Here is a 115,343-nt window from a genome sequence, read left to right on the forward strand (position 1 = left end):
AATATAGAAGTGAAGAAAAAGCTGTGCTCAGAAGAGTAACAGCTTTTTTTGATGATTATTTTTAGTGTGAAGAACACATTGATGATTTATCTTAACAGTTTATAATTAAAATAATTATTTGAGACTATATTTGAAAAATATCTAACCAAAGGAGAAAAAATGATTATTTTATTTTTAGTTTCTATTTTAAGTAATATTATAAGTATAGCTTATTCTATTGATCTAATTATTAAATCTAGATCAAAATCAGAAGGATTTATATTACAATATAGTTTACCATTTTTAGTAACTTTTCTATCTCCCTTATTAATAACTCATTTATTTAATTTTTCTATTTGGATGTCATTAATTTTAGTTATAGGAATTGGTATAAAATTCACATATTTTTTTAGTAACAGTTATAACGAAAGTGTTAGCTACATAATGGAAACAGATAATTGTGAGCATTTGAGGAATCCAAAATTAGAAGATTTAATTGTGAAAATGTGTTTAGAACAGGGAATAAACAAAATTGATATTGATTTAATAAATAATTCTAAAGAAATTAATGCTCAAGCATCTTCTAAGTTACGTTCTAGACAACATCAAATTAGTATTACAAAAAAGAGTTTAGATTTAGAATATAATACTGTAATAGCATTAGTAGCTCATGAAATATTTCATTTAAAGTTTATGGATACTACTGTCATAGCAAATTTGAAAAGAGTATTAAATAATTTATGTTTGTTTGTTAGTTTTATTGTATTTGTACAATTTTTAAATTTTATTAGTGAATATTTAAGTTTTTACAATTTTCTGACCCTTATATTTTGTTTAATTGCATTACTTTATTTTATTCTCATGATGATTTTTTTATTAATAGACAATAGAAGATTTTGGAACCAAATTCAAGAATTAAAAGCTGATAGATTTGCAAGCCAATTATCTAATGTTGGAGCAAGGGAATATATTAAATTACTTCATATTTTGAAGAGTCAAGAAGATTATCATTGGGCTAATTATACTTGGTACCAAAAAATATATTTTAAGTATTTTTTGATATTAGACCATCCTTCTATTGATAGAAGAATATACTTGATAGAAAATTATAAGAAATGGACATACATGGATCTTACAAAACATCTTTTTTTAATGATGAAATGGTTCTTGACTGGAAAAGGATGGATTGGAAGATAATGATTTATAAAGGAGAATAACATTGGAATATTATGTGTCAAAAAAGATTATCAAGAAAATATCTCAAAGAATTTGGAACTTATTACGTCAGGAAAAAGTAACCAGATCTATGGTAAGAGAAACTACTTTAACAGATATTATTTTCTCTGAGCTAATAAATCATAGTAATAACTCTATATTAGCTAAACAAAGAGAGAAAGAAGAATCTAAAAATGGAGCTGATATGGAATGGTGGATGTGGAGTCGTTCAAGTAGAAAAGCTATAAGTTTTAGAATTCAAGCTAAAAAACTTGATTATAAAACTTCAAGTTATTTAAAATTAGATCATAAGCATCAAATGGAAAATTTGATCAACACGTCAATGGAAGAAAATTTTGTACCTATTTACTTTTTTTATAATTATCTTGATGATGAGCAGAATATATACCATTCATGGGAGTACGCTTTTGCTCACGATATAGCTAGTATAAAATCTGACAATCAATTAAGAAATTTTAAAAAAAGAATTATTTTAGAAAGTTATTGTAAGCCTGTAGATGATTTTTTTTGCGAATCAGATGATATTTTAGAATATATACTCAAATCTTATTTAAAAGTAAATCCATCTATTATTAAAGAAAATTATTATAAAGAAAAGTTACCAACATACATTCAGGAACTTCGAAAATCCAGAAAAAAATTATTGAATCGAAAGTTGAATAAGAAAAAACAAGTTACAAATGTTGGATCAAATATGTTACCAAAAGATTCATCATTTAAAGCTTTTATAAATGAAATATTTAATCTTTCTTTTTTAGGATTAATTGATTGGTTAAAAGTAGAAATATCACCAATAAATCATGTGAAGTTTCCACTTAATGCTCCAGATGTCAAGTATATTATATTTACAGAAATATAATATACTTGGTATTAAATTTGTTTTAGTTGTAGCTTAAATCTCAACCGATCTTTTAACCCTTGCTCATACATCACCGACTCTGCTATTCCCTGTAGCAGAGTCACTACATTACAATAATCCATCAATAATTTCATTCCCTCTGGTTCCACATATGTACATAACTCGGTAAACAGCCGATCACTTTCCAACATCAACTTCTTATAATCTTCTGATCCATAAATAATCGTATTCGCTATACTTTCCATCCGCATTGACTTGAATTGATTAAAATCTTTTTCAAAATCATCCATAATGTAGACCTCCAAAAAGTGATGCTATTATCGTAGCATCGCTTATTTTAGCTGTATACGGTCACTCTGATAGCGAAGTGATGTCACTCGTGAAGTTTGGTATACTGACTACTTGCACTTAAATTTAATAAAGGCGGTACGTCACATGCTATGGATTAGTGGAAATATCCGATTTGAACTCAACATCTTACATTATGATTATCCTCTAGAAAGAGTTGAATGCTTATATGACGACTGGCTAACGGTGCAGTTGATCGCTCAAGATGAGAATGGATTACAGTGGGAGGCGAGCAGTTCTTGTATGCTAGCCAAAGAATTGCAGGACTTACGAGATTGGTTTAGTTCGATACTAGTACAGAATGTGGTGTGGCAGACTTTCTATTTCATGGAAGCTGAATTGAGTTTTGAATATATTCCAAATGAAACGGTGAAAATAGAAATATCTCAGTCTTTTTATCCTAAAGCATTAATGGAGCATGGTAGACAAACGGTAGATAAATATCTGATGATGGAATTACCTGAAGACGTTTTGTACGATATTATAAAGCAATTGGATAATATGATTGTAGAATTTCCACAACGTTCCACCAAGCAATGAATTGATTATTAGAATGAAATAAAAGGGAATCTCAAGTATTACATACAACTAGATATGTGCAAAATAACTGAGATCGAATAATTAAACGCTGAATTTATTCGTTTGAGGTAGCAGCATAAGGAGGGTAACATTCAAGATGATAAGTATAGATCGAACATTTGCCATCAAACTTAGTGTAATGATTCGAAGCCAATTAATAGATTATCAATATTATTACCCTTTTTGTGACGCAATTATTGAAAAGAATGATAAGACGCCTTATTGGATTATTGAACTCAGTATGACTAAAGATCCAGAAATAGCAGGGGGTATTGCTTTATTATATGCTAGTTTGGATGCATGTGAAGAATTTGATATCCATTATAAATGTAATCTTTACATTGCTTGTTTGTATGTGAAATATGTAGAAGGGCATCTATCTTGGTCGAGTTTTCTAGTGAAAGCTGGAATGTACACTGATGGTATGCCATATGCTAACGAGAATTACGATTATTTTTTTAATAAATTAAATGTACTTGAAAAAAATAAACATCATACATTACTGCTTGAACAACAAAAACAAGAGATTTTTTCTATTTTTGAGAAAGAAATTAACAAAATAAGTACACAATTAGAATTTTTAAAAATATATTATAAGCCATATTTATCTGAACATAATGAAACTTAGCGTAGTTATACATGTTATCTGAAAAAGCCAGTTCAACCTAGTCAATTATAAACAGCAATAAAGGCGAATAAATGTAGTAAGAAAAAAAGGGTAAGAACAGTTTTTGTCTATTTTTATACTAATACCATAGTCACCAAGAGAATGGTAAGGCTCAATTTCTTCATGCGGTGTCAAACTATATTGCTTTATAAGGCGATCTTTTATTGCTTGATCGCTTTGATTAGATGGTTCAGCATAGACAAGTTGAGGTTGGATCATAGTGATACATAAAGCCAGACTAAGCACTATAGTTAGTAATACTATTTTGGATTTCAATAGGAAGTACTCCTTTTAAATTATGATCAATGTTTTCAATTCTTACTATGTAATAGAGTATACATTCAATAAAATCATCTCATCAGTATACCGGAACAACACCATATCGCCAACCTACATCAATACTCTCTAAAAAGGGTATGGTATCATGGAGAGTATATAATCAATCACAACACAGAGATCGAACAGGGGGCATTTTTGTTGAAAAAGATATTATCAGGTATTGTACTGATTCTGGTATTGGGTGTTATCTTTATCACCCAATTGCAAGATGGATCTTCTACAAATACAAGTACCACAGCATCTAATCAGACCGCACAGGTTGATTCAAATGATTCGCAGACACCGAATCAATCGTCAAGTAAATCGACAAACAACACTAGCCAAACCCAAAATAACCAGAGTAGCAACACCAACAAGTCTAATACATCGAATACGTGCAAAGTTATCAATACCTTTGACGGTGTTGCGAATTATCTGAAAGAATACAAAAAATTACCTTGTAACTATATCACCAAGTCCAAAGCAGAATCGTTGGGCTGGGAATCGTCGAAAGGTAATCTGGATAAAGTTGCCCCTGGTAAAAGTATTGGTGGAGATTATTTTAGTAACTACGAAAAATTGTTGCCTACATCCAAAGGGCGCAAATGGCATGAAGCTGATATCAACTACACGTCTGGTTTTCGGGGAGCTAATCGGATATTGTACTCTACCGATGGCTTAATTTATAAAACAACCGATCATTACGATTCATTTCAACAGATCAAATAAAATGGTATCCTCAACTCTATATTCAATAGCGAAGATCGACAATGATTGTCGGTCTTTTGTTATAATGATAGCGATCTTATACGTACAGATGATCAATCGAGTTAAGAATGGAGTACAGCAACAACAAGTTGAAAGGAAAAACCCAGATGACAAATAATCAGATGCAACAAGCGATTGAATTACGCAAAGATGGACAAGCCGAACAAGCAAAGACGATTTTACTGAATCTATTGTTTTCAGATCCCAATGATCCTGGGTTGTTATATCAGGTGGCATGGACGTATGACAATCTAGGATTAGAAGCACAAGCTGTGCCTTATTATGAACAAGCTCTTGCCAATGGATTAGAAGGGGAAGATCGTCAGGGAGCGATGCTGGGACTCGGTAGTACTTATCGCACATTAGCTCATTACGACAAGGCAGCGGCTCTTTTTAAGCAAGCGATTCAAGAGTATCCTGAAGCACGAGAATTTAAAGTGTTTTATGCGATGGTGTTATACAATCTAGAACAATATGCAGAAGGAATGAAGCTATTAATGACTGAACTTGCAGAGACAACCAGTGATAAAGGGATTGAACAGTATCAGCGAGCGATTTTATTTTATGCGGACAAGTTAGATCAGGTGTGGGAGTAAGCAGGAATGTACAGATTACATAGATAAATAAAAGGAGCTGTTTGATATGCATACATGTAGTATACGAGCCGTTACAGCAGATGATCAGGATTTTTTGTGGGAGACGTTGTATTTGTCGCTATATGTACGTGAAGGGGAAAAGCCTTTTGAGCGGGAAGTAATTCATGAACCACATTTAGCAAAGTATGTGGAACATTGGGGTCAAGCTGGAGATATAGGTTATATAGCAATCAACGACCAACAACAACCGATTGGAGCTGTAACCGCTAGAGTCTTACCTGAAGATAATCAGGGATATGGTTATATTGATGATGTGACGCCAGAGTTAGGATTAGCTGTATTGGATGATTATCGCGGGCAGGGTATCGGTACAGCACTGATGGAAGCATTGCTTACTGAATTGCGACAACAGCAGATTGCTCAAGTCTCATTAAGTGTTGACCCGAGCAATCCAGTGGTGCGTTTGTATAAGCGGCTAGGATTTCAAGAAGTAGGTACTGTTGGCACATCGATTACAATGTTATTCGTCTTATAAATGTATAGATGAGGTGGATAGTGAATCATTCACTTGGAAGTGATCAATAATACGTTGTTTGAATAACTCTGTAATTTCATTATGAGGTTTGGACTTTAATTCGATAATGCCATGACTTATCATAATAGGTTCACCGAGAGATACTATTTTTAACGTATTAGCTTGAAGTTCGCTTTCGACAGAGCACTTGGGAACGAGCGCAATACCTATACCATTTAGCACTGTTTGTTTGATCATTTCTAAGCTAGCATACTCAATATTCTGATAATCCAACTTGCCATGATCGACGAGCACTTTATTAGCTATAGATTGATAAATACAATTACTACCGAAGCCTATCATCCGAACTTCATGACTTAGTAGCTTTTCCTCACTTACCCGGGTAGAAGCGATCAAGACAAATTCTTCTTCTAAAATAGGCGTATAACGAATAGCACTAAGCTTGGGATCGATAGGAGCAATACCCAAATCGATTTTTTGGTTAATCACATCATCGATCATACTTTGATGAAAACCTGTTGTTAATTTAATTTCTGATGTCGGATAATCTTCCAGAAAGTCGAAGATAGGCTTAGAGAAGTGAGTCACGCAAAATGATTCCAACGCTTTAATTCGAATAATTCCTTGCACTTCATGAAGATTATCGTGTAACTGTTCGGTCAGTTGTAATAACGTATAAGCATATGTTGCAAATAGTTTTCCTTTTTCTGTAGGAATGACACCGTTAATCGTTCGATAGAATAACTGCACATGTAGTAGTTCTTCCAGAATCTGAATATGATTAGTCACCGTTGATTGAGAAAAGCCTAACATTATCGAAGCTTTACTGATATTTCGTTGCTCATATGTTTTGAGAAACGTATAAATATATTTACCATCCAGTTGATTTAGCATCATAAATACTCCATCATTTTATTAGATAATACTTATCAATATTATTCATTATATAGATACCTTATATTCGTGTATACTCTGAATAGAGAACATTATGGATAGAGGAGTAATGATAGTGGAGAAAGCAATAAAAGCCTATTTTGCTAAATTCGTAACACATGCGAGGTCGCCTTTGAAAATAAATATATGGCAGGCTGTCGTTGCTTTTGTAGGAGGATTTTTGACGATACTTCTATTAGAAAGTATTGCTGAAGGATTGCAATGGTCTTTAGTAATAGCTCCTTTTGGAGCAAGTTGTGTGCTGGCTTTTGTACTGCCAGAGGCTCCTGTATCACAGCCAAGAAATATTATAGGTGGACATATGGTCACAACTTTGTGCGGTCTGACAGTGTATCATCTTTGGGGAAATAGTATTTGGTCTTTGTCGGTTGCTGTTGGATTAGGCATCGCGCTAATGTTACTGACCAAAACGACTCATCCGCCTGCTGGAGCCAATCCTATTGTAGTTATAACCGCAGCAAGTACGTGGTCTTTTCTAGTGACTCCGGTATTAATCGGCTCAATTGTTATCGTATGCGTAGCTGTGCTCTACAATAATTTAATCAAAAATAGAAAATATCCTACATTTTGGATATAATAAAAAAGGATCATATCAAGGTTATATCTTTTGATGTGATCCTTTTTTCTATTACCAAGCCTTATGACAGGAGAAGATATGCGAAAAATCTTTATTAATACTTCTATAGCAATTATGATCTTGCTGACCAGTTGCACAAGTACCGAACACCCTCCTACAGTGACTAAGCCAACCATCGTACAGCACCAACAAGAGGTAGAGAAATCGTTACTGCAAGACATTTATACATACGAATTCAATCAGATTGAACCGCAGCACCAAAAGTTTGTAGATGAATGGTTACAAGAGTCTCATGCAGACCATAAGAAACAGCAGATTTACTTTTTGAGTCTGGGTACAGATGATGATCCAAACGATGGATATAAGTATATGTATATTTTGGGAAAAGGATATCGAACATTTGAAACTGCATTTATGTACTCACAAGACAATGAACATACCAACACTAGCGATACCACTTCTAACAGAGAAACCAGTCGTTATTTGAAAGACAAAGGAAAAGGAACTCTCTATGTAAAAGGAGTGAAAGGGGAAGCAACAGATGAGGTACTTCTACGTCTGCACTATAATCCCAAGTACGTCAGTGCTACAGGATTAGTAGAACGATTTCTTAAATAAAAAGTGCAGGTAAGCAATAGATATGTTTTGCCTTACCCTGCACTTTTTGGAGCAACCAGTTGAATATCTTCTAACTTGGGATTACGTATCCAGTCTGAATGATAACGGATAAAGTAAAGCTGGTCGATCTGTACCAATTGCATAATGTCCGGTGTGGTTTTGAGATTGGCCGTTTGCTGACCTTGTTGAACAACAATTCCTTGATCGGTCACTCCAATTACGCGGAACACACCTTCTGTAGTCTTGATACTGCTCACATATAGAAACGTTACAGCCACGACAACAATAGCCATCAATGTGATAATCTGTCTTGTGCGTCTGATCGGCTTACGAAGAATAGGCATGAATGTACACCTCTTTCACAAAGGAATGCGATATCCTCAGTATAGTCTATAGAGAAAGATACTTCTATTTTAGACTATTTTGGACATTACGCCTACGGCAAAGAACAAATTAAAAGTAGAAGATAAATAACATATAGTAACGCTAAAAAACTCTCTAAACGATATAGAGAGTTTTTTTAGCTAGCGTTCTATTTGGCAACGTGTAGACTATAGATTACTGGGGAATATTTCCGCCAGCGATACGATCTCCTGAATTTCCGGTCGGATCCGTCATTTCATCATCAGGAGCAGCGTGAATAATAATAGAAGCACCTAAAAGAGAATGTTCATCTCCTTTTTCTAGACTGGCATTTGGCAATACCATTGTGGCATTAGCTGTACCATCTGCGGCTACTTCTAAGTTAGGTAGATCGCCTGTATGTTGTCCTTTAGGATTAAGTCGACCATGTTCATGTCCGCCTGGATTAAGATGTGATCCTGCTGTCGCAAAATCGTTATTGGTAATAGCCGATTGGTGAACATGTATTCCATGCTTGCCTGCGGGTAGATTTTTGACATTAATTTTGATATTCACATTATTCTGATCTTGTGTCAGCATCGCTGTACCTATGGACTCGCCTTTAGCATTTTTGATCTCGACGACTGGACTGTTCACAGAGATCGTAGCAGAATGAGGTTCCCAGTACATTTTGTTCCCGAGTAGATCGCTTACATGACGAATAGGTACATAGGTTGTTCCACTATACGTAAAAGACTGCGGGACAACACTACCTTGATTATTATATTGAGCTGAAGTGACTTTTTGTTCACCATCTACGTAAAATTTTAAAGCCTCTGTATTTGGAGTCACTGTCGTCGCATCTGCCGCAAACGAAATTCCTGAGAAAAATAAAGCTCCACCAAGAAAAGAGAGTACCATATGCTTCTTACCTAAAGGCTTCTTCATAAGTCCAAATTCCTCCTTTGAATAAATAGGTTCTTTTTACATTTATACCCTTAAAAATATATTGTAAGCAGAAGTGCTCAAAGTTACAGGAGTATATACATGCAATAATAGATATCTATATGTGATCTTTTTGTATAAAGATATAGAAATAAAAACAGTAGAAATGATCAAATAATCAGTAGAATTATTAAAATCATTTTTTAGCGTTGATGTAAAAACAGATATCAATTGAAGTAAATGAAGCTATTTAGCTTTGTTTTTCCTATATTTAGAAGCTAGCAATCATACGTACAATGTAATAATTTTATTAAAATATACCGTATTTGTATTAAAAACTATATAAAATAACCGATCACTCTTGAAATCCTTTAATTATATATAATGTTAAATATTAGTTGATAATACCTGAAATTTGTAATATATTATGGCAGGAATTAAAATTATATTTAAAGGGAGAAATGATGATGAAAAGTATTTCGTTAAAGTTTGTTCTAGTTTTACTTGCAGTATTTATGCTTCAGTTCAACCATGCTTCAGCTGCATCTGCTAAAAGTACACTGAACGTTGGCGAGACATTGGCTAAAGGTCAGATGTTATCCTCCCCAAGCGGTAGATTTAATCTAGTCATGCAAAACGATGGCAACTTGGTATTGTATCGCGATGCAGGCATTCCAATGTGGGATACCAATACAGATGGTGATGTATTCAGATACTATGACACATTTTTAGGTCGTGAATTTCAAAGATATCCAGAAGCATTAACACTTCTCCCTAACACACTGCGCGTTACTGATCCTTCTAAAGGTATCGTATTTTGGACAGCAGATGTGAAAGGATGGAGCAATGCACACTATAAAGGTAATGTACCTGCTGGATTAATTGGAGATAGCCTGGTTGTACAAGATGATGGAAACGTTGTTCTTTATGCTACTGGCAAAGGTCCAGTCTGGGCTTCAAATACAGGCGGTTATTAATACATACACGAGAGCCATATTTAGTGGCTCTTTTGTTTTATTTTATATTGTATAATGGGTTTAAACGGACAGAACATTTTAATTTATCACAAAAAGTAAATGCGTCTAGGAGGTTATGTGCTATGCGTCAAAATATTTATGATGATCCTACTTTTTTTGAATATTATAAAGAGTTGCGGAGCTCAGGGATTACATTTAATGATTTTGTAGAGCAACCTGCTTTGAAAGCATTATTACCAGATCTACAAGGATTGCAGGTACTTGATATGGGCTGTGGATTTGGTAAGTTAGCTTTAGCTATGGTCGAGCAAGGAGCAGACCATGTCACTGGAGCTGATATTTCAAGTAAAATGTTAAGTATTGCGCCGAAGATTCCGCAAATTACATATATTCATGCACCGATGGAAGAATTAGAGTTTGAAGCAGAATCATTTGACTTGATTGTAAGTTCTTTAGCCTTTCATTATGTAGCAGACTATGATCGCCTGATGGCACAGATTGCAAAGTGGTTACGCCCGGGAGGAACATTGGTCTTTTCAACCGAACATCCGATTACGACAGCCAAGCTAGATATGGACGGTTGGATAGAAGACGAGCAAGGGAATAAACTTCATTATGCGATAGATAATTATGGCGAAGAAGGACAGCGCAGTACACATTGGGTAGTCGACAACGTGATTAAGTACCATCGGAAAGTATCAACACTGGTAAATGGCATGATTGCTCATGGACTGATGATACAACAAATCACCGAACCCGAATCGACTCCCGAAGGGTTGGAGAAAATGCCGAAGCTTGAACAAGAACGAAGAAAGCCTTCTTTTATTTTGTTTAAAGCGGTCAAATTGTAAAATAACAAAGAAAAGTACAAGTGTATGATTGAATGTATACTTGTACTAGTGAAGATCAATATCAAATAGATCTATACCAAAGGAGAGCAATCTCCTTTTTATTTTGAGTAAATGTTAATCTGGAGTAATAAAATGACCGATACATAAAAAGAAACATTATTATGTAGACGTAGAAAGAAGGTCAACTATGCATTTTTATGAAATTGATATTGCTAAAGCTATGAAACATCGAAAACCATTTGTACTGAATCCTACGAATTATATTTTGACAACAGATGATGAATTGTATCAGTTACCCGAGTTACCAGCAGGTGTACCTTACATAACACAAGAACAAATGATAGAGCAATTGTATACACAAAGCTTAGTTGAAATAGAGCGATTTCTATCTTCTGAGTACAATAAAGACGTATATGTAATGGCTATTGCTACTAACGAATTTTACGATTTTCATTTGTATATGAATACAGAAGAACAGTATAAAAAATCTCATGAACAGTATTTTACCGAGTCAAAAAATAGCATTCAAATGAATCATCAAAAGTATAATTTAGGTGATTTTTCTTTTCACAATCAGATTCATAATGATGAAATTATAAAAATTTTGGATGGACGTTATATGATTGATGAAAAAATATTAGACTTTGAAATGGATGAACTTCCTGTTCCAATGTATACAGGAGATTTTAAAGATATCTCTATTATTATGAATCAATCCCTTGTTGAATATGGACATTATATTGCTGTGCAAGAAGTAGTTAAACGTTTAAAAGATAAGGGGATTCAAGAGCAAATAAATAGCACAATGAACTTTATTTTTTACGCTGCTGTTGATGGAGATGTTATTGATTGGAGTCTCATGATGAGACAAACTGTTAAATGTGAAGTACTTTATGATGCTATCCCTAAATTGAATACAGGCGATATTCAATTCGACCAACTAAAAGTAGACTTACAAAAACGTTCATTTAGCAAACAAGTTCATTACTGGATTCAAGAAATCGAAAATAATGAGAATTCTATAGGTAAAAGTATTTTCGAACATTGTTACAAAACAGAATATCATGCGGTTGAAGCATTAGCCGAAAATATTGATCATATCGTTACAGACCTATTTCCTGCATGGAAAAAAGCCGTAACAGAGTATGTAGAGTCAGACGAACAATCAACAGCACTATTTTACCTCAGTTATGTACTTAGTGAATTTGAAGAACAAAAGCAAGAATACCTCCAAGAAATCAAAGATCATTTGAACATGATAGAACAAGCAGAGCAACAACAAGAGGAATCACAAGGCAATATAAAAATGATTCGCAATATTCTGATGGTAGAATAATATAGAGATAATTTAATACAATAGATATACTTAGAAAAACCATTCCTGTATTATAAGGGATGGTTTTTGTTATTCATCAGATCATTAAATAACATGAAGAATTAAGGAGGAACATACATATGCCAACAGATAAAGAAAGAATGCTAGCGCAAAAGTTATATATGGCAGGGGTTGGAGAGCTGGCGCTAGATAATAAAAAATCTCGTATGCTTACCCGATTATTTAATAACACAACCGAAGAACAACAGGAGTATCGCACGGAATTACTTCAGCAATTATTTGAATCGGTGGGTGAAAAAGTATTTATTGAACCGCCGTTCCGTTGTGATTATGGTTGTCATATTACGGTTGGCGATTATTTTTATGCGAATTTTGATTGTATTATTATTGATGTTGCCAAAGTGAAGATAGGGAACAATGTGTTTTTCGGTCCCAGAGTAGGCGTGTATACTGCGGGGCATCCGATTGATCCTGATGTGCGTAATACCCTTTTAGAATTCGGCAAAGAAATCACAATAGGAGATAATGTGTGGGTAGGTGGGAATACAGTGATTAATCCAGGTGTAACGATTGGGAATAATGTTGTCATTGGTTCAGGATCTATTGTAACTAAAGATATTCCTGACAACGTAATCGCTGTAGGGAATCCTTGCAAAGTACTACGTGCTATTACAGAGGAAGATAAGCAGTATTGGGAACAGCAAAAAGCAGAATATGAAGCAGAGATTGAACATTAGTATTTACATGTAAAATCATATAGTGTCCAATGCAAACAAAAAAAGCATGACTACTCTTGTATAACACTTGAGTAATCATGCTTTGTTTCATTTATACAATCCGCTTCCGAATCCAACCGGAGATCAGATCAGTTAAAATAACAAGAATGATAATGCCTAATAGAATCACACCGACTCGATTCCAATTACGCATATTTAACGCAAAAATAAGTGGTGTTCCGATACCGCCTGCACCGACAAGACCGAGGGTGGTAGCAGAGCGAATATTGATTTCAAATCGATACAGTGAGTATGACAGAAATTGTGGAATCACTTGTGGCAATACAGCAAACCACAAAATTTGTAATCGACTGGCTCCAGCAGCAGTTAATGCTTCACTAGGGCCGGTATCTATACTTTCTATCGTTTCAGAAAATAATTTGGCAAGCATCCCGATCGAGTGAATACCTAATGCCAGTACGCCGGCAAACGAACCCGGGCCTACCGCTTTGATAAATAAGATAGCTACGATCATTTCAGGGAATACACGAATCACACTAAGACTGAACTTGCCGGTTCCAGAAACAGGGCGACGACGACTCATATTGGATGCCGCCCAGAAAGCAAATGGAATACACAAAAATGCAGAAATAAATGTACCCAGTATCGAAATAATTAACGTATCTAACAATCCACTCAGTAAATCTTCACCTGCTGGATCATAGACAAATGACCAATCTGAATGCAAAAATCCATCTAAAATCGATAACGATACACTTTTGGCAGTCGATTGAATACCTTCAAATTGAAGACCGTTAAATGCCCATACATACACAACAACTAGAAAAAGAACCCAACAATACGGACGAATTTTGTGCCAGAGTGGCTTAGCAGGTAAGGTATGATTCATAGTAATTTCCTCCGCAATACATTACTTCCATAATCGATAACCAGTACAATCACAAGTGTGAGCAAAATAATCATCGCTGCGCGGTCATACCGGAACAATCCGAGAGAACGATCCAGTAACAGACCAATCCCACCAGCACCGACAAGACCGAGTACAGAAGCAGCCCGTACGTTAATTTCAAAAGCATACAGTAGATAAGACATATAATAAGGCAATGCTTGCGGAATCACTCCGAACACAATCAATTGAATCTTATTCGCTCCGACAGCTGTCATAGCTTCCATGGGGCCTGGATCGATCGCTTCAATCGCTTCAAATGTAAGCTTGGCGATCAGTCCAAAAGAGAAAAATAGAATCGCTAACATCCCTGCAAACGGCCCTATTCCAAAAATCGCTACAAAGATAGCAGCAAATAACAGATCAGGAATGGTACGCACCAGATTCAGAATTAACCGTACAGGCAAAGACACTAATCGGCTCTGTACAATATTGTAAGCACACAATAACGATACAGGGATCGCTAACAATCCACCCAACATCGTCCCTACTAGCGCAATCTGCACCGTTTCGACCATTGGCTTCCAGATCGTAGGCAAGTAGCTCCAATCAGGAGGAAACATTTCGCCCAGTAAAATACCCATTTGCGGTAGTCCACGTATAAGCTGATAAGGGGTCACTTCTGTTTGGATACTACATAACACAAGTACAACGACAAAGAACAACCATGTTAAGATTTTTTTATATTTTTTGGGAGCTGTCGGTGCTTCGATTGTCATATTCATAATGGTTCTCCAGAAGTTACTTTGATATCCGAAGCATCTGGAATAACAGTAACGATATCTTCACCCGGTGCATTAGCGCCCAATACTTCATCACGATGAATCGGTCGTCCATAAATATGAGAAAATACATCGTCTGTTGCTTCAGCTGGCGTACCATCGAATACAATTTCTCCTGCCCGTAACCCGATAATACGAGTTGCATATTCACGAGCCAGATCGATAAAGTGTAGATTGATAATCGTTGTAATTTGGAGTTCTTGATTAATACGTTGAAGATCGTCCATCACTTGACGGGTCGTTAAAGGATCAAGAGAAGCAACAGGTTCATCAGCTAGAATAATCTGTGGTTGTTGCGCCAGTGCGCGTGCAATAGATACCCGTTGTTGCTGTCCACCGGATAATTGATCTGCACGACTATATGCTTTTTCTTGCAAATTAACACGTGCTAGAGCATCTAGAGCCAATTCATGATCTTCTTTGGGAAACATGCCGAATACAGTACGTAATGTGGAATGATGACCGACTCGTCCGGATAATACATTGCGCATCACAGTCGAGCGTTTGACCAGATTAAAGCTTTGGAAAATCATGCCGATCCCACGACGGATACGGCGCAATTTGGCACCGGAAGCAGATGTAATTGATTGGCTATTGATCTGAATATCCCCTTCACTAATATCAATCAACCGATTGATCGAACGAAGCAACGTAGATTTACCTGCACCGGACAAACCTACAATCACAACCAGTTCACCTTCATGGATCGTAAGATTAATATTTTTAAGTCCTTTGGTGCCGTTAGGATAGACTTTGGAAACGTTATTGAATGTAATCATGATTTGCCAACTTTCTATATTCAGAATAATAATGTCATGATGCTGTCCGCGAAATAAGTAAGCTTGCTATCCAGTGTGCTATGTAAAATAGCAAACACCGCCCGTAAAAAAGGACGGTGCTGCTCAATGCTCACTACATTCTTGGTTTACTTCGTAGCTTGACCTACAGCTTCAGCATATTTACGAACAGGTTCGAAGTTTTTATCGTCGCCTTTTTCATAACCTACATGACTGTAGATTTCTTGGATAATTTTGCTACCTTCTGGATCATTACCGATATCGATAAATGCTTGACTGATTTTATCGCGCCATGCTTGATCCATATCTGAACGTACACTGATCGTATCGTTCGGGATTGGAGCCGTAAAGTGAAGGACACGTGTTTGTTCAAATACGTCTGGAACGTCTTTTTTAACATTGTTACGAGCATCTTGGAATACAGCGACAGCATCAACTTGTCCATTTAACAAAGCCATTACTGCTGCATCATGTCCTTTGATCGTTACACCTTGTACATCGGTATCAGGATCAATGCCTGCTGCTTTCATTTCAGCCGCCGGGAATACATAACCCGCAGAAGAAGTTACATCTTGCCAGCCCATTTTTTTACCTTTAAGATCAGCCAGTGTTTTGATATTGGAATCTTTTTTAACGATAATCATAGATTTGTAAAAGTTTACTTTATCTGTTGTTGGTTGACCGGTCTCATCATTAACACCGAAGCGAAGTGCTTGTAGCAACAGATCAGCAGCTTTGCGATTGTCGTGAGCTAGTACATAAGCATTTGGTGGCAAGAAACCAACATCAATTTGTTTGGAAGCCATCGCTTCTACGATTGTATTGTAATCAGGGGATACAGTAACTTTGACCGGAATCCCTAATTTATCTCCTAATAATTGTTCAAGTGGTTTGGCTTTGGCTTCCAGTGTATCTGCATTTTGTGAAGGTACAAATTGTACTTTCAATTCTGTCGGTACATAGCTAGAAGACTCGGCTGCATTGCTTGTTCCTGTAGATGCGGCTTGATTACCACAAGCGGCAAGTCCTGTTGCTAGAGCAACAGTCATACTTAACATTAATATTTTTTTAAACACTTTTAGTTCCCCCTAGAAAAGTAGTCTTACTGGTTGTGTAGGTAAAGCTAGACATGACGTAGACCATAGCCAAGTTTGAAGTATGCAAAACTCCCTTATGTAATCATTTGTAGGTTAGATATTTACTATTTACGAACAGCCAAGGTATAACTATGATAGTTAATATCACTTTTAAAGTTGTTATACATTTGTAAATGGTGATCAACAACCCACAAAAGCTATTCTACTTTTTTATGGGATACAAAGGGTCAGCGCAAATGATGAATTCTGTCAATTATTTGTAAAATATTAAACAGTGGTCAAATGTTTTGTAAAATGGTTATGATTATGAACGCGAAAGAAGGAGTCTATCATGAATAACAGGCAACCGGTTACAGCTCAGTTGCGTTTATTAGGAACCACGGATCTACATGTAAGTCTTACAGGATATGATTACTATCGAAATGTAGAGACTGTAGATATTGGTTTATCGCGTACAGCAACTTTGATTCATCAAGCACGTAAAGAAGTGAAAAATCATCTGCTGTTTGATAATGGAGATATTTTGCAGGGGAATCCGTTAGGCGATTACGCCGCTTCCAGTCTGTTTTGGCAACAGGATTCAGAGCTAGAAGGTGGAGAAAAAGTTCATCCGATGTATCAATTAATGAATAAATTGTCTTATGATGCAGCAACAGTAGGTAATCATGAATTTAATTATGGATTGGATTATTTGCGACAATGTATAACAGGAGCGAACTTTCCATATACAAATGCTAATATTTATCAAACTTCGATAGACACTATTGATTCGTCAACAGATAGAGGAGAAGGAACAACAGATACATTACTGCCACCTTACTTAATCTTAGAGCGACAGATTGTAGCTGATGATGGGAATATACATCCTATTCGTATCGGTGTGATTGGTGTAGTGCCACCACAGATTATGCAATGGGACAAAGCCCATCTGGAAGGTAAAGTTACAGTGCAACCTATGGTAGAAGCAGTAGAGTATTGGATTCCGCAGATGCGTGAAGCAGGAGCTGATGTTATTGTTATGCTTGCACATACAGGATATGTAGATTCGGAAGATCCGGGTGTACTCACTGAAAATGCGGTGTTACCGATTAGCCAGATACAGGGTATAGATGCGATTTTTTTTGGTCATGCGCATAAGCTATTTCCGAGCAATGAATTTGCAGGTAAACAAGGGATAGACCTGGAGCGAGGAACAATTAATGGTATACCTGCTGTAGAAGCAGGAGTATGGGGAAGCCATCTCGGTATGATCGATCTGCATTTACAATATGACAATCATATCTGGACGGTACAATCTGGATCTTCTCAATTACGAGCGATCTATCATCGGGAACAAGGGCTTGCCAGTGTAGAAGCAGATACTGAATTAGAACAAATAGCTTCTATTCCTCATCAGATTATACTGGATCATATTCAGACGCCTGTAGGTGAAAGTGATATTCCATTATACAGTTATTTTTCACTCATTATGGATAGCGCTTATGTGCAAGTGATTAATAATGCGCAAGTATGGTATGCAGAGCAAGCGTTATCAGATCATGCGTATGGTCATCTGCCTATATTGTCTGCTGCTTCTGCTTTCAAAACAGGCGGACGTTATGGACCTCACTATTACGCTTATATAGAAGCAGGCGAATTAACGCTACAGCATACTTCAGATATTTATAATTACGCTAATACGTTATGCGCCGTTCGTCTAACTGGAGCAGAGATTCGAGAATGGCTGGAATGGTCTGCGGGTCTTTATCAGCAGATTGATCTACAATCTAAAGCAGAGCAAGCGCTGATTAATCCTGATTTTCCATCGTTTAACTTTGATATAATCGACGGAATAACGTATCAGATTAATGTATGTCAGCCACCACGTTATCATCCAGCAGGATATATATTGAATCCGCAAGCCTATCGAATCGAAGCTTTATGTTATCAGGGGAAAGAGATCGAAGATCATTCTGAATATATAGTGGTCACTAATCAATACCGGGCATATTCTACACCTTTTGCTAATCCAGATGGAGAGCGTGTGATCTTGGATGTACCTGTAGAAAATCGAGAAGTGTTAATTCAGTATATTCGAGAGCAGAAGATCATTCATCCAGAAGCTGATCATAATTGGTCGCTTACACTAGGGGGATCAGACAAAGAACGCGCATCTTTATCATTACAGCCCACGATTACGATGTTGTCTTCACCGGATGCACAAAAAATCCTATCCGCTTATCCACAGCTATCTTACAGTGGAATAAACGGGGAAGGATTTGCTATTTATCATTTGAAATTATAGAACAGGATCAGAATCGGGTAACGTTGTACCTGGCTTGAGAATACTGTTCATATAATGACGAAGGGTAAAGTCGACAATTTGCTGTTTGTACGGGGATATAATGTTGTCTTTTTTAGACGGTATATCCTTTTGTGTTGTCTGTGCTGATTGCTCTTCCTCTTGACCAATATTCTCGGCAAAGCTAGATAATGTTGTAGTCAGTCCATGTAACATTGCCCAGAGTGAGCGTACAATCATATCTGCTTCTGCATGGATAATATAGTTTTGATCAATCGCAATCTGTACCGCTTCATGGAGAAATGTATATCCATTGAGACGATCGTTAACATCAAGTTCTGCATTAGATACCGCTTCAAGATTGCTGATAAACATAATATCGTAATGATCAGGATGCGTAATACCATATTCTACATACGTTTTGGAAACCAGAAATAGACGTGCTGGAATATCGTATCCATTTTCTTCTAATTCATTTGCTTGCTTGGTTAAAACGGTGAAAAATTGAGAGTACACTTCACGCAATAATTCTTGTACAATCGCTTCTTTATTTGCAAAATAATGATAAATCGTTGTTGGTGAATATTCAATACGATCTGCAATTTTACGCATCGACACATGAGCGTATCCTTCTGTAACAAAAAGAGTACGTGCCGCATCCATAATTTTGCTTCGTAATTGTTCATTATCTCGTTCGCGTCTAGCATGGTGCTTCATGATAGTTAGTTCCTTTCTGCATATAACAATGCACAATCCAAATGAGCAGTACCATTATACGGTATAAGATGGTTAAACCAATTCAAAAGTTATTAATCAGTAATATTTGTGTAGAAAAAGCTACGGTATATCTATCATACTGCAATCTATCCTATTCATGCCAATAGCCAGTATATTGAAATGAATGACTTGATTGAAGAATAATACTACACGATAATATATATTTCGACATTTTATCTCTATTTCTAAAGTGTAAATAGTTACTTATATAAATATTTAATCGCTTACATGATAAAAAAGAATTGGGAATAGCGCTTGCAGTACTTTACACTGTTATATAACAGGAAAAAGGGAAACATTACAAAATGATCAGAGGAGCGTGGAACGATGGATATCTATACTAATATATTATCAAGCGTGCGCAAGCAATTTCTGTATTACAAAACATTAGGCGATAAAGCGATAGCTCAGTTAGAAGAAGAACAGTTATTTATGATTCCTAATGAAGAAAGTAATAGTATCGCTATGATCGTCAAGCATTTGTGGGGAAATATGTTATCACGTTGGACCGATATATGGACAACCGATGGGGAGAAAGAATGGCGCAATCGAGACGCAGAATTTGAAAATGATCTAGCAACCGCCACAGACGTTATAGCCAAATGGGAAGAAGGCTGGCAATGTTTATTTGCTACATTAGATCAGGTTGAACCTCACCAATTAGAAGACATTATCTATATTCGTAATGAAGGGCATACGTTGCTTGAAGCGATCAATCGGCAGTTGGCTCATTATCCTTATCATGTTGGACAGATCGTCTATATTGCCAAAATGCTCAAAACCAGTCCTTGGGACAGCCTATCGATCCCGCGTAAAAGCTCTGCTACGTATAATCAGAACAAATTTGAACAAGAAAAAGGTATACGCCACTTTACTGATAGTGAATTAAAACAATAGTCAGTTGAAAATAAATCGGTAATCAGGTTGTATACATCACGCTCTAATTACCATACCAGTGTAGGAACGAAACGGAAGGATGCACGCGAGGGAATAGCGACTCCTTACCGGATTCCTTTTCGAACCTAACACTATTATGGATAAGAGAAGGGTGGATATTCACATGGCAGGATCACCGAATTTAAAATTCAACACACAAGGTAATGTATTATTTCGTCGCAACGCAGACAATGTAGGATATGAGACGAATGTTTCGCAAATTCCTTCACTTGAAGGGGTCGCATCAACTGATTTGTATATGACCAAAGGTAATATTCGTGAGCCACACTGGCATCCTAACTCTGCGGAATACGATTATGTGATTGAAGGCGAGCTAGAATTTGTTATTTTCGATCCTGTATACAAACAGTTGCAGAAATATCATCTCAAAGCTCGGGATGTACTTTTTATTCCACAAGGTTACTGGCACTGGATTACGCCACTAACAGACAAAACGCATATTCTGGTCGTATTCAATAACAATGAACCGACAACAGTTGCGGGTTCAGATATTTTAAGATTTACACCGGGAGAAGTATTCGATCTGGCGTATGGTATTCCAGCAGAAGATTATGAAGAATTGGTATCTCCTATCACAAGTACGGTAGTGATTGGACCTGTCAATCCAGAAACAGATGATACACTTAAAGTAGGTACAGATACTGATAATGATCCACGCTCAGATGAAGACACCGATGATAAAGACAGCAAAAAATGCAAAAAGTAATTAAAGTTTAATATCAGTAATCACTCTTTCTACATCAAAGCACTAAAACACCCGATATCCTCTGGAGTTATCTTTCAGAGGTATCGGGTATTATGATGTCCATTTATTTTTATTAAAAACGAACAAATAAGATCATTTCTACATCTTCTAGAAACGATCTTATTTGTTGTTTTAAAAGCCGCTTAAAATAAGTTCGATCAGTGCAAGTTTAAGAGTCTGCAAAGCATCTTCCTGAGGCATTTTAATAAATCGACTTAATGAAATCATTTCTTGTTCAAACAAATCAATCACCTTTTGCAAAGCATTTTTGTCGGATGTAGCTGCTTGACGAATCAATTGGCATAATTCATCTTCTGATAGATGGATTGGAGTGCTTTCTTTTTCCATTTGCTCACCGCCTGTTGTGAAATATTAAATTGTTGGGCAACTTGTTTTTCGGTTTTTTCTTGAATAAAAAGGGAACGTATAACTTCTTGCTCTTTGACAGTAGGCAGAGAGTGAATCCACTGCTCTACCAGTAATTGAGAATCAACTTCTTCTGCAAAAGAAGGTGAACTACTAAAATCATATAAGATAGGTAATTCTTTACGGAGGCGTGTATGAGTACGATATTGTAAGCGCCACGCGATCCGCTGAAGTTGTTGCTTATAGCGTTCGTACGTCTGATTGGTGGTTAGGTCTGACATGATGTACCTCCTTTGCGATAAAATAGCTTTCATATCTATAGTAAAAATTTGGATAAAAATACAACTTAGATAAGGAAGAAATTACATAATAAAACAGAAGTACCCTATCATAGCGTTGATATTCTTAATACATTCTATTTTGCTATAGATAAATAGCTTGCCTGTCGTTCTGTCGCAAAGTAATTTTATTTGTACAATCAGGCAGAGGAAATGATAGGAAAAATAAAGGGATGTCATGTATACTATGGGTTAACACACATCAACAAGGAGTGCTTGAAAATGACAAACGCGAATATAGGAACTTGGGATATTACATTAGAAGATGACCAACATGATCAGGTACTGCGTTTGCAATTTGATGATCAGATTCAGTTGCAGAAATTTATTCTTTCATTAACCGTAGAACAATTACTTACTTCTCATATCTATGATCCCGAACAGCGCAGTATGAATGGGAAGACTTATCTGTATCATTGTTTTCAATAGCATATCTATACCAACAAGAAAGGAGGGATTATTATGGAGATGTTATTTCGTTATAACTGGCAAGTACGTCAAGAATGGTTCGATTGGTGTGAATCATTATCACAACAGGAACTATTACAACAACGTACAGGCGGAGTCGGTAGTATCTTGTATACGCTCTATCATATTATCGATGTAGAGTATAGCTGGATTAATGATCTGAGAGATCAGAACAGCTTGCTTACTGATTTTGCAGATTATCAGACGGTAGAACGATTACGTGCATTGTCGTCTCAATTGCATGTAGAAGTAGGCGCTTATGTAAAAGCATGGACACCTGAGCAAGAAACCAAAATTTTGCATAATGTACGTAAAGATGGCTCTACAGAACAATTAACGTATGGAGAAGTGATGCGTCATGTGATTGCACACGAGATTCATCATGTCGGGCAGTTATCGGTATGGGCGCGAGAAGTGGGACGTGAGCCAGTCAGTGCCAATCTTATTCGTAGAGGATTACAACGATAAGGATGATGTGAACAGAACTTTTACTTTTGTATGACGTGAATACTAGATAGCTTGTGCAATGGGGAATCAGGCTAGCTTGTAGAGGGGGACGATGATGTTGCTTAAAAAGAAGATGATCGAAACGGATTCGTATTGGGGGACAAAATGCAGACATATACATATGACACAAGGTTCCTCTACACTAATCATTTTATTTCCGGGAAAAAGTTATTCTTGTGAACGTTCTTTACTGTATTATGCAGCCCAAAGTGCTTTAGAAAAAGGGCATGATGTATTGCAATTAGAATACGGGTATCAAGCGGCTCGAACCGAACTGGAATCAGATCAACGAGATATTTTGATTAAAGAATGTACAGATGTGATTAGACAGTTAAGTGCATTTGGATATACCAACTACATCAGTATTAGCAAAAGTCTCGGTACATTGATAGCAGGAGGCGTATTTGAACAATACAAATCATTGCCGGTACGTCATATTTTTTTAACGCCTTTAGATCAGACTGTACCGTATATTATTCAATCTCAGGGATTGTTAATCTATGGCACCAATGATCCTATGTTCAGTCATCTTAGTCAGGACAAAATAAACCATTTACCTTATATAGACACCGTTGTTTTTCCTGACGCGAATCATTTGCTAGAAGCACCAAGTATTGATCAATCTTTGCAATTTCTGAAGCAAGTAGTGATACACTATAACGAATTTTTCTAAATATTCTATTGTTTTATTGTGGTTGCAACTCTTTATCATGCGATAAAGAAATAAGCCTGCTACATTCTCATAGATGCACAGTCATCTTAAAGGGAACTAGCAGGTTTTTTTGTATGTATTTGGATATGTATACAGCGAAATCTAAAAATATGCTCATTATAGCGTCACAATAGACTAACTTATGTTATATTTATAAATGATAATTATTCTCAATTAACATAAGGAGTGAAAAAATGAAACAATTATCTTGGGTTAAAATGTTACCTTTGTTTGTGATCATGCTATGTGTAATCATCACAGGGTGTGGAGCGAAGACAGGTACATCACAATCATCAGCTACATCCAATCAACAAGCTGACTCTGCACAGACAGTATCAGTAGAACATGTATTTGGTACAACAGCAATTCCGGTACATCCGAAGCGAATTGCTTCATACAATTTGGAAGATATCTTACTTTCACTTCAAGCCCCATTAGTATTAGGTGTATCTGTAGGTGAAAACTATTATCTGGAAGATCGCTTGAAAGCTCAAAATGCCTCTATTCTAAATATGGATAGTGGATTAGCTAATTTAGAAGCTTTTGCAGAAGCACAACCCGATCTGATTGTAGCCAGTGCAACGATTGATCGAACTACATATGATCAGTTAAGCTTAATTGCTCCTACGATTGTGTATGATCGTGAAGATTGGAAAACATCTATTGTCAAAATAGGTAAAGCATTAGATTTGGAAGATCAAGCGCAACAAGTCATAGCAGATCATAATACTCAGGTTCAACAAGCCAAAAAAGCAATAACAACAGCCGTAGGTTCAAAAGCTACGATTGCTTTTGTGCGCACGACTAGCAAGGATATTCGCCTGTATCTGCCAGGATATAAAGATCGAGAAGGTAAAGAGTTGCCAGGTTATGCAGGGATGTTATACAACGATCTAGGGCTACTGCCTATGCCTCTTGTCTCTCAATTACACACCGAGAATCCTGATAAGCAAAATGTAAATCTGTCCACAGAAGTACTTCCTGAAGTCACTGCTGATTATGTATTTGTCACATCCGGTAGCGCAGGTGGAACAAGTGAAGATTTGCAGAAAGATCAGTCTCAATTTGCCGAATTACAGAAGTCTCCTATCTGGCAAGCTTTGCCGGCTGTTCAACATAATCATCTATATACTGTAAATGCCAAGTATTGGATCAGTACAGGCCCTATTGCTGATCAATTCAAAATAAAAGATGCCGTACAACAACTCACTTCATCGTCATAAAATAGACTAAATCAGAGATCAGCACAACTTTTACAGGAGATATAGCGTACACACTTATAATAAGGTTTTGGTAAAGTATAAGGTAGCGAATAAATGATTCGCCTTGCTTGTACGAAGGCTGAAATACTATAATAGATATTGCTGCATATTACCGGCCACGTGAGCATGCGTTTGATGCTACATCTGATTTAGGAGGATTTTACCGTTATGACATTTGTTAAAAAGAGCAATTGGGTATCATTAACGACCAAATTGCTAATCGTTACTGCACTAACTGCTACAATTGCGCCTGCTTCGCATATCGCTCCCAAAGCTCAAGCAGCAACTACAGAAAAGCCCGCTATCATTACGATTGCTGGTAAAGAAGTTACCTGGGAGACTGCACCATTTGTAACCAAAGGAACAACGTTGGTTCCTTTACGCCAAGCTGCTCGTGAATTAGGAGCCACAGCGCAATGGGATGCATCGACTCGTTCTGTTGTTATGTATAGTCATGGAGACAAGGTTGTACATACACCGAATACCAATAAGATTACATTAGATGGATATGAGATTGAAATGCCAGAAGTGTCTCGTAACGTATACGGTACGATGATGGTTCCTGCACGATTTTTGTCAGATTCTCTAAAAGCTAATTTGACGGTAAGTTCTACCCCAGAAGTGACTACAATTAATTTGACGCCAGATCAATCTACTGTATATGCAAGCTCTGCCAAAACAGTAGATACGTATTTACAGTCTCAAAATTATTCAGGTCTTGCTTTGATAGCTTACAAAGGAAAAGTGATTATGCGTAAAGGATACGGATTAGCTGGTGGCGAAAAAGCAACACCACCTGATGGCAAATCACGTATCGCTTCATTAAGCAAATCGTTTACTGCATCCGCAGTGATGAAATTAATCGAAGATGGTAAAGTGAAATTAACTGATCATCTATCTGATTATATTCCAGATTTCCCGCGTGGTAACGAAATTACAGTGCATATGCTGTTATCTCACACCGCAGGCTTTAACTCTAACTTTACCCGTACCGAAGGAATGACGTTAGAGCAGACTGTTGATGAGATCAAAACCAAACCATTGCGTTTTGAGCCAGGTGAACGATTTAACTATAGTAATCAAGGTTATGTATTGCTAGCTTATATTATTCAACAGGTATCTGGAGAATCGTACGGACAGTATATTCAACACACGTTCCTTGATCCATTGAATATGAAAGATACAGGCGAGACTACACCTGCAACCAAAACGATCACTGGATATGTAAAAGATGGCGATGCTTGGGATGAAGCAGGCTACTATGTTTCTCAATCCGGTACAGGTACATTTTACTCGACGCTGGACGATATGATGAAATGGTACAAATCGTTTGATAATCATACAATTTTGAGTGAAGATACAGTAAACAAAATGTTTACAACGTATTCGGATCTGAAGCCATATGGCTATGCCTTTTTGATCAAAAATGTAGACGGCAAACGTACTATCTATCACAATGGTAGTGGAACAGGTTATGCAACAGGATTTACGCATAATTTAGATGATGATGTTCTCGTTATTTTACTAGGAAATCATTATGGTATGGATATGCAAAAAATGTTAGCTGATACACAAGTATTAGCGAATAAAGCACTTGTAAAATAATAGCTTAACATGAATAGGCTCTGAATCGCTTTTGCAAAAAACCACCTTTTAGAATATATAAAAGGTGGTTTTTTTATATTCTGCTAATCATTAAAGTGTATAATTGGTAAAGTAAATACTTACATTACAAATCAGCTATATCGAAAAGGAGCTATTCCATGAAATCGATTATCAATTACGCGCACAGAGGAGCTTCCGGGTATTGCCCAGAAAATACAATGGCGGCTTTTGAGAAAAGTTTGGAATTGGGAGCAACCGGGATTGAAACTGATGTACAAATGACCAAAGATGGACAACTTGTTCTTATCCATGATGAAAACTTAAAACGTACTACCGGATATGATGGTCAGATCAAAGATGTCACTTATGATGAAATCAAAACGTTAGATGCAGGTTCATGGTATGGTGAACAATTTGCTAATGAACATGTGCCATTATTAAGTGAATTATTGAACTGGATCGCACCAACAGAGATGACTCTGAATATCGAGATCAAAAATAATATTGAGCCGTACATAGGGATTGAGCAGAAATTAGTAGATGCTATCCATGAATATGGTCTAGCTGATCGGGTAGTGATTTCAAGCTTCGATCATTATACGCTGGAAACGTGTAAACAATTAGCACCTGATATTCAGACAGGGATTTTGTATGTGGAAAATCTGGTAAGACCGTGGAATTATGCTAACAGTATAGGCGCTACTGCTCTACATTCTCATTATGCTACAGTGATAGCAGAAGCTGTTCAACAAGCACAGCAAGCAGGCGTGATCTATAATGTATGGACGGTGAATGATCCTGCTATGATGCGTAAGCTGATAGAGATGGAAGTTGGCGGTATTATCACCGATTATCCCGATATTTTGGCACAATTACTCCGCGATAAAATTATTGTTTGAGTAGTAGGTATATTGCTATACATTTCAGAGCGCCTAATGCCGTTATCATACGGAAGGGCGCTTTTTGTCATATTTCGACAAATTCCATGAAGCCAGACTTTCTTTACGTAAAAGAACCAGTTACAATAAAGAATACTGACATGGATAAGGCTCTGATTGGAGGTCCTGATGAAAAAAATTCACCCGGGACGATTTTTGAAATTAAATATGATTCGCCTGCTTCGCTTAAAAAAAGGAGCACATCAAGTAGCTATTGGTTTTTCTGTAGGATTATTCCCGAGTTGGTATCCGCTGATAGGGATCGGTCCCATATTGTCATTAGGATTAACGCGTTTGTTCAAAGGAGCTATGCCAGCAGCGATTTTTGCTGCTTCATTGGATTCTTTTGTCTGGCCCTTAACATTTTTTCTTAATTATCATACAGGGCATTTTTTAGTGACATTATGGCGTTCTTCCAGTCTTCCTGCTAGTATGCCTAAGATTGATATTCCAGACTGGCCTGAAGATTATATGCAACCGATACACCAGTCTCATCATTGGCGTGATGCAGGGGTTGATTTTATTACAGGAGCTGCTGTAAACAGTGTTATTTTTGCAATTATTATTTATATTGTGATCAAATGGGTGATGTTAAAGTATCGTATACCGTTACTGCGTAGACTTCGAGGTAAAAAAGTTCATCCTTCTGCTTCACAAAAGGACTAATCTGGGGTAATACTATATATTCCACTATTTTCACAACACTATTATACTCAAAGATTAATCTATTCGAACCCGTATTATTCAGAAGGAGGAACACATGTGAATTTTGGAGCCCGCATGCTCAAAACCGGAATTGCGGTTACGCTTGCTTTATACATTAGCTCCTGGCTTAATCTGACGCCACCGGTAATTGCTGCTGTTGCTGCTATTTTTGCGATGCAGCCATCGATTTACCGCTCTTTCCGTTATTTTCTGGATCAGATTCAGACCAATACATTAGGAGCCATACTAGCACTACTTGGAGGAATGTTTTTCTCTAACGAGCCGATTGCGATTGGCTTAATGTGTGTTGTGGTGATTATGATTTGTTTGCGTCTCAAAATGGGAGATACGATTGGCCTGACATTAGTTACTGTTATTTCGGTAATGGAAGCTTCAGGTCAATGGCAATTTGCGCTTAATCGTTTTTCACTCAGTATTATTGGTATCGTATCTGCCTTTTTAATTAATATACTGGTTGCACCACCTAAGCCATTAGAACAATTTAAAGGGCAGATTGAGAATACATTTGCTAAGTTATCTTTGCTTTTACGGACAGCGGTTTCAGATGAAATCAAAGAGTCTGTGTTTCGCGAAGAAAAAAAAGCACTGGAAAATTCGATTCAGTCGTTAAGCGATAAGTACAATCTGATGGAAGAAGAACTCAAAAAATTAAAACGAGCTTCATTCAGTCGTCATCGACACATTGTAGTGAACAAACAAATGCTAACAGCGCTTAGGAAGGGAGTAGATGTGCTAACTGCTATAGAGCAACATTATTTTCAAGCAGAACGTACTCCGCAGTTAGATGATTATTTCGATAATCATTTGGAACAATTAATTAAGTTCCATGAGCATATTTTGCTGAAGCTGGATAATAAGATCAAAAATGATGGCCATGAGGCTGAAGAAGTAGAACAAGCAAACGATCAATTTTTGGATACAATGATTGATCGCTATCAAGAAAATTTTAGCGGTGTTCTAAGGTTGTCTATTGTAGCCGCTGTGATGTATGATTATGGCTATCAATTAGAACGCCTTAATCGCTTAGTAGATCATACCAGTTCTAAACATGATACAGTTGAAAAAGAAAACGAAGAGAAACAGGAACGCAGAAATTTTCCGACTTGGCCTTGGAAGCAATAATACCCAAGTCGATACATCGAAGATGACTGTTTAAAAGGAGACTTATGGGAATGACGAATATCCCCTACACATTAGAGAACTCAATTGGTTACAAACTTTCTATTGCTACACGTCTTGCACACAATCGCTTAAATCAATATTTTCGTGATGGTGGCTATCCGGTTACACATGAACAATGGATTTTGATTTCATTTTTGTGGAGACGGGACGGGCAGACACAGAATCGTCTTGCACGTCTGTCTCGCAAAGATCAACCCAGTGTATCAAGGTTGATCGATAATATGATCAAACGCGGGATGGTGGTACGTGTTCCTCATCCTGATGATCGCCGTACCAATCTTATCTATTTGACGGATTATTGCCGTAGTATTGTAGATGATCTCGGTGATAAAGCTAGTCAAACGATCGAAGATGTATTTAATGGATTTACTGTAGAAGAGCGCAATATAACGATTAAAATGCTTGATCGTATTATCGATAACTTGGATTAATTCCGTTTGTTTTGTATTAAGGTTCTCTATTTTGGTTAAATGACAAGTAGAGCTAAACTTAATACCAAGGAGGAATTAACATGATATCTGTAGAGGAAAGACAAAAGTGTCTAGAAGCTTGTCTGGAATGTATGGAAGCTTGTAATCAATGTTATACCGCTTGTCTGGAAGAAAAACATTTGGATATGATGCGAGGCTGTTTGCGACTTGATCGTGAATGTGCAGACATATGTGCATATGCTGCCAAAGCTATAACTTCGCAAAGTCCTTATATGCAACAAATTTGTGCTCTATGTGCGCAAATCTGTGAAGATTGTGCTCAAGAATGTGCCAAACATGATCATGACCATTGTCAACGTTGTGCCGAAGCCTGCCGTCACTGCGCTGAAGCTTGTCGGAGTATGGCTGCATGACAAACGATTGTCATACTAAATATGTACAAGAAGGAGAGAGCGATTCTCTCCTTTTTGCGTTGCTTTGTCAACGATAATCCTTATAAAGATGACATGATAAATAATGAAAAATAGTAGATTTATTTGTAACGAGTGAAGATTAATTATACAATATAGAATATGAGCTAGAAGATGAATCAGGAATTATACCGAAGTGCGACACGAAGTCGCCGACAAAAAACAGGTTCCATCATACCTGCTTATTTGTCGGCGTTTCCTGACGTTTACGACAAAGGAGAAAAAGATATGATTGCTAAAACAGAACAAGATATCGAAGGATTAAAAAAAATAGGTAAAGTGGTCGCGATTATTCGTGATGAATTGAAAGAAATGACCAAACCAGGAATGCGTACGATCGATCTAGATCTGCATGCGGCTAAGTTATTTGAACAACATGGTGCATTATCAGGTCCTAAAGTGACTTATGATTTCCCTGGATTTACTTGTATTAGTGTAAATGAAGAAGTGGCTCATGGTATTCCAGGCGATCGAATTATTCAAGAAGGCGATCTAGTCAATGTAGATGTATCTGCTTCATTAGATGGATACTTTGCAGACACAGGTGTATCATTTGTAGTTGGTAACGGTGATCCCAAATTAACTCAGCTATGTGAAGCTTCTATTTTGGCATTTGAAGCAGGAGCACAGAAAATTCGTGCAGGTTCCAAGCGAAGCAATGCAGGTAAAGCTACTTATAATACAGCCAAAAAATTAGGATTCACTATCATCACTAATCTAACAGGACATGGTATCGGGAAATCGCTACACGATGATCCTGAATATATTTTGAGTTATTACGATCCTACCGATAACGGATTATGGAAAGAAGGAATGGTTATTGCTTACGAACCTTTCGTATCTACCAAAGCCGAAGAAGTAGCGGAAGGTAATGATGGCTGGACACTCAAAACAGATGATGGTAGCTTTGTAGCTCAATATGAGCATACGATGATTATTACCAAAGGCGAGCCTATTATTTTGACTAAATAAAAAAAGATATACATGCAATCATCAAAAAAAGCCGCATTGCTGGATAATTCCAGACATGCGGCTTTGGTATTTGCAATTTGTAATAGATGAGCGTACAATAAAATTTGGTCTGCAAAAGAGCATAAATATTCCAAAATTATCAATATAGATTTAACATAACATAATTAATATATATTGTCAAATTTATAATTGCATAGAATGTGTAGACATAGACAAAGGAGATGATCCAGTATGGCAATAGATGATCAGGATTGGAAAGATGAACAAGCACGAGTAGATGATGTAACAACCAAAATCAATCGAAAAATGGCTGTGCTTGAACAAGAAGTTGGAGCGGCGCGTGGCGATGTTGTCGGTATGCGTAAAGACTTCTGGGATGAAGTGACAGTTAACTTCAGTGAGCCGGATGATGTAGGAGAAACTTCAACCAGTCTACGACAGCAATCACAGGTATTGACCGAGATTGAATTGGCTCACAAACGTTCGAGTCTGACTTTAGATAAATTACGTCGTTTATCAGGTTCTCCTTATTTTGGACGGATCGATTTTAAAGAAGTCGGTGAACCTGCAACAGATCATATTTATTTAGGAATTGGTTCTTTTTTAGATGATGATGAAGAGACATTTTTGATCTATGATTGGCGTGCTCCGGTATCGAGTCTTTATTACGATGGAGCACCGGGCCCTGCTTCTTATCGGACACCTGTCGGAAATATCGAAGGAAATATGGAGTTAAAACGTCAGTTTGTCATTCGTGATGCGAAGATCGATGTGTTGTTCGATACAGGGGTTACAATCGGTGATGAATTGTTACAGCAAGTGCTTAGTCATACCGCAGATAACCAAATGAAAAATATCGTAGCCACTATTCAAAAAGAACAAAATAGTGTTATTCGTAACGATCGTAGTCGTCTATTGGTTGTACAAGGTGCAGCAGGAAGCGGCAAAACGTCAGCAGCGTTACAACGTGTAGCTTACTTACTGTATCGTTATCGGGATAGCTTACGTGCCGATCAGATGGTACTCTTTTCCCCGAACTCGATGTTTAATAGTTATGTCTCGACCGTATTGCCAGAGCTTGGTGAAGAGAATATGTTACAGACTACATTTCAGGCGTATCTAGAACGTCGTATCGGCAGAGAATTTGATCTGGAAGATGTCTTTTCACAAATGGAATACTTGTTAGCCTGGAGAGACGATCTGGAGCATGATGCACGAGTGCAAGGGATTCGTTACAAGTCATCTGCAACTTATCTCAAAGCCATTCGCCGTTATACCGAGCTATTATTAACAGAAGGCATGGTATTCCGTCCGATTCGTTTTCAAGGTAAAGATATCGTAACCCGTCAACAGATGCTAGATAAGTTCTATGGATTTGATTCGGCCGTCAAATTAGGGAATCGGATCGAATTAATGCGTGATTGGTTGCTTAAAGAAGTCAGTCTATTTGGACGCAAAGAGCGTAAAGAAGCATGGGTAGAAGAACAAGTACAGTTGATGAGTACGGATGATTATCATCGTGCTTATACGATGATGCGTCGTAAGCAAAAAGGGAAAATGCCTTCTTTTGATGATTTTCAATTAGAAGCAGAATTAGCAGCACGTATGGTTGTCAATGATTGGCTCAAACCGTTACGCAAATGGGTCAAACGACTTCGTTTTGCAGATATCAAAGCGGTCTATCGTAAAATGTTTACCGATGAAGTATTATTTGCCAAAATCAATAATGGTGTATTGCCTGAAGGTTGGGAAGATTTTGCAAGGCAAACAGTTAGCCGGCTTGATCAAGGAGAATTGGGATATGAAGACGCAACACCATATCTGTATCTCAAAGAACAATTGCAAGGATTCCGTTCTAATCATGCGATTAAGCATGTGATTGTCGATGAAGTACAAGATTATTCACCGTTCCAGTTGGAATTTATGAAGCGATTATTCCCGCGTGCGCGAATGACTGCTTTGGGTGATCTGAATCAAGCGATTTACAGCCATAATTCGGTGTTTGATGAAGAAGATCCATTGTTAGAATTGTATGGTAAAGAAAATAGCGAAATTATTCGTTTGACCCGTAGTTATCGTTCCACATATGAAATTGTAGACTTTACACGAGGGATGATGAAAGGCGGAGAGCATATTATTCCGTTTAATCGCCGCGGAGATAAGCCGCAAGTGTCGCTATATGATGATCGTGAATCGATGCATAACGATATTATTCGAGATATTCATGGGCTGCAACAGCAAGGTTATCAGTATACAGCGATTATTTGTAAAACAGAAAGTGAATGTGAAGAAGCTTATCAAGTGCTCAAAGAACAGATCACATTGCGCAAAATTACTAAAAACACACCTGCTTTTGAAAAAGGAACAGTTATTATTCCTGCTTATCTTGCCAAAGGTGTAGAATTTGACGCTGTTGTATTATATGATGCTTCCAGCCAACAATATCATCGTGAAGCAGAGCGCAAATTATTCTATACAGCATGTACGCGGGCGATGCATTTGTTACATTTATATGCTATTGATGAAGTGACTCCATTTATTACGGGTATGGACGAAGAGCGATATGTATTGAATGATCATCGTGGTTGAGTCCACATAGATCACAATATCCAAGTCGTTCACTAAGAATACATTGAAATAACTATGAAATACGCTAAGGAGGACATCAGTAGAACTTTACTGTTGTTCTCCTTTTTTTATAGGTAATCCTGCTGTTATCATATATTATTCCAGACTGCTTTTTTGTAATTCAGTAATCAATGAATTAGAGACACCATTGGTCTGTTTGCGATATTGAGAAGGCGTAGAGCCCCGGTGTTGCTTGAATACAGAAATAAAGTAACTCAAGCTATCAAATCCGACTTCAAGAGAGATATCAACAATTTTGCGATCACTGCTTTCTAGTAATCGGCAAGCTTGTTGCGTCCGATAGCGATTGATATAATCGATCGGGCTTTTTTGAGTTAAACTTTTGAAAAAGCGACAAAAATGTCCTTCGCTCATATTGATTTGTTCTGCTAATTCTCGCAAACGCAGCGGTTGCTGGTAGTGATCATGAATATGACCGAGTACTGTTTTGAGCCGTTCTACTTTATCACTTGGAGCGGGCAGAGGAGTGACTTGAGTATCCATATGTTCAATCATTTGAGCAAAAAGAAGATAAAGATAAGCTTTGGTAGTCAGTTCACAAGTCGCTGTCTGTTGCTCATTGATATCGACAATCGCAGTCAATAATTTCAACACTTCTTGTTCCCAGACTTCTTGTCCACGAATATGCACAGGCAATACCATTTGCTTGCGTAACAACGGATCTATAAATCGTGCTTGTACCATGTCATACCCTGCACTATTTAACAAAGACATACTGAAAACGGTCGCTACAAAGCTACAGGATTCATGTTCCATCTGATATGCTGTATGAATCTCACCGCTATTCACAAATACCGCTTCACCTGCATGCACTTCATAAGGAATCGTACCGATCTGAAACAACGCTCTTCCTTGCGTCACCAAAATCAATTCAGGTTCTTCATGCCAGTGACATTCTAGCACTGTCTCTTCTTCAATATCATCCATCCGATACACACTCACCGGATACATCAGACTCCCGTGAATCCGATCTTCTTTTAACTCTTCGCGCAACTGCTCCTGAATCATCCAATCACCGCCTTAAATCATATAATATTGTGCAATGGAGCGACTTAACGCTCCGTAAATGGATTATTCTTACGATCGCTGTTGCGAGCTAATCTCTTTTATTCCCGCTCTGCGGTAGAGATTAGCTCACAAAGGCGAACGCTTCGCTTCTCCAGAACCATTCCATCTGCTCCGCTGTAGAAAGTGGTCATTCAAATAAAGGGATATCTCTAAAGGTCAAAACTTCATCAATTGGAACACCAGCTTTGATAATATCGACTAACTCTTCAAAACGAGGGCTTATATACAAAACATTTTTATAACTAGATACTAGCGTATGATCTAATCTATGCGTAGATAGGATACCTGCAATTTTATGAGAGTATTCTTCCTTAAAAAAGAAACCGTCTGTATCTCTTCTGATTTTAATTAAATTATTATTAAAATCATAAATTTCTTCTCCGTAAGCTGCTTGAGAGAAATCTATCTCATCAAACTCATTAGCTTCTGTAACAATCAAATTAATATTTTTATTGTCATTATCAGTTTCAAAAGCACCTATAGCTTTTTCAAGATTTCCTTTTATTTGTTCAGAACTTTCTTCGGTTATATCTATCATTGATAGGTCACTAGAAGTACCTAAAGTTAGATTATTTAAGTTTTTCTTATTTGGTGGGAATAAACTAAATTGTAATTTTTCATCTATTTTAGAAGGATAACAATACATCTCATTATCTTTGAAAGAAGATATATTTGAATTCAAATAGCTAATAAATTCAGGTATATCTACTTTTTTAAAACGTATACTATTATGGATTGTTATATATTTATTAATTTTAATATGAGTTAATTCATTTTTAAAATAACTTATCAATTTGTTTTGTATATTATCTCTTTTACTAATAGATAAACTTTTCATTTGGATAGAATACTTAATGTTAGATTTTGTATATACGAAATCAACTGGTCTGTTACTCTCTGAAGGTTCGTATTGAATGTTAATACCAGAATTATAGTTAATCAATTGCGTAAGAAAATTATGTTCTGCTATAGCAGCAAGAAATGTATTCTTTTTTACAGCATTTGATGAAAGGTGAAGATTCATTTCAGATAATCCATGATTATCTATAAATGTAATCTGGTCTTGAAGAGCTTTTATTGCTTCATCATCACTATACACTTTATTAGCAATCAACATCTCTCTTGCCGATTTCATTTTTTTGTTCTTATTCACTTGCTACCCACCACCCTATTGAAATTTCCTGCATTCTTTTGAGAAGCGGATGATCTACTACCACGAGCGGAGGGAAGGAGGAGGTGCTGAAAGAGCGAAGCGCTCGCCTTTGAAGAAAAATGCCAACTGCTTGAGCAGTTATTCAAGGCATTTTCCTTCAACAGCGACGACAAGCACCGCCTTCTTCACGCAGCAACCCCCATCAAAGATCCCCCACCCCTCACCAAATCAGCCAAAGATCAATATCCTTACACATATGATCAAAATAAAAGAAGAAAAGCGCTTTCTTTATCAATATTATTATAACTATAGGTAAGCGATTTGCACAAATACATTTTAATAACCAAATAAAGACTATTGGGGGAAATGACATGAAATTTACTGATGGCTATTGGATGACACGCAAAGGGTATAGTATGCAACATCCTGTAGATATTCGCGATATTGTTAACAAAAATAATGAGCTAACGTTATATGCAGCTACCAAAAAAATTGTACATAAAGGCGATACGTTAAATGGAGCATTGCTCAAAGCTTCTTTGAGTTCTCCAATGCCCAACGTAATCAAAGTACAATTTAACCATCACAAAGGTGGACTGCAAAAACTGCCTGAATTTGAACTGGCTCAATTAGAGACCGATGTTCAAGTGATCGAAGATGAGGATCGTACTGTTTTTCAATCTGGAGATTTAACAGCAACGATTCGTAAAAATACCAATTGGGGGATCAGCTTTGATTTTGCCGGTCGTCATTTAACCGGGAGTGTTCATCGTGGGCCTGGTTATATCAATGGACCTGAAGATACTGTCTTTTTCCGTGAGCAATTGGAATTAGGGATCGGTGAATATATTTACGGATTAGGCGAACGCTTTACACCGTTTGTTAAAAATGGTCAGGTCGTTGATATCTGGAACGAAGATGGCGGTACAAGTAGTGAGCAAGCTTACAAAAATATTCCGTTTTACCTGTCTAGCAAAGGATACGGTGTATTTGTTAATCATCCAGAAAAAGTCTCCTATGAAGTTGCTTCTGAAAATGTATCCAAAGTACAATTTAGCGTAGAAGGCGAAAGCTTAGAATATTACATCATCGGCGGTCGCAATCCAAAAGAAGTATTGGATAACTATACGACTCTAACAGGTAAGCCTGCATTGCCACCAGCTTGGACATTTGGACTGTGGCTAACGACTTCGTTTACAACCGATTATGATGAAGCAACAGTGAATCATTTTGTCGATGGAATGAAAGAACGCGACCTTCCATTGTCTGTATTCCATTTTGACTGTTTCTGGATGCGTGAATACCAATGGTGTGATTTTGTGTGGGATGAGCGGATGTTCCCGGAACCAGAAGCAATGCTTACCCGTCTTAAAGAAAAAGGGCTCAAAATCTGTGCTTGGATCAATCCATATATCGCAGAGAAATCGTATTTATTTGATGAAGGTATGGAAAATGGATATCTTGTCAAACGCAAAGATGGAAGTGTATGGCAATGGGATCTATGGCAAGCTGGGATGGGTCTGGTCGACTTTACCAATCCAGAAGCAGTCGCATGGTATAAGAGCAAGCTGAAAGTGCTTGTTGATCAAGGGGTAGACTCTTTCAAAACAGACTTTGGTGAGCGTATTCCGACCGATGTTGTGTATTATGATGGCTCTGATCCTGTGAAAATGCACAATTATTACACATTCTTATATAACAAAGTAGTATTTGAATTGTTGGAAGAAACGCTTGGCAAAAATGAAGCGGCATTATTTGCACGTTCTGCTACAGTCGGTGGACAACAATTCCCTGTACACTGGGGCGGCGATTGTTCTTCTACATTTGAATCAATGGCGGAATCATTACGTGGTGGATTGTCTCTAGGAGTATCTGGATTTGGTTTCTGGAGTCATGATATTTCAGGCTTTGAAATGACGGCCGCACCGGAAGTATACAAACGTTGGGTACAATTCGGAATGTTGTCTTCTCATAGCCGTCTGCATGGTAATGAATCATATCGTGTGCCGTGGTTGTTCGATGAAGAGTCTGTTGATGTATTGCGTACCTTTACAAAGCTGAAATGTCGTCTGATGCCTTATCTGTTCGATGCGGCTGTTAATGCGTCTGAACAAGGGGTACCGATGATGCGTCCTATGGTGCTTGACTTCCATGAAGATCCGACAACACATACATTAGATCGTCAGTATATGTTCGGGGATTCGTTATTAGTTGCTCCGATCTTTAATAGCGAAGGGTTAGCAACATATTATGTACCAGAAGGAAAATGGACTAATTTCTTAACTGGAGATGTAGTACAAGGTGGACGCTGGTACAATGAAACGTTCGACTTTATGAATTTACCATTACTGGTTAAGCCTAATAGCATTATTGCGCTAGGTGCAGAAGAGAACAAACCAGATTACGATTATACCGATGGCGTAGAACTTCATATTTTTGAATTGGAAGAAGGGCAATCTACTTCGATCCGTCTGGTCAATATGCAAGGTGGGCAAGAAGCAATTGTAACAGCTTCCCGTCAAAATAATACTATCGATATCGCTGTAGAAGGTACGCTTAACTCATGGTCTATCGTATTACGTGGTATTACAGACGTAAGCGGAGTTGTAGGAGCGAATCAATTGACTGGTGAACATGGCATTATTTTGAAATCGCAAGACCAAAAAGTAACTGTAACACTGTAATTGATAAATATTCCTTTGAATACAGTGTAGGTAACAATCTACAAGTTTGTACGATTAAGATGATCTTATGAATACTTGAAGATCATCCTCCATAAAATGTTAAAAAAAGACTGCTCCTACATTTAGTAGAGGCAGTCTTTTTAATAGAAACAGAAGTATTGTTTTATTTTAATATAAAATCGATATTATTTAATTTTGATATGAATACTATGTTGTGTCTGAGCGGGCGTTGTTTTGGCTTTGATCATATATACAATACCGACCACAATATAAAGGACGATAAATAATGCAGAGAAGCGGTACATAGAAGTATAACTGGTGATTCCTGCAACAGTTCCTAAGATCATAGCACCAAGCGCTACCCCCATATCAAGCGAGTTCAAGAACATACCGTTAGCCATTCCGCGTTGATGCGGGCTAACTACTTGAATCATCCATGTCTGCATTGTAGGTTGTAATGCTCCCCAGCCAAGACCATAACAGATTGCCGAAGCAAATAATCCCCATGTAGAATGAGCGAAAGATAATAGCAATAGACCAGCAATTAACATCACTGCTCCAGGTACGATAAGTGCTTTGGGCCCTTTACTATCATAGATTTTACCAGAGAAAGGACGAACAATAATTACAGCCAAAGCATTAAATAAGAAAAAGTAACCCGGATTCGCAAGATGAGCTTCTTTGCCAAATAAAGCGATAAAGCTTACCAGTCCACCATATGTTAATGACATTAAGAAATTTAACAGACTAGGCAATAATAATCTTTTTTCAAATTTGGAAGCTTTCGTAGGAAGTGGTGGAGTATCTATTGTTTCGACAACTATTCCTTCTGAAAGTGCTTTGGCTTGTGCAGCTAGTTTACGTTGATCGGCTGCGATTTTTTGCTCAGCAATCTTTTTATCTTGTCCTTTGACAAGGCTATAAGCAAGCGGAAATAGGATCAAAATAAATATCGAACCAATAATAATCAGTGGTGTAAATCCATATTGCTTCTCAATACTCATACCGATTAGTGGCCCCATCGACATAGAGATAGTAGTCGACAAACCAAAGTATCCCATGCCTTCACCCATACGTTTGCGAGGAATAATATCGGACACCATAGTTGGAAAGGTGGTACTGTACATTCCGAATCCAAATCCGAAAATAACACGCATTACCAATAATAAAATAATCGTCGCACTAAAATAATATCCGACAGTACCGAGTAAGGCGATCAATAATCCACCAAACAAAATCACATTTCGCTTACCAAGTTCTAATGCTCTAGCCGAAAATAACCGTGACACAATAGCAGCTAATGCCATCAAGCTAGTACATAGACTTACATAGAAATCGCCTGCATTGAAATGCTCTCGCATATACAAAGGCAGGGACGATAAGATCATATGCAAATTCAAAAAAACAAGTAAATTACAAGCTGTTAAAATCAAAAATTCTTTCGTCCACAGACGAGAAGGGGCGTCTTCCTCGATATCTGTTATAGGTGTTGTCTCTATTGAGGGGTTTGATTGTTGGGATGGAATATGTTCTTTTGATAAAAGGTTCTCTTTGTTAGTATGCTCCATAGTCTATATTTCTCTCCATTTCTGTAACCAATCCTATACTTTACTGTTCAGTGTCTCATGTGTATCAGGATCTATCTCTAGTTTGTTGCGTAACAAATGCAGTAAATGATGCAGTTCTTTGAATTGCTCTGGTGTAAGCAGATCGGTTAAATCTTGATTATGTTTTTGCTCAATTGCATATATTGTTTCCATAAGTTCACGTCCGGCAGGTTGAGGATAGACAAGAAAAGCTCTTCGATCATGCGGATCTGTTTCTTTACGAATTAAATTTTTGCGATGCAATACATCCAAAATACGAGCGGTAGTGGGTTGATCTTTGTATACATGCGAAGCCAGTACTTTCTGATTCATTCCTTCTTGGGCACATACATAATATAGAACACTCCATTGCTCAGGGGTAATATCATGTTCTTTTAAATGAACGGCCAGCGACTGACTGACTTTGCGGTAGGTCGTTCCTAATACAAAACCGATCGATTCTAACTCTTGCATAATAAAGCTCCCTTCACAGATTAGATATGAAATCAAATTAGATGTTATAACAATTATATCTAAAACAATTAAAATTTTCAATAGATTTCCTATATCAATGAAGTAGATGATATAGAGAAGATATATTTGAATCCACTTGTTTATTACAGATATTCCATATAAAGAAGCAGTATCAAAATATGTTATTGACCGCATAAATATAGTTGAGTAGAATTTGATCATTGATAAGTAATCTACCTGTTATTTCTACAGTGATCCGAAAAATGGAAAGGAGTACATATTTTTTTGGTTTTAAAACCAAGTATTCAGATGCGTATTATTTAAAATATAGATTAGGGGGAAAATTTAATGGTTAAGCAAAAATCATGGTTTCAATGGATTGGCGTATTTACTCTTGCACTTTTGATGGTTGTGGTAACAGCTTGCTCTAGTGGAAGTTCGACAGCGACCAATACTACAGCTCCTGCTTCTACAGATGCTACGGCTTCAACAGACAGTGGACAACCCAAAGACGGAGGAAGTCTTATTATTGCTGTAGCGGCAGATCCGCAAGTGTTAAATCCTAACTATGCAGGGGATCGAGTCAGTCTAACGATCGACCAAGCATTATATGCACCATTATTTCAAGTGAATAAAGGCAAGAAAACATTTTACTTAGCAGATAGCTTGGATTTGTCCAAAGATAATTTAACTTATACGCTAACCCTTAAAAAGGGATTAACATGGCATGATGGAGAAAAGTTAACTGCTGATGATGTTGTATTTACGATCAACAAAATTCTGGATGAAAGTCAACATAGCTTTTTACGAAGCAGCTTTGTTATTGGTGGTAAGCCTGTACAAGTCACCAAAATAAATGACACCACTATCCAATTTAAATTAGCTCAAGTTAGCCCTGCTTTTGAAGCAGCTTTAGTTCAAGTTAGTCCGATTCCTAAGCATATTTTTGAGAACGAGACAGATATTGAAAAAAGCACTAAAAACAATAATCCTATCGGATCAGGCCCTTTTAAATTTAAAGAATATAAAACAGGTGAGTATATAACATTAGAACGGTTTGACAATTATTTTGGTGGAAAACCTCATCTTGATTCTGTTACTTATCGAATTGCCAAAGACACGAATGCCGCTAATCTAGCTTTACAAAATGGTGAGATCAATGTGAAATACCTTGATCCACAGGATGTAAGCACTATTCAAGCAACAGGTAACTTTGATATTCAAGCGTATAGCGAAGGTCGCCTTGCTTATCTTATGTTTAACGAGAACAGCGATACTGGAGTTTTGAATAAAAAAGAAGTGAGACAAGCGATCTCCTACGCACTAAGTCGCGATGAAATTATTCAAGTCGCTTATACATCTACTGATTATGCAGAACCAGCTCGTTCTCCATTTACCCCGGATGCGCTGTATTTTGATAATGATGTAACCACGTATGATAACAATATAGAAAAAGCCAAACAGTTATTGCAACAAGCAGGTGTAAGTAATCTGAAGTTAAGATTTATCGTATCCAGCGGTAACAAATCACAAGAAGCACAGTCCCTTTATATTCAGCAAAAGTTAAAAGAAATCGGTATTGATGTTGAACTACAAAATATGGATTCTTCTGCTTGGTCTAACAAATTTGTAGATCCGAATGCTAAAGATTACGAGCTGGCGATCTCTGGTTATATTATGGGCTATGATCCTGATGCTTATCGTATTTTGTATACATCTAATGAATCGTCTAATTACACTCATTACAACAATAAAAAGGTAGATCAGTTGTTTGTTGAAGGTTCTGCAGAAGCAGATACAACTAAACGTGCAGCTATATACAAAGAACTTCAAGAAATCATCGCAGCAGATGCACCTATTTATCCAATGGCTTATACCAAAACGATTGTAGCAATCGATAAAAAGTATGGTGGTTTAGATAAAGCTATTTTGAAACCTGTCGTTATCTTTGAAGATTTATCTAAAATCTATCTTAAACAATAAGGGAGACAGGTATGAAATCGACTATAGTCAAACGACTTATACAGATCATACCGATGCTTTTATTCGTGTCGATTATCTGCTTCGGGATGATCAAGTTAGCTCCTGGTGATCCTGTACTATCCTTTGTTACTCCTAATATGCATCCTGAAGATATAGAACGTATGCGTCAAAGTCTTGGTCTGGACAAACCAGCATATATTCAGTATTTATTATGGATCAAAGAAGCTTTATCTGGTAATTTAGGTTATTCATTAATTAATCATCAACCTGTATTACAACAAATGCTAGATCGTTTGCCTGCAACAGCCGGTTTGATGGGGATTTCAATCCTCATCTCGGTTGTTCTTGCTATTCCTATTGGTTTATTAGCAGCGGCTAATCGTAACCGTTGGATCGATAAATGTATTAATTTGTTATGTTATATCGGAATTTCGATTCCTGTATTCTGGTTAGCGATCTTGCTTATTTATCTATTTGCTATCAAATTGCACTGGTTACCGAGTGTCGGGATGCGGACGATAGGTGTAGACTCATTTTGGGATATGGTTAAGCATGGAATATTACCATGTGCAGTGTTATCTTTTGGATTTTTAGCAGTCTACGTACGTTATATTCGTTCTAGCACACTAAGCCAACTTAAAGAAGATTATGTACAAATTCAACTTGCTTATGGCTCCAGTCCCAAATTAGTATTGTTTAGACATGTACTCAAGCATGTGCTACTGCCTATTATTACATTACTCGGGATGTCGTTAGCTGATTTGGTTGCAGGTGCTATCGTTACCGAAACTATTTTTTCTTGGCCAGGTATTGGATCGCTAGGAATGACTGCGGTTAAAGGAATGGATTACCCGATGATTATGGGAATAACGTTATTTTCATCGTTGATGTTGATTCTAGGGAATCTGATTGCCGATATTCTTTACCGATTCGCAGATCCAAGAATCAAATCAACGAGGTGAATGATAGTATGAAAAATAAATGGAAACAGGTGAGTAACGAGATAACATCCTCTCCTTTAGGATGGTTAGCGGTTATTGTATTGATTGTGTTTTCGCTAGGCGCTATATTAGCTTCCTTATCTCCCTATGATCCAGATCAGTTAAATGTGATGGAGCGTATGCAACTTCCTAGTAGTGGACATTGGTTTGGAACAGATGATTATGGTCGAGATTATTTTACAAGAGCGTTATATGGTGGACGTATATCGCTGTTAGTCGGTTTTTTATCAATGATTATCGCTACAGTAATCGGTGTGGCAGTCGGCGTAATTAGCGGTTATGCAGGCGGATCGATCGATAATTTATTAATGAGAGCTTTAGAAATTTTGATGTCTATTCCTTCCTTTTTGATTATTTTATTGTTAAGTGTATATTTGAAGCCGGGAATTGGAAATATTATTCTTATTATTGCTTTGTTAATGTGGATGAATATGGCACGTATTATACGAGCAGAGACGATGACTTTAAAAGAAAGAGAGTATGTATTATATGCTCAAGCATCCGGTCAAAGTAGTATAGGTATTATTATGAAGCATATTCTACCGAATTTGATTCCACTTATTATTGTAGGGGCTACTAACAATGTCGCTTCAGCTATTATGATGGAATCGGCTTTAAGCTTTCTGGGATTTGGTGTACAACCTCCAAATGCAACATGGGGCAGTATGCTTAACAATGCGCAGGGGTATTTAGCGCAAGATCCTTTACTAGCTATTTTTCCAGGATTGCTTATATTTTTAACGGTACTTAGCTTTAATATTTTGGGTGATTTATTACGAGCAGGATTTGAACCCAAGTTGATCCGTAGATAATGGGGCTCATGAATAGATACGGACTAGATGGTCTTTTTTGAAAAGAGGTGAATATTCGATGACAGAACCTTTATTATCGGTGAATGATCTAAAAGTTTCATTTGATACCAAAGAAGGAGAAAATCAAGCCCTTCGAGGAGTGAGCTTTGATATTTATACAGGAGAAACGATCGGTATAGTAGGAGAATCCGGTAGTGGAAAAAGTGTCACTGCCAAAGCCATCTTATCTCTTATTACACCACCTGGACGTATATGGAATGGAGATATTCGATTTCACGGACAATCCCTGATCACTTTGAATCCCAAGCAGTGGCGTAAGATTCGTGGTAAGCAGATTGCAATGATTTTTCAAGATCCGATGACTTCTTTGAATCCGGTCAAAAAAATCGGTGATCAAATGATTGAAATTATACGTCGGCATCGTGGGATGAATAAACCAGAAGCACAAGCTGAAGCGATCAAGCAGTTGGAGCAAGTAGGGATTGGTCAAGCAGAGGCAAGGCTACATCAATATCCGCATCAATTTAGTGGTGGTATGCGTCAACGGGTTATGATTGCGATAGCGTTGGCTTGCCAGCCTGAACTTATTATCGCGGACGAGCCGACAACAGCTTTAGATGTTACGATTCAATCGCAAATTCTGTTTTTACTCAAACAGTTAAAAGAGCAGTCTCATACTACAATTGCTTTGATTACTCATGATTTGGGCATTGTCGCTCAAATTTGTACCCGCGTAATTGTTATGTACGGTGGCATGATTATGGAAGAAGGGCTGGTCGAAGACATATTTTATCGTCCGCATCATCCATATACAAAAGGACTGCTTCGTTCGCTACCTAAACGCAGTGAAGGTTTGCGAGAGCGATTAATTCCTATTGAAGGATCACCACCAGATTTATTGCATCCTCCTAGCGGATGTCCATTTATGGAACGTTGTCCGCAAGCACATGAACGTTGTGCTACATTACCACCTGTATCTCATATATCTGAAAGTCATCGTTCGATGTGTTGGTTAGATCAGGAAGGAGCGCATACAACAGATGAATTCAATACGCAAATCTGATAACCGACTAGACTCTACTCCATTAGTACAAGTAGATCAACTTAAAAAGCATTTTGTAACCAGTACTACTATTTGGGGCAAAACAGAACAGGTACTCAAAGCTGTAGACGGTGTTAGTTTTCATATTAACCGTGGAGAAACATTTGGGTTGGTAGGGGAATCAGGGAGCGGCAAATCGACAGTAGGACGTTGTCTACTGCGTTTGTACGATTATACGGATGGAGAAGTCTATTATGATGGACAAAATATTTCCCGTATGTCAGCCAAACAGCTCAAGCCATTTCGTAGACGAATTCAGTCTATTTTTCAAGATCCATATTCTTCGTTAAATCCAGGCATGAATGTTGCGGAATTGATCAGCGAACCTATGAATATTCATCGTATGCATACTGGCAAAGATCGAAAAGAAGCTATTGTTGATTTACTGGAAAAAGTAGGTCTACAAAGTGGACATCTTTATCGTTATCCGCATGAGTTTAGTGGAGGGCAACGTCAACGATTATCTATTGCAAGAGCATTATCTGTAAATCCTGAATTTATTGTGTGTGATGAACCCATCTCAGCGTTAGATGTTTCTATTCAAGCACAAGTGATCAATACCCTCGAAGATTTGCAGACTGAATTAGGCCTAACGTATTTGTTTATTGCACATGATCTATCAATGGTTCATCATATTTCTGATCGAATTGGAGTGATGTACGGCGGACGACTCGTCGAAGTAGCAGACAGTGACGAATTGTACAACAATCCATTACATCCGTATACACAAGCATTGTTATCTTCTATTCCTATTGCTGATCCGCGTGCAGTTATTCAGCCCATTTCATATACACCTTCAGTCGTCGATCCTAATGAAGCAGCACAAGCCTATTTATTACGTGAAGTCAGTCCACGTCACTATGTAAGTAACCTATAGAGTACATTGTAAATAGAAGTACTGTATACAATATCAATCCATATTCGGATAGCTAATAAAATGAAAAAGAACGGTAAAGTAGTCTAGCTACTTTACCGTTCTTTTTATATACAACGAAGAAGTATTATTTAGTTCCAGCTTCTTCTTTTACTTGTTCTTTAGCTTGAGGAACAGATTCCCAGTCTTTCAAGAAACGTTCGATACCGCTATCTGTCAATGGGTGTTTCCACAAAACAGGAACCAAAGTACCTGGAATAGTAGCGATGTGAGCACCAGCAAGAGCAGCTGCTTCTACATGACCTACATTACGGATACTTGCAGCGATAATTTCTGATTTCAAACCATAAGTGTCTAAGATTGTACGAAGATCGCGAATCAATTTCATACCATCAACAGCGATATCATCTAGACGACCTACGAATGGGCTGATGAATGTAGCGCCAGCTTTAGCTGCCATCAAACCTTGTGCTGCGGAGAAGATCAAAGTTACGTTTGTTTTGATACCTTCTTTAGAAAGTTGGTTACAAGCGTACAATCCTTCTTCAGTCATAGGCAATTTAATAACAACGTTTGGTGCCCATTTTGCGATTTCGTGAGCTTCTTTTAACATACCTTCAGCATCAAGGCTTACAACCTCTGCGCTTACTGGTCCTTCAATAATCTCACAAATTTCGTCGATTACATCTTTAAATACGCGACCTTCTTTAGCGATCAATGAAGGGTTAGTTGTTACACCATCTACGATTCCCAAACGCGCAATACGTTTGATTTCTTCAAGGTTACCTGTGTCTAAGAAAAATTTCATTTCTCTTTTCCTCCTCGTAAAATTCTATAATTTGTATAACGTTAGGCATCAAACTGCAATTTGTAACATGTATCTACAACACGCTTAGAAATAAACACCTATCATTCTATTACCCAAAATGATCGATATGTACACTTTTAAGCGATTGTTTATTATCCAAGACAAATTGCTGAAAAACAATGTCTATGTATCATTTTTACCATAATTAAAGCATTCACACAACTCTTCCTTTTGGTTTTGTGGTCAAATGAAAGGGAACCAAAGACAAACCCAAATCGATATGTTGATTTTAAGAATTGTAATAAACCATATATAGTAGAAAAACGCACTTATTATTGTCAAAATGAGACTTTCAAAAGAAATAAAAATAATTTTAAAATGATAGATTCATTATGTAATATACAATAAATATAAAGTCTACTATTCATAAATAACTTGAAAATGACGAAATTAAATTATGAGCAATTTATGATATGAGGAGTGAACAACTTGGCTAATACATCTGTAAATTCAACAAATGATTCTGGTAATTTTGCGATTACAGGTCATGGATCGATAAGCATTGTAGATATGATGGTAATTTGTATGCAGTATTTTGAAAAAATTGTAGGTAACGATATTATGTTAGGCGTCTGTGATATGACAGAGTTCAAATATTATCGTCCTGCTAGAGAATTGGATCTTGGCTTGCGTCCGGGTACACCTGTTTCACCTGACGATAACAATCTACGGACTGCCCTGGTAGATGGAGTATCTTCTGTTACTCGTGTGCCGGCTTCTGCGTATGGATTTGAATTAGATGCAGCAGCAGTTCCTATTAAAGATGCAAATGGCAAAGTTGTCGGTGCGTTAGCAACAGCGTATACATTGCAACATAATGAACTATTGGCTGATTTTACAACGAATCTAGAAACGATTAGCGAACAGTTAAGTGAAATGGTACAGACTGTAGCTGCTCAATCTCAACAACTATCTGCAACAACAACAGATATTCAGTCCAATACACGTGAAGCTGTTGAAAATTCCAAAGATGTTAATAAAGTAGCTGGATTTATCCGCGAAATTTCAGAGCAAACGAATTTATTAGGTCTGAATGCAGCGATTGAAGCTGCTCGTGTAGGTGAAGCAGGCGCAGGCTTTGGCGTTGTTGCTTCTGAAGTGCGTAAATTATCTGTCGATACCAAACAAGCTACACAAAATATCGAACAATCGCTATCAACTGTACAACAATCGATTCAATATATGGAGCAGGAGATCTCAGCAATAGCCAAATCTTCTCAAGAACAAGCTATTTTAGTTAATGAATTTAGTGAAGTGGTAGATAGCTTAAATCAAATGAGTCACAAATTTAAAAACTTTACAAACGACTTTTTGAAATCTCGTCTGTAATGTTATTAGTATTTATCGTTTGTCGAGAAATAGCAGTTTTCTTCTGAGAGATGAAGAGACTGCTATTTTTTGTTATGGTTAAAAAGGGTTAATAATACAAAAATCTAGTCAATGAAAGGAAGAACTTTATTTATGAGTGCTATTTTTCGTAACGATTGGGCAGACGTATTAGAATCGGAACTGCAAAAGCCATACTATCTGGAGTTACGCCAATTTTTGGCACAAGAATATCGCACAGCAACGATCTATCCAGATATGTATGATATTTTTAATGCTTTGCATTACACGTCACTTGAATCGACCAGAGTCGTTATTTTAGGGCAAGATCCTTATCACGGTCCAGGACAAGCACATGGATTGAGCTTTTCTGTCAAACCGGGGGTCTCAATTCCGCCTTCATTACATAATATCTATCAAGAGCTTCATGATGATCTCGGATGCGCTATTCCTAAGCATGGATCATTGATCCATTGGGCAGAGCAAGGTGTTCTATTATTAAATGCTGTATTGACCGTACGACGTGGACAAGCCGCTTCTCATCAAAATCAAGGGTGGGAAACATTTACAGATCGGATTGTACAGGCTGTCAACGAACGAGAAACACCGGCTGTTTTTATATTGTGGGGAAGTCATGCACAGCGCAAAGGAGCAGCGATTGATCGTACCAAACATCATGTGATTACATCTCCGCATCCAAGCCCATTTTCAGCGCACAAAGGATTTATGGGCAGTAAACCTTTTAGCAATACCAATCAATTTTTGCAGTCTCAGGGAATGGAACCGATCGATTGGTGTATAAAGGATTGATTTGCAGAGTATGTAAGCGTTACAATCATAGAGGTTAATCTTTAGCAATATAATGCTAATCTGTCCTACTATTTTACAGATGATTTGATCCAAAGGAGGATTTTGTCGAGTGGAATACCGTGTAGAGAAAGATACAATAGGCGAAATTAATGTACCTGCTGATAAATTATGGGGTGCACAAACACAGCGAAGTAAAGAAAATTTCAAAATTGGTCAAGAAAAAATGCCGAAGCAAGTCGTATATGCTTTTGCACTACTAAAAAAAAGCGCAGCACTTGTTAATGAACAATTAGGTAAATTATCGACTGATAAAGCACATGCGATCGCTCAAGCCGCAGATGAGATTCTAACAGGTCAATGGGATGAGCATTTCCCGTTGGTAGTCTGGCAGACAGGAAGCGGTACACAGTCCAATATGAACGTCAATGAAGTGATTGCCCATCGTGGTAATCAGTTGCTTGAAGAACAAGGGAAAAGTGAACGTCTACATCCTAATGATGATGTGAATATGTCGCAAAGTTCTAACGATACATTCCCGACAGCATTACATGTAGCAGGTGTATTAGCTGTAGAAGATCATTTGATTCCTGCGATTGCTAAACTTCAACAAACATTTACACAGAAATCAGAAGAGTTCAAAGATCTGATCAAAATCGGACGTACTCACTTACAAGATGCAACGCCACTTACACTGGGGCAAGAGATCAGTGGATGGGAAGCGATGTTAGCGAAAAGTACACGTATGATCACACAGAGTGTAGAAGAAATGAAAGAACTGGCGATCGGTGGTACAGCGGTAGGAACAGGGATTAATGCCCATCCAGATTTTGGACGATTAACGTCTGAGAAAATTTCAGAATTAACAGGCAAATCTTTTGTGACTGCTCCGAATAAATTCCATGCTCTAACCAGTCATGATGAAGTGGTCTATGTACACGGCGCTGTCAAAGCGCTAGCGGCTGATCTGATGAAGATTGCTAATGATGTGCGCTGGCTTGCTAGTGGACCTCGTAGCGGACTAGGAGAGCTTACAATCCCTGCTAATGAACCGGGTAGCTCTATTATGCCGGGTAAAGTAAATCCGACACAATCCGAAGCGATGACGATGGTTGTAACACAAGTGATGGGTAACGATGCAGCGATTGGATTTGCTGCCAGTCAGGGTAACTTTGAATTGAATGTATTCAAGCCTGTTATTATTTATAACTTCTTACAATCGGTTCAATTGCTTGGGGATGCGTTGATCTCTTTCAACGATCATTGTGCTATCGGAATCGAAGCCAATGTAGATCAAATTAAACACAATCTGGATAATTCGTTAATGTTGGTAACGGCGCTCAATCCGCATATCGGTTATGAAAATGCAGCTAAGATTGCTAAGCATGCGCACCAAGAAGGATTGTCTTTGAAAGAATCTGTATTGCAAAGTGGATTATTAACAGAAGAAGAGTTCGATAAATATGTCGATCCTTCACAAATGATTCATCCAAAAGCATAATAGAATCGCAAACTTAACTATAATCTAATTTTTAATCAGCAAGCCTTTTTCAAGTAATCTTCTGAATGCAATCTTCAGAGATACATGAAAAAGGCTTTTTTTGATAGGGGAAAAGCTAGATTAGTTCCACAGCATATCAACGCTAGATCTGCTTTTACACTGAATTGTGAATACATAGCTATCAACTTTAAAATTTATAGACACAGATTCGCCATAAATGCTTGCCAAGTGAAATTGAATAAGCTACAATATCGATACAAGTTAATTGATAATAATTATCATTATCAATAGATAACTAAAAAAATTGAAATCAAGGAGGGCCAGTGTGAATATATTATCGGATTGTCTCTCACAACTGACAGAACATCTTCGTGGTGATTCATCGGTGAAAGGGCTGTTGATTACTGGTTCGGTCGCTTATGGCTATTCTTCACCTCATTCAGATATGAATATTATGATTATCGTATCCGATCAAGAATTTGAAGAACGTTTCCAATCGGGTTCGTTACATTATGATGGAGCCGAATGTAAAGTAGGACGTTCTTTGCACAACATAGATGGCAAGTACATTAGTATGGCTTATTTGGAAAAAGTAGCTCGCTTTGGTAGTGAACCTGCACGGTTTGCCTTTTTGGGTGCAATCGTTGTATTTTCAGATATTCCAGAATTACGAGATGTATTAAATACGATTACCGAGTATCCGATGTCGCTCAAGCAAAATAATATTCACCGATTTTATGCTCAATTTGAAGCTTGGTATGGAGAATGTAGACAAGCGTTGAAGCGTGACGATGCGTATTTGTTGCATCAAGCGGTCATGAATATGGTGTTATTTGGCGGACGCATGGTACTTGCACATAATGAAATGCTATACCCGGGACATAAGTGGATGATGCGAGTCTTAGAAGGCGTTAGAGAGAAGCCTGAGCGGTTACGTGAACAGATTCAATCATTGATGGCTGAGCCAAAAGAAGCAATGATCGAGCAATTTTATCGTCATATCACCGAATTCCGTAACTGGGGTATAGGAGATATGAAATGGGCTGATTATGTCATTCGGGATAGTGAGTTACACTGGATGCAAGGAAGCTTATCGGTTGCAGAATTATAAGTAGTTACCTAAATGATAAATTAAGCAGTAACAGAACAAAAATGATGAATTGAATAACAACATAACAAAATAAAAGCGTCGTGTCTCTGGCTGAGAACGGCGCTTTTATTTTTGGATGAGCCCAGGTATAACCTTAGCTATTTGGATGCATATTGTTGTTTGATGTAAATCATCATCATACTATATGAATAGAATAGGTTGTAGTACATATAGGCTGCGTCATCAAGTGCAAAACAGGGAAAAGTATTCTCTATATGAACATGTCAGCCTTTCAAGGGAAAGCGGACATGGGATCATTAATTAGAAGCAAGAATAGATGTTTTACCTAATAAATGCTGGAAGCTGATCATACCGTTACCATACAGATTGTCTTTGCCAGTTGCGCCCAAATCAATACTGCCTTGATCCAGTGCCTGACGAATTTGTGTATTTGTACTACCCGGGTAAGCTTCTTTAAGAATAGCAGCCATACCCGTTACAAATGGAGCTGCAACAGATGTACCGCTACGAAGTTCGTATTTACCATTACTAGAAGTACTTACAATATCTACACCTGGTGCTGTCAGTTCAATCTCAGAACCGCTAGAAGAAAAATCAGCACGTTGTAAATTATCATCTATAGCAGCCACAGCGATAACATGACTGGATTTAGCAGGGTATTGAACAGTATCTGTAGCCGCATCAGCTGTACCTTTATTACCAGCTGCTGCAATTAGCAAGATTCCATTTTGATCAGCAGAAGCAAGTACTTGTTCTACAACAGGAGAATCTTCAGGAAAAGCGATAGACATATTTACAATATCCATATGATTTTGAATAGCCCAGTCGATTCCTTTTGCTAGATCTTCGGTAGAACCATTACCTTGACTATCTAGAATTTTAACAGCGTAAATCTGAGCATCAGGTGCTTCGCCTACAAGACCTTTACCGTTAGATTGAGCACCAATAACACCTGCTACAAAAGTTCCGTGTCCGTTATCATCAGCATAAGATTGAGTGTAGCTAACTTCAGATACGCCGCCAGCAATATTCAATTCAGGATGTGCAGAGATACCTGTATCTAAAATAGCTACTTTGACACCTTTACCAGTGTAGTTATCGTTAGAAGCGATCTGAGCATCGACTGTGCCATATCCCCATGAAGCTTGTTCATTGCCTTTAACATTAACCGTTTTGATGTTAGCGCCAAAAGCTTGAGCTGCTGACTTGTAAGTTGTATTTTGTTCGATGCTTGTGATACCTGTTTGAGTAGCAAGAAGATCTTTTTGATCATTTGTCAAATTGACAGCTACCATATTAAGATGGTTAAAGGCATGAATATCATTAGCTTGACCAGCAACATTCTCGATATTTTGTTTGCCCTGAGTATCAGAGTAAGCAACAAGATAACGATGAGTTGTTGAGTCTGTATGATTTAGAGAAGATGTATATAATGAAAATGTTAATGGAATAGCTAGAGTGGCGATCAGCGCCGTTAATTTTAATTTAGTGTTTTTAAAGTTCATTAGTCTTAGGTCTCCCTGCTTATTATTAGGTATTAAGTATTATATATTTAACCAGATTATACACTGTGAAACATATTATTACAATAAACGACAAAAAATATTTTGTTCTATTTTGTCTTAAAATGTCGTATTATGTATTATTTATATCGGATTTATTTTCAATAAGTTTATAGTTTTCAATTAAGTTGTGTAAAATCTTTTGAAAAAAATAAAAGACCCGGTTAATTTTGCCGGGTCTTTTGCATGTTTTTATCGTTTTTTTGAGCATGATATAGATTAATAATCGCTAGAAATCATTTTATCTAACGTTACATCTTCTTTGACAGGTGCAGTAGGGAAGTAACCAATACTGGATGCATAACTCAACATAGCAGAAATAAATTCATAATCTGGTTTGGCACATAATACACCTTGTTGTTCCAGTTGTTGAGCAGTATTCGGATTCGCTAGACGATAAGCAGAATCTTTCGCTCCGTCTCCATCTAATTGTCCCATCGCAAGTAAAAGAGCTTCTGCTTGCTTCTCAATCGAAGAATCTAATAACCATTCAGCATATTGTTTAGCAGGTAAAACATCGATCTCATATCCAAATTCTTTAATCATTTCTATCAAATGATCGTAATGAACTTGTTGCGGATTGCAGATATGGAATAGTTGACCGGCAGTATCTGGTTGTAAAGCAAGATGAATAATCGAACGACCTGCATAATCGATCGGTGTAAAATCCATCCATTGATTAGCCGCTGGTGCTTTGCCTAACAATAGCATCGCTTTGATCATACGATACATAGCATTACTGTCTATATTACGCTGGAAGCGACCTGTTACTGATTGACTGGATAGATTACCTGCACGATAAATATTGACCGGAATACCACGCTCACCGGCTGCAAATATTAATTTTTCGGCTTCTAATTTACTATTTGTGTACATATTTTCTGTGTGTAGACCATCTAGAAGAGCACCGGATTGTTTGACCTGATCCCATTTGCCTTCTAGTGATAAGTCTTCAGGAATCCCCATCGTAGAAATATGATGGAAACGAATACCTGGACGCGTACTTGCAATAGATAGTAATTCAGCAGTGGAATAGATATTTGATTTGGCAAATTGCTCTGTATCTCCAAAGTGTCTTACATCTGCCGCACTATGGATAATCGCATCAATACGATCTGTAATCATTTGGTAGTCGTTATTGCTAAGTCCTAGACGTACACTTTCCAAATCGCCCTCTACAGCAGTAACACGATCTTCGAAGTGCTGCAAAATTTCTTGTCCAAAATACAATTCCATTGTGCCTTTAAGACGCTCTATACTGGCTGCACTACCTGTTTTGCGTACCAGTGCATATACATGAGCATTACTTTGTTGTAATAGCTCATACAGTAAATGTGATCCCAAGTATCCAGTAGCACCTGTTAGCAATACATGAGTCGTATTCAATACTCCTGAATAGGTATCATGAATACGAGCAGGGTATTCAACCAGATCTATCGTTTGTTGAATAGTTACTTCTGTCGATTCGGTGACGACTTCATTATCCAATTCTTTTACATACTCTTCTAATTGAATAACAGTTTTGTAAGTGAACAGATCCGCAATTTTAAGATTCGGAAATTGTGGTTTTAGCAATGTAAGAACATGAAGTACTTTCAGTGAATCTCCGCCAATTTCAAAAAAGTCATCATGAATACCAATTTGTTGCTTGTTCAACACTTCAGACCATGCGTTAGCTATCAATTGTTGTGTTTCATTTTGAGGCTCTACATAGTCTATAGCTGTTTCTTGCATTTCAATATGATCATACGCAATCAATTTTTTACGTTCTGCTTTGCCTGTTGGAGAGATTGGAATCTCATCTAACTGACATACAAATCGTGGCACAAAATAAGAAGGCAGTCGATCTGACAAAAATTGCTTAATCGCAGCTGGAGACAATGCTGTACCATCAATCGTAGTAAAATAAGCCACTAGCATATTTTGACCAGTTTCATCCACTTTAGGAACAACAACCGCATCTTGCATATTAGGATATTTGTTTAAGCTATCTTCAATTTCACCGATTTCGATACGATGACCTCGGATTTTAATTTGAGAATCGCGTCTACCTACATATTCAATCGTGCCATCCGCTAACAATTTAGCGAGATCACCTGAACGATAGATCTTTTCACCGTTTCCGGATGGGTCTGGAAGAAAAGCAGCAGCAGTTTTTTCAGGTTGATCCAAATAACCATGTGCAATACCGACAGTCGAAATGTAGATTTCGCCAGTGACACCGATAGGGGCAAGCATTTGGAACTCATTCATAATATAGACTTTATAATTAGAAATAGGGCGTCCAATAGGCACATTGACGATATCTTCGGTTAGCGTTTGGTCGACTTTATGCATAGTTGCACATACAGTACATTCTGTAGGGCCATACGCATTAACCAGATGGATCGGCTTGCCAAATTTCTGTTGGAACGTACGTACACGTTTGCCATACAAAGCTTCACCAGCGGCTGCAATCAATTTGAGACTAGCTAACCGTGCATAACCTTCGTCCGACAAATAAGCTGATAATTGATTGAAAAATACAGTAGGTAAAGCTGTTACAATCGTTGTCTGTGTACGCTCAACCGCAATTGCAAATTCCTCGATAGATACTCGTTCTTCAGCATCTAATAAGAATAATGTAGCACCATGGAAAAGGGCTGCAATTGTTTCCCAGACAGAGCCGTCAAAGCTATAAGTAGCAAACTGAGTCATTACATCTTGAGAAGTTACATTGAATTCTCTTTGTAAAATTTCGCCTAGATTGACAACACCACGATGAGCTACCAATGTACCTTTAGGTTTACCGGTAGATCCAGAAGTATAGATGACATAAGCCAGATCATCAGGTAATACGGTAACGTTAGGATTTAACAAAAATTGAGGATCAGATGTGATTGTAAGATATTCAATATCAATAATTCCACGTAATGTAGTAATGCCTTCTGTTAATTGAAGTACTTTGTTGTTGTATTTATGTTGAATTAATACAAAAGCAGACTGTGTATCTTGAACAATATAATGATTACGTTCATCAGGGTGAGAAGGATCTACAGGAACATAGACACCGCCAGCTTTCATAATACCCAATAAACTAATCACACTATATAGACTACGATCAATGTACATGGTAACGAACTCGCCTGGTTGTAACCCTTGTCTTAACAACAAATGTGCAACTTGGTTAGCGCGTTGGTTTAACTCTTCGTACGTATATTCTGTTCCTTGAAATGAGACTGCAATATGTTGAGGATATTGTTGTGCAGCAGCTTCAAAAGCACCATGGTACGTTTGTTGCTGTTGATAAGGGAAAGTGGTATTGTTCATCTCTTGATATACCGCTTGATCTTGAGCATTTAAGATATCAATAGAACCAATAGGAAGTGTTGTATTATCTAATAATCCTTCTAGCAAACGGATATAATAATCTGCAAATCGTTCAATCGTTGCAGCCGTTAATAGAGAATCGTTATATTCGATAGCAATAGATAATGAAGTGGCATGAGCTTCTAAATTCCAGTTCATGACTTGTCCAGGTTGTGCAGGAATCTGTTGACCAAAATTAAACATTGTTTCACTTTTAACAGGTGATGTAGCAGGGGTAGTATCAAGTTGAGCATGAACATAATCTACTAATGATTGAAAGTGAGGAAAATCTTCAATAGAAAGAGAGAAAGGAAATAATCCTGTTGGTGATCCAGATACAGCATGTATCTCATGTTCCCCGGAGATACGATAAAGCCAGCCAAGATAAGCAGAAAATAGAACAGCTTGACGCTCAATAGGGTTGACTAATGTCCCGATGTATAAAGCGATTTTGGCACCAAGATCAAAACGATAAACAGCAAAAGTGTCTTTTTGTTGTTGTCTTGTATTATCTAGTGGAATTTGCAAAGCAGGCAGTTGAATATAATCATTAGGTAAAAAGGCATTTTCCGACAGGGACATAAAACATCTCTCCTTTGAAGTTGATCGCTGTAATGGTGGATATAAAAAAGGATACGCGATATATGTGAATTAAATATGACTGCATAACATAAACAAAAAAATTCTTAACATAGAGATATTAGGATATAAATGGAATGCCAACCACAAGTTCTGTGGAAGGCATTCTTTATACCATTTAATGATTAATCGATTTTGCGTACATGGAAATGAGAGATCAATTCTTGCAATTGCTCAGCCATTGTAGACAATTGATTAGCTGCATCTGTTGTTGAAATGATAGAAGATTTTTGACCTTCTACATGCTGAGATACTTTAGCGCTATTTTCTGCTGCAACACTTGCTGTTGTTTTAAGGTTCTCAGTTGTAGCTGTCATTTCTTCTGTACCTGCGGAAATTTCTTGAGTAGCACTAGAAATATCTTGAATTTGCTCTGTTACTTGTTTGGTAACAGATTGAATTTCGGCAAACAATTTGCCAGTTTGGTCAGCAATAGACAATCCGTATTCTACTTCTTCTGTTCCTTTTTTCATTGCTGTAACAGCATTTTGAATCTCGGTTTGAATTTCTGTAATCAACGTACTGATCTGGTTAGCGGATTGAGCGGATTGTTCTGCAAGATTACGAACTTCTCCAGCAACAACTGCGAATCCACGTCCATGTTCACCTACACGAGCGGCTTCAATAGAAGCGTTCAATGCAAGCAAGTTCGTTTGACCAGAGATCCCTGTAATAATACCCAAAATATTACCGATTTCTTGTGAACGGCTTTCTAGTAATTCAACAGCTTTGGACGTGTCATGTACAGAACGAGAGATCAATGTCATTTGTTCGGTGACTTGATTGACTACTTTGTTACCTTCAACTGATTTTTGTTCCATCGAATACGCTTGGTCAGCCACATTAGAAGAGTTATTTGCTATAGAGTGGATAACTGTTGAAATCTCGCTCATCGCTTTAGCTGTATCTTCTGTAGCTTCTTCCTGATATTTCATACCATTTGCAATATCTTGAATATTAGTAATCAATGTTAATGAACGCTCGCTATTATCAGATGAAGTATCCATCAGCATTTTGGCAGATTCAGTAACTTGTTGAGAAGCAGATTGTACATTGACGATAACACTGTTCATTTTCTCAACCATTTGGTTAAATTTGTGATTGATAATACCGAGATCGTCTTTACCTGTTTTGATATGAATATCCAAATTACCTTTACTTACATCTTCAATTCCGCGAATCAATTCACGAAGAGGAGCTAGTGTTCTACGAACAACAAAGAATTGAAGTAAGAAGATAACGATCAGGAATAGCACCATGATTGTAATACCACGTACTAATAATTGATTTAGACCTTCAGGAACAGCACTTGCATCAGCATCAACGCCAAAATAAGCAACAACTTTACCGTCAGCATTTTGGATTGGATACAAAATAGTTGTCCATAGTCCAAGATCATCTGTATAAAAACTTGTAAATGTTGGTTGTTTAGTTTTGAGCATTTCTTGAATACCATTTACGATTTCAGTAGGTTGTTCATACAAATATCCAATGTTTATATTTCCTTGTTTCAAAGCTTCCATAACTTTAGTTGGAACAGCGATTAGAGACGTTTTGTTGCCATCTGCTAGTTCTGTACCAAAAATATAAGCTTGTGAAATATTAGGGTTGTATTTGTTAATATTATCTAAGTAGCTACGGATTTCGGTTTGTTTAGCACCGTCATAGCTTTTTTCTGCCACAAGTTTTTCAACATCAGCATTTGTAATACCTTGAGCAAAAGTATCTGTTACCGCCTGAACTTGACCATGTAGTTGATTAATTAAGATCGTTTTCTGCGTAAAATAGCTGCTCACTAGCAAAATAACACCAATAAGTATGATGCTAATTGCTGAGATTAATAAGTTTTTGGCGAAAAAAGATAGTCTGCTGATTTTCTTCAATGCTCTCACTCCTATTTTTGATTGGTGGATCTAAGATTGTGTGCCCCTATAAAGCTTATCGGTCAGGATAGCCAACAATCTAAGATTTTTTAGATTTGATAGAGGACCCGTTACGAGACTGTTGAAAACAGCGAAAAGAAATACAAGTGACAAATTACACCAAATAAAAATTAAGCAAATTAGGTATTTAGTATGATTAGAAAATTTGCCGTTATCGAATAATTTGTCGCTTTATTTCCAGAACGCTGTAAAATATGGCACAGTAACACTCAATTCTATATGTCGGAATTTGTATTCCAATAATTTATAGTTAAAATCAATTTTCTTTATTTTTATAAACATAGTTCAATAGAATTGAATCAAAAGACCTAAAAAAATTTAAAAAAGCGTATATTATGTCACTTTTTGAAATAAAAAAGGCAGGAATATAGAGAGGAATTGCTTTTGTAATTCTGAATTGATTCAGATAAAATAGAATATAGCATGATTACGCATGATATTTTCCTAGAGGCTCATTCAGTACCCATTCAAGCATGTTGGACATATCTTCGATACGAACAAGTTGTTCATTGAGCGAGGTATAAGAAGCAGTTTCAGGTGTTAAATCGGCAAGACGAGTTTGGATATTTCTTTTTTGAAGTGTCAATTCGTTGAGTTTGGATTTGATCTGATTTTCGGTTCGCATGGTTTTTAGGCTCCTTTTAATTTGTGAATGTGTATAGTATGATGCTAAGAATATTCACCCGTATATCAGTATAGTTCAAATGTTACATGAAATCTATGGATGGTATTCATTCTGTTATTTCATATCATGAACATGGTATTCAATAAATTATTAGACTAATAATGGAGTGAACAGGTAATGAACATTAAAAAGTTGGCTGCAGAAAAAGCAGTGGATTGGGTAGAAGATGGCATGATGGTTGGGCTGGGGACAGGTTCTACAGCAGCTTATGCTATCGAAAAAATCGGTGAACGTGTAAAGCAAGGACTACATATACGTGCAGTAGCGACATCCGTTCAGTCTGAAAATTTAGCTCGCAAATGGTCTATTCCTATTATTCCTTTTGCAGAAGTAGGCGAAATTGATCTGACTATTGATGGAGCAGATGAAGTCGATCCTGATCTTAACTTGATCAAAGGTGGCGGTGGAGCGCTATTACGTGAGAAAATTGTAGCCGCTCGCAGTCGTCAGGTGATGATTATTACAGGTGAGAATAAAGTAGTGCAGAAATTAGGCGCATTTCCTTTACCTGTAGAAGTAGTTACATTTGCTCATGAATGGACAATAGAAAAGTTAGCTAGCTTTGGTTGCAAGCCTGTGTTGCGTCAAACTAAAGAAGGCGATGTTTTCAAAACAGACAATGGCAATTATACAGTCGATTGTCATTTTGACGTGATTGAAGATGCGGTTCGCTTACATCATCAACTGAATAATGTGCCAGGTATTGTAGATAATGGACTATTTATTCATATGGCTAGTGCTGTCGTTGTAGCTTATGAAAGTGGCATAATCGAAGTATTGCGTGCACCATCACGTCGCTGATGAGATAAAGGTTGTATGCAAAACATAAAATAACCGTCTGATAGAGGAAGTGATCAGGCGGTTATCTCTATGTAATATTGAAAAAGGCACTATATAATTTATAGTTGACAAAAGTTTGTTTATATATTATCTTTAAATTAAGATTTATGAATTGATACTATTACAGTGTCCAAATAAAAGGAGAGATTTTATCCATGTCTAAAGTTCTTTTTGTCAAAGCAAACAACCGTCCTGCTGATCAAGCAGTCAGTGTACAACTATACGAAGCATTCCTTAACAGCTACAAAACTGCTCATCCACAAGATGAAGTTGTAGAACTTGATTTATTCGCAGAAAATATCCCTTACTATGATGCTTTTGTATTGGGTGCTAACTTCAAAGCTTCTCAAGGTATGGAAGTATCTGCTGAAGAGCAAGCGGCTGTTGACCGTGTAAACAAATACTTAACTCAATTTTTGGATGCTGATAAAGTTGTTATTGCATTCCCATTGTGGAACTTTGCAGTTCCTGCTGTATTGCATAGCTACTTCGATTACTTGTCTCAAGCTGGTAAAACATTCAAATATACTGCTGAAGGTCCTGTAGGACTTGCTGGCGGTAAAAAAGTAATGTTGTTACACGCTAGTGGTGGCGTATATTCTGAAGGTCCTGGCGCTGATATCGAATTGGCTGTACGTTATGTACAAACATTGCTTGGATTCTGGGGTATTACAGATGTTGAGAAATTCATCATCGAAGGTCACAACGCATTCCCAGATCGTTCACAACAAATCGTTGCTGATGGTCTTCAAAATGCAGCAACAGTTGCACAAAACTTCTAAGTTACATTTATGACCATTGTAATATAATAATAAAGCGTCTGCGTGTATTTTTCGGAATAATCGATGAAAAAGAATCGCAGGCGCTATATGTTTAGCATGTACCTATTCTTAGTGTAAGGAGGTTTCAGCTATGAAACACTCATCCATACAACCTAATCCCAACACAGAAAGTGATGAAGAAAAAGAATCACTTCATTTGCTTATTATTTTATCACGTGCTTATCAGGCTGTCATGAATCAAGTCAATGATGATATTCAAAGTTATGGTCTCAATCCAACTGAATTCGGTGTGCTGGACTTTTTGTACCACAGTGAAAATCCACAGCCATTGCAGAAAATAGGACAAAAAGTATTGATTTCAAGCGGGAATATTACGTATGTTGTTGATAAATTAGAAAAGAAAAAAATGTTATGCCGTCGAGCTTGTGATAATGATCGTCGTGTTATTTTTGCAGAGCTTACAGCAGAAGGTAATCAATTTTTTGAAAGTATTTTTACCGGTCACAAACAAGCGATTATGAAAGCGACTCAAGGTCTGAATCATGATGAAAAGTTAGATATTATTCCATTGCTCAAAAAGTTAGGATATGCCGCTGCTAATAAAGAAGTCTAATCAGGGATTATACCACTGATTAGGCTTTTTTTATTTAATATTTATAAAACCTATCAATTTGGTATGAATAATCGTTGACCTCTGCGTACACAGAAGGTATATTAAATAAAAGTCACTTTTTGTCGTCTGCTTAAATGGTCTAAAGTTCGTACCTTATACCATTATAGTCGTGAATAAGACCATTTGATATGACATATGATCCGAAATACCACTTTATCTCAATAAATCTTCTACGTTGCACTATTATCTGTTCAATCAGGAGGAAAACATGCGAACTTATTTTCCACAACAATTTGAGAAAGTTTCTCCTAAAAAAGTTAGTGATTTTATTTTCGATCAATTAGAAGAATCTATTATTTTAAAAGAATTATTGCCAGAAGAACAACTTCCTAATGAACGAGATATGGCAGTGATGTTCAATGCTAGTCGATTAGCTGTACGTGAAGCTCTTTCTCGCTTAGAAGAAGAAGGATTGATTGAGAAGCGTGTAGGTGCTAAAGGTGGAACATTTGTGTTGCCTTTAACGCTCAATTCACATCATCGTCATCATGAACAAATTGCGACCAATTGGGAGTCTTGGAGCAAAGTATTTGAGTACCGTCTTATTATTGAACCTGAAGCTGCTTTTTTGGCGGCAAAACGTATTCAAGCAGAAGAGTTACATCAATTACAACTGTATCTGGAGATGAGTATTGAACAAGATTGTTCACGCGAGTTATTTCGTGCTCTAGATGTGAAATTTCATTTGATGATTGCCAAAGCATCCGGTAATTCTTATTTTGAAAAAGCAGTGCGAGAGATTCGTACCAAAATCAATCCTGCGCTTGATCTGATGCCTTATAGTCAGGAAGTACGTGTACGCAATTCAGATAGTCATTTTGAATTGTTAGATGTGCTTCGTGCTCATGATGGCGAACGTTCCCGACTATTAATGCGCCAACATATCGAGCAGTCTGCTTCGTCTATTTATCATCGCGTATTTGATCAACCGGTATCGATTCTGGAAAAGGAGAGTGAATCATAATGAATCATCCTGATCAGCAAGATATCCAGATTAGACTGGCGCAGTTATTACCAGCTGCGCAGTCTATGCAGGAGAATTTAACGGCATGGCGTCGTGATCTACATATTCATCCTGAGATTGGGTATGAAGAAATTCGAACTTCAGCGATTGTAGCTGAACATTTACAAAGTCTGGGACTTGAAGTGCAGACAGGTATTGGGAAAACAGGCGTTGTCGGGCTATGGCGTGGGTTAGAACCCGGCCCAACGATTGGACTGCGAGCGGATATGGATGCTTTACCGATTCAAGATGCTAAGCAAACCAGTTATGCTTCTCAATCGGAAGGCAAAGCTCATCTGTGTGGTCATGATGCTCATACCACTATGCTTATGGGTGCCGCTCAATTGTTAACGTCTATCGGTCGACCTGCATCCGGCAATATCAAATTCGTATTTCAGCCCGCAGAAGAAGGATTAGCAGGAGCAGATGCAATGATTCAAGATGGTGTATTAGAGCATCCTCATGTGGATGCAATGGCTGGTCTACATGTTTTTCCGAGTTTGCAGGTAGGAGAAGTATCAGTATGCAAAGGAGTGGCTTTTGCTTCTGCTGACTTTTTTACGCTTCGTATTGTTGGTAAAGGAGGACATGGAGCACGTCCACATGAAGGAATTGATGCGATTGCGGTATCAGCTCAAGTCATTTCTGCTTTGCAACAAATTACAAGTCGTATGATAGATCCTTTGGAGACAGCGGTTGTGAGTATCGGTCAGATTCGAGGGGGCACAATGGCGGCAGCTATTGCTTCAGAAGTCGAAATGCTAGGAACAGTACGCACATTGTCTGCGGAAGTTCGTCAGCAAATGCCGATCAAGATCAGGCAGATCATAGCAGGAATTGTATCGTCATTTGGTGCTGATTATGAACTGGATTATCAAATGAATTATCCTGTTGTCAAAAATGATAACCAGATGGTTGATTTCTTAACAGCCACTTGTGATCTGATGGCAGCAGGGCCGAAATGGCAATATACACGTCCTTCAACAGGTGGCGAAGATTTTGCTTTTTATGCAGAAAAAGTACCGGCTGTCTTTTTCCGCTTAGGCACAAGCAATGGACAGCCAGAGACTTCTTATCCATTACATCATCCTATGTTCGATCTGGATGAATCAGCACTTCCTTACGGTGTGGCCACGTTGTCTGCACTTGCATTACATTACTTGGATCAACCAGTGAATCATCACAAATAAAAATAAATATGATCTCAAAAGGGTAGGAGTGGAAGGTATGAAAACAAAATCTTGGATAACGAGTACAGTATTACTACTTCTAGTAGCGATAGTGGTAGCAGGTTGTGGGAGTAGCAAAGGAACATCTACTGATTCAGCGACCAACAGCAAAACATTAACAATCGGGAATGCAACAGATATCGAAAGCTTTGATCCGCATAACAACAACAATACGTCTAGCGAAGCGGTACTGGTGAATATGTTTGATTATTTAGTCAAAAATGATAATGAACAAAAGAAAGTGCCTGTACTGGCTACATCATGGGAACAGGTAAATGATACAACATGGAGATTCAAACTACGTGAAGGCGTCACATTCCATAATGGTGATCCTTTTACAGCGGCAGACGTGAAATATACGATTGATCGTGTTGCCAAAGATAGTGCACTCAAACAAAATTCGTATTTCAAATCTATCCAACAAGTCAAAGTGATTGATGATTATACCGTCGATATGATTACCGATGGCCCTGATCCGTTATTGTTAAATCGTTTATCCAAAATGGGTGCAGGAATTCTTCCGTCAAAATATATCAAAGATAAAGGAATCGATGCGTTTCTTAAAAATCCAGTCGGTACAGGCCCTTACAAATTCAGCAAATGGATCAAAGATGATCGTGTAGAACTGGTCAAAAATGATAAATACTTTGGCGATGCACCGAAATGGGATACAGTGGTGTTCCGTTCGATTCCAGAAGCTTCGACACGTGTATCGGAATTGTTAGCAGGTGGGATTGATATTGCTTCAGGTATTCCTTCAACTGATGTCGAACGTATTCAAAGCGAAGAAGGAAAACAAATTGTGAAAGCTCCGATCCAACGTGTATTGCAATTGATTTTGCGTGAAACCGAAGGGACAGTCACGGCTGATCCTAAAGTACGTGAAGCGATTGATTTGGCAATTGATAAGCAAGGGATTGTAGATAGTATTGCAGGTGGAGCAGGGATTGTGACACGTACTTCTGTAACGCCGGGTAACTTTGGAGCTGATCCTTCACTATACAAACAGACTCTATACGATCCAGCCAAAGCCAAGCAATTGTTACAAGAGTCAGGTCATACAGGAGCAGAACTTAATATGACCGTATCTTCTCAGTACAAAGAATATGCAGAAGTTGTAGCAGCGATGCTCAATGAAGCAGGATTCAAAGCCAATCTGGAAGTGCTTGAACCCAGTGCTTTTAGTGAACGTTATAGCTCCAAGTCATTCAAAGAAATCTTTATGATCGGTATCGGTAATTCATTGTTCGATGCTTCTAATAACTACAATCGTTATCTCAAAACAGAAGCAGCAGGAGAGACAGACTTCAACAATCCGAAAGTTGAAAAGTTGTTACAAGATGCACTTGTAAATATGGACCCAGCATCTCGTGAAAAACAATATCAAGAAGTACAGCAGATTTTGGCAGAAGAACGTCCGGCTGTGTATTTTTTCCAAATGGAAGGTATTTATGGAGCAGATGGTCGTGTGAAATTTACACCAAGAAGTGATGAAATGTTCTATGCAGATGATATTACACCTGTGAATGGATAAAAAAATGCAGCAGGGATGGAAATGTATCGTCCCTGCTTTTTGTTATCGTAATCATTGAAATGTAAGAACTATATGCTAGGTACGGAGGTGATTAGCTTGAAAAGTTATATTGTGAAATCACTACTTCAAATTATTCCGGTATTGCTACTTGTATCGTTAATCGTTTTTATTCTGGTACGGGTGACTGGTGATCCTGTAGCTTTGATGTTACCCGAGACAGCAACAGCAGAAGATCGTGCTGTACTTACAGAAGCATTAGGCTTAGATCAACCATTGTATAAGCAATACATTACATTTTTGGGAAGTGCGATTCAAGGTGATTTTGGTACTTCATTTCGTTATGGGGAATCGGCTTTACCGCTTGTGTTAGAGCGGTTACCAGCTAGCTTTGAATTAGCAGTGGCAGCGATGATTTTTGCAATCGTGATGGCGATTCCGCTTGGTATTTTGTCCGCAGTAAAGCGTAATACATTTACTGACTTATTGATATCGGGTATTTCGGTGATCGGCAAAGCAATGCCCAACTTTTGGATGGGAATTATGCTGATTTTGTTATTTTCAGTCATATTAGGTGCTTTACCTGTATCAGGCAGAGGTGGCATTGAACATTTATTATTGCCTGCTTTTACACTTGGTATCGGTATTGGAGCACAGATGACACGGTTGGTTCGTTCCAGTATGCTGGAAATTTTAAATCAGGATTATATAGTTACAGCCAAAAGTAAAGGATTACGTCCATTTATTATTATTATGAAGCATGCTTTTCGCAATGGATTGATTCCTGTCGTGACTATTGTAGGTCTACAATTTACCAGTCTGATCGGCGGTACATTGATTACAGAGACTGTATTCGCATGGCCAGGGTTGGGGCAACTTCTAGTAACTGCTGTGAATACACATGATATGGCGATTGTACAAGCAGCCGTATTTGTGATTGCATTAATTGTCATTATAGGAAATCTATTAACAGATATTACGTATCGTCTGCTTGATCCTCGTATTACGTACCGTTGATCAGGAATGAATGTTAGAAAGGATGATAAGATATGCCTGATCAAGGAATGATCCGTCAGTTATTAAAAAGTAAAACCGGCACATTAGGATTGCTGATTATTTTGGCGGTAGTATTATGCGCTCTGCTGGCACCGTGGTTAGCAACTCATGATCCTGGTTCAGTTGCCCCGCTAAAACGACTCAAACCACCGGTATGGTTAGATGGAGGAGAATCTAGTTACTGGTTAGGTACAGATAATCTAGGACGTGATATTTGGAGCCGTATTGTATATGGTGCTCGTGTATCTTTAATTGTTGGTGTAGGTGCAGTACTGGTATCCGGTATGATTGGAGCAGTCTTAGGATTGTTATCCGGTTATTATGGCAAATGGATCAATGCGATTATTATGCGAGTAGCAGATTCTTTTCTAGCGATCCCTTCGATATTGTTAGCATTGGTTGTACTTGCTGTAACTCAGCCTGGATTGATAACTTTGATTATCGTAATCGGGTTAACCAATTGGGTGTCTTATGCTAGAGTGATCCGAAGTGAAGTCTTAGGTCTCAAAGAACGCGATTTTGTCAAAGCGGCGCAATCCGCAGGAGCAGGGCAAGGTCGCTTATTATTCCGTCATATTTTACCGAATGTGATGTCATCATTAATTGTAATTTCCAGTATGAATGTAGCGACAACGATTCTAATGGAAGCATCGTTAAGCTTTCTAGGGCTAGGGATTAAGCCACCTGATGTATCATGGGGTGGAATGCTCAGTGATGGCAGACAATATATTGCGACTAGCTGGTGGGTAGCTACTTTTCCGGGATTAGCGATTACATTTACAGTATTAGGAGTTATTTTTCTAGGAGACTGGTTACGGGATAAATTAGATCCTCGCATCACTAATGATCAGTCCTAACATATAACAAAAGCGATAAATAGTTGCGCTATCAATAACGATTCGATCTGTAAAGGAGCCTATTCTGATGAGTCAAACAACGATACAACCTGAAGATCTGTATAAGTATAACTGGGTAAGTGATCCTTCGATTCATCCTGATGGAGCTATAGCTTATGTGTACAAAAGTATTGATGCTGAACGTAATCAATACAAAACGCATATCTATTATCAATCAGCCGATCGAAAGCAAAAGAAAAGAATAACCGATGGGGATTATGATTATGCACCTGACTGGTCGCCTAATGGCAGATATTTAGCATTTATTCGCAAAACAGATCATAAGCCACAATTGTGGATATTGGATATGATTGATAGCTCGATAAATCAATACAGCAAGCTTGAACGTGGCATAGGATTATTTCGCTGGTCTCCAGATGGACGATCTATTGTATTGACAAGTCGAGTGATAGGAGAGCATGAAGTAGAAGCTCATGCACCTGATCGTGGACAAATTGTAGAGCGAACTACACCCAAAGCAGAAGGTTCTGGATTGTGGAATGGAACGTATCAACATCTGTTTTTACTTGAATTATCGACTCGTCAAATGACACAGATAACAGAGGGCGATTTTGATGCTTCATCGCCTGTCTGGTCACCGGATGGAACCGAAATAAGTTACCTTGCTCAAAAAAATGCTTCTATTATATATAGTGATATGGATCTAGTTTTTTATCAAGATTTGTACACCCTAGAGATCGCTTCTGGACATACAGAAATACAAACCAATCATGATCTTATGATTAGCCAATTTGCATATGCACCGGATGGAAAGTCATGGACATGTATAGCTAATGATCGAGAGTATGGCAGTGGTACTCAGAATCAAGTGTACCGAATAGACCGATCAACAAAGCAAATACGTTCGTTAACACCACAATCACAGATTCAGTTCGGTAATTTTATACTGAATGATATGAAGACTGCGGCTGCGATACCCGGGCCAATCTATAGTACAGATGGACAATCTATCTATGTATTAGGAACTTATCAAGGTAGTGTAGATCTATATCGTATCACCGAAGAAGGAGTATGTACTCCCATAACAACCGGTGGAAAAGATATTCATCAGATCGTCTATGCTCCACAACAAGATATTATGGTAGCGCTGGTTGCTGATGCTACTCATCCATATGAGTTAGTAACATTTCCATTTCTTCCAGTATCCAATCTCCAATGGGATGAAGTAAAACCGTTAACAAATACTCATCTATGGCTAGCTGATTACAATGTATCGGTACCCGAATTATTTTGGTATACCAATAAAGAAGGCATCCACATTCAAGGGTGGTTGATGAAACCAACAGATATAGTAGATCATGATTCTAAAATTCCTTTGATTTTACAGATTCATGGTGGGCCACATGCGATGTATTCTGATGCTTATAGTCACGAAATGCAGGCATTAGTATCACAGGGCTATGCGGTGCTGTTGATTAATCCACGTGGTAGCTTCGGTTATGGACAACATTTTGCTCAAGCTTGTCGTCAAGATTTCGGGGGTGGCGATTATCGTGATCTACTAGAGGCAGTAGATTATATACTGCAACATCATCCTGAATGTAATGACCAACAGTTAGGTATATGTGGTGGTAGTTATGGCGGACTTATGGTCAATTGGATAATTGCTCATGATGATCGTTTTCGTGTAGCTGTTACACAGCGTTGTATTTCCAATTGGATTTCCTTTTATGGAATTAGCGATATTGGTATTTCCTATACAGAAGGGATAGTCGGTGGTAATCCATGGGAAGATACAGAACGGTTATGGTCGCAATCGCCACTTGCTCATGTGCAACAGATAGAGACACCACTACTGATTATTCATGGAGAGCAAGATATGCGCTGTCCTATCGAACAAGGAGAACAGTTATATACTGCACTCAAACGTCAAAGCAAAGTGACCAAAATGGTTCGTTATCCTGATTCTAATCATATGGTACTCAAAAGCGGTAAGCCTAGCTATCGTGTAGACTTGTTAACTCATGTGAATGATTGGATCAAGCAATATATAGATAGTCCGCTAGAGGTTCATTTATGACAGAACCATTTTTGGAAAAAGTGAAGCTATCGTTACCTGTAGGATTGTGGATTGAGAACTGTATGAGTAGTGGATTAGATCCAGCAACCATTATCGCTTATATCCATAACAAAGATTGGACACCTTTATTGTCAAATGTAGCTGATCCGCAAATGGATATGTTAGATCGTCTACAGATTGCGACAGATATGAATGATCCATGGGAACAAGCGATACTTGAAGGATACAGGTTCAAGTTTATTCATATCGGTGGTGTCAAACGACTTTTATACTTCCGATATCAACTGCAAGAACATCGGGATTACCAACAAAACGGAAATCAATTATCAGGATTGTTATTGCATTCAGACATGATATCGAATATAAACGAAAAAATCGGTATTCAGTGGGAAATTGTGACAGATACGCAAACGCTATCAAATACGCAGACAATGCAAATACGTTTAAAAAACGAAAGCTGTTGATTCATGACAGCTTTTTCTGTTTTTTTACATTAATATAGATATGAAAAGTGGGTTTTATATGCGAAATGCAACCTATAGAACTTGCTTAATTCGTCAATCTATGGGAAAATTTCACCAAGGTATACATTCTGGATATAAATGATAAGCTGAATAATCAGCAGTTATAAACACATCTTACGATCTGTGCAAGCGAATTGATCCTCGTAAGGTCTTTATGACAAGGAGGTCAGGCGCGATGGCACTACAACGAGAAGAAACAGTAGGACAACAACTCATATCGCAAGCAGATCGATTTGCAGAAAAAGTAACACAAATGCAGTATCTTCAGCAGCCAGATTTAATGCAACGATTTGGATCTAATGGCAGAATAAGAACCAAGCAAGATTCTTTATATACGATTAGCTATTTAGCTGAAAGTGTACTGATGAAGAGTCCAAGTTTGTTTATGAATTATATTTCGTGGCTCAAAGTACTGTTAAATGGATATCGAGTATCCGAACAAGATTTATTAGTAAATTTACATGCGATCAAAAAAGCGCTTCAAAAAAATTTTGATCATCCCCACAAATCCAATGTGATTGATTATCTGGATATGGGGATACATCATGTTCAAACCAGTGAATCGCAAACATCGTATATGTTGGATACCTTGTTATTGGGAAAAGAAGCAAAACAATACCTAGATTGTTTGCTACGTACAGAACGCAAAGAGGCCTACGCGCTTATCGTACATCTTCTTGAAAACGATACTCCTATCAAAGATATATACATTCATATATTCCAGACTGTACAATACGAGATCGGTCGGTTATGGCAAATTGGCGATATTAATATTGCTCAAGAACATTTCTGTACAGCGGCAACACAAAGTATCATTTCACGTCTGTATCCATATTGGATAAGCGCAGGTGAGGAACGATATCGCTTAGTTGCGGCCTGTGTCGGAGAAGAACAACATGAGATCGGGATTCGAATGTTGGCTGATTTTTTTGAAATGGAAGGCTGGAACACCTATTATTTAGGTGCTAATGTTCCAGATCACAGTCTTTTACAATCCATTGTGCATCATCAGGCGGATGTAATTGCTATTTCTGCAACAATGACCTTTCACGTTCATTTAGTGCAAGACTTAATTGAAAAAATTCGCGCTGAAGAATCAACCAGAGATGTCAAAATCATTGTCGGCGGATTGCCGTTTAATATTGACAGGGAACTGTGGAAGCGAGTTGGGGCAGATGGTTTTGCACCTGATGCAAATGAAGCTGTTGAAATAGCGACAAGCTTAGTAGCCCTGAATGAGTCAGGCAGCCAGCCCTCGGTAAAAGGTTGAATAGCCTTTAGAAGGGAAGATGAACGCAATGACGAATGCTGAACAAGAAATCACTATTTTGCGTAAAACGATAGAAGATCTTTCCCATAAGATGATTAAAGGCAAGTATCAAGAAGAGCAAATACTAGCTGAATTTTCAGCAATGAATAATGAAATGGTTACGCTACAACGTCAGTTAGCCAAAACCAATGCTGAGTTGAATGCGGCAAAAGAAGAAGCTATCCATGCCAATCAAGCACGTGCTCGCTTTTTGGCAATTATGACTCATGAAATACGTACACCGATGAATGGAATGATCGGTATGTCCGAAATTTTAATGAGTTCTGGATTATCGCAAGAGCAACAACAGTCTGTGATGTTAATTCAAGAGTCGGCTGAACTATTGCTCAGTATGATTAACAATATGCTGGACCTTTCCAAAATGGAAGCCGGCAAAATGAGACTGCAAGAAGAACCTATTGATTTGCGATTATTATTGGATCATATTATTCGGTTAAGTGAACCCAAAGCGCAAAAAAATGAGAATGTGATTTCGGCTTTTATTGATTACCGGGTAGAAAATGAATTGGTGGGCGATGGCGGCAGAATCAGACAAATTTTGCTTAATCTGCTCAGTAATGCTAATAAATTTACCAAACAAGGAAAGATCGAAGTCAGTATACAATTGAAACACAACAGTGCAAATTTACAGGTTCTTCACATCGAAGTTACAGATACAGGAATCGGCATCTCTGAAGAAAATCAAAAAAATATGTTTCAGCCTTATGCACAAGCTGATCAACCTGGCAAAAACGATGTAGAAGGAACGGGGCTGGGGCTCTCCATTTGTAAGTCATTTGTAGAGCTGATGGAAGGAACGATTGATTTGAAAAGTGAAGAAAATAAAGGATCAACTTTTTGGTTCGATATTCCGCTCAAAAAAGTTCAAGCTTCTTCGGACACTCAAGCGTTAATCCATACGAGTCTCGATGAACAGCAGATCGATCATCATCAACTTCCTTCTCATTTGCATCATAAACAGACGGATAAAGCTATATTAATTGTAGAAGATAATCCTATTAATCGTCAGGTGATTCAACTACAACTGAAAAAGATGGGAATGGAACACGTCCATACAGTCAGCAACGGACAAGAAGCCATCTCCAAATATCTTGGACAAACCTATCATTTAATTTTGATGGATAACCGTATGCCTATTATGGATGGTCTGCAAGCTACTCACAAAATTCGTGAATTAGAAACAGCAGAGATGCGCTCACCAGTACCGATTATTGCTTTGACAGGTAATACCAGTCAGGAAGATCGGCAGAAATGTCTGGATGCAGGGATGAATGATATTTTGACCAAGCCGGTTAATCTTGAAAGTCTAACTGTGATGATGCGTAAATGGCTTCCAGATATCGTTCATGAAAAAGCATTGGATATGAGTGTAATTCAAGAAATACTGGAATTAAATGATGATGGTGATCCAGAAGTATTGCGGACGCTCATCGAAATGTACAAAAGTGAGACACCTACCAAGCTAGAACGATTAAAAAAGTTAGTGCTCCGTAAAGATGCAGCAGCATTGTCGGAAGCGGCACACGAACTCAAATCAGGTAGCTTGAGTATAGGGATTCAATATATGGCGCAATTGTTGCATCAGATTGAGACATTGGCTAAAGAAGATGATTTGCGGGGAGTTCAAGAACTCGTCCAGTTGCTAGCTCCTGCTTATGAAAAAGCTTGTCGGGAACTAGAATATTTAGTCAAATAAAAAGAATGATCAGGGAATCTGCACTTTGCAGGTTCCTTTTTTGTATATATCCATAAATAAATGAGCGCTCCCCTTTATAATATGTGATTACTTGGGTAATGGTAGATATACCAATTGATGATAAGGGGAGATACATGATGTGCGCAGCATTTGACACAGCTAGAGAATCAGAATCCGATTACCACGAAAAGTTTTATGAAGAGAATAAATTGTTTGAACCTGGAAGTTGGATGGCAGGGCCTACACCGATTGTGATGGAGTTGTTAGAACGTCTGCAAAAATATACACCTGCACCAAAAGTATTGGATATGGCTTGTGGAGTAGGCAGGCATACGATTCCAGTTGCTCAACAATTAACTGAAGGCGGTGTCGTGGTAGGGGTCGATTTGCTAGATTCTGCGATTGAGCAATTGCAGAAATATGCAGAAGAATACAATGTGGCTGACCGGATCGAAGCGGTTACCAGCGATGTGGAAAGTTACAATATTGAACCGGATGCTTACGATTATATGATTGCTACCGGATGCTTAGAGCATGTTTCTTCCCAAGATTCATTGCAAAAAGTAATCAACAGCATGCAAGCAGGGACTCGTACAGGTGGTATTCATCTGATCTCTATGACTTCTTCGGTTCAACAAGTGGATCAAAAGACGCAAGAAGCTGAAGAAGGCAATATCGAGCTGAACTTGACCACAGAACAATTGTTAGAACTTTTAAATGAATATTATGAAGGTTGGAATATTATCGAGCGCAAAGCAGTTGCTCAAGCGATCGAAGAAACCAAAGATGGCAAAGAGATCGAACTACAAGGCAATTGGATCACATTTGCAGCTTGTAAAGAAGATCCACAGCCTCATCCTGAAGTGTTGCAACAAGTACAGTCATCTACAGACAAGTAAGCTATAAGCATGATAAACATATTGTACTGTGTAACTGTTTGACACATCATGTAAAATAGAGAAGTAGTCAAGCAAACCGTACAGGAGGAATACAGTGTGTTAGAACGGATCGATCAAAAATTAGAGCAACCCCAATTACAGGAATTATTATCATATGCCGTATTTCCTGATCCACAAGTATTGGAGGCTGTTATTCAACAGTATCATACACAGGATCATATGCATTTATATGGATATCAAGAAGACGGCGCATGGATTGGTGTAATCGGCTGTGTAGAAGAAGCAGATACACCAGACGTTTTACGTATCCGTCATTTAGCAATTGCTCCGAATGAACGTGGTAAAGGGTATGGACGTGGTATTTTGTTAGAATTGATAGAAACTGCTCAACCTTCTGTTTTGCTTGCTGAAGCAGATGATGAAGGAGCAGAATTTTATCGCAATATCGGCTTTACTGTTATCGGAAATGGAGAGCTAAATGCAGCTTCTGAACGTTACCTGTGCCGTTATGAAGTAGAAGAGGAAGAAGAATAACAGACACATTGCAATCTCATTATTAATCTATATACACTCTTTTGTCCCTATAGGTCTGGATCATTATCAAACCAGACATTAACTATAGAGGAGAAAAGGGTGTATTTTTTTGCATTAAGAGGTCTGATAAGAGAAAAGGTATAAATAATCGTTATACTAATGCAAATGATTTGTATGTTATAATACATGACAATATTATTTGGAATTTCGTATAGATGTTAGCGGAATAGGAGGTACTCGTATGCAATTAACGGTTCAAGAAGCGCTCGCAGTGTATCCTCTGTCTGAAGCGCGCCTTGTTGCGGGTGCCCGGGGAACATCACGACTCATGAAGTCTGTGAATGTTATGGACGCGCCAGATATCGCCGACTGGATCAAAAGCGGAGAAATGTTATTTACGACTGCTTTTATTATGAAAGACAGTGAAGAAGAAGCGATCAAATTGATGCGCAAGTTAAATGAACGTGGTTGTGCAGGGCTTGGAGTAAAGTTAGGGCGATTTTGGGAAGTGATTCCGCAGGCGATTATTGATGAAGCCAATCGTTTGCAATTTCCACTGCTTGAGCTTCCTTTTCAATTTACTTTTTCCGATCAGATGAATGCTCTTTTTCAAGCAGAACACGAACGGAGTACCAAACTGTTGCAATCAGTTCTACATAAGCAAAAGCGTCTTATGCAGTTTGCGCTTAATCAGGATCAACAGGGAAATGTATTTGCTGTGCTGGAAGATATTTTGAAATACCCGATAGCGATTATCGGTTCACGCGGACATATTCTGTACAATGGCGGTGAAGGCGGAGACAGTGTACTTCAAGGATGGCCGTGGAAAATGTCACCAACACGTGTGAAATGGAACTCGGGTAGTTGTTATCGTGTACCGATTATGAAGCGTAGTGAACAGTACGGATTTTTACTGGTATTTACAGATAGCTCGATGCCACTGAAAGAAGAAGAAGAATTATTCCAGCAAGCCGCTGAAGTATTAGCTTTTCATATGGATACGACATACCGTGAGCATGTGAATCCCGGTGTACAAGACAAAATGCGTACACTGGTTACGCAATATCTATCCAAACGAATGTCTCTCGATGATCTTACAGAAGGTGCAGGGCGATTAGGAGTAAACTTATTTCCCGGGCCGTATCAATGTGTATTAACCACACTTGAGCCACAAGCATTTTCTTCAGAAAAGCGTCTAGCCCAGATTCATCAAGAGTTGCAGTATAATCCGCTGATGCAGTTATTTCCTTCTCAACATTTTCGGATCGAAGAAGGGATATTATCGATCTATGCTTGTCCATCTGAGCGAGATTATGGTGAGGAACTATCTGCTTTTTTGATCAATCGGTTTGAAGATATGGAATCTCTTAGTCATGATGGGGGTAGTCCACGCTTCTGGATTAGCAAAATTAAGACAGAACCCAGTTCTTTGCGTGAAGCTCATCAAGAAACATTGGAGACTCGCAAGTTAGCGAAGCGCTTTGGAATGACACATATTGCTTTACAATTTCAGACGTTAGAATTTGCCTATGTATTTCAGCATGTTCCTGAGAATATTATGGAGACGTATTGTCACAAAATACTGGAGCCGTTACTGATCAAAGACAGCGATCCCAATCAAGTGCTGATGAATACACTTGAAGCTTTTGTTGAAAATGACGGACTTATTAATGAAGCCGCCAAGCAGTTATATGTGCATCGTAATACTGTAACCTATCGGATGGATAAGATCGGTGGTCTACTTCAGATGGACTTTAAAAAGACAAACGATCTGCTCAAACTTAAAATGGTATTTACATTCCGCAAATTTTTGAAAGATAAACAACAATCGTAAGCTCAGTTCTGGTAACGATGCTAGAAAAAGTTATGGATATATAAGGATCAATGATTGAAGATCATATTAAAATTAACTCTATACAAGTGGCATATCATTATGCTAAAGACCCTTACCTTTTGGTGAGGGTTTTTTGTATTATTCACAAAACACTACTTCAATGTTATGTTATATAACAAAATTATAGCTGATTAGTTGATATGTTCTATAACCTTACGTAAAATGATAAAAAAGAATGAACGAAAAGAGGAAAACCTTTGGAAAATACACAGAAACTATGGCAGACGTGGACTAAAGAACAATTTTTACAGCAATTTGGTGGATTATATGAACATTCCGCTTGGATTACTGAACAAGCATGGGAGCAAAGACCGTTTAATACTTTACAAGACATGTTAAATACGATGAAAAAGATTGTATCTGATTCTGATACATCGACACAATTAACATTATTAAGACAACATCCAGATTTGGGGACCAAAATCGAAATGAGTGACCATTCACAATCAGAACAAGCAGGAGCAGGATTGACTGGACTATCGGCAGAGCAATATGAACAATTAGCGAAATTGAATGAAGTGTATACCGAGCAATATCAATTTCCTTTTATTTTAGCAGTCAAAGGAAAAACGACTGATCAGATTCTGGAATCTATGCGTCATCGGACAGGAAAGCCGGCTGAAGAAGAATTCCAGACAGCACTTGGACAGGTACATACAATTGCAGGGTTGAGACTGCAAATGTGGGCAGATGAGCAAGGATTACTTCTTTCCTAATGATTCTAGATCTTATACCGCCAAACAAGAAACAGGTCACAAAGAAAGCAGGTGAAGCAAGTGAGCGGTAAAATAACAACTCATGTGTTGAATTTGGCACAAGGCGCACCAGCCGAGGGTGTCAAAATCGAACTTTATTATAGTGAAAAGAATCTATTACTTGCTACAGCCTTTACTAATGCAGATGGACGTGTCGATCAACCATTGTTAGCAGGGGAACATATACAAGCTGGATTATACGAATTGATCTTTTATGTTGGTGATTATCATCGTGCGATCGGTACCAGTACAGCAGACACCTTATTATGGGAAAAGGTTCCTTTACGTTTCCATATTGTAGATACTGAACAAAATTATCATATTCCTTTATTGGTCGCTCCCGGTGGATATAGCACTTATCGTGGAAGCTAATAGATTAGATATACCAGCGTTAGACATACAACTCATGATTATAGGATGAGAATCAAAGGAAATAAGGAAGGAGTGTAGAGGATGCAACCAGAACTGGATCTGATTATTACTGAAGGCACTGTTGTATTACCAGATCGTGTAGCCAAAATGGATATTGGTATTCGAAATGGCAAAATACAATCACTAACTCCTTCTATCCCTTATACACATGGAGTGGCTGTGATTCAAGCGGATGGATTGCATATATTACCGGGAACCGTTGATATTCATGTTCATTTTAATGAACCCGGATTAGGCAGTTGGGAAGGATTTCAGACAGGTTCGGCAGCTCTTGCCGCAGGAGGAATAACTACCTATGTTGATATGCCACTAAATGGTGTACCACCAACTACAAATGCTGAACATTTGGAAGCCAAAAAGCAAGTAGCCAAGCAACATTCTTATGTTGATTATGCACTCTGGGGTGGACTGGTAGAAGGAAATGTTGATCAATTAGCAGAAATGTCAGCAGGCGGTGTAGTGGGGTTCAAAGCATTTATGTCAGAACCGGGTGGAGAAGGAGAAGATATCTTCACCAGAGCAGACGATACTACGTTACGATCTGGAATGACAGAGATTGCTAGATTAGGTCATGTGCTTGCATTACATGCTGAAGATGAACCCACCGTATCTGCACTAGCCAATCAAGCAGTAGCAGAAGGAAGAACAGGAGTAAGAGATTATCTGGATTCCCGACCGATTGAAGCTGAAGTGATAGCTGTGAAGCGTGCACTGGAGTATAGCCGTCAGACGAATTGCGCGCTCCATTTTGTGCATATTAGTAGCCGGGAAGCGGTCGATATCATTACCGCTGCTAAGCAAGAAGGACTGGATGTAACTGTAGAGACATGTCCTCATTATTTAGTACTAACCGATCAAGATGTAGAAGATCAAGGTGTACTTGCTAAATGTGCACCGCCTTTACGTAGTGCTACAGAGCAATCTGCTCTCTGGGATGCAGTCGCACTCGGGCTTATAGATATTATTGCTTCAGATCATTCGCCTTGCCCGCCTGAAATGAAGCAATCGAACAATTTTTTTGAAGCATGGGGCGGTATATCCGGAGCACAGAGCACATTGTTATTGATGCTGGAAGAAGGTTATCATCGGCGTCAGATCTCGTTGCCAGCGATAGCAAATATGTTATCAAAGCATCCGGCTGAACGTATAGGAGTATCTCAATCTAAAGGTCAGATTAAAGTAGGCTTAGATGCAGATCTTGTACTTGTGAATCTGGAGCAATCGTATACGCTGGAACATGATGATCTGTATGATAAACATCGTCAAAGCCCTTATGTAGGATATTCCTTTTCCTCGACGGTGCACAAGACGATAGTACGCGGACATATTGTATATGACCAGTCATCTGGATTGACGGATACATGTATCGGACAATTTATTGCTTATCAGACAGGAGGAGTGATTCATGGCTAAGCAAGCAGCGCCAATGATCGAAAATTACAGTGCAAAGTTACACAGTATGGTGGAATGGCTGGCTCAATTTGGAGCTGATGAACAAGGCGGAGTCACTCGGTTGTTATACACTCCTGCATGGTTAGAAGCACAACAAGCATTGTTTGATTATATGGAAATGCAAGGATTAGCCCCTTTTTACGATCAAGTCGGGAATCTTACAGGTCGGTTAGTAGGCAAGCAATCTGAACGACTACCGATTGTAACAGGTTCGCATATTGATACTGTTGTATTTGGAGGTAAATACGATGGTGCACTGGGCGTCGTTGCAGGTGTACTGGCACTTTCTTATTTGAAAGAAACCTATGGGGAGCCTTTACGAACGATTGAAGTGATATCACTAGCCGAAGAAGAAGGTAGCCGATTTCCTTTAACGTATTGGGGATCAGGCAATATTACTGGATCCTATCAAGTGAGCGCAGTTCCGGTAGTGAAAGATCGTGATGGGGTTAGCTTGGAACAGGCGATGAAGCAAGCAGGATTCGGAGCTGAATCCATATACTCTTCATGTCAGCGTGAATTTGCTGCTTATATCGAACTTCATATTGAACAAGGATTTGTATTAGAGCGAACAGGGCATCAGATTGGTGTAGTTACAGGGATTGTAGGTCAGCGCCGGATTGAAGTGAAAGTACTTGGTGAGAGTAATCATGCAGGCACAACACCGATGCAATGGCGTAGAGATACATTAGCAGGTGCAGCCTTGATGATTAGTAGCGTCAAGCGTTCTGCATTAGAATGGGGCGATCCATTAGTCGCTACGGTGGGAAGTCTGCAAGTATCACCGAATGTACCGAATGTGATTGCAGGAGAGACGACATTTACATTGGATATTCGTCATCTGGATCATCAGATATTGAATGATTATACAGATGCTTTATATGAAGAAATTTCAGCGATAGCAGAGCAAGAAGGATTAACATTATCCTGGAAAGAGCATTTACGGGCAGAACCTGTTCCTATGCATCAAGCGATGATTGATGATCTGCAACATGTATGCGATCAAGCAGGTATATCGTCGCTATCGTTACCAAGTGGAGCAGGGCATGACGCTCAGATTTTCGGTGTAGAATGTCCTTCTGCAATGATCTTTGTACCGAGTCGTGAAGGCATTAGCCATAACCCGTTAGAATATACAGCCGAAGCTGATATTATACAGGGCTTCAAAGTACTAACCGAATTGCTATATCAATATGCTTATCGAGGTGAAGACCATGAAGCGTTATAAAGACTTATCTCCACCCCCGCGCACGATTATGACACCCGGTCCTGTTGAAGTGGACCCACGTGTATTGCGAGCGATGTCGATGCCTATTTTGGGGCAATTTGATCCTGCTTTTACCGATATTATGAATGAAACGATGGAAATGTTACGCGAATTGTATATGACTACTAATCAATGGGCTTTTCCTGTCGATGGTACTTCACGTTCAGGGCTTGAAGCAGTGATGGTTAGCTTAATCGAACCGGGTGATAAAGTGCTGGTTCCAATCTACGGACGATTTGGACATTTACTAACTGAAATTGCTGAGCGTTGCGGTGCAGAGGTTGAGACTATTGAGACGGAATGGGGAACTGTATTTGATCCTGAAGTCGTAAAGCAAGCGATTGTCCAATATCAACCGACCATTGTAGCGATGGTACATGGTGAAACATCTACAGGATGTATGCAACCTTTATCTGAAATAGGACATTTTTGTCGAGAACATGATGTGTTATTTGTCGTAGATGCTGTAGCTACAATTGGTGGGGTTCCTTTTTATACCGATGAATGGAAAGTCGATGCAGTGATGGGTGGTACTCAGAAATGTCTGTCTGTTCCTTCAGGCATGGCACCGATTACGTATAATGATCGAGTAGAACGTAAGATTCTAGGACGTAAAAGTATCGAGCGTGGACTTCGGACTGCAAATGATCTTCCGTTAGCAGGTATGTCCGGTCATAATCGTATCGCCAGTAATTATTTTGATCTGGCACAATTGCAAGATTATTGGAGCCCTAAGCGACTTAATCATCATACAGAAGCTACCACGATGTTATATGGATTACGTGAAGGGTTGCGTATTTTGTTAGAAGAAGGTCTGGAAGCACGGTTTGCCCGTCATGCAGAAAATGGAGCAGCGATTGTAGCTGGTATCCGCGGAATGGGATTAGAATTATTCGGAGATGATAGTGCAAGATTGCCTGTTGTTACTTGTATCCAAATTCCAGCAGGTGTAGATGGCGAAAGTGTACGTTCGATGTTGCTTCATGATTTTGGGATTGAGATCGCCAGTTCTTTTGGTCCATTACAAGGTAAAATCTGGCGGATCGGTAGTATGGGATATAGCAGTAGTCGCAAAAATGTACTTCATGTTTTAGGCGCTCTGGAAGCAGTATTAATCCACCATGGTGTGAAATTACCGGCAGGACAAGGTGTGCAAGCGGCACTTGGTGTGTATGCTGGTCAGAAAGAGGTGACGTACCAGTGAACATTATGCCCCAATCGCGTAGAGGAATGGTTGCAGCACCGCATTATTTAGCAAGTCAGACAGGTGCCTTTATTTTGCAGTCCGGTGGCAATGCATTCGATGCTGCGGTTGCGGTAAGTGCTGTACTGGGTGTCGTCTATCCTCATATGACAGGGCCTGGTGGAGATGCTTTTTTTCTAATTCATGATGGTCATACAGGCAAGATTGAAGGATATAATGGAAGTGGGCGTTCTGCTGCCAAAGCAACCCCTGAATGGTATACCAAGCAAGGGTATACGACTATTCCAAGTCGTGGCCCTTTAGCGGCTGTAACTGTTCCGGGTATGGTAGATGCCTGGGAAGCAGTCTGGAAAAAGTATGGACGGTTGCCATGGGCTGAGATTATCGCTCCGGCGGTTCGATACGCAGAAGAAGGCTTTCCAGCTTCACCAAGTCTAGCACGCTGGATTATGCGTGATCTGGAATGGATTCAGCAAGATACTCATCTTCGATCAGTATTTTGCCCTAATGGTATTCCGTTAGTAGAAGGCGATATTGTTATTCAGACTAAGCTTGCTCAGACGCTACGTTTGATTGGCGAACAAGGAAGTGCATGTTTTTACAATGGATCTATCGGACAGATGATCGGTGAAGCGACAGAACGAGATGGTAGTGTATTAACGAAGGAAGATCTGGCAGCACATCAAGGAGAATGGGTAGAACCTGTATCGACCACATATCGAGGACACCGGGTATATCAAATGCCACCGAATACACAGGGATTCTCGGTATTGATGATGCTTAATATTTTGGAAAATGTTGATTTGTCGTCTATTGCTCGCTTTTCGCCTGAATTTTATCATCTGGTAGTAGAAACCGTGAAAAAAGCTTTTCAAGATCGAGATCGTTATTTAACCGATCCTGCTTTTCGAGATATTCCTATAGAACAATTATTATCCAAAGACTATGCCAAAAAATTATGGTATGACATGCAATATCATCCTCAAGCGTCTCCACATCTTTCACCTGCAATGGGTCAGGATACAGCTTATGCGGCTGTAACTGATGATGAAGGCAATACAGTTTCGTTTATTCAAAGTCTTTACTTTGATTTTGGATCTGCTTATGTGCCGGGGGATAGTGGTGTTATTTTGCAAAATCGAGGTTCATTCTTTTCACTCGATGATCGGGCGCCTAATGTATTGGAACCACGTAAACGTACTTTCCATACATTAATGCCAGGAATGGTAACAAAAAATGGTAAACCTTATCTGCTTTTAGGAACGCAAGGTGGAGAAGGACAACCTCAGACCCAATTATCTATTTTGACCGGTGTGATTGATTATCAATTAACGATCCAGCAGGCGATTGGATTGCCACGATGGTTGTATGGACGGACATGGGGCGATATGAGCGATACGTTAAAAATCGAAAGCCGTTCATATGAAGATATTTATTCACGCTTAGAAGCTTACGGGCATATCGTAGAACCAATTCGTGATTATGATGCAGTAATGGGTGAAGCGCAAGGAATTATGATTAATGAACAAGGTGTATTTAGCGGTGCGGCTGATCCTCGTAGTGATGGGATTGCTATCGGAATATAGAGCGGGATAGAGACAGAGGGGGACGCATCATGGGAAGCATCATGATTAGACAAGCACAGATGGTCACAATGAACGAGCGAGAAGAAGTATTTATTGGGGATTTATTGATCGAAAATAATAAAATTGTCAAAATGGCTCCACGTTTGGATGATCATGCCGATCAAGAAATAGATGGACGAGGCAAAACGTTATTGCCAGGATTTATTCAGACTCATATTCATTTGTGCCAGACATTATTTCGTGGTCGAGCAGACGATATGGAACTGATGGATTGGTTACGTAAGCGTATCTGGCCATTGGAAGCTGCTCATGATGAAGAATCGATTTTTTATTCTGCATTGTTAGGAATTGGAGAATTGATTTCCAGTGGAACGACGACGATCTGTGATATGGAGACGGTACATCATACCGATTCTGCTTTTCAAGCGATGGCGCAAAGCGGGCTACGAGTCATCTCTGGTAAAGTAATGATGGATCACGGAACCGATGTCCCTGAACCGTTACAGGAAGACACCGACGAATCGCTTCAGAAAAGTGTAGATTTATTAGAAAAATGGAATGGTTTTGGTGGTGGACGTATTCAATACGCGTTCTGTCCACGATTTGTTGTTTCTTGTACAGAGCGTCTGCTTACCGAAGTACGCGATCTTTCTGCTCAATATCATGTTAAAGTGCATACTCATGCTTCTGAAAATCGTGGAGAAATTTCACTGGTTGAACAAGAACGAGGAATGCGTAATATTGTGTATTTGGATCATATCGGTCTCGCTAATCCACGTCTGATTCTGGCACACTGCGTATGGCTCAGTGAAGAAGAAAAGCAGATTTTGTACAAACGTGGAGTGAAAGTCACCCACTGCCCGGGTTCAAATCTCAAACTTTCTTCTGGTATCGCTGAAATTCCAGACTTGATGAATCGTCATATCCATGTTGGTCTTGGAGCCGATGGAGCGCCTTGTAACAATAACCTCGATATGTTTCAAGAAATGCGCTTAGCTGCATTGATCCAGAAAGTTCCTCATGGCCCAACCGTTATGGATGCTAGAACAGTATTGCGTATGGCGACGATGGGCGGAGCAGAAGTGCTAGGAATGGCAAAAGAAATCGGCAGTCTAGAAGTAGGCAAAAAAGCCGATGTGGTCTTGCTTGATCTGGAAGATTATCATACATTCCCTTCGTATGATGTAGATGTGTATTCCAGAGTCGTGTACTCGGCAACACGTAGCAATGTAGATACCGTTATTATTGATGGCAGTGTTGTATTGGAAAATCGCCGTGTCAAAACAATCGATCGCAGTATTGTATTACGCGAATCTGATCGTTCGATCAAACGTTTGATGACACGTATGTAATACAGGCTTACTCGCTATCTGAGAATATTCGCAATATTCACATTCAAAAAACAAAGGAGCTGGAGACTCATGGATATGAAAGACCTGTGCAAAATCGCTTTATCTCAACATCAACAACAAATGCGTACAGTTCTTGCTACTGTTGTCCATGTAGAAGGACATGCATACCGCAAAGAAGGAGTCTCCATGATTCTGACTGCTGATGGACAACAATTCGGCAGTATAAGCCCGGGTTGCCTGGAAAGCGATCTTGTAGCTCGTGTAGATGACGTCTGGAACAGTTCCCAAGTATCTATCGTGGAATACGATATGCGTCCAGCAGATGATCTATCATGGGGTGAAAATATCGGCTGTGGTGGGTTGTTAAATATTTTGTTGGAGCCAGTCAGAGGTTCCTTTTTGAATGTGATTCGTGAATTGAATGATCGTTTGGATCAAGGTGAAAATGTAGTACTTACTCGTTCTTTTCAAAAAAATGGTGAGCAGATTGATTATCAATTATCAGATCAACCGTTAATGCTTGCTCATGATGCTAACTCAGGTACTGAATCTCTGTCTGATGGGCAAAAGGATCAGTATACATTTGTTCGTACTTATCGTCCTAAGCCACGTCTTATTCTAATCGGTGCTGGCGATGACAGTATACTTGTAAGTTCGCTAGCACAGTTATCCGGGTTTGATGTAGTTGTAGGGGATTGGCGTGCTGGATTGTGTACAGAGGAGCGGTTTGCAGGCGCTACCTGTATCGTAGGATTTCCACAGTCTTTATATGAACAAATACAACCGGGTGAACAAGACTATATGATCTTAATGAGTCATAATTTTCCGCGTGAACGAGAATGGGTGGAATTGATGGTAGATCAGCATTGTGCTTATCTAGGCATTATGGGTTCCAAAGAACGAACACGCCGTTTAATGGATCAATTACCAGCCTACCCTTCGTTACATTCTCCTGTAGGCTTATCGATTGGGGCAGATGGACCGGATGAAATTGCAATCAGTATTATCGCCGAACTGATCGCTGTCAAACGTGGACGTGTACTTGTACCGAGAAAGGATGTTACACATGAACATCACCGCCTTAGTGCTTACAGCGGGTAAAAGTAGTCGTATGGGCAACGACAAATTGAGTAGGCCTTTATATTCAGCAGATAGCGCGCCTGTATCTGAGCCTTTGCCTACGATCGGAGGTAAAGTACTATCGACCGTTTTGACCAATCCACAGATTCAGCATGTAGTTCCAGTGACTGCTCCGTATTCTTCGCTTGAATGGCAACAAGAAATTCAAGCTTGGACAGACCAATATCCTTCCAAAATGCAACCTGTTGTATGCGAACAAGCTCATTTAGGAATGTCATATTCTATTCGTTGTGGTATGAAGCAAGTACGGTTATCTCAAGCAGATGCCGTACTTATTTTGCTTGGCGATCAGCCATTAATCACCTCAACCATGTTAACAGAACTAATAACAATCTATCAGTATCAGCCTGATGTCGACTATATCGCTTCTGCTGATCATGAAGGCATTAAACCTCCTGTGATTTTCCCCGCCCATATGTGGACTTATCTAGAGCAACTGCAAGGTGATCAAGGAGCTCGTAAAGTATTCATGAATCCAGATTTCTATAGCAATATCGTTAAATATCCAGATCATTTTTTCTGGGATGCTGATACGCCTGAAGCTCTAGCTCAAATCCAGCATTATATACGTTCTGCTACATAACTAACTATCATAATCTATTAATAAGTGAATTACTGCTTCATTAGCTATTAGAAGCATCTTATGTAACATAAGTTCTGCATAAATAATGATTAGATAAATTCACTTCTTTCATGTTAGTATATATTACATATTAATTTGATTTTGAAGAATTAAAAAGTGCATAAAGCACAAAATAAAGCTCTTTATTTATATTTGCTACAAATTTAAGTAAGAATAATTGACATAAGACTGTGATTTCATTAAGATTTGTTCAATTGATAGATGATGGAGGGTATATTCGATCATCTAACGTGCGAAAAGAACAAATGGAGGTGACATCATGGAAATGAATATAGAGACGAGCAGGATTCCTGATCCTTTTTCACGTAAAGTCTGGGAGCCAGCAGATGCAGAAGAAGCCATGATGATCAAACGTCAATATGGAGCCGACGCAGTATTCGTAGCAGGAGGAACATTACTACGTACGCAGTGGGAAGGCGGTATTGTAAATAGACCTGAGCACTTTATTCGACTAGATACGATTGCTGATCTATGCGGAATTCATGAAAGTGATCAACATATATATATTGGTGCATTAACAAGGCTTCGTGAATGTGGAGCAGATGCTTATATCGCTTATCATGGAGCTACATTATATGAATCGTGTCGTCATATTGCAGCACCTTCTATTCGCAATCAAGCTACGATTGGCGGAAATATAGCTTCTGCTGTAGGGGATGCTATTCCTGCTCTACTGGTACACAATGCCTCGCTTCATTGGGCAGATATTGGAAGTGAAGTCACAACGATCGAACAGGATCTTGGCGATTGGTTAGAGATCGTGAAAAGCGGTAGAAAAAGTATGAATGCCGTGTTGTTAGGAATAAATTTGGAGAAACAGAATCGCTTGTTAGCTACAGAATCGATAGAACAGTCTGTCGATCATCAACAAGAGATTACTTTTTTTCGGAAAATTGGTCGCAGAGAAGCATTCACACCATCGCTTGTCACAGTAGCATTTCGCGCCAAGATAGATCCATTAGGATACTTTTCACAAGTAAGAATAGCCGCAGGTGGTGGTTCTGGTATCGCAATGCGCTTATCTACATGTGAACAGTTATTAGAAGGCAATCGATATCAAGCTGATATGATTACTTCTTTAGCACGACTTGCAAGCGATGAATTTATAACATACAGCGATCCTTTTGCCAGTGAACAGTATCGTCAACAAACAGCAGGAAATCTATTAGCAGCAGGATTATGGGAAACGATACATGCACAGATCGAAAGGAGATGATAGCCTATGTTGCTGAATCGAGAAAGTAGTGGAGAACGCTGGCGTAAGCGGAGAGACGGCAAAGAAAAAGTAACAGGAGAATTGCAGTATTTGACCGATATGACTGCTGAAGGAATGTTATATGGACGCGTACTACGAAGTATTCATCCTCATGCACGTATTCTATCATTGGATGTGTCTGCGGCAGAAGCATATGAAGGGGTTATCGCTGTAATTACTCATCATGATGTTCCAGGACTGAATCGCTTTGGTATAGCTACACCAGATCAACCGGCATTATGTGAAGATACAGTGCGTTATATTGGAGATGCAATAGCCGCTGTAGCAGCAACTTCATTAGAGATTGCCGAGCATGCTCTTTCTCTCATACGTGTGGAATATGAAGTGTTAGAGACGATTACAGATACAGATAGAGCACTGGAAGAATCGGCGCCAAGACTTCATCCACAAGGTAATGTATTACATCGGACTCAAGTAAAGCGTGGCAGCACCGATACTGCTCTTGCCAACTGTGCTCATGTTGTTCATCAAGTGTATCGTACACCAAGACAGATGCATGCTTATATGGAGACAGAAGGTGGATTATTTGTTCCTGAAGAAGATGGTCGTCTAACAGTCTATGCCCCTACACAGCATGGATATAAAGACCGGATGCAAATTGCTCGTATTTTAGGATGGGAAGAAGAACGGATTCGTGTCATCTCCAGTCCAATCGGCGGTTCATTTGGTGGAAAAGATGAATTAAATGTACAACCATACGGTTCATTATTAGCACTGAAAAGTGGTCGTCCTATCAAAATGCATAATTCAAGACAAGAATCGGTTCGTGCTGGACTTAAGCGTCATCCGATGAAGATTGAAATGAAAACAGGGATTGATGAAGACGGTCATTTAGTCGCTCATTATGTGCGTATCGTAGCTGATACAGGAGCTTATGCAACACTGGGAGCGCCGGTACTTAATTTTGCCACAGAGCATTCAATGGGACCTTATCGTATAGAACATGTCGATGTAGAAGGGGTATCTGTGTATACCAATAATGGATTATCCGGCGAGTTTCGTGGATTTGGTGGAAATCAAGCGATATTTGCGATGGAAGGGCAAATGGATCGCTTGGCTGAATTGATCGAAATGGACCCGTGGGAATTTCGGATGTTGAATCGGCGCCAGCAAAATGATCCAGGGCCACTAGAACAACGCATTTTACAAACCAATGGTCTTGAACAAGTAATGCAAGCACTGACTCAGTCCAAGCTATGGCAACGCAAGCTACATCCTTCACAAGAGTATGAACAAGATCGTTCTGTGGAGATTATGAGTGGGATGAGTGAACAGGAGTCTGCATTTCAACCACCATGGATCAAGCGTGGGATAGGAGCAGCACTGGCTATGCATGGTGCAGGTCTCGGTTATGGTATAGATGATCCAGCAGGTGGACGACTTGCGCTAAATGAACAGGGAAAGATTGAAGTTTTCTTTAGCTATGAAGAATTCGGGCAAGGATTGATTGCGACGTTAGAGATCATGTTAATCGATCTGTTTCAATGTGAACCTGATGATCTGAGTATCGTTATCGGAGATACAGATCGTGTTCCTCATAGTGGATCAAGTACAGCTTCACGCTCAACAACGATGGCATGGATGGCATTACAGCGCTTAAAGACACCTTTTCTCCAAAGCATTTTAACGATAGCGTCTGAGATTACCGGTGTGCCTTCCGAGCAGTTAACTACAGGGAAAGCAGGTATCTGGTTACTGAGCGACGATCTTATCGTTGTAGATGAATCTGAACCTGTTATTACGTACCTTGAAATTGCAACACATATGAGTGTAGCAGGCAAGTCAAATGAATTGATTTTTGATACGGAATTTGCTTATCCCACTACACCGGATGCGGTAGTAGGCGGACATTATTTATATACGTATGCGGCTGTTGCGGCAGAAGTAGAAGTGAATACACTAACAGGACATGTGAAATTGCTAGATAATTATCACACCGTTGCCGCAGGCCCTGTCATTAATCCGATGGGATTTTTAGGGCAGATTGAAGGCGGTAGTGTGATGGCACTAGGATTTACATTAACCGAAGATGCAGTGATGGATGAAGGACATTATTTGACCAAAAATATGGATACGTATCTTATTCCTACAATCAAAGACATGCATACTTCACTTGAAGTTGAAGCAATCGAAGATTTACCAGAAGGCGATACTTTTGGCCCGCGCGGCATAGGAGAGATTGGCTCGGTTGCACTTGCACCAGCAATCACGGCTGCAATTCGCGATGCTGTTGGAGTATGGGTTCCTCATTTACCAGTGGCAAGGGAATTATTGATTCAACCGATAGAGACATGGCAAGCAGAAAGGGTGAGTCCGCGATGAAAACAACAGATACAACATGGCAAGCTACTGTGAATGGAGAACATCGTGAATTGGATATCGATCCTTCGCGTCGTCTGGTCGATGTGATTCGTGGAGACTTGAATCTAACAGGAACTAAAGTTTCTTGCGAAATTGGTCGCTGTGGTGCGTGCATGGTCATGATCGAGGGGGAACCGGTCAATTCTTGTCTGACTATGGCATATCAATGTGCTGGTAAAGAAATCACAACGATTGAAGGATTACATGGAGAAAGCAAAGAGCAATTGCATCCGATTCAAGAAGCATTTTTGGAAGAAGGGGGATTTCAGTGTGGATATTGTACACCGGGTATGATTATTTCCACCAAAGCATTGCTCGATCAGACTCCCCATCCTAATGATGATGAGATCAAAGAAGGATTATGCGGTAATCTATGTCGCTGTACAGGATACGGTGGCATTATGCGCGCAGTACAGAGTGCGGCTACCAAATGTCAGCAACAACAGCAAGAATTATCAGATACATCCCACATCGTTCGTTGAATCCATAGGAACAAATATCGTATAGATCTATGCTATACATGAGTGAATCCTTTCCTTACAGCAGATTATTGCATTGAGGGAAAGGATTTTGTTTTGTACATATAGTTGTTCCAAAGATACACCTTACATCCTGTAACAAAGGACTATCATCATCAATATAACATCTATCCCTTCATAAATGAGCTGTAACCAAAGTGTAATCTAAAACTTTTGGTATTCGCTAAAATTTGGATTGGTAAGGACACCTGAATTGTTATATTATTAACGAACAGGTAAAAGGTTATGCGTTGGCTTTTCATCGGAAAATAAGATGCAATAAGCTGATAGGATTGCTGAATAGTAGACAGACAATGTAATAGATGAAGTATGATTGAATAGCTCATTTTATGGCTAACATACTTGGGCTTGTGATAAGTCAGTGTCTGCACCTAGAGTTCTTATGGATATGGACTCAATCAGCTTCTCCATTACCCGCATTACAAAAGGCAGCAAGGAGGGGAACCTTTGGAAAGCGAATATATAGATTCCATGGAACAACTGGCAGATCATTATTTTCCATCTGGAAATTGGCATATGGTTGAAGGCAAAGGCGGTATGAATAATACCACAATGTTTATAGATCACGCGTCTAGCCGCTATGTGCTACGACGATACGAAACCCATAAAGAACCGGACAAAGTTCGCTATGAACATGAAGTGTTATCTGCGCTTCCTGCGGTTCTAGTTGGACTGAATACACCGAAGCCTGTCAAAGATATCCAAGGACAGACAATTCATGTTACAGGGCCAGTCAATGAAGAGGATTCTCGTAGCGCTGGCAGAATAGCCGCGTTATTTCATTATATGGATGGTCATACACCTCAATTAAGAACAACAGAAGAGATTTTTCACTTTGGTCAGGTGACCGGGCAGTTATCTGCCGCATTGGCGCAGATTGATATTGATCTGCATCCGGTATATCCGCCTTATTATCGGTTGGGACAATCGTATCCTTTATGCAGTCCAGGTCGATTAGAAGCATTCTGTGCTCATCCGCCTGAAGACTTTAATAGTATCGCAGATATTTTATATCGTATTGGAGAACGTCTGGGTGAGCAGTTGATGCGGATCACTCGTCTGGTATCATTACCTCATCAATTGATTCATGGTGATCTGAACGCATCCAATATGCTGGAATCTACAGATGGACAGATTACAGCGATTTTAGATTTTGAATTTGTGACACGTGATTTACGGGCGATGGAGCCGGCAGTTTGTTTGTCAGATATGTTGCAGACAGTCGAATGGAATGTAGCTGATGAGAAGCAGTGTACTGCTTTTTTGCAAGGGTATGCGACCCGAATTCATTTGTCAGATCAGGAGATTGAAGCAATCCCATTACTTATTTTGTTGCGTCGTATCGATGTATTTATGCATTTTTTAAGTCGTTATTTTGAAGGGATCGATGATGCTGACGTGGTAATTGCGCAAGCACAACGTCTGGATGCTGGACTACAATGGTATGAGAAAAGTGGTCCTCTTTTGCAATTACTGTGCCGTCGTATCTTTAAATAATGAACTTTGTATTGACGCAAAAATGAAATTAAAAATAGCGAATGTCGAAAAAGTTATCGATATTCGCTATTTTTTTATGTATAACCAAACCATATGCAGGATATCTGTTGTTAAAAAGATATTTCACAATATTTAAATATATTTTATTTGACTATTTTTATTCATTTGATGCTACAATAGGTAGCAAATAAGAGTCATATTTTGTAAAATGTTAACGTGAACAATATTGATACACCAATTTTAGCGATTGACAACGTCATTGTGTATCCTTTAACAAGTGATCTGTATAAAGGTATAACACCCATTTATAAATGAGCAAAAAGAAAATGTATAAAGGAATGGAGGAATACGATGTCGCTAGGAAAATATATGCAACCATTGCGAATCGGAATAAATAGTCAGGATGAACGTCGTAAGATTGAAAATATTCGTCAATTGCCGATCAAAATTTTACAAATAGGAGCAGGTAACTTTTTGAGAGGTTTTTTTGATTGGATGATCTATGAAAGTATTACCCAAGGAAAATACCATGGCAGTATTGCGTTGACTCCACCGACACCGAATGGAGCAGTCAAACTACAACAATTAGCAGAGCAAGATGGATTGTATACCTTAATTACAAGAGGAGTACAACATGGAGAAGTGACCGAGCACCGATCGATTATTCCTGTTTTCAAAACGTTTATCGATCCGTATACCGAATGGGAGCAATTTCTACAGTTAGCTGAATTAGAGTCGCTGGATATTATTATATCGAATACGACAGAAGCAGGATTAACGTATGAACCGATCGATTATATTGCAGGAGAGCCATTACGTAATTATCCTGCACGATTAACTGTATTTTTATATCGAAGATTTCAACATTTTGCAGGAGATTCAAGTCACGGGTTATTAATTTTACCTTGTGAATTGATTGAAAATAATGGTGATGTACTCAAACAGTATGTACTTCGTTATGCAGATGACTTTGGATTTGGTACTGATTTTGTGCAATGGATAGAACAATCACAGCGCTTTTTGAACAATCTTGTTGATCGGATTGTACCGGGGTTACCACCGGAAGAAGAATATGCACGTTTAGTAGAGCAATACGGATATGAAGATTCATTTATCAATACAGCAGAGCCTTATCATCTGTGGGCGATTCAAGGAGAGCCTGAATTAGATAAAAGGCTACCACTGGCACAGATTGGACTTAATGTACACTGGGTGAAAGATTTACAGCCTTTTCAAGAACGTAAAGTACGTATCCTAAATGGAGCTCATACGTTAATGACACCTGTTGGTTTATTGTACGGCAAAACCACTGTGCGTGATGTGATGGACGATCCACATCTTAGCCAATGGATAATTTCAACGATTACAGAAGAAGTGATTCCGTCACTGACATTAGATGAGAAAGAGCTACAGTCTTATGCGACAGAAACATTTGAACGCTTCCGTAATCCTTATCTGGAACACCGATTACAAGATATCGCACTGAATAGTCTAAGCAAATTCAAAACAAGAATTTTACCAACATTGAAAGCGTATACAGAAAAATATAATCAACTGCCTGCTGAGATCGTATATTCACTGGCGGCTTTGATCGTATTGTACCGATTACAACCAGCAGAAGAAGGACAACCTCATCAAGCTCAGACATTATCAGGTGCAACACTGACGATCAAAGATAATAAAGAGTATATTCAGCGTCTTGCAGAACATTGGCAACAACCACAGTTATCCGATATTGTGACTTCTATTTTGTCTGATCAGCAGATATGGGAAGAAGATTTAACACAGATTCAAGGATTAGAAGCAGCTATTGTATCAAATATTCATATATTGGAGGAGCAACGGCAATGAATACAATGATAAAAGATTGCATAACGATTCAGAAGCAAGATGATGTTGTGATTGCACTTCGAGATGTGTCACCGGGCGAATCGATTATTTTGGAAAATGGGACTATCCTAAATGTCAGCGATCATATTCCACGTGGTCACAAAATAGCGATACATGATATTGCTCCAGATCAAGATGTGATTAAATATGGATTTTCAATCGGCAAAGCCAAAGAGCGTATTCAACCCGGACAATGGATTCATACGCATAACCTGCGCACAGGCTTAGAAGGCACATTAGATTATCGGTATGAACCTACGCCTAGCTGGAATCCTAATCATGTACCTGAACATTTACAGACATTTGAAGGATATGTACGTGAAAATGGTGAAGTTGGTATTCGTAACGAAATCTGGATTATCAATACAGTGGGTTGTATTAATAAAGTTTGCGAAGCACTAGCGCGTACTGCTCATGCAGATATGCAAGGACGTGTAGAAGGCGTGTATCATTTTCCACATCCATTTGGTTGTTCGCAATTAGGCGATGATCTGGAATATACGAAGCAGTTGTTAGCTTCACTTGTACTTCATCCGAATGCCGCCGGTGTTTTGGTAATTGGATTAGGTTGTGAGAACAATCAGATTGAACAATTTGCCGAAGTTATTCCAGACGAGTATGCTCACAAAGTTCGTTATCTCAAAGCTCAAGAAGAAGATGATGAGATCGAAGCAGGATTGTTACTGTTAGAAGAATTGGTTACTCAAGCAGAACAAATATCGCGTCAACCTGTACCTTTATCCAAATTAAAAATAGGCTTGAAATGTGGAGGCTCGGATGGGTTATCTGGAATTACAGCTAATCCATTAGTCGGTTCTGTAGCCGACCTTATCGTTTCTGCTGGTGGAACAGCTATTTTAACCGAAGTGCCCGAGATGTTCGGTGCAGAGACCATCTTAATGAATCGTGCTCAGACTCCGCAAGTATTTGACGAGTTGGTAGATTTGATTAATGGATTTAAGCAATACTTTGTTAATCATGGTCAAAATATTTACGAAAATCCTTCACCCGGCAACAAAGCTGGAGGGATTACAACACTGGAAGAAAAATCACTAGGCTGTACGCAAAAAGGTGGACACTCCCAAGTCATCGATGTACTAAAATACGGTCAAAGGGTACATCAGTCTGGATTGAATATTATCGAAGCACCGGGTAATGATCTTGTGTCTGTTACTGCTTTGTCAGCGGCAGGCGCTCATATCGTTTTATTTACAACTGGTAGAGGGACTCCTTTTGGCGGGCCTGTACCGACTATGAAAATTGCTACTCAATCCGATCTAGCTAATCGCAAAAAACATTGGATCGATTATAATGCAGGTCAATTATTAGAAGGAAAAACGATGGAAGAAGTATCACTTGATCTATTAACATCAATTGTAGATATCGCTTCAGGACGTAAGCAGACCAATAGTGAAAAGCATGGTTTTCGTGAAATTGCTATTTTTAAAGACGGTGTAATTTTATAAAAAAGAGCTGTCTAGTATCTCAATATAAGCCAGCCAATTCACTCTTCAGAATACAAGAAAAACTAGAAATAAGATTGAAAAAGAGCGATACGTAAATGTAATTAAATACATTTTACGTATCGCTTCATTCGTGGTAAAATAAGGATGTTAATCGATTGCTATGTCATATATTACCAATTGAGATTGATATTACTCTAAATTGGTTTTAACTGCTATACGGTGCACTTAGAATCACTGAACCGCGTGCAGGCACTTCAATCGATTGACCCGTATGATCAGGATCGAGCAGATTGGTTACTTGTAGATCGTTCAGTTCTACAGTAGCTGCTTCAGCATTATGGTTGAGTAAGAAAATGAATTGTTCGCCGTTTTTGACACGTCGTCCAGCTTCTACACCGGCTGGGGTGTCTAGAACAGGTTGAATTCCTTTTTGATCAGCTACAAATTTCATAAGACCAGCAATAAACGCTTCTTCTCCATCGGAAGCGATATACCATGCTTCTCCTTTGCCGTACGTATTACGGGTAAGCACAGGCATTCCTTTATAAAAGTCATCACCATAGTGGGCAAGAACTTCGGCACCTTCGGTATGAAGCAAATCGCAGAGCATTCCGCATTCATAATCGCCGCTTAGATCGCCTAATGATTGATTCATTACAATCTGGTTCCGCATCGTAGGAAGTAGAGCGTCTGTTTCTTCTACCCAGATGCCAAGCAGTTTGCGTAGCTCGCCAGGATAACCACCAAGTGCAACCAGATCACTCTCGCCTACAATGCCGCTAAAGAATGTGGTGACAAATGTGCCTCCATTTTGCGTAAATTGTTCTAGTTTATCGGCTAGACCTGGTTTGACCATGTACAGAACAGGAGCGATGACCAGCTCATATGCGCTAAGATCAGAATCTACGCCAACTACATCGACCTGAATATTACGGTTATAAAAGGCTTTGTAGTATTTATGTATCTGATCTACATATTTGAGCGCAATTGTTGGCCCACTTGATTTCTCAATCGCCCACCAGTTGTCCCAATCAAACAGTATAGCAACTTTGGATTCAATACGCGAATCAAGCAAAGTATCACCCAATGTCTGAAGTTCGCTACCCAGTGCTGCTGTTTCGCGGAAAACACGAGTGTTGGAATGACCTACATGCTCAATCACAGCGCCATGGAACTTTTCACATGCACCTGCTGAACGGCGCAGTTGGAAAAACATAATCGTATCTGCACCATGAGCAACGGCTTGATAGCTCCATAAGCGCATTACACCCGGACGTTTGAGCGAATTGTAAGCTTGCCAGTTTTGTTGACTAGGCGTTTGTTCCATAAGCATAAATGGATCACCATTTTTGATACCACGCATCAGATCATGTGCAAGAGCGGTATAACTTACAGGTGTATCGAGCCCTGGATAGTTATCCCATGAGATAATGTCCATTTGTTTTGCCCATTTAAAATAATCTAAAGGCTTGAAAAAGCCCATCAAGTTTGTCGTAATCAGCGCATCTGGAACAACACTTTTAATCGCATCATACTCTAGTTGATAACATTCGAGCATGCTGTCCGAGTTGAAGCGGGAATAATCAAGAGACATCCCTTGAAAGTTCGTATTATCGTCTCCCCATTCTTCGCTTAGATTACTTGGCAATACAATTTCATCCCAGTCATAGAACGTATGACCCCAGAAAGAAGTGTTCCAGGCTGTATTTAATGCATCTAGCGTCTGGTAACGTGTTTTGAGCCAGACACGAAAAGCCCGTTCACAGTTGTCGCAATAACAATCGCCACCGTATTCGTTAGATACATGCCAGACCACAATAGCTGGATGATCTTTGTAGCGTTCTGCAAGTCGACTAGCAATCTCTGTCGAGTATTTACGATAAGTTGGACTGTTAGGGCAAGAGTTATGACGACCACCGAATTTGCGTTTTCTGCCGTCTTTGTCGGTACGTAATACATCAGGATACTTTTTCGCCATCCATGCCGGATGAGCAGCCGTACTTGTGGCAAGGCAGGTATAGATACCGCTTTCATAAAGGCTATTAATCAACTCATCTAACCATTCAAATTGATAATGAACCTCATCGGGTTGATTGCGTGCCCAAGAGAATACATTGACTGTGGCGATATCGATTCCTGCTTGTTTAAATAGTTGTAAATCTTCTTGGTGAGTCTGTTGATCCCATTGCTCAGGATTATAATCACCACCGTAAAAAATTTTAGGAAGTTTGCTGCTAATCATGACTGTCACTCCTTGTATAAGAATAACTCTATAGTAATTCAACTCGTTCCCTTATAAAATATAATAAAATGCGCTTAGTATATAAAAATATGGAGATTGGAAGTGAAAAATATGTACGTAACTATACCTGACCGCCGTTTTTTTACAGAGCTCAGAGACTTACAGTTACCTATTCATATGGAGAGTATCGGGTACAATGCTGATCAAGAATCGATTGATCGTCCAGACGGGTATCCTTGTTATCATTGGATTCAAGCGGTAAATGGAGAAGGCGAGCTTTATTTTGGCGGAACCAGCTATACGGTCAAAGCAGGATCAGGTGTATTACTGGCACCCCGAGATGCTCATGGATATCGTCCAATAAGCGGAGTATGGGAGACAGCTTATTTAACATTTGGTGGCCCGCAATCTCTTGCGATTGTATCTACACTCGGGTTATCGCATTCAGCTTATTATGAATGGGATCGTGGATGTGAATTAGAGACTTTTGCTAGTGGTCTATTGGGACAGATTCGTAGTGATCGTGATCTATCCGGTCTGGATACCAGTTCAGATCTATATCGCTTTTTAACATTGCTCAAAAAGCATGGACGTGTAAACAATCTTCCTTCGTTATCGCATACAGTCGAACGACTCAAGCCATTGATGTCATTTATGGAATCTCATTATGACGATCCTAATATCGGGCTTGAAGATATGGCAGATCAAGTAGGCGTAAGTGCAAGGCATTTGAATACATTATTCCGACAGACATTCGGTATGACCGCGTATGCGTATTTTATTTTACTACGTATTCGTAAAGCCAAAGAACTGATGACACTTTATCCACGAATGACGATCAAAGAAGTGGCAGGTCAGGTAGGATTTAGAGATTCCAGTCATTTTGTAGCTACATTCCGTAGATTAGAGGATGTAACGCCTGAACAATTTCGTAATTTGTATTAAATATAACTTCTACTGCATGTAAGTTGGAGTGGATGTGAGTTCGAGGCAATCTATAAATGACATTAATATTTGTCTAATCAATGAATCATGAAGCGGATAGGTCCGGTCTGCTTCAATTATTGAGTTGATTTTATTAAGCGCTTACAATATATTGATAACCAGTGTGATATCAGAAAGGGGATAATCAGGTGAGTGTAGAAAAGATATGGATTGATGTAGAAGAAGATATAAATACTACAGAAGAAAAAGCTTATTTGTTACCATTTATAGTGGATTCTTCAGATAGTGTGGTTATTGTATTGCCAGGTGGAGGATATGAACATCGTGCAGATCATGAAGGCGCGCCTGTCGCACAGTGGTTAAATGAACATGGTATTTCTGCTTTTGTACTTCATTATCGTTTATCACCAAAACAGCAACGTATTCCGTTAGAAGATGGTAAACGTGCTATTCGTTATGTTCGGGCACATGCGGCTGAATATGGAATCGATCCGTCCAAAATAGGGATATTGGGATTTTCAGCAGGTGGTCATTTAGCAGCTATTACCGGTACGGTGTATGAAGAACAATCGATAACTGTAGCAGGAATCACTCAATCGATCAGTTCGAGACCGGATGCGATGATTTTGTGTTATCCGGTTATTACGATGAAGCACTACGGGCATGAAGGATCTAGATTAGCTCTTTTAGGATCAGATGCTTCAGAGGAACAGATAGCTGGTTATAGTGCAGAGCAACGTGTTACCGCACAGACCCCGCCTACATTTATCTGGCACAATACAGATGATGATGTAGTACCTGTACAAAATAGTTTACAGATGGCACTGGCTTTAGAACAGCATCATGTTCCATTTGAATTACATATTTATGAGAGTGGCGGACATGGGCAGGGGCTTGCTTTGGAACACCCAGTTATGGGAAACTGGACCAAGCAATGTATGATTTGGCTTCAACGTCAAGGTTGGTAATCTATACACTAGCCGATGACCCTATTTTTGTCAGTGTAGAGGAGATGGATAGAGATGAAAATTGAAAAAAACAGCACATTATTGATGATTGGTGACTCGGTTACAGATTGTGGACGCGGTCGACCTGTAGGGCAATACTGGGAGATTGGCAATGGGTATGTGTCTTTAGTCGATTCTCTTTTGCAAACGGTTTATCCTGATTATAATATTCGTGTTCTTAATACAGGAACGAGTGGAGATCAAGTCAAACATCTCAAAGAACGCTGGGAAGAAGATGTGTTCAAACATGATCCAGATTGGGTATCTATTATGATCGGGATCAATGATGTATGGAGACAATTCAGTCATCCGCTAGAAACCGATTGGCATGTATATTTAGAAGAATATGAACAGACTTTGCGTGAACTGGTACAACAGACGTTACCGAAAGTAAAAGGATTGGTTTTAATGACTCCTTATTACTTATCGACAACGACTGAAGATCCGATGCGTGCCACAATGGATGTATACGGGGAAGCAGTGAAGCGAATTGCGCAAGAAACAGGAGCGATCTTTGTCGATACTCAGGCAGCTTTTGACGCATTATCCGCTTATGTATATCCAGCTTCATTATCCAATGGATGGGATCATGTTCATCCGAATCAAAATGGACATTTAGTGCTTGCTCGTTCATTCTTGCAAGCTGTTCAATACGATTGGAACCGTTCTACGACATAATGGAAATGTAAGGAGTGATACTTATTAAGACCTATACAGCAAATATCGTAATCGATGCCAAAGCCAAATTAGGTGAAGGGCCAAGTTGGGATCAATCATTTGGACGATTATTATGGGTAGATATCGAAGGATATCAATTGCATATTTATGATCCATCTACTCAGCAAGATCGTACAGTAGATGTGGGGGAACATATTAGTGCCGTAGTGCCTTATTTGGAAAATGAAGTGATTGTCGCACTGATTAGTGGTCTGTATCGCTTCAATATTCAGACAGGTGAGAAAATCTTGATTCATGATCCTGAAGAAGGTAGACCGGGTAACCGATTTAACGATGGAAAATGCGATCCAGCAGGGCGTTTTCTTGCAGGAACAATGAGTTTGAATGGAGAATCAGAGCAAGGCGCATTTTACAGCTTGAGTACAGAGGGCAATGTTTCTTTGCTAATAGATGAAGTGTCTACGTCTAATGGATTAGCATGGAGTGCAGACCATAGCACTTTATATTATATTGATACACCAACACTTGAAATTGTATCTTTTGATTATGATGTGCAAGAAGGTACAATTTCGAACAAACAAGTGATTGCTACAGTAGATGAAAGTGAAGGATACCCTGACGGAATGACGATCGATGCAGAAGGTATGTTATGGGTCGCTCGTTGGGGAGGTCAACGTGTCTCACGTATTGATCCGACCAGTGGAGAAGTCATAGGTGAAGTATCGTTACCTGTAAATTGTGTGACTTCTTGTGCTTTTGGCGGTGAACATCTGGATGAACTGTATATCACTACAGCGCAAGATGATAGCGAAGATCAACCTTTAGCAGGCGGGTTATTTATGGTTAAACCGGGTGTAAAAGGCATGCCTACTATTGCTTTTAATCAGGGGCAGCGTGCAACTAGTCTTGAGCAATCTATATCGTAATAGTAAATATTCTATAAAAACAGCGCAAAAAGCTTCAATCGATCGAGACTGAAGCTTTTTGCGTTGTTCCCAAGTCTGTGTACTACAGACAAGGCTACATATTCCGCAGAAATAGAAGAACAGAAAATGATCTTAACTTCTTTTAAGCGCGAATATCTAGTGATCCTCCCAAATTCGGGTGAGGTGCTTGTTTGAGCATTTCTGCCATCTGTTGACCTTGTTGTTCAGCCATGTCTTTAGATAACGAAAGTACTTTGATACCTACAGCTTGCGAAAGCGAGCTTTGGCTCATTGCCGTGGATAATGAAGCGATATCCATGATAGGACCTCCTTTCGTTGCCTTTATTGGATGAGAAGGCATACCTAATATATATCGGACAACTTTTTCAAAATATAAATGAAAAGTATAGAAATTTAATCTTATTTTCAGGCAATCATCAGATTAATTTCATCTGGAGTGGTTAAGATACATGCATACCCCTTTTGAAATAAATATAAATATAGACCCTGTCGGTGATCGGCAGGGTTCTTTTTTTGTATATTTATGTAAGGTAAATGTTAACTATACATAAAATGTAATCTGAATTGAAGGGCATTATTAAATATTACTCACAATTTATGTTTGTTAAATTTACATAAACCTATTTTAAAAATCACAAATGTAAGTTAAAATAATCTCAGTTCTTATATTATTTAAATAAAAAATGGAAGGAAGTTGATGTATGAAAAAGATTTTGTTTACAGCTATGACGTTTATGATGTTGGTTACGATGTCGGTTTTATTTCAAGGCGAGGGCAAAATACATAATACGGTATACGCAGCAGCAGCCTATGATTACACGCTTACTTTTCCAACCAGTCGTTACCCTGAAACAGCAGATCATATCAAAGATGCCATTGCAGATGGACATTCTGATGTCTGTACGATTGATCGTGATGGAGCAGACCAACGACGTGAAGATTCTTTAAAAGGAGTACCTACTAAGTCCGGTTATGATCGTGATGAATGGCCAATGGCGATGTGTCTGGAAGGCGGAACAGGAGCAGATATCCGTTATGTGACCCCGTCCGATAATCGTGGAGCAGGTTCTTGGGTCGGCAACCAACTCACCAAATATCCAGATGGAACCAAAGTGAAATTCATAGTGCAATAATCAACTTTAGATGTCATATGTATACTTATTTTAAAATACAAAAAGTCCCTACAGTCATTGTAGGGGCTTTTCAATTTATATATCGCTATATCTATTACTATATTATCCTGCTGATCTAAGCCTAGGATACATTCCTTTTGAACCATAGACATGATATGATACGATAGCTTTGTACATCGTAGAACTAACATATGAGGAAAAAATAGACTGTGCTACGAAATATTATAAAGACAGGTGAGCGTAAGATGAGAGTCATATCAGGTAGTGCCAAAGGACGTCCATTAAAAGCTGTACCCGGTAATGGAACACGTCCGACAACAGATAAAGTTAAAGAATCAATTTTTAGTATTATTGGACCTTATTTTGATGGTGGTAAAGTATTAGACCTTTTTGCAGGTACAGGTGGTCTGGGGATCGAAGCACTCAGCCGTGGTATAGAGCAAGGGGTATTTATAGATTTGGAACATAAAAGTATCGAAGTGATTCGTGGCAATCTACAAGCAACAGGGTTAACGGAACAAGCAGAAGTGTACCGTAATGAAGCAGGACGTGCGCTCAAAGTATTAGCCAAGCGCGAAGCTACATTTGATCTCGTTTTTCTTGATCCTCCTTATAAAATGAAAAATGGTATTGAACTGATGAACGAAATGCATGAACGTGGATTGTTAGCGCCAGCCGCCACGATTGTTTTGGAATATGAGGCAGGTCATGATTATCCACAAGAAGTAGAACATTTTGTAGGTATTCGTCATGCAGTATATGGAGAAACAGCGATTAATGTATACGAATATGAGCCACAACAACAGGGAGGACAACCATCTCATGAGTGAACATATCACCAAGTCCCATCTAGCCGTATATCCAGGCAGTTTTGACCCTGTTACGATGGGACACATGGATATTATTCATCGCGCTGCTAAACAGTTCGATCATCTGGTTGTAGCCGTTCTAAACAATATGAGCAAAAAGCCCTTATTTAGTGTAGAAGAACGGGTCGAATTGTTAAAAGAAGTTACTGCCGATCTACCCAATGTGACGATTGAAAGTTTTCGCGATCTGTTAGCGAATTACATACGTGAACGCCAAGCACAGGTGATTGTACGCGGTATTCGTTCAGTGACTGATTTTGAGTATGAATTACAGATGGCTTCAATCAATCGTGAACTCAATCCTGATGCAGAAACGATTTTTATGATGACCAATCCAAAATATTCTTATTTAAGTTCTAGCGTGGTCAAAGAGATTGCTCGCTTTAATGGAAAAGTATCTGACTTTGTACCTCCTATTATAGAGCAATATTTAAAGCAAAAATTCAGTCAAGGACCGGATAGCGAGTAACTAGATTGCCAATATGGAATTGAAAACATAAGCATGGGATAATAAGAGTAGCCATGAATATAGGCTGTAAAAGAATCAAAGGAGCGAAAACCATGCCTGGCCGATTATTAAAATCCCCGATGAGTCGCAAACAATCTTTGTTGTATATCATCTGTGTTGTTATTCTTGTGTATGTGCTTGTGTATATGCCAACACCTTATATGATCAATGGACCTGGTAGCGCAGATGAACTGAAGCCGATTGTCAGTGTGACAGGTGGACAGAACGATGAAAAAGGAACATTTATGCTAACGACTATCTCTGTAACATATGCTAATACAGCGATGCTGATTGCTTCTTTGTTTGATTCTAACGAAGAAATTGTCCGCAAAACGATCCAGAGTAATCGTGCTGAATACGAAGCAGAGCAGTTGTATTACATGAGTAGTTCACAATCTTATGCGATCGCTGCTGCCTACAAAAAAGCAGGTATTCCTTATCGTGTACAGCCGCAATATGTATTTGTGGTCAGTGTACCGGATACGAATACAACGATTCATGCAGGAGACAAATTCGTCTCTATCGATGGTCAATCGATTACTTCTTTTGAACAGTTGGAACAAGTCTTAAAAACTAAAAAAGACGGTCAGCAAGTGAAAGTGGTGCTAGAACGTGCAGGCTCTCAAGTCACCGAACAAATTGGACTAACCCAATTTAAAGATAGTCAGGGACAAACACGTGTCGGATTTGGCGTATCGATCGGAGAAGTGCAAAAAATTGCGCCTGAGGATGCCAGACATGAAGTCAATTTTGCCAATACGAATATCGGTGGGCCTTCGGCTGGATTGATGTTTACTTTAGAAATCTATAATCAATTAACAGCAGGGGATTTGACCCGAGGACATCGTATTGCAGGTACAGGAACGATTAATCCTCAAGGTCAAGTGGGAGAAATTGGTGGTGTTCAGCACAAAGTAGTCGCTGCTCAGCAAGCAGGAGCTACTATTTTTCTAGTGCCTCAAGGCAATTATGCAGATGCCAAAGCACAGTTATCCAAAATGAAATCCTCTATGCAATTGATTCCTGTCAGTACTTTGGATGATGCACTAAAAGCGTTAAATACATTATCTACTTCGTAATATTAATTTGGATTGTACATGTCTATACTCTTATCGGAGAACGTTGATAATCCGAATATAAATAAGAAGATTGTTGCGCCGCAAAGCAAGAAGCTTGAATCGCGGAAGCACGAATATCTAGTTCCATATGAGGATGATCGGTATCTGTTGGTCGTGTAATCACCGGCAGAGAAGCGGTCTTTTTCATTTGCCGTAATAATTCTCTACCTGTATTGGTAAAGCCTAGTACACGAATATAGCCGGGTCCTTTTTTCAAATTAGCAGTATTTAATACAGATGTCGTATGACCTAATAGCAAGTGAGCGATAAGCCGTTGTAATCGGGTATACGTATAACGTTTGGTTTTGAGTGCTGTAATCAGATCGGTAATACTGCAATTTTGCAAAGTAGGTAATTTTTTTTTGAAGCGGTATTCCAAGCCTTCACTCATATCGTAATACTGTGCCAATTGTTCAGGTGAATGAGTTGTAATCATTTGAAATAAAGATTGCCATAGTTGATTAAGCTCTACAGCACCTCGTCCTGCTGCAACTTCACGCTGAATAATACTCATCGTAGTCTCTGGCAAATACGAAGAGGCTTGCTGATCATTATTAAGAAGTAACTGACGTACCGCTGTAGCACTTGCAATTTGATGATGAGTCGGTTGCAGATCATGATACTGAGATTGTTCGCGCTGGATCGTAGCAGGAACAATCGAACTATGTAGACGATTAAGCGCAATAATATATTGAAGTCCGAGTGTATTATTAGGTTGTGCTAACAAAGATGCGGCTTGATCTGGTATACTATAGAGACGGGCTACTGCTTGACCAAGCGCTCGAGGATAGCTCATGCCTTCTTTGAGACTATTCTGTATCAACAGACGCAGTTCAGGTGATTCATTCGTTAGCAGGTCAGCTAAAGCCTGTAATTGGGAGAGCGAACCAGACTCACTGCCGAATACGAGTGAATGTACGATTCCAGTATGTTCAAGAAGTGATACAGCTCCATAAGCGAACCATTCAGCAGGTTGTACTGTATAAGCAGAAGGCAGTTCGATTACCAGATCGCAGCCAGCTTGTAATGCCATTTCTGTGCGTGCCCATTTGTCAAAAATAGCCGGTTCACCACGTTGTGTGAAGCCACCGCTCATCACAGCTACAATAGCATCAGCTTGTGTGTGTTCGCGCGTTTTTTGCAAATGAAGTAAATGTCCGTAATGAAGCGGGTTGTATTCAACAATAATTCCTGCGACTTTCATAGGTAGGCTCCTTTATCAAATTTCAAGCTTTCAGATCGAATATAGGTATAAGTATAAACGAAAATAGGTGTTAACCAAAATACCTTAACAAATATTCATTGACAAAGCTTGCGTATAATCGGTATAATAATTTTTGTTTGTTTGGAGTGATAATGATGCAATTTCAATTTAGAAAATTGGCGCAAAGCGATCAACCGATAGAGTTTCATGACACGCTTGACATGAGTTCCATTTTAAAGGAACATAGCGATGTTCTGTCTTATACACCTCTCCAAGTAGATGTGAAAGCGGCGCAAAGAGTCAATGAAGTGGTTGATGTACAAGGAACACTGAAACTTGACTTACAGATGGCGTGTGTACGTTGTCTGAAGCCTGTGGATTTGAACTTACAGTTCAAGATTCAGGAAGAATTCAAGCATGGTGAAGAACCAGAAGATGTAGCAGAAGACGACGATACGCTGTATGTGAATACAGATACTGTTGACCTAGCTCCATATATGGAACAAGCTGCTGTACTTGAACTTCCACCTGGAGTATTATGCAGTGAAGACTGCAAAGGTCTTTGCCCGACATGCGGAGTCAACCTGAACGAGCAGGATTGCGGTTGTGACAACACACCTATCGATCCTAGAATGGCAGGACTCAAAGATTTCTTTAAGTGATTTAATGATCATGTAATATGTTCATTGGATAAGATTGATTAGATGAAGGAGGTGGGAACAATGGCAGTACCTCAACGGAGAACTTCCAAAACACGTCGTGACAAACGTCGTACACATTTTAAATTGGCAGTACCTGGTTTGGTGAAATGCGAGCAATGCGGAGAAATGAAATTGGCTCACCGCGTTTGCAAAGTATGCGGAACATACAAATCAAGAGAGATTATCAAACAATAGTCTTTCACAAAGGTAGTACTTCATCTTTTGGTGAAGTACTATTTTTTTGTATGTAGACTTTTATCTATACAACACAATGTTCACAGAAAAAAGAAGTTTGGACTATAACCTAGACCAGGCACTTTCTTTTTGGTGCAATATGCTTTATACTACATTCTTAGTACCAGGTTCTAAAAAATGAATAACAACTAAAACCACATAGGTTTACATATATTATGAATTGTAATAAACAATATAGAGATTATAGTTGGTATGTTCTATAACTATTCTAAATCTGTGTGCGATATGCGTAACACCAAGGAGGTGCGTAGCCATCGAACGTTTGCCCAAACGGCAGCGACAACAACGGCTCGTGAAGATTATCGAAGAGAATCCGTTTGTGACTGATCAAGAATTAACCAGACAACTAAAAGTCAGTATTCAGACGATTCGTCTGGATCGAATGGAACTCGGAATACCGGAGTTGCGCGAGCGAATGAAGTTGATGGCTGAGCGCTCCTACGATCAGGTAAAATCACTTCCTCTAGATGAAGTCATCGGAGATGTTGTTGATCTGCAACTCGACAAAAGCGGAATTTCAATTTTTGAAATTCGTGAAGAACATATATTTTCTCGTACACAGATTGCACGTGGACATCATATTTTTGCACAGGCGAATTCATTAGCAGTAGCGGTTATTAACGATGCGATTGCTTTGACAGCATCGGCAGATATTCGTTTTGTTCGTTCGGTTCATCTAGGTGAAAAATGTATTGCCAAAGCATACGTACAATCAAACCCTTCACGCAAAGGAAAAGCTAAAGTAGAAGTGCTGACCTATGTTGGTGAAGAAATGGTATTTCAAGGAAACTTTACGATCTATCGATCAGACGGTGAAGAACAGCATGAAGGAGGAGTAGATCATGATAATCGCCATTGATGCGATGGGCGGAGATCACGCTCCAGACAGCAATGTATTAGGTGGTCTAGAAGCCGCCAGAGAATGGCAAGATACCGAGATCATTCTAGTAGGAGACGAATCTCGTATCCGGGCACTACTTACAGAGATTCCATCCAATTTAAAAATAGTACATACGACTGAAATCATTGAAGCTGAAGATGAGCCTGTCAAAGCGGTTCGTCGCAAAAAAGACGCTTCGATGGTGGTAGCAGGTCGTATGGTCAAAGAAGGCAATGCTCAAGCGATGATCTCAGCAGGGAATACAGGTGCACTGATGACAACAGGTCTACTGGTTGTCGGTCGTATCAAAGGCATCGAACGTCCTGCGCTTGCACCTATGATTCCAACGATTGATGATGGCGGAACACTTGCGCTTGATCTTGGAGCCAATATGGATGCTAAGCCAGAACATCTAGCACAGTATGCGCTGATGGGAAGCATTTACAGAGATAAAGTTCATGGTATTTCTAATCCGCGTGTAGGATTATTAAACGTAGGTACAGAAGCGAACAAAGGAAATGAATTAACCAAAGAAGCGTATCCGTTACTAGAAGCATTGCCTATTAATTTTGTAGGCAATGTAGAAGCACGTGATGTACTTAATGGTGTATGCGATGTACTGGTCTGTGATGGTTTTGCAGGAAATATTATGTTAAAGTCACTTGAAGGTACAGCATCCGCTATGTTCTCGCTGCTCAAGCAACAATTTAGCAAGTCGCTAAAAACGAAGATTGGAGCAGCATTATTGATGCCTGAACTTCGCGGTCTAAAAAGCAAGCTGGATTACAAAGAGCACGGAGGCGCTCCTCTGCTAGGATTGAACGGGCTTGTTCTCAAAAGTCATGGTTCATCTGATGCCGGAGCCATTAAGCATGCTGTTCGTCAAGCTAGAATAGCGATCAGCAATCAGTTAGTTGAAAATATATCTAAAGAAGTTATACAATAAGCATCTTGCGTCATGTTTTATCCATCCCCACCGTAATGACATGGAATGAAAACGATGAGGAAATTAGTGGGAAGAGAGTGACACCAATGATTAATGTTTTACCTATCGGAATTATCGGAACAGGAAAATATGTTCCTGAAAAAATATTAACAAATGCTGATCTTGAAAAAATGGTAGAAACGAATGACGAATGGATTGTCAGTCGTACAGGTATTCGTGAACGTCATATTGCAGCTCCTGAGCAAGCAACTTCTGATTTGGCGTATGAAGCAGCCCTCAAAGCATTAGAATCAGCAGGTATGGATGCAACAGAATTGGATTTGATTGTTGTAGCTACGATTACACCGGATACGTTTTTCCCGTCAACCGCTTGTATTTTGCAAGATAAATTAGGTGCAAAAAACGCGGCGGCTTTTGATTTATCAGCAGCTTGTTCTGGATTTGTCTATTCATTAGCATCTGCAACGAGTATGTTGCAAATGGGTTTATATAAAAATGCGCTTGTTATCGGAGCAGATACACTATCTCGTATTACAGATTATACGGATCGTAACACTTGTGTATTGTTCGGTGATGGTGCTGGAGCAGTTATTATCGGTGAAGTAGGCGAAGGTCGTGGTTTCAAATCATTCGATCTAGGCGCTGAAGGTTCTGGTGGCGAGTTGTTGACAATGCCAGCCGGTGGTTCACGTTTACCAGCTTCAACAGAAACGTTAAGCAATAATCAACATTACATTCGTATGGGTGGACGTGAAGTATTCAAATTTGCTGTTCGTGTTATGGGTTCAGCAACAGATGAAGTCCTTCGCAAAGCTGGAATGACCAAAGACGATATCGATATCTTAATTCCGCATCAAGCGAATATTCGTATTATTCAATCCGCAATGAATCGTCTGGAATTATCAGAAGATCGTGTCATGATTAATGTAGACAAATACGCGAATACATCGGCGGCTTCCATTCCGCTTGCATTGGTAGAAGCGGTAGAATTAGGACGTATCAAAGAAGGCGACCGTGTAGTCATGGTTGGTTTTGGTGGCGGTCTGACTTGGGGCGCATCCGTATTAGTCTGGTAAGGATATATATTGGACGAGTAGAAGTAATAGGGAGGAGATTATTCCTATGGGTAAAATAGCATTTGTATTTCCAGGTCAAGGTGCGCAAAAAGTAGGTATGGCAAAAGATGTACATGATGCACTACCTCAAGCCGCACAATTATTCAAAACAGCTGATCAAACACTAGGTTTTAGTATCAGTGAGCTTGCTTTTGAAGGACCGGAAGAGCAATTAAAACAAACAGCGAATACACAACCTGCTTTGTTAACAGCTAGTATTGCTTTACTGGAAGCTTTGAAATCTAAAAATATTACACCTGATTATGTAGCAGGACATAGTCTTGGTGAGTATAGCGCTCTTGTAGCAGCTAATGCTTTAGATTTTGAAGAAGCGGTGGCGATTGTTCGTGCACGCGGACAATTTATGGAACAAGCCGTACCATCCGGTCAAGGAGCTATGGCAGCCGTACTTGGAGCAGAACGTGAACCTTTAGCAGCATTATGTGCTGAAATTTCGGCTACAGGGCATGCTGTTGAACTTGCGAATGTGAACTGTCCTGGACAGATTGTAGTATCCGGTTCGGTAGAAGGCGTTAACGCTGTATCTGCAAGAGTCAAAGAAATTGGTGGCAAGCGCGCGATCATGCTTGAAGTCAGTGGGCCTTTCCATTCTTCATTGATGAAGTCAGCAGCAGATCAATTGTCTGAACGTTTGCAGTCGGTATCTTTCCGCGATGCTACAGTGCCTGTAGTGGCGAACGTTACAGCAACAACCGTTACCACAGCAAGCGAGATTCAAGCATTACTGGTAGAACAGGTATACTCTCCTGTATTATGGGAAGATAGTGTTCGCTTTCTGATCAATGAAGGTGTGGATACTTTTATCGAAATTGGTCCTGGGAACGTATTGACAGGATTGATCAAAAAAATAGATAAAAATGTACGCTTGATTAATATAAGCAGTCTGGAAAGTATAGAAGCACTTCAAGTGGAAGTATAATCTTCCCTCCAGAAGCCGGATCAGATGATTCATTTGAAAAGGAGATGCGTATGTTATGAGTAAGCCACTTCAAGGACAAGCTGCTTTGGTTACAGGAGCTTCACGAGGAATAGGTCGTAGTATTGCGCTTGCACTAGCAGAAGCTGGAGCAGATATCGCAGTCAACTATGCAGGTAGTGAAGATGCTGCTAACGAAACGGTACGTCTGATCGAAGAATTAGGTGTCAAAGCTTTTGCAGTTCGCGCCAATGTAGGTATTGCTGCGGAAGCAGAAGCAATGGTCAAACAAGTTAATGAAACATTTGGTAAAATCGACATTTTGATTAATAATGCAGGTATTACCCGTGATAACCTGATCATGCGAATGAAAGAAGACGAATTTGATCAAGTGATTGAGACGAACCTCAAAGGCGTATTCAATTGCCTCAAAGCGGTGACTCGTCCCATGATGAAACAACGTTACGGTCGCATTATTAATATTTCTTCTGTAGTTGGTGTACTAGGTAACCCTGGTCAAGCTAACTATGTCGCAGCCAAAGCAGGTGTGATTGGTTTAACCAAAGCATCGGCAAAAGAATTAGCTTCACGTGGCATCACAGTGAATTGTGTGGCGCCCGGATTTATTGCAACAGATATGACGGATGAACTGAGTGAAGAACTGCGTAACAAAATGCTAGAAGGGATTCCGCTTGCACGTCTCGGTCAACCCGAGGAAATTGCATCGGTTGTTTCTTTCCTGGTATCACCAGCAGCTTCTTACATGACAGGGCAGACGCTTCATGTGGATGGCGGTATGTACATGTAAAAGAAGTACAATATCCCTTTTAGGGATATGTGGCTTTTTGCGTGTGATTTTCGTATAATACTTTGGAAGAGGAGGTGAAACGGATGTCTGATGTTTTGGATCGTGTAAAACGCATCGTTATTGACCGTTTGGGAGCTGACGAAGCTGAAATTAAATTAGAATCATCTTTTAAAGATGATCTTGGAGCAGATTCGCTTGATGTAGTGGAACTGGTTATGGAATTGGAAGATGAGTTTGACTTGGAAATTTCTGACGAAGATGCGGAGAAAATTACGACCGTAGGTGAAGTTGTAACTTACATACAATCTCATACCTAAGGCTTAACAAAAGTCCCGTTACCTGCTTGTTAGCGGGCCGGGACTTCTCCTCATTTTGGCGTCTTTTGTCTTTTGGATGGAACAAAAAATATACACATGCAGTCGATATAGAGGTGAATGTGTTTGAAGCATAGAGTAGTAATTACAGGCTTGGGAGTTATGACTTCCCTTGGTAAAGATAAAGATACATTTTGGAATAATATTATTACCGGTCAATCCGGTGTAAGTACCATTGAAAGTTTTGATGTCAGTGGCTATCCTACGCAAATTGCTGCCGAAGTCAAAGACTTCAATGCAGAAGATTATATGGAACGCAAAGAAGCACGTAAAATGGATCGTTTTGTTCAATTTGCAGAAGCAGCAACTGTAGAAGCATTAAAAGACAGTAAGCTTAATATTGCAGAAGATACTGATCCTGAACGTGTAGGGGTTATTATCGGATCTGGTATTGGTGGTCTAGGAACGTTTGAAGATCAACATGCTATTCTGATGCAAAAAGGACCTAAACGGATTAGTCCGTTCTTTATTCCGATGATGATCGCTAATATGGCTTCTGGTCATGTATCTATTCTTCACGGCGCAAAAGGACCAAACTTGGCTCCTGTAAGTGCTTGTGCAAGTGGTAGTCATGCGATTGGAGATTCATTTAAATTTATCCGTGATGGTGAAGCAGACGTTATGATCACTGGTGGTGCTGAAGCAACGATTCGTCCTTCGGGATTGGGTGGTTTCTGTGCGATGCGTGCGATGTCTACACGCAACGATGAAGCAACAACAGCAAGTCGTCCGTTTGATACCGGTCGTGATGGATTTGTAATGGGTGAAGGTTCAGGAATTATGATTCTTGAATCGTTGGAACATGCTCAAAAGCGTGGTGCTCATATCTATGCTGAAGTAATCGGTTATGGATTAAGCGCAGATGCTCATCATATGACAGAGCCTGATCCTGATGGCCCAGCTCGTTGTATGAAAATGGCGATTCGCAGTGCAGGAATTACACCGGAAGATATTGATTATATCAATGCTCATGGTACATCTACTCCTGTAGGCGATAAGTCCGAAACGAAAGCAATCAAATTGGCATTAGGCGATCATGCGTATAACATCGCTGTAAGTTCGACCAAGTCGATGACAGGTCATTTATTAGGAGCAGCTGGTGGTATCGAAGCTGTAATCTGTGCACTATCTTTAGAAAATCAGATTATTGCTCCAACGATCAATTTGCATGATCAAGATCCTGAATGTGATTTAGACTATGTGCCGAATGAAGCGCGTAAAGCAGATTTGAATGTAGTAATGTCCAACTCTTTTGGATTCGGGGGGCACAATGCCTCAATCATCCTGAAGAAATTTGAAGTGTAAGGAGTCAGTTTCTTGAACGGAGATGTGAAACAGCTACAACAGCAAATTCAAATCCAATTTCAAAACCGTCAATTGCTCAAACAGGCGTTCACTCATGCTTCTTATGTGAATGAACATCGGTTTAGTCAGCATCAAGATAATGAGCGTCTCGAATTTTTGGGCGATGCGGTTTTGGAATTGACAGTGTCGGAGTACCTGTACAATGCATATCCTGAGCGTCCTGAAGGTGAACTTACGAAATTGCGTGCAGCGATTGTATGCGAACCTTCGTTAGTGAAATTTGCAGAAGCGCTCGACTTTGGCAGATACGTTTTGCTTGGCAAAGGAGAAGAATTGACAGGCGGACGTCAGCGTCCAGCACTGCTCGCTGATGTTTTTGAATCTTTTATTGGAGCATTATATCTGGATCAAGGCTTAGAAGCTGTGAAGTCTTTTCTAAACGCACATGTATTCTCAGGCATTTCTCCAGGTGGGCAGTTCCAGATGATGGACTTCAAGACCGAGCTTCAGGAATTAACTCAGCATCACAATATGGGAGTACTGGAGTATCGTATTATTGAAGAGAAAGGCCCTGCACATGAGCGGGAGTTTGTCTCGGAAGTATGTATGGGAGAAGAGAGTTTAGGTCAGGGAGCCGGGCGTTCTAAAAAAGAAGCAGAGCAACGGGCAGCTGCCGCGGCATTGAATCGGTTGAAGTTGAAATAACCGTTCTCTTTTCTGACAATTACAGGACAAACAAAGAGCAAAGAGCAGTCACAGCCAGCTTGCGTGAATCAAGAGGCATCGACCGCTTTTTGCTCTTTTTCCATTGATGAAGCAGCAGGTA

Annotated in this window: 110 protein-coding genes; 86 read left to right on the top strand and 24 right to left on the bottom strand. The window is 38.9% G+C overall.

The features are described 5' to 3' along the window. Positions 1-159: 159 nt before the first annotated feature. The gene (locus tag PQ456_RS08005) at positions 160-1,176 is read left to right on the top strand and encodes a M48 family metalloprotease (RefSeq protein ID WP_273615644.1); all 1,017 of its coding nucleotides are present in this window, start codon (positions 160-162) and stop codon (positions 1,174-1,176) included. Positions 1,177-1,198: 22 nt separating this feature from the next. Beyond that, complete coding sequence (locus tag PQ456_RS08010) at positions 1,199-2,074, top strand: DUF6615 family protein (protein ID WP_273615645.1); 876 nt, start codon at positions 1,199-1,201, stop codon at positions 2,072-2,074. Positions 2,075-2,085: 11 nt separating this feature from the next. Here PQ456_RS08010 and PQ456_RS08015 read toward each other — a convergent pair whose 3' ends face one another. After that, on the bottom strand, positions 2,086-2,364 hold the full coding sequence (locus tag PQ456_RS08015; RefSeq protein WP_273615646.1) for a hypothetical protein: 279 nt from the start codon (positions 2,362-2,364) through the stop codon (positions 2,086-2,088). Between the two features lie 145 nt (positions 2,365-2,509). On the opposite strand from PQ456_RS08015, the gene PQ456_RS08020 reads away from it, so the two are divergent. Next, positions 2,510-2,962 carry a WapI family immunity protein gene (locus tag PQ456_RS08020; protein ID WP_273615647.1) on the top strand — a complete coding sequence of 151 codons (453 nt, stop codon included), beginning with the start codon at positions 2,510-2,512 and terminating at the stop codon, positions 2,960-2,962. A 136-nt stretch (positions 2,963-3,098) separates the two neighbouring features. Next, on the top strand, positions 3,099-3,629 hold the full coding sequence (locus PQ456_RS08025; RefSeq protein ID WP_273615648.1) for a hypothetical protein: 531 nt from the start codon (positions 3,099-3,101) through the stop codon (positions 3,627-3,629). A 45-nt stretch (positions 3,630-3,674) separates the two neighbouring features. On the opposite strand, the gene PQ456_RS08030 is transcribed toward PQ456_RS08025, so the two are convergent. After that, positions 3,675-3,944 carry a hypothetical protein gene (locus tag PQ456_RS08030; RefSeq protein WP_273615649.1) on the bottom strand — a complete coding sequence of 90 codons (270 nt, stop codon included), beginning with the start codon at positions 3,942-3,944 and terminating at the stop codon, positions 3,675-3,677. Between the two features lie 201 nt (positions 3,945-4,145). Here PQ456_RS08030 and PQ456_RS08035 point away from each other — a divergent pair, with 201 nt between their 5' ends. From PQ456_RS08035 to PQ456_RS08045, 3 genes are all read left to right on the top strand, one after another. Next, the gene (locus PQ456_RS08035; RefSeq protein WP_273615650.1) at positions 4,146-4,715 is read left to right on the top strand and encodes a ribonuclease domain-containing protein; all 570 of its coding nucleotides are present in this window, start codon (positions 4,146-4,148) and stop codon (positions 4,713-4,715) included. Positions 4,716-4,861: 146 nt separating this feature from the next. Next, positions 4,862-5,350 carry a tetratricopeptide repeat protein gene (locus PQ456_RS08040; RefSeq protein ID WP_273615651.1) on the top strand — a complete coding sequence of 163 codons (489 nt, stop codon included), beginning with the start codon at positions 4,862-4,864 and terminating at the stop codon, positions 5,348-5,350. Between the two features lie 46 nt (positions 5,351-5,396). Then, on the top strand, positions 5,397-5,885 hold the full coding sequence (locus PQ456_RS08045) for a GNAT family N-acetyltransferase (RefSeq protein ID WP_273615652.1): 489 nt from the start codon (positions 5,397-5,399) through the stop codon (positions 5,883-5,885). Here PQ456_RS08045 and PQ456_RS08050 read toward each other — a convergent pair. Continuing rightward, positions 5,880-6,779 (bottom strand): LysR family transcriptional regulator, encoded by a 900-nt coding sequence (locus tag PQ456_RS08050; protein ID WP_273615653.1) that lies wholly within the window; start codon positions 6,777-6,779, stop codon positions 5,880-5,882. The genes PQ456_RS08045 and PQ456_RS08050 overlap by 6 nt on opposite strands. A 115-nt stretch (positions 6,780-6,894) precedes the next feature. Between PQ456_RS08050 and PQ456_RS08055 the strand changes: the two genes are divergently transcribed. Then, positions 6,895-7,416: an HPP family protein gene (locus tag PQ456_RS08055; protein ID WP_273615654.1), complete on the top strand. Its 522-nt coding sequence runs from the start codon at positions 6,895-6,897 to the stop codon at positions 7,414-7,416. Between the two features lie 78 nt (positions 7,417-7,494). After that, on the top strand, positions 7,495-8,034 hold the full coding sequence (locus PQ456_RS08060) for a hypothetical protein (protein WP_273615655.1): 540 nt from the start codon (positions 7,495-7,497) through the stop codon (positions 8,032-8,034). A 32-nt stretch (positions 8,035-8,066) separates the two neighbouring features. Here PQ456_RS08060 and PQ456_RS08065 read toward each other — a convergent pair whose 3' ends face one another. Both PQ456_RS08065 and PQ456_RS08070 read right to left on the bottom strand, forming a co-directional pair. Next, entirely contained in the window at positions 8,067-8,378 is a 312-nt protein-coding gene (locus PQ456_RS08065) for a hypothetical protein (protein WP_273615656.1), read from the bottom strand. Positions 8,379-8,592: 214 nt separating this feature from the next. Then, positions 8,593-9,324 (bottom strand): superoxide dismutase family protein, encoded by a 732-nt coding sequence (locus tag PQ456_RS08070; RefSeq protein WP_273615657.1) that lies wholly within the window; start codon positions 9,322-9,324, stop codon positions 8,593-8,595. Between the two features lie 464 nt (positions 9,325-9,788). Here PQ456_RS08070 and PQ456_RS08075 point away from each other — a divergent pair, with 464 nt between their 5' ends. The 4 genes from PQ456_RS08075 (at position 9,789) to PQ456_RS08090 (ending at position 13,222) form a co-directional block, all read left to right on the top strand. Continuing rightward, positions 9,789-10,298, top strand: coding sequence for a hypothetical protein (locus PQ456_RS08075; RefSeq protein WP_273615658.1), 510 nt, complete (start codon positions 9,789-9,791; stop codon positions 10,296-10,298). 122 nt (positions 10,299-10,420) lie between these two features. Further along, complete coding sequence (locus PQ456_RS08080; protein ID WP_273615659.1) at positions 10,421-11,149, top strand: class I SAM-dependent methyltransferase; 729 nt, start codon at positions 10,421-10,423, stop codon at positions 11,147-11,149. A 187-nt stretch (positions 11,150-11,336) separates the two neighbouring features. Further along, positions 11,337-12,485: a hypothetical protein gene (locus tag PQ456_RS08085; protein WP_273615660.1), complete on the top strand. Its 1,149-nt coding sequence runs from the start codon at positions 11,337-11,339 to the stop codon at positions 12,483-12,485. A 119-nt stretch (positions 12,486-12,604) separates the two neighbouring features. After that, positions 12,605-13,222, top strand: coding sequence for a sugar O-acetyltransferase (locus PQ456_RS08090; RefSeq protein WP_273615661.1), 618 nt, complete (start codon positions 12,605-12,607; stop codon positions 13,220-13,222). Positions 13,223-13,313: 91 nt separating this feature from the next. Here PQ456_RS08090 and phnE (PQ456_RS08095) read toward each other — a convergent pair whose 3' ends face one another. The 4 genes from phnE (PQ456_RS08095) to PQ456_RS08110 all read right to left on the bottom strand — a co-directional run bounded on the left by phnE (PQ456_RS08095) (position 13,314) and on the right by PQ456_RS08110 (position 16,823). Beyond that, complete coding sequence (gene phnE / locus PQ456_RS08095) at positions 13,314-14,111, bottom strand: phosphonate ABC transporter, permease protein PhnE (RefSeq protein WP_273615662.1); 798 nt, start codon at positions 14,109-14,111, stop codon at positions 13,314-13,316. After that, positions 14,108-14,887 (bottom strand): phosphonate ABC transporter, permease protein PhnE, encoded by a 780-nt coding sequence (phnE, locus tag PQ456_RS08100; RefSeq protein WP_273616278.1) that lies wholly within the window; start codon positions 14,885-14,887, stop codon positions 14,108-14,110. The genes phnE (PQ456_RS08095) and phnE (PQ456_RS08100) overlap by 4 nt, the downstream gene beginning before the upstream one ends. 2 nt (positions 14,888-14,889) lie before the next feature. Further along, positions 14,890-15,729 carry a phosphonate ABC transporter ATP-binding protein gene (gene phnC / locus PQ456_RS08105; RefSeq protein WP_273615663.1) on the bottom strand — a complete coding sequence of 280 codons (840 nt, stop codon included), beginning with the start codon at positions 15,727-15,729 and terminating at the stop codon, positions 14,890-14,892. Between the two features lie 146 nt (positions 15,730-15,875). After that, a complete protein-coding gene (locus tag PQ456_RS08110) occupies positions 15,876-16,823 on the bottom strand; it encodes a phosphate/phosphite/phosphonate ABC transporter substrate-binding protein (RefSeq protein ID WP_273615664.1) in 948 nt (315 codons plus the stop codon). 352 nt (positions 16,824-17,175) lie between these two features. Between PQ456_RS08110 and PQ456_RS08115 the strand changes: the two genes are divergently transcribed. Continuing rightward, on the top strand, positions 17,176-19,128 hold the full coding sequence (locus tag PQ456_RS08115) for a bifunctional 2',3'-cyclic-nucleotide 2'-phosphodiesterase/3'-nucleotidase (RefSeq protein ID WP_273615665.1): 1,953 nt from the start codon (positions 17,176-17,178) through the stop codon (positions 19,126-19,128). On the opposite strand, the gene PQ456_RS08120 is transcribed toward PQ456_RS08115, so the two are convergent. Further along, the gene (locus PQ456_RS08120; RefSeq protein WP_273615666.1) at positions 19,123-19,842 is read right to left on the bottom strand and encodes a TetR/AcrR family transcriptional regulator; all 720 of its coding nucleotides are present in this window, start codon (positions 19,840-19,842) and stop codon (positions 19,123-19,125) included. The genes PQ456_RS08115 and PQ456_RS08120 overlap by 6 nt on opposite strands. Positions 19,843-20,229: 387 nt before the next feature. On the opposite strand from PQ456_RS08120, the gene PQ456_RS08125 reads away from it, so the two are divergent. Together PQ456_RS08125 and PQ456_RS08130 are read left to right on the top strand one after the other, a co-directional pair. Beyond that, entirely contained in the window at positions 20,230-20,799 is a 570-nt protein-coding gene (locus tag PQ456_RS08125) for a DUF1572 family protein (RefSeq protein WP_273615667.1), read from the top strand. 163 nt (positions 20,800-20,962) lie between these two features. Beyond that, the gene (locus tag PQ456_RS08130) at positions 20,963-21,565 is read left to right on the top strand and encodes a cupin domain-containing protein (RefSeq protein WP_273615668.1); all 603 of its coding nucleotides are present in this window, start codon (positions 20,963-20,965) and stop codon (positions 21,563-21,565) included. A 171-nt stretch (positions 21,566-21,736) separates the two neighbouring features. Here PQ456_RS08130 and PQ456_RS08135 read toward each other — a convergent pair whose 3' ends face one another. Beyond that, positions 21,737-21,952 carry a helix-turn-helix domain-containing protein gene (locus PQ456_RS08135; RefSeq protein WP_273615669.1) on the bottom strand — a complete coding sequence of 72 codons (216 nt, stop codon included), beginning with the start codon at positions 21,950-21,952 and terminating at the stop codon, positions 21,737-21,739. After that, positions 21,898-22,251, bottom strand: coding sequence for a sigma factor-like helix-turn-helix DNA-binding protein (locus PQ456_RS08140; protein ID WP_273615670.1), 354 nt, complete (start codon positions 22,249-22,251; stop codon positions 21,898-21,900). Before PQ456_RS08140 ends, PQ456_RS08135 begins: the two co-directional genes overlap by 55 nt. Positions 22,252-22,530: 279 nt before the next feature. Between PQ456_RS08140 and PQ456_RS08145 the strand changes: the two genes are divergently transcribed. The 12 genes from PQ456_RS08145 to helD all read left to right on the top strand — a co-directional run bounded on the left by PQ456_RS08145 (position 22,531) and on the right by helD (position 34,170). Then, complete coding sequence (locus PQ456_RS08145; RefSeq protein ID WP_273615671.1) at positions 22,531-22,737, top strand: hypothetical protein; 207 nt, start codon at positions 22,531-22,533, stop codon at positions 22,735-22,737. Positions 22,738-22,770: 33 nt separating this feature from the next. Next, on the top strand, positions 22,771-23,244 hold the full coding sequence (locus PQ456_RS08150; protein ID WP_273615672.1) for a DinB family protein: 474 nt from the start codon (positions 22,771-22,773) through the stop codon (positions 23,242-23,244). A 97-nt stretch (positions 23,245-23,341) separates the two neighbouring features. Further along, entirely contained in the window at positions 23,342-23,956 is a 615-nt protein-coding gene (locus PQ456_RS08155) for a hypothetical protein (RefSeq protein ID WP_273615673.1), read from the top strand. Between the two features lie 233 nt (positions 23,957-24,189). Then, entirely contained in the window at positions 24,190-25,218 is a 1,029-nt protein-coding gene (locus PQ456_RS08160) for an ABC transporter substrate-binding protein (protein ID WP_273615674.1), read from the top strand. A 207-nt stretch (positions 25,219-25,425) separates the two neighbouring features. Further along, positions 25,426-26,862: a serine hydrolase domain-containing protein gene (locus PQ456_RS08165; RefSeq protein WP_273615675.1), complete on the top strand. Its 1,437-nt coding sequence runs from the start codon at positions 25,426-25,428 to the stop codon at positions 26,860-26,862. Positions 26,863-27,020: 158 nt separating this feature from the next. Next, complete coding sequence (locus tag PQ456_RS08170) at positions 27,021-27,761, top strand: glycerophosphodiester phosphodiesterase (RefSeq protein WP_273615676.1); 741 nt, start codon at positions 27,021-27,023, stop codon at positions 27,759-27,761. Between the two features lie 168 nt (positions 27,762-27,929). Beyond that, positions 27,930-28,466 (top strand): DUF2062 domain-containing protein, encoded by a 537-nt coding sequence (locus tag PQ456_RS08175; RefSeq protein ID WP_273615677.1) that lies wholly within the window; start codon positions 27,930-27,932, stop codon positions 28,464-28,466. Positions 28,467-28,562: 96 nt separating this feature from the next. Next, positions 28,563-29,648, top strand: coding sequence for an FUSC family protein (locus PQ456_RS08180; protein WP_273615678.1), 1,086 nt, complete (start codon positions 28,563-28,565; stop codon positions 29,646-29,648). A 50-nt stretch (positions 29,649-29,698) separates the two neighbouring features. Then, complete coding sequence (locus PQ456_RS08185) at positions 29,699-30,139, top strand: MarR family winged helix-turn-helix transcriptional regulator (RefSeq protein WP_069326325.1); 441 nt, start codon at positions 29,699-29,701, stop codon at positions 30,137-30,139. Between the two features lie 80 nt (positions 30,140-30,219). Continuing rightward, positions 30,220-30,552 carry a four-helix bundle copper-binding protein gene (locus PQ456_RS08190; protein WP_273615679.1) on the top strand — a complete coding sequence of 111 codons (333 nt, stop codon included), beginning with the start codon at positions 30,220-30,222 and terminating at the stop codon, positions 30,550-30,552. A gap of 285 nt (positions 30,553-30,837) precedes the next feature. Then, positions 30,838-31,581, top strand: coding sequence for a type I methionyl aminopeptidase (gene map / locus PQ456_RS08195; protein WP_273616279.1), 744 nt, complete (start codon positions 30,838-30,840; stop codon positions 31,579-31,581). Positions 31,582-31,812: 231 nt separating this feature from the next. Further along, complete coding sequence (gene helD, locus PQ456_RS08200) at positions 31,813-34,170, top strand: RNA polymerase recycling motor HelD (protein WP_273615680.1); 2,358 nt, start codon at positions 31,813-31,815, stop codon at positions 34,168-34,170. 135 nt (positions 34,171-34,305) lie between these two features. Here the strand turns inward: helD and PQ456_RS08205 are convergent, their stop codons facing one another. Together PQ456_RS08205 and PQ456_RS08210 are read right to left on the bottom strand one after the other, a co-directional pair. After that, positions 34,306-35,238: a helix-turn-helix transcriptional regulator gene (locus PQ456_RS08205; RefSeq protein ID WP_273615681.1), complete on the bottom strand. Its 933-nt coding sequence runs from the start codon at positions 35,236-35,238 to the stop codon at positions 34,306-34,308. A gap of 187 nt (positions 35,239-35,425) precedes the next feature. Beyond that, the gene (locus PQ456_RS08210) at positions 35,426-36,451 is read right to left on the bottom strand and encodes a hypothetical protein (protein WP_273615682.1); all 1,026 of its coding nucleotides are present in this window, start codon (positions 36,449-36,451) and stop codon (positions 35,426-35,428) included. A gap of 371 nt (positions 36,452-36,822) precedes the next feature. Between PQ456_RS08210 and yicI the strand changes: the two genes are divergently transcribed. Further along, on the top strand, positions 36,823-39,135 hold the full coding sequence (gene yicI / locus PQ456_RS08215; protein ID WP_273615683.1) for an alpha-xylosidase: 2,313 nt from the start codon (positions 36,823-36,825) through the stop codon (positions 39,133-39,135). 185 nt (positions 39,136-39,320) lie between these two features. Here yicI and PQ456_RS08220 read toward each other — a convergent pair whose 3' ends face one another. Beyond that, the gene (locus PQ456_RS08220; RefSeq protein ID WP_273615684.1) at positions 39,321-40,703 is read right to left on the bottom strand and encodes an MFS transporter; all 1,383 of its coding nucleotides are present in this window, start codon (positions 40,701-40,703) and stop codon (positions 39,321-39,323) included. 33 nt (positions 40,704-40,736) lie between these two features. Further along, the gene (locus tag PQ456_RS08225) at positions 40,737-41,195 is read right to left on the bottom strand and encodes a MarR family winged helix-turn-helix transcriptional regulator (RefSeq protein ID WP_273615685.1); all 459 of its coding nucleotides are present in this window, start codon (positions 41,193-41,195) and stop codon (positions 40,737-40,739) included. Between the two features lie 348 nt (positions 41,196-41,543). On the opposite strand from PQ456_RS08225, the gene PQ456_RS08230 reads away from it, so the two are divergent. From PQ456_RS08230 to PQ456_RS08250, 5 genes are read left to right on the top strand one after another with little or no spacing between them, the layout of a single operon-like run. Beyond that, a complete protein-coding gene (locus tag PQ456_RS08230; protein ID WP_273615686.1) occupies positions 41,544-43,178 on the top strand; it encodes an ABC transporter substrate-binding protein in 1,635 nt (544 codons plus the stop codon). 11 nt (positions 43,179-43,189) lie between these two features. Beyond that, positions 43,190-44,140, top strand: coding sequence for an ABC transporter permease (locus PQ456_RS08235; protein ID WP_273615687.1), 951 nt, complete (start codon positions 43,190-43,192; stop codon positions 44,138-44,140). 8 nt (positions 44,141-44,148) lie between these two features. Beyond that, positions 44,149-44,991 (top strand): ABC transporter permease, encoded by an 843-nt coding sequence (locus PQ456_RS08240; RefSeq protein WP_273615688.1) that lies wholly within the window; start codon positions 44,149-44,151, stop codon positions 44,989-44,991. A gap of 58 nt (positions 44,992-45,049) precedes the next feature. Then, positions 45,050-46,054: an ABC transporter ATP-binding protein gene (locus tag PQ456_RS08245; protein WP_273615689.1), complete on the top strand. Its 1,005-nt coding sequence runs from the start codon at positions 45,050-45,052 to the stop codon at positions 46,052-46,054. Continuing rightward, positions 46,032-46,970 (top strand): ABC transporter ATP-binding protein, encoded by a 939-nt coding sequence (locus PQ456_RS08250; protein ID WP_273615690.1) that lies wholly within the window; start codon positions 46,032-46,034, stop codon positions 46,968-46,970. Before PQ456_RS08245 ends, PQ456_RS08250 begins: the two co-directional genes overlap by 23 nt. A gap of 124 nt (positions 46,971-47,094) precedes the next feature. Here the strand turns inward: PQ456_RS08250 and fsa are convergent, their stop codons facing one another. Continuing rightward, the gene (gene fsa, locus PQ456_RS08255) at positions 47,095-47,775 is read right to left on the bottom strand and encodes a fructose-6-phosphate aldolase (protein ID WP_273615691.1); all 681 of its coding nucleotides are present in this window, start codon (positions 47,773-47,775) and stop codon (positions 47,095-47,097) included. Between the two features lie 489 nt (positions 47,776-48,264). Here fsa and PQ456_RS08260 point away from each other — a divergent pair, with 489 nt between their 5' ends. The 4 genes from PQ456_RS08260 to PQ456_RS08275 all read left to right on the top strand — a co-directional run bounded on the left by PQ456_RS08260 (position 48,265) and on the right by PQ456_RS08275 (position 52,580). Continuing rightward, positions 48,265-49,164: a methyl-accepting chemotaxis protein gene (locus PQ456_RS08260; protein WP_273615692.1), complete on the top strand. Its 900-nt coding sequence runs from the start codon at positions 48,265-48,267 to the stop codon at positions 49,162-49,164. Positions 49,165-49,296: 132 nt separating this feature from the next. Next, positions 49,297-49,971: a uracil-DNA glycosylase gene (locus PQ456_RS08265; RefSeq protein WP_273615693.1), complete on the top strand. Its 675-nt coding sequence runs from the start codon at positions 49,297-49,299 to the stop codon at positions 49,969-49,971. Between the two features lie 109 nt (positions 49,972-50,080). Beyond that, entirely contained in the window at positions 50,081-51,469 is a 1,389-nt protein-coding gene (gene fumC / locus PQ456_RS08270; RefSeq protein WP_273615694.1) for a class II fumarate hydratase, read from the top strand. 325 nt (positions 51,470-51,794) lie between these two features. Continuing rightward, on the top strand, positions 51,795-52,580 hold the full coding sequence (locus PQ456_RS08275; protein WP_273615695.1) for a hypothetical protein: 786 nt from the start codon (positions 51,795-51,797) through the stop codon (positions 52,578-52,580). 296 nt (positions 52,581-52,876) lie between these two features. On the opposite strand, the gene PQ456_RS08280 is transcribed toward PQ456_RS08275, so the two are convergent. The 4 genes from PQ456_RS08280 to PQ456_RS08295 all read right to left on the bottom strand — a co-directional run bounded on the left by PQ456_RS08280 (position 52,877) and on the right by PQ456_RS08295 (position 60,697). Next, positions 52,877-54,085, bottom strand: a complete 1,209-nt coding sequence (locus tag PQ456_RS08280) for a S8 family peptidase (protein WP_273615696.1) — start codon at positions 54,083-54,085, stop codon at positions 52,877-52,879. Between the two features lie 276 nt (positions 54,086-54,361). Next, on the bottom strand, positions 54,362-58,072 hold the full coding sequence (locus tag PQ456_RS08285) for a non-ribosomal peptide synthetase family protein (protein WP_273615697.1): 3,711 nt from the start codon (positions 58,070-58,072) through the stop codon (positions 54,362-54,364). A gap of 182 nt (positions 58,073-58,254) precedes the next feature. Then, complete coding sequence (locus tag PQ456_RS08290; protein WP_273615698.1) at positions 58,255-60,012, bottom strand: methyl-accepting chemotaxis protein; 1,758 nt, start codon at positions 60,010-60,012, stop codon at positions 58,255-58,257. 487 nt (positions 60,013-60,499) lie between these two features. After that, a complete protein-coding gene (locus PQ456_RS08295) occupies positions 60,500-60,697 on the bottom strand; it encodes a hypothetical protein (RefSeq protein WP_273615699.1) in 198 nt (65 codons plus the stop codon). Positions 60,698-60,874: 177 nt separating this feature from the next. Here PQ456_RS08295 and rpiA point away from each other — a divergent pair, with 177 nt between their 5' ends. The 30 genes from rpiA to PQ456_RS08445 all read left to right on the top strand — a co-directional run bounded on the left by rpiA (position 60,875) and on the right by PQ456_RS08445 (position 96,545). Then, the gene (gene rpiA, locus PQ456_RS08300; protein WP_273615700.1) at positions 60,875-61,558 is read left to right on the top strand and encodes a ribose-5-phosphate isomerase RpiA; all 684 of its coding nucleotides are present in this window, start codon (positions 60,875-60,877) and stop codon (positions 61,556-61,558) included. A gap of 194 nt (positions 61,559-61,752) precedes the next feature. After that, on the top strand, positions 61,753-62,379 hold the full coding sequence (locus PQ456_RS08305; RefSeq protein ID WP_273615701.1) for an FMN-dependent NADH-azoreductase: 627 nt from the start codon (positions 61,753-61,755) through the stop codon (positions 62,377-62,379). Positions 62,380-62,509: 130 nt separating this feature from the next. Further along, a complete protein-coding gene (locus PQ456_RS08310) occupies positions 62,510-62,992 on the top strand; it encodes a MarR family winged helix-turn-helix transcriptional regulator (protein WP_273615702.1) in 483 nt (160 codons plus the stop codon). Between the two features lie 268 nt (positions 62,993-63,260). After that, on the top strand, positions 63,261-64,016 hold the full coding sequence (locus tag PQ456_RS08315; protein WP_273615703.1) for a FadR/GntR family transcriptional regulator: 756 nt from the start codon (positions 63,261-63,263) through the stop codon (positions 64,014-64,016). Beyond that, positions 64,016-65,245 (top strand): M20 metallopeptidase family protein, encoded by a 1,230-nt coding sequence (locus PQ456_RS08320; protein WP_273615704.1) that lies wholly within the window; start codon positions 64,016-64,018, stop codon positions 65,243-65,245. Before PQ456_RS08315 ends, PQ456_RS08320 begins: the two co-directional genes overlap by 1 nt. Positions 65,246-65,282: 37 nt before the next feature. Next, positions 65,283-66,818: an ABC transporter substrate-binding protein gene (locus PQ456_RS08325; protein ID WP_273615705.1), complete on the top strand. Its 1,536-nt coding sequence runs from the start codon at positions 65,283-65,285 to the stop codon at positions 66,816-66,818. Positions 66,819-66,914: 96 nt separating this feature from the next. Then, positions 66,915-67,832 carry an ABC transporter permease gene (locus PQ456_RS08330; RefSeq protein WP_273615706.1) on the top strand — a complete coding sequence of 306 codons (918 nt, stop codon included), beginning with the start codon at positions 66,915-66,917 and terminating at the stop codon, positions 67,830-67,832. A gap of 32 nt (positions 67,833-67,864) precedes the next feature. Further along, on the top strand, positions 67,865-68,728 hold the full coding sequence (locus PQ456_RS08335) for an ABC transporter permease (RefSeq protein ID WP_273615707.1): 864 nt from the start codon (positions 67,865-67,867) through the stop codon (positions 68,726-68,728). Between the two features lie 67 nt (positions 68,729-68,795). Further along, the gene (locus PQ456_RS08340; RefSeq protein ID WP_273615708.1) at positions 68,796-70,808 is read left to right on the top strand and encodes a S9 family peptidase; all 2,013 of its coding nucleotides are present in this window, start codon (positions 68,796-68,798) and stop codon (positions 70,806-70,808) included. Then, complete coding sequence (locus PQ456_RS08345) at positions 70,805-71,272, top strand: hypothetical protein (RefSeq protein ID WP_273615709.1); 468 nt, start codon at positions 70,805-70,807, stop codon at positions 71,270-71,272. The genes PQ456_RS08340 and PQ456_RS08345 overlap by 4 nt, the downstream gene beginning before the upstream one ends. 235 nt (positions 71,273-71,507) lie before the next feature. Continuing rightward, entirely contained in the window at positions 71,508-72,602 is a 1,095-nt protein-coding gene (locus PQ456_RS08350) for a cobalamin B12-binding domain-containing protein (protein WP_273615710.1), read from the top strand. Between the two features lie 28 nt (positions 72,603-72,630). Then, complete coding sequence (locus PQ456_RS08355) at positions 72,631-74,358, top strand: ATP-binding protein (RefSeq protein ID WP_273615711.1); 1,728 nt, start codon at positions 72,631-72,633, stop codon at positions 74,356-74,358. A 137-nt stretch (positions 74,359-74,495) separates the two neighbouring features. Continuing rightward, positions 74,496-75,257 (top strand): class I SAM-dependent methyltransferase, encoded by a 762-nt coding sequence (locus PQ456_RS08360; protein ID WP_273615712.1) that lies wholly within the window; start codon positions 74,496-74,498, stop codon positions 75,255-75,257. A 96-nt stretch (positions 75,258-75,353) separates the two neighbouring features. Further along, on the top strand, positions 75,354-75,791 hold the full coding sequence (locus PQ456_RS08365) for a GNAT family N-acetyltransferase (RefSeq protein WP_273615713.1): 438 nt from the start codon (positions 75,354-75,356) through the stop codon (positions 75,789-75,791). A 241-nt stretch (positions 75,792-76,032) separates the two neighbouring features. Further along, positions 76,033-77,625 carry a PucR family transcriptional regulator gene (locus tag PQ456_RS08370; protein WP_273615714.1) on the top strand — a complete coding sequence of 531 codons (1,593 nt, stop codon included), beginning with the start codon at positions 76,033-76,035 and terminating at the stop codon, positions 77,623-77,625. Positions 77,626-77,882: 257 nt separating this feature from the next. Continuing rightward, positions 77,883-78,401, top strand: coding sequence for a 2-oxo-4-hydroxy-4-carboxy-5-ureidoimidazoline decarboxylase (uraD, locus tag PQ456_RS08375; protein ID WP_273615715.1), 519 nt, complete (start codon positions 77,883-77,885; stop codon positions 78,399-78,401). A 60-nt stretch (positions 78,402-78,461) separates the two neighbouring features. After that, positions 78,462-78,812: a hydroxyisourate hydrolase gene (uraH, locus tag PQ456_RS08380; RefSeq protein WP_273615716.1), complete on the top strand. Its 351-nt coding sequence runs from the start codon at positions 78,462-78,464 to the stop codon at positions 78,810-78,812. An 81-nt stretch (positions 78,813-78,893) separates the two neighbouring features. Further along, entirely contained in the window at positions 78,894-80,285 is a 1,392-nt protein-coding gene (locus PQ456_RS08385; protein ID WP_273615717.1) for an allantoinase, read from the top strand. Continuing rightward, the gene (gene allC / locus PQ456_RS08390; RefSeq protein WP_273615718.1) at positions 80,278-81,552 is read left to right on the top strand and encodes an allantoate deiminase; all 1,275 of its coding nucleotides are present in this window, start codon (positions 80,278-80,280) and stop codon (positions 81,550-81,552) included. Before PQ456_RS08385 ends, allC begins: the two co-directional genes overlap by 8 nt. Next, the gene (locus tag PQ456_RS08395; protein ID WP_273615719.1) at positions 81,539-82,795 is read left to right on the top strand and encodes a pyridoxal-phosphate-dependent aminotransferase family protein; all 1,257 of its coding nucleotides are present in this window, start codon (positions 81,539-81,541) and stop codon (positions 82,793-82,795) included. Before allC ends, PQ456_RS08395 begins: the two co-directional genes overlap by 14 nt. Then, positions 82,792-84,381 (top strand): gamma-glutamyltransferase, encoded by a 1,590-nt coding sequence (gene ggt / locus PQ456_RS08400; protein WP_420540649.1) that lies wholly within the window; start codon positions 82,792-82,794, stop codon positions 84,379-84,381. Before PQ456_RS08395 ends, ggt begins: the two co-directional genes overlap by 4 nt. 29 nt (positions 84,382-84,410) lie before the next feature. After that, complete coding sequence (locus tag PQ456_RS08405) at positions 84,411-85,733, top strand: 5'-deoxyadenosine deaminase (RefSeq protein ID WP_273615720.1); 1,323 nt, start codon at positions 84,411-84,413, stop codon at positions 85,731-85,733. A 69-nt stretch (positions 85,734-85,802) separates the two neighbouring features. After that, entirely contained in the window at positions 85,803-86,834 is a 1,032-nt protein-coding gene (locus PQ456_RS08410) for an XdhC family protein (RefSeq protein ID WP_273615721.1), read from the top strand. Then, on the top strand, positions 86,800-87,456 hold the full coding sequence (locus PQ456_RS08415; RefSeq protein ID WP_273615722.1) for a nucleotidyltransferase family protein: 657 nt from the start codon (positions 86,800-86,802) through the stop codon (positions 87,454-87,456). Before PQ456_RS08410 ends, PQ456_RS08415 begins: the two co-directional genes overlap by 35 nt. A 319-nt stretch (positions 87,457-87,775) precedes the next feature. Next, positions 87,776-88,732: an FAD binding domain-containing protein gene (locus tag PQ456_RS08420; protein WP_273615723.1), complete on the top strand. Its 957-nt coding sequence runs from the start codon at positions 87,776-87,778 to the stop codon at positions 88,730-88,732. Between the two features lie 6 nt (positions 88,733-88,738). Further along, positions 88,739-91,114, top strand: a complete 2,376-nt coding sequence (pucD, locus tag PQ456_RS08425) for a xanthine dehydrogenase subunit D (protein WP_273615724.1) — start codon at positions 88,739-88,741, stop codon at positions 91,112-91,114. Next, positions 91,111-91,635, top strand: a complete 525-nt coding sequence (locus PQ456_RS08430; protein ID WP_273615725.1) for a (2Fe-2S)-binding protein — start codon at positions 91,111-91,113, stop codon at positions 91,633-91,635. Before pucD ends, PQ456_RS08430 begins: the two co-directional genes overlap by 4 nt. 504 nt (positions 91,636-92,139) lie before the next feature. Continuing rightward, positions 92,140-93,189: a phosphotransferase gene (locus PQ456_RS08435; protein ID WP_273615726.1), complete on the top strand. Its 1,050-nt coding sequence runs from the start codon at positions 92,140-92,142 to the stop codon at positions 93,187-93,189. Between the two features lie 351 nt (positions 93,190-93,540). Beyond that, complete coding sequence (locus PQ456_RS08440) at positions 93,541-95,040, top strand: tagaturonate reductase (protein WP_273615727.1); 1,500 nt, start codon at positions 93,541-93,543, stop codon at positions 95,038-95,040. Next, the gene (locus PQ456_RS08445; protein ID WP_273615728.1) at positions 95,037-96,545 is read left to right on the top strand and encodes a UxaA family hydrolase; all 1,509 of its coding nucleotides are present in this window, start codon (positions 95,037-95,039) and stop codon (positions 96,543-96,545) included. The genes PQ456_RS08440 and PQ456_RS08445 overlap by 4 nt, the downstream gene beginning before the upstream one ends. 205 nt (positions 96,546-96,750) lie before the next feature. Here PQ456_RS08445 and PQ456_RS08450 read toward each other — a convergent pair whose 3' ends face one another. After that, positions 96,751-98,787, bottom strand: a complete 2,037-nt coding sequence (locus tag PQ456_RS08450; protein WP_273615729.1) for a beta-galactosidase — start codon at positions 98,785-98,787, stop codon at positions 96,751-96,753. 111 nt (positions 98,788-98,898) lie between these two features. Between PQ456_RS08450 and PQ456_RS08455 the strand changes: the two genes are divergently transcribed. The 4 genes from PQ456_RS08455 to PQ456_RS08470 all read left to right on the top strand — a co-directional run bounded on the left by PQ456_RS08455 (position 98,899) and on the right by PQ456_RS08470 (position 102,343). Further along, on the top strand, positions 98,899-99,732 hold the full coding sequence (locus PQ456_RS08455) for an AraC family transcriptional regulator (RefSeq protein ID WP_204825023.1): 834 nt from the start codon (positions 98,899-98,901) through the stop codon (positions 99,730-99,732). A gap of 188 nt (positions 99,733-99,920) precedes the next feature. Beyond that, complete coding sequence (locus PQ456_RS08460; protein ID WP_273615730.1) at positions 99,921-100,700, top strand: alpha/beta hydrolase; 780 nt, start codon at positions 99,921-99,923, stop codon at positions 100,698-100,700. 54 nt (positions 100,701-100,754) lie between these two features. After that, a complete protein-coding gene (locus PQ456_RS08465; RefSeq protein ID WP_273615731.1) occupies positions 100,755-101,417 on the top strand; it encodes an SGNH/GDSL hydrolase family protein in 663 nt (220 codons plus the stop codon). Between the two features lie 14 nt (positions 101,418-101,431). Then, on the top strand, positions 101,432-102,343 hold the full coding sequence (locus PQ456_RS08470; protein ID WP_273615732.1) for an SMP-30/gluconolactonase/LRE family protein: 912 nt from the start codon (positions 101,432-101,434) through the stop codon (positions 102,341-102,343). Between the two features lie 142 nt (positions 102,344-102,485). Here PQ456_RS08470 and PQ456_RS08475 read toward each other — a convergent pair whose 3' ends face one another. Then, positions 102,486-102,662: a YjfB family protein gene (locus PQ456_RS08475; protein ID WP_069327434.1), complete on the bottom strand. Its 177-nt coding sequence runs from the start codon at positions 102,660-102,662 to the stop codon at positions 102,486-102,488. Positions 102,663-103,113: 451 nt separating this feature from the next. On the opposite strand from PQ456_RS08475, the gene PQ456_RS08480 reads away from it, so the two are divergent. The 4 genes from PQ456_RS08480 (at position 103,114) to PQ456_RS08495 (ending at position 105,953) form a co-directional block, all read left to right on the top strand. Then, on the top strand, positions 103,114-103,497 hold the full coding sequence (locus PQ456_RS08480) for a NucA/NucB deoxyribonuclease domain-containing protein (protein WP_273616281.1): 384 nt from the start codon (positions 103,114-103,116) through the stop codon (positions 103,495-103,497). Positions 103,498-103,721: 224 nt separating this feature from the next. Then, positions 103,722-104,327 carry a 16S rRNA (guanine(966)-N(2))-methyltransferase RsmD gene (gene rsmD, locus PQ456_RS08485; protein WP_420540666.1) on the top strand — a complete coding sequence of 202 codons (606 nt, stop codon included), beginning with the start codon at positions 103,722-103,724 and terminating at the stop codon, positions 104,325-104,327. Continuing rightward, positions 104,320-104,835: a pantetheine-phosphate adenylyltransferase gene (gene coaD / locus PQ456_RS08490; RefSeq protein ID WP_273615734.1), complete on the top strand. Its 516-nt coding sequence runs from the start codon at positions 104,320-104,322 to the stop codon at positions 104,833-104,835. The genes rsmD and coaD overlap by 8 nt, the downstream gene beginning before the upstream one ends. Before the next feature lie 92 nt (positions 104,836-104,927). Next, the gene (locus tag PQ456_RS08495) at positions 104,928-105,953 is read left to right on the top strand and encodes a YlbL family protein (RefSeq protein WP_273615735.1); all 1,026 of its coding nucleotides are present in this window, start codon (positions 104,928-104,930) and stop codon (positions 105,951-105,953) included. A 22-nt stretch (positions 105,954-105,975) separates the two neighbouring features. Here the strand turns inward: PQ456_RS08495 and PQ456_RS08500 are convergent, their stop codons facing one another. Further along, positions 105,976-107,196 (bottom strand): nucleotidyltransferase, encoded by a 1,221-nt coding sequence (locus tag PQ456_RS08500; protein ID WP_273615736.1) that lies wholly within the window; start codon positions 107,194-107,196, stop codon positions 105,976-105,978. Positions 107,197-107,417: 221 nt separating this feature from the next. Between PQ456_RS08500 and PQ456_RS08505 the strand changes: the two genes are divergently transcribed. The 10 genes from PQ456_RS08505 (at position 107,418) to rnc (ending at position 115,222) form a co-directional block, all read left to right on the top strand. Further along, the gene (locus PQ456_RS08505; protein ID WP_273615737.1) at positions 107,418-107,858 is read left to right on the top strand and encodes a YceD family protein; all 441 of its coding nucleotides are present in this window, start codon (positions 107,418-107,420) and stop codon (positions 107,856-107,858) included. A gap of 60 nt (positions 107,859-107,918) precedes the next feature. After that, positions 107,919-108,092 carry a 50S ribosomal protein L32 gene (gene rpmF, locus PQ456_RS08510; protein WP_069327428.1) on the top strand — a complete coding sequence of 58 codons (174 nt, stop codon included), beginning with the start codon at positions 107,919-107,921 and terminating at the stop codon, positions 108,090-108,092. Between the two features lie 322 nt (positions 108,093-108,414). Beyond that, the gene (gene fapR, locus PQ456_RS08515) at positions 108,415-109,011 is read left to right on the top strand and encodes a transcription factor FapR (protein ID WP_204824616.1); all 597 of its coding nucleotides are present in this window, start codon (positions 108,415-108,417) and stop codon (positions 109,009-109,011) included. Then, a complete protein-coding gene (gene plsX / locus PQ456_RS08520; RefSeq protein WP_273615738.1) occupies positions 108,995-109,978 on the top strand; it encodes a phosphate acyltransferase PlsX in 984 nt (327 codons plus the stop codon). Before fapR ends, plsX begins: the two co-directional genes overlap by 17 nt. A gap of 86 nt (positions 109,979-110,064) precedes the next feature. Continuing rightward, a complete protein-coding gene (locus PQ456_RS08525; RefSeq protein ID WP_273615739.1) occupies positions 110,065-111,054 on the top strand; it encodes a beta-ketoacyl-ACP synthase III in 990 nt (329 codons plus the stop codon). Positions 111,055-111,100: 46 nt separating this feature from the next. Beyond that, positions 111,101-112,033: an ACP S-malonyltransferase gene (gene fabD / locus PQ456_RS08530; RefSeq protein ID WP_273615740.1), complete on the top strand. Its 933-nt coding sequence runs from the start codon at positions 111,101-111,103 to the stop codon at positions 112,031-112,033. 55 nt (positions 112,034-112,088) lie between these two features. Further along, on the top strand, positions 112,089-112,838 hold the full coding sequence (fabG, locus tag PQ456_RS08535) for a 3-oxoacyl-[acyl-carrier-protein] reductase (RefSeq protein ID WP_204824612.1): 750 nt from the start codon (positions 112,089-112,091) through the stop codon (positions 112,836-112,838). An 83-nt stretch (positions 112,839-112,921) separates the two neighbouring features. Beyond that, the gene (gene acpP / locus PQ456_RS08540; protein WP_069327422.1) at positions 112,922-113,155 is read left to right on the top strand and encodes an acyl carrier protein; all 234 of its coding nucleotides are present in this window, start codon (positions 112,922-112,924) and stop codon (positions 113,153-113,155) included. 123 nt (positions 113,156-113,278) lie between these two features. Continuing rightward, on the top strand, positions 113,279-114,517 hold the full coding sequence (gene fabF, locus PQ456_RS08545) for a beta-ketoacyl-ACP synthase II (RefSeq protein WP_273615741.1): 1,239 nt from the start codon (positions 113,279-113,281) through the stop codon (positions 114,515-114,517). Positions 114,518-114,529: 12 nt separating this feature from the next. Beyond that, positions 114,530-115,222 (top strand): ribonuclease III, encoded by a 693-nt coding sequence (rnc, locus tag PQ456_RS08550; RefSeq protein WP_069327420.1) that lies wholly within the window; start codon positions 114,530-114,532, stop codon positions 115,220-115,222. Positions 115,223-115,343: the final 121 nt, after the last annotated feature.

Source organism: Paenibacillus kyungheensis, assembly GCF_028606985.1.
Classification (GTDB): domain Bacteria; phylum Bacillota; class Bacilli; order Paenibacillales; family Paenibacillaceae; genus Saccharibacillus; species Saccharibacillus kyungheensis.

Bases quoted from the DNA above. Each gene is read 5' to 3' on its own strand.
- PQ456_RS08240 (WP_273615688.1), top strand. From the start codon at position 44,149: ATGAAAAATAAATGGAAACAGGTGAGTAACGAGATAACATCCTCTCCT.
- PQ456_RS08205 (WP_273615681.1), bottom strand. From the start codon at position 35,238: ATGATTCAGGAGCAGTTGCGCGAAGAGTTAAAAGAAGATCGGATTCAC.
- PQ456_RS08070 (WP_273615657.1), bottom strand. From the start codon at position 9,324: ATGAAGAAGCCTTTAGGTAAGAAGCATATGGTACTCTCTTTTCTTGGT.
- coaD (WP_273615734.1), top strand. From the start codon at position 104,320: ATGAGTGAACATATCACCAAGTCCCATCTAGCCGTATATCCAGGCAGT.
- PQ456_RS08495 (WP_273615735.1), top strand. From the start codon at position 104,928: ATGCCTGGCCGATTATTAAAATCCCCGATGAGTCGCAAACAATCTTTG.
- PQ456_RS08225 (WP_273615685.1), bottom strand. From the start codon at position 41,195: ATGCAAGAGTTAGAATCGATCGGTTTTGTATTAGGAACGACCTACCGC.
- fabG (WP_204824612.1), top strand. From the start codon at position 112,089: ATGAGTAAGCCACTTCAAGGACAAGCTGCTTTGGTTACAGGAGCTTCA.
- PQ456_RS08085 (WP_273615660.1), top strand. From the start codon at position 11,337: ATGCATTTTTATGAAATTGATATTGCTAAAGCTATGAAACATCGAAAA.
- rpmF (WP_069327428.1), top strand. From the start codon at position 107,919: ATGGCAGTACCTCAACGGAGAACTTCCAAAACACGTCGTGACAAACGT.
- PQ456_RS08075 (WP_273615658.1), top strand. From the start codon at position 9,789: ATGAAAAGTATTTCGTTAAAGTTTGTTCTAGTTTTACTTGCAGTATTT.
- PQ456_RS08015 (WP_273615646.1), bottom strand. From the start codon at position 2,364: ATGGATGATTTTGAAAAAGATTTTAATCAATTCAAGTCAATGCGGATG.
- PQ456_RS08150 (WP_273615672.1), top strand. From the start codon at position 22,771: ATGGAGATGTTATTTCGTTATAACTGGCAAGTACGTCAAGAATGGTTC.
- PQ456_RS08220 (WP_273615684.1), bottom strand. From the start codon at position 40,703: ATGGAGCATACTAACAAAGAGAACCTTTTATCAAAAGAACATATTCCA.
- PQ456_RS08235 (WP_273615687.1), top strand. From the start codon at position 43,190: ATGAAATCGACTATAGTCAAACGACTTATACAGATCATACCGATGCTT.
- PQ456_RS08335 (WP_273615707.1), top strand. From the start codon at position 67,865: ATGCCTGATCAAGGAATGATCCGTCAGTTATTAAAAAGTAAAACCGGC.
- PQ456_RS08265 (WP_273615693.1), top strand. From the start codon at position 49,297: ATGAGTGCTATTTTTCGTAACGATTGGGCAGACGTATTAGAATCGGAA.
- PQ456_RS08060 (WP_273615655.1), top strand. From the start codon at position 7,495: ATGCGAAAAATCTTTATTAATACTTCTATAGCAATTATGATCTTGCTG.
- phnE (WP_273616278.1), bottom strand. From the start codon at position 14,887: ATGACAATCGAAGCACCGACAGCTCCCAAAAAATATAAAAAAATCTTA.
- helD (WP_273615680.1), top strand. From the start codon at position 31,813: ATGGCAATAGATGATCAGGATTGGAAAGATGAACAAGCACGAGTAGAT.
- PQ456_RS08350 (WP_273615710.1), top strand. From the start codon at position 71,508: ATGGCACTACAACGAGAAGAAACAGTAGGACAACAACTCATATCGCAA.
- phnE (WP_273615662.1), bottom strand. From the start codon at position 14,111: ATGAATCATACCTTACCTGCTAAGCCACTCTGGCACAAAATTCGTCCG.
- pucD (WP_273615724.1), top strand. From the start codon at position 88,739: ATGTTGCTGAATCGAGAAAGTAGTGGAGAACGCTGGCGTAAGCGGAGA.
- fsa (WP_273615691.1), bottom strand. From the start codon at position 47,775: ATGAAATTTTTCTTAGACACAGGTAACCTTGAAGAAATCAAACGTATT.
- yicI (WP_273615683.1), top strand. From the start codon at position 36,823: ATGAAATTTACTGATGGCTATTGGATGACACGCAAAGGGTATAGTATG.
- PQ456_RS08475 (WP_069327434.1), bottom strand. From the start codon at position 102,662: ATGGATATCGCTTCATTATCCACGGCAATGAGCCAAAGCTCGCTTTCG.
- PQ456_RS08160 (WP_273615674.1), top strand. From the start codon at position 24,190: ATGAAACAATTATCTTGGGTTAAAATGTTACCTTTGTTTGTGATCATG.
- PQ456_RS08120 (WP_273615666.1), bottom strand. From the start codon at position 19,842: ATGAAGCACCATGCTAGACGCGAACGAGATAATGAACAATTACGAAGC.
- map (WP_273616279.1), top strand. From the start codon at position 30,838: ATGATTGCTAAAACAGAACAAGATATCGAAGGATTAAAAAAAATAGGT.
- PQ456_RS08080 (WP_273615659.1), top strand. From the start codon at position 10,421: ATGCGTCAAAATATTTATGATGATCCTACTTTTTTTGAATATTATAAA.
- PQ456_RS08310 (WP_273615702.1), top strand. From the start codon at position 62,510: ATGAAACACTCATCCATACAACCTAATCCCAACACAGAAAGTGATGAA.
- PQ456_RS08525 (WP_273615739.1), top strand. From the start codon at position 110,065: ATGATTAATGTTTTACCTATCGGAATTATCGGAACAGGAAAATATGTT.
- PQ456_RS08230 (WP_273615686.1), top strand. From the start codon at position 41,544: ATGGTTAAGCAAAAATCATGGTTTCAATGGATTGGCGTATTTACTCTT.
- PQ456_RS08280 (WP_273615696.1), bottom strand. From the start codon at position 54,085: ATGAACTTTAAAAACACTAAATTAAAATTAACGGCGCTGATCGCCACT.
- PQ456_RS08175 (WP_273615677.1), top strand. From the start codon at position 27,930: ATGAAAAAAATTCACCCGGGACGATTTTTGAAATTAAATATGATTCGC.
- PQ456_RS08045 (WP_273615652.1), top strand. From the start codon at position 5,397: ATGCATACATGTAGTATACGAGCCGTTACAGCAGATGATCAGGATTTT.
- PQ456_RS08415 (WP_273615722.1), top strand. From the start codon at position 86,800: ATGAACATCACCGCCTTAGTGCTTACAGCGGGTAAAAGTAGTCGTATG.
- phnC (WP_273615663.1), bottom strand. From the start codon at position 15,729: ATGATTACATTCAATAACGTTTCCAAAGTCTATCCTAACGGCACCAAA.
- PQ456_RS08130 (WP_273615668.1), top strand. From the start codon at position 20,963: ATGGCAGGATCACCGAATTTAAAATTCAACACACAAGGTAATGTATTA.
- PQ456_RS08005 (WP_273615644.1), top strand. From the start codon at position 160: ATGATTATTTTATTTTTAGTTTCTATTTTAAGTAATATTATAAGTATA.
- PQ456_RS08355 (WP_273615711.1), top strand. From the start codon at position 72,631: ATGACGAATGCTGAACAAGAAATCACTATTTTGCGTAAAACGATAGAA.
- PQ456_RS08185 (WP_069326325.1), top strand. From the start codon at position 29,699: ATGACGAATATCCCCTACACATTAGAGAACTCAATTGGTTACAAACTT.
- PQ456_RS08465 (WP_273615731.1), top strand. From the start codon at position 100,755: ATGAAAATTGAAAAAAACAGCACATTATTGATGATTGGTGACTCGGTT.
- PQ456_RS08370 (WP_273615714.1), top strand. From the start codon at position 76,033: ATGCAATTAACGGTTCAAGAAGCGCTCGCAGTGTATCCTCTGTCTGAA.
- PQ456_RS08040 (WP_273615651.1), top strand. From the start codon at position 4,862: ATGACAAATAATCAGATGCAACAAGCGATTGAATTACGCAAAGATGGA.
- PQ456_RS08420 (WP_273615723.1), top strand. From the start codon at position 87,776: ATGGAAATGAATATAGAGACGAGCAGGATTCCTGATCCTTTTTCACGT.
- acpP (WP_069327422.1), top strand. From the start codon at position 112,922: ATGTCTGATGTTTTGGATCGTGTAAAACGCATCGTTATTGACCGTTTG.
- PQ456_RS08340 (WP_273615708.1), top strand. From the start codon at position 68,796: ATGAGTCAAACAACGATACAACCTGAAGATCTGTATAAGTATAACTGG.
- PQ456_RS08050 (WP_273615653.1), bottom strand. From the start codon at position 6,779: ATGCTAAATCAACTGGATGGTAAATATATTTATACGTTTCTCAAAACA.
- PQ456_RS08405 (WP_273615720.1), top strand. From the start codon at position 84,411: ATGGGAAGCATCATGATTAGACAAGCACAGATGGTCACAATGAACGAG.
- PQ456_RS08320 (WP_273615704.1), top strand. From the start codon at position 64,016: ATGAATCATCCTGATCAGCAAGATATCCAGATTAGACTGGCGCAGTTA.
- PQ456_RS08165 (WP_273615675.1), top strand. From the start codon at position 25,426: ATGACATTTGTTAAAAAGAGCAATTGGGTATCATTAACGACCAAATTG.
- PQ456_RS08315 (WP_273615703.1), top strand. From the start codon at position 63,261: ATGCGAACTTATTTTCCACAACAATTTGAGAAAGTTTCTCCTAAAAAA.
- PQ456_RS08090 (WP_273615661.1), top strand. From the start codon at position 12,605: ATGCCAACAGATAAAGAAAGAATGCTAGCGCAAAAGTTATATATGGCA.
- PQ456_RS08135 (WP_273615669.1), bottom strand. From the start codon at position 21,952: ATGGAAAAAGAAAGCACTCCAATCCATCTATCAGAAGATGAATTATGC.
- PQ456_RS08360 (WP_273615712.1), top strand. From the start codon at position 74,496: ATGTGCGCAGCATTTGACACAGCTAGAGAATCAGAATCCGATTACCAC.
- PQ456_RS08505 (WP_273615737.1), top strand. From the start codon at position 107,418: ATGAGTTCCATTTTAAAGGAACATAGCGATGTTCTGTCTTATACACCT.
- allC (WP_273615718.1), top strand. From the start codon at position 80,278: ATGGCTAAGCAAGCAGCGCCAATGATCGAAAATTACAGTGCAAAGTTA.
- PQ456_RS08170 (WP_273615676.1), top strand. From the start codon at position 27,021: ATGAAATCGATTATCAATTACGCGCACAGAGGAGCTTCCGGGTATTGC.
- PQ456_RS08385 (WP_273615717.1), top strand. From the start codon at position 78,894: ATGCAACCAGAACTGGATCTGATTATTACTGAAGGCACTGTTGTATTA.
- PQ456_RS08430 (WP_273615725.1), top strand. From the start codon at position 91,111: ATGAAAACAACAGATACAACATGGCAAGCTACTGTGAATGGAGAACAT.
- PQ456_RS08295 (WP_273615699.1), bottom strand. From the start codon at position 60,697: ATGCGAACCGAAAATCAGATCAAATCCAAACTCAACGAATTGACACTT.
- PQ456_RS08410 (WP_273615721.1), top strand. From the start codon at position 85,803: ATGGATATGAAAGACCTGTGCAAAATCGCTTTATCTCAACATCAACAA.
- PQ456_RS08115 (WP_273615665.1), top strand. From the start codon at position 17,176: ATGAATAACAGGCAACCGGTTACAGCTCAGTTGCGTTTATTAGGAACC.
- PQ456_RS08325 (WP_273615705.1), top strand. From the start codon at position 65,283: ATGAAAACAAAATCTTGGATAACGAGTACAGTATTACTACTTCTAGTA.
- PQ456_RS08395 (WP_273615719.1), top strand. From the start codon at position 81,539: ATGAAGCGTTATAAAGACTTATCTCCACCCCCGCGCACGATTATGACA.
- PQ456_RS08440 (WP_273615727.1), top strand. From the start codon at position 93,541: ATGTCGCTAGGAAAATATATGCAACCATTGCGAATCGGAATAAATAGT.
- PQ456_RS08455 (WP_204825023.1), top strand. From the start codon at position 98,899: ATGTACGTAACTATACCTGACCGCCGTTTTTTTACAGAGCTCAGAGAC.
- PQ456_RS08190 (WP_273615679.1), top strand. From the start codon at position 30,220: ATGATATCTGTAGAGGAAAGACAAAAGTGTCTAGAAGCTTGTCTGGAA.
- plsX (WP_273615738.1), top strand. From the start codon at position 108,995: ATGATAATCGCCATTGATGCGATGGGCGGAGATCACGCTCCAGACAGC.
- rpiA (WP_273615700.1), top strand. From the start codon at position 60,875: ATGAACATTAAAAAGTTGGCTGCAGAAAAAGCAGTGGATTGGGTAGAA.
- PQ456_RS08140 (WP_273615670.1), bottom strand. From the start codon at position 22,251: ATGTCAGACCTAACCACCAATCAGACGTACGAACGCTATAAGCAACAA.
- PQ456_RS08065 (WP_273615656.1), bottom strand. From the start codon at position 8,378: ATGCCTATTCTTCGTAAGCCGATCAGACGCACAAGACAGATTATCACA.
- PQ456_RS08245 (WP_273615689.1), top strand. From the start codon at position 45,050: ATGACAGAACCTTTATTATCGGTGAATGATCTAAAAGTTTCATTTGAT.
- PQ456_RS08025 (WP_273615648.1), top strand. From the start codon at position 3,099: ATGATAAGTATAGATCGAACATTTGCCATCAAACTTAGTGTAATGATT.
- PQ456_RS08345 (WP_273615709.1), top strand. From the start codon at position 70,805: ATGACAGAACCATTTTTGGAAAAAGTGAAGCTATCGTTACCTGTAGGA.
- PQ456_RS08285 (WP_273615697.1), bottom strand. From the start codon at position 58,072: ATGTCCCTGTCGGAAAATGCCTTTTTACCTAATGATTATATTCAACTG.
- PQ456_RS08020 (WP_273615647.1), top strand. From the start codon at position 2,510: ATGCTATGGATTAGTGGAAATATCCGATTTGAACTCAACATCTTACAT.
- PQ456_RS08125 (WP_273615667.1), top strand. From the start codon at position 20,230: ATGGATATCTATACTAATATATTATCAAGCGTGCGCAAGCAATTTCTG.
- PQ456_RS08305 (WP_273615701.1), top strand. From the start codon at position 61,753: ATGTCTAAAGTTCTTTTTGTCAAAGCAAACAACCGTCCTGCTGATCAA.
- PQ456_RS08145 (WP_273615671.1), top strand. From the start codon at position 22,531: ATGACAAACGCGAATATAGGAACTTGGGATATTACATTAGAAGATGAC.
- PQ456_RS08445 (WP_273615728.1), top strand. From the start codon at position 95,037: ATGAATACAATGATAAAAGATTGCATAACGATTCAGAAGCAAGATGAT.
- PQ456_RS08500 (WP_273615736.1), bottom strand. From the start codon at position 107,196: ATGAAAGTCGCAGGAATTATTGTTGAATACAACCCGCTTCATTACGGA.
- PQ456_RS08250 (WP_273615690.1), top strand. From the start codon at position 46,032: ATGAATTCAATACGCAAATCTGATAACCGACTAGACTCTACTCCATTA.
- fabD (WP_273615740.1), top strand. From the start codon at position 111,101: ATGGGTAAAATAGCATTTGTATTTCCAGGTCAAGGTGCGCAAAAAGTA.
- PQ456_RS08480 (WP_273616281.1), top strand. From the start codon at position 103,114: ATGTCGGTTTTATTTCAAGGCGAGGGCAAAATACATAATACGGTATAC.
- PQ456_RS08450 (WP_273615729.1), bottom strand. From the start codon at position 98,787: ATGATTAGCAGCAAACTTCCTAAAATTTTTTACGGTGGTGATTATAAT.